Here is a 115,343-nt window from a genome sequence, read left to right as displayed (position 1 = left end):
CCTCAACATTGCTTTTAATCTGGTTAATATCGAGCATATCTTTGTCCCGCTGGCCAGCTATCTTTTCCTGGGGGAAATGATCAGCCCGATGCGCGCCGCCGGGATAGCCATTGTCCTCCTGGGGGTTCTGGTAATCGCGGAATCCTATTGCCGGGTCGAAGAGCGCGCATGACCGGCTGGTTTCTGGGTCTTATTATCCTCTCCCAGTTTTTCATGGTGGGGGGACAGATTTTTCTCAAGCATGCAATGAATGGTGGCGCGGAGGGCGAATCGGTAATCACCCGGTGGAAGGGGACTGCACCGTTCGTCTGTGGCATTGGCCTGCTGACGCTCTGGTTCTTCCTGTGGCTGGGGTTGCTGTCGCAGGTTGAGCTGAGTTATCTCTACCCATTCGACGCCCTGGGTCCGCTTTTCATGGCGTTTGGGGCGAGCGTGGCGCTCAAGGAAAAGATGACGCCCCGTCTGTGGTGCGGGGTCCTACTGATTGTTGGCGGACTCCTGATCGTGGGTGCCAGCCAGTAGCGGCCACAGCTTCAGAATCGCCCGGTGGTTATTCCGGACGGCTTCGGAAATGGAATCGGGAGGCAATTGAGGGTGGTCCCACGTGGAAGCGATGCGCTGCGTCAAGCGGGCATAGACCGGAGCCGAATAGGCGCCGCAAATGTCGCCTCCGATCAGTGTGGCGTTCTGGCGGATTTGCGAGAGCGCCCAGGCAAGATCGCCCACAGTAAACAGGCCATGCTCCCAGTTACTGCGGAACTCCTGAGCGTTGAGGCAATCCAGATCGATGGTGACATACACGGCACGCCCTTGCCAGAGGGAAAGCTGCTGCAGAAAAATATTACGCCAGGTATCGCGGGAAATGGCCTCCTCCCGGCAGATGGAAAGCTTTGGATAGCGCTCCCGCCACGAGAAAATCCGGAGCCGTCTGGACTGGAGCGCGTCACGGGGGGCAAAAAGATTATGGGGCCAGCTGAGCTCGAAATTCCCGCATCCCCAGACCTGGGCCGACTCAAGCCGGCCTGATTCAAGGGCACGATTGATCCAGCCGCCGCAGGCCCAGCGGGGAGGACGGATATCCCAGTCGGGATGATTGTCGAATGAAAGCAGTGAATAAGGCTCCTGAATCCACCGCTGCCAGATGGCGCTCAGGTGATGGAAATCACCCGAGCCAAAGAGAACAAAAGGGCGTAGATGCGGTGCAATCTCCGCGTGGAAGCGCTCTATCTCATCATTAAGCGCGGAAAAACGGAGCCGGGGTCCCCACATCCGCATATCCAGCGAAGGAATCCGAAGCGCGGAAGCGGTGTGTGCAAGTTCACCATCGAGGTCAAGGTGAATCTGATCGGTGGGCGCATCTGCCATGCGGGAGACTGAAAGAGAAACAGAAGGAAGCAAGGGGCTCAGGGGGTCATTATTGCCGGGCTCGACCAGACGATGTGTGGGATGAATCATCACCGGCGCTACCGGTTCCCGCCTTATACCCATCGCCTTCCTGAGGCAGGCTTATGAATCCGCCAATACGGCGATCCTTCGCGGGATCGCCCTGCAAACTCCATGACTTATCGGTACCCCGGTCTTCCGGGGGTTTATTTTGCGAGCCGCCCTCCGGCACCGAAATGCCTTCCAGAGGGTCGTCCAAAGAATCTGCATAGCTTTCAGGTGGAAGGTTGCCATCGTAGATCAGGTGCTTGCGTTGCTGCAACGAGGCTTCGCGCACGAACAGGTAGGGATCCAGAGCTGCCTGGTCGCGGATGATCATGGCATCCGAGAACCGCGCGCGCTTGTCTATGATACCCAATACTCCTATGGGTGCAAAAATTGCGGCGCTGCCGACATAAAACAGCACATTGGTGACCATGCCGATCGGGATACTGGATATGTCGCGGCTGCTGCTGGGGCCGTGGAAAGGCAGATACAGATAAGCCCCGGTATTCACCCCCCATACTCCCAATGTCTGCCCAAAATCCTCATCGTGCTGCGCCAATCCCATGGGGGTTGCCATATCAAAGAGCCCAAACAGGCCGATCGTCGAATTGACGGCAAAGCGCAAGGTGTCCTCGAACCCCTGGCGCACCTTTCCTTGCAGAAATACGTTCAGGACCACGTTTGGATAGCCCATATTATCGTAGAAATTGCCGATCGAGCGACGCAGAGGGCTGGGCACATACTCTATATAAACGTTGGCGACCGGCTTAAGAATATGACGGTCAAGCGTATCGGTAAAATTGTAAAATTTGCGATTGATATTCTCGTAGGGGTCGATCGGATCGACATTCGGGGTCGTCTGGCTCCCTCTGTCAACGGGCGACATCGTGGCGCAGCCTGACAGCAGCATGGCACAGAGCAGCAATAAAGCTGTAACCCGGTGATGAGTCTTCATGATCGATGCTCCCTCGTTTCGAGGGCATAGCTGATTAACGCAACGCCTGCAATGGCAAGGGGACCGATCGGGCAGCCATCGGCAATGCAGGTATTATTTTTTATGGACAGGAAACGAAATGCAGTCTTTTGCATGCCTCACTACCCTGCATGGCGAGACCCTATCAGGCATCCCGACGGCGCCGCGTTATCGGCGCAGGCCAGCGTCCTTCCTACCGGGCGAGGATTGGACGCATTACGCCTTGAATCGGGATCAGACAACCGGGCCGGAGCCATATCCATCAATAGATATGTCATCTGCATTCCCAGTGAACAGCAATCGGAACCAAGGGAGCAATCGTAACGAAAAAAAAGGTCCGCAGTTTATCGCCAGCGGATAATAATGCTGTATATTTTTTTGATAGGTAGCACATCCTTGGCAGAAACTATAGACAGGCGACTCTGACGCGACGATGGCGCAGGCATTACAAATCTGTAATGGTCCGTGGCACTTGCCTGCGCCATGGCAGTATGGTGAGAGTCAGCCTGAATGGGATGGACATTCCGCGCGATGCGCCTTGCCCTGCACTCTAAAAACCTCACATTCCATCCTGTCCAACTGCCGGATTCAGGATTATTTTCCGCAGATGTATCCATTACGCTGCATGAAACGTTATGGGTTTCATGCAGCTCCGCCACCACCCATAAGGAGCAAGATTGATGACAGCAGCAAAGTATCTTTCCATATTTTCTCCCGCTTCGAAGCAGCAGAGACGGGAGAACTTCGAGGACTATTGGCTGTTTACCCAGCAGCACGGCGGTGAGCTATTTGAAGACGACAAAGACCTGGCAAAAAAACGTGCCCGGCTCAAGCACTTTCAGGATAATCCGGTCAAACTGCGGCAGCCGCTCGCCGCCCCGGAGGCCTTTTATCGCAATTATATCGAGCTGAAAGACGACCCGAAATCGCTAGACAACATGACACTCATGCTGACCGGCATGTACAAATTCGCCCGGCATGAATGGGTAGGAATAAAAGGCGCCTGGGATTCGGTGCCCGATATGGCAAATTCGTACACGGTGGAAGACAAGATCAGCCGGGTACATCTGGCAGAGGAATTCTGCCACGTACGCCTGTTCGACGAAATGCTGCGCACCTGCGGCCTGGACAAGGTGCAATGGGTGCCTTTGGGACCGGTCAAGGAAAAGATATACGAACAGTTTCCCAAGTTTCCCGGATTCCTGACGGATTCTCCTGCTTTTGTCACTGAATTGATGGGAGTGACGTACTACTGCCATCTCCACCGGCTGCTTGATGAAATACTGGTCACCGAACCGGAAGTGCGCGAGCGCCTGAAAGAACTGCTGGATGAAATCACCATCGACGAGATCGCGCATGTGGGGCAGAGAAGGAACTTCATCGGCCCAATCGGCATGCAGATTTCAAAAGCACTGGTCAAGCCTTTTTATACGCTGTTCTTCAACGACATTCCCGAAATCAAGCATCTGTTCGATGTCGGCCAGATGATCGAGGACGGCACCGCCTTCGACTTTAATAAGCTGCCCGGTTATATGGTGGAACGCAGCTGGATTCCTTCATACTGCAAGGCGGAAAATGCCCCCGGTATTCCATGACGTATCCAGTATCCGCAGCCGCCGACCGGTATGCGGCCTGGCGGATTGCCGATTGCATAACATGTTTCAAGCCTGCCCCATCTGCCTCAGCTACCACCTTAGCCACGAAAAGTTACCTTGCTTCGGGTATTGAACAACCCATAGGACGCAAACATCAGCTGAAAAACCCCAGTTCACATCCCCAGCCAGGCTCTTCCCCGCCGGAGATGGAAACCGGAGAATTTTGTATTCTAAGGAAGCGCTGAATAAATCTCCGCTGGCGCGGCGGTGGCTTTGCGGGATGGAGTGCGCGAAAGGCGACAACGCGAATGGTGCGACCGCGCAGGGCGGAGCAGTGTCTTCCGAAGGAAGATGCGACCCCGTAGCGGGATGCCTGCGCCCCAACAAAACTGGGGTGCGGTCGAAGCATCCCCTCCGCTGCCCGATCCCCGTTCTGCGGGGCCCCTCGGGCGACGCTCCGGGGCGCTCCTTCGCCAGGAGCCTGACAAGGCAGACCGCTCGCAAAGCCCCGCCCCATAAGGGTTGCGGTAAAATAGGTTGTTCACCCGAGACAGGAGAGAATGAGGGTTCACAAATCCTTTCAAATTCTCCAGGAGTCCCGGATGAACAGTCATAAGAATGCCCGATTAACCCGATCAGGTCGAGTCCATCTGATGCAACAAATTGCGCACATCGGTCTTGAGGCTGCAGCTTCTCAGGCCGGGATCAGCAAGCGGCGCGCGTATATATGGCACAGCCGCTGGAAGGAATCCGGCGAGCAGGGCCTGCATGACAGATCCTCCCGACCTATTGCAAGCCCGCGCCAGACGCAACCGGACAGATGTGAGCGAATCATCCGCCTGCGCCGCAACCATCGCCTGATCTATACCGGGATTGCTCAGCGCGTGGGTGTATCGGCAGCCACGGCGGGGCGCATTTGCAGCCAGGCCGGTGTGGATAAGCTGCCTCCCCTGCAGGCTGTGCCACCCAGGCGCCGCTATGAGCGGCAAACACCGGGGGAGCTCCTTCACATGGACATGAAGAAGCTGGCCCGCTTCGATCGTCCCGGCCATCGCCTGACCGGTGATCCCACCCGATTCTCCCGCACCCCGGGGTATCATGCCCTGCATGTGGCCATCGACGATCATTCAGAGTCGGATTCAGTCAAATCCTGCCAGACGAAACCGCCAGAAGCGTGCTCGCCTTCACCTTGGCCGCCTTGCGCCATTATCGCCTCCTGGGCGTGAGGGTGACCGGCATCATGACCGACAATGGCTCGCCCTATCGCTCCAAAAGATTCCGCAAACTCTTGCACCGCCTGAAAATCAGGCATCTGCGCACCCGTCCTTATACGCCACGCACCCATGGCAAGGCAGAGCGCTTTATCCAGACGCTGCTGCGGAAATGGGCTTATGCTTATTGTTATCCCGATTCAGATGCCCGTACCCGCGAATTGCCCTTCTGGATCGAACACTATAATTCCCATCGCCCTCACTCGGCTATCGGTAAACAACCCCCAGCTTCACGTCTCGGTTTGACAGTGAACAACGTGGTGAGAAACTACACCTAAGCCTGTCCCCACGTTTCGATAAGGCGTTTCTCAGAAATCCGAACATTACGATCGTTATCGAAGATGTACTTCAGTCCAATGGAAATGGGCATACCGACTTGAGTAAGCTCTATCACAGCAATAAAGGGGGACACAGGTAGCAATAGCTTCGTCACTACGGCTAGCCCAAGGAAAAACTTGCAATGCTATCCCTATCCCCGTTGGATTAAACCGGACTTTAACCGGGAAAATGATAGTAGTAAGGAAATTGGGGAGCTAGACGCGTTATGGGAAATTTTATCAAAACATGGGTCCAGTTTTTGATCCGGGATTATTCCTTCTACCGGATCTACGGCCGGGGTTGCACGAATAGTGGCGCATTAATGACCGCAGGATTGCGGTTTGAGCCAGTCGAAAAGAAACAGATTGTGAATTCTGCTGACCCAGCGATCGTGGAACATGCCTGGTACCATGACCGCGATACCCATGCGTACGCCTGCCTGGAAGATGCCCGCATTGTCGGCCTTTGTTTCTTCTGGCATGGAATAGGCTACAGCAAGCGCAATTTTTGGCCGCTCAGAGAACACGAAGCCAAGCTGGTACAACTATTCGTCCTTCCGGAAATGCGAGGGCAGGGAATTGCGAGACGCCTCATAGAAGCCGCTACGCAAGACATGAGCCGGCGGGGCTTCAGTTATGTATACGCCCGCATCTGGCGATCGAACAAACCGTCGCTGCGCGCATTCGAGCGCGCGGGTTGGCAGCGCGTTGCAACCGTTATTGAAATATTTCCCCATGGAAGAAGCAAATCTTTTAGGCTGGAGCTGCGGAATAAAGTTTTGTGATAAAGGAAAAAATGAATTCCGCCTTTTACGAATAGAATTAACCTGACATGAGATATTAACCTTATGATGCAAAGGTATCTTCTGTGAACTTTTTCGCTCGATGCATTCCTGCTACCGTAACAGCAAAAACGTCATCTTATAGTTGACATAAATGTCGCCAAGCGGCTTCTTAGGATTTTATGGTAGATCGTCTACGCAAAATTAGACCAGAGATAAGCGCCGACTATTTGCGGAGGCAGGCGGGAAGTGTGCGAATCCTGGCTACGCCCAATGGCGTCCTCATATTCACCACATTCTCACCACATTCACCATTGGTCTGTTTACAAAACGCGCGATTCGAAACATATGGAGGTTGTTTTTATTAAGGAGGCCCTTTAATATCCTTGTATTAGCCTTATGGAAATCAGTAACTTATAGCTAAATTGGTCGTTGGTATTTTTGGGCCGCATTAATAATGCTGGAGTAGCCTATTCAGGGCCATCGCATATGATTTTTCTTGTAACTTCTTCCCTGCCAGCATCATTCCCTGTCCAATTTTTCGCATTGCGGGCTTCCTCATTCAATACGGTGTAGCCATTGGGACACAAGTCCTTGGAACGTCCATTCAATCCCTTTACCGCGTATGCTTTTCCCCATATGCGCGAAATATCGCTTGTCAAAAGATACGTTTTAGCGCCGCTTTCCGATGCCACCAAAGTCTCTCTGATAGAACCATTCCCGGTAGCGCAGCCACCTAAAATGAATAAAACTATTGCAGAAAGCGCGATTTTTTTCATTTTAAAAAAATCCTTGGAGTGTATAAAAATTCCATTATCGATCAATATTCATCCAGATGGCTACGATAATCAGAATCGCCGGCCCCGAAGGGCGTACGTGCGTTTCTCTTTCCGCTCAGCTCATTGCTCGATTGCCGCGCGTGATCCAGCGGGCCGAGCGTTTCCGCGCAAAGTGCAACGACGCGGAATAGCCATTCCATTCCAGGGAGTTATAACGGTGTCATGTGCCGCAAAAATTGTACAATCCACCTTGTAGCGAACTCACCACGCAGGTGAACGTCGAGAATCGCGAGGACCTTTATGGACCATGGTTTGAGCTTCCCCCGAAAAATCGTCTTCCAAGGGTGATGTAAAATCGAAGTCACATTGGAGAGGAAGATGATAAAGATACCGAGGCAGGAATACACAGGCGAGTTCAAGGAATTGGCAGTCAAGCGTATCAAGGAAGGGCTGACACCGGGCAGGATAAGCAAGGAGTTGGGAGTCAGCGACCAGACTCTGCGGAACTGGGTTAAGGCTGCAGCGGCAGGCAAGCTCAACGGTGCCGGAGGCAAGGTGGTCACGCCGGAGCAGATGGAGCTATCCCGGTTACGCACCGAGAACGGCCGGCTCAAGCGGGAGAATGAAATCCTAAAAAAAGCGACAGCGTACTTCGCGAGGGATGTAGCGTGAAGTACGCCTGGATTAATACGCAGCGGACGGAATATGGACTGGACGAGATGTGCCGGGTCCTGGATGTCAGTGAAAGTGGTTACCGGGCATGGAAGCGTGGTGGCAAGCCGGAACGCAAATGGCTGACGGATAGCCGGATGCTGATGCTAATCCAGTCCATCCATGCCGAACTCAAGGGTGCTTATGGCAGCCCGAGGATGGTCAAGGAATTGCGGGAACGGGGTTTCCCGGCCAGTAAGGAACGGGTTGAGCGGTTGATGCGGGAGAATGGTATCCGGGCGCGCCACAAACGGCGTTTCAAGGTTACAACGGATTCCAGGCACACTCTGCCGGTGGCGCCCAACCTGCTGGATCGCAACTTCACACCGGACGCCCCGAATCAAATCTGGACATCCGACATCACCTATTTGTGGACAGACGAAGGCTGGTTGTATCTGGCCATCGTGCTCGACCTGTTCAACCGTGAAGTGGTCGGCTGGTCATTGAAACCGCGCATGACGGCAGACATCGTGACCGATGCGCTGACCATGGCGTGGTTCCGCAGGAAACCGGCGGCGGGGCTGATCCACCACTCGGATCGGGGCAGCCAGTATGCCAGTCTTGCCTTCCAGGACAGGCTGAAAGAGTACGGCATGATCTGCTCGATGAGCCGCAAGGGGAATTGTTGGGATAATGCCCCGACTGAGAGCTGGTTCAATAGCCTCAAGAACGAGCGTGTGCATGGACTACGCTATGAAACACGAGCAGAGATGACAGCGGCAAGCTTCGAGTACATTGAGGTATTCTACAATCGGAGACGGCGACACTCGACCTTGGGTTACAAGTCACCGATGCAGTTCCTTGATGACTGGCTCGCTGCTCAGCAGAAGAAACAACGGGTAGCATGAATCCCACCTGTTGGAAGACGAAAAATCGAGGGAACCTCAGTTCTAAGCTAAAAAAAGCGCGGTCAACTGGCATTTAGGATAATCATGTCTGCAGGTAAATTGATATTTCCGGTGTTTTTGTTTTTCATCAATGCCTGCGCATCGATCGTACCGGATATTCCTCACAAGACTGAGATTGAGCAGAGCATCCGGGTGAAAGATCTGCCACCCAAAGTTTTAATGGCTTTGCCTAAAGAGTATGGCCGGAAAGAATTCACCTATAAACGCAAGCTGAAAGATGGCAAAGTCAGCTATGACGTGGATTATGAGAGAGAGGGAAAGAAATTTTCCATTGCTTATGACGAGCAAGGGAGAGTATTGGAAGAAGAAAAGAAGGTGGAATTTTCAGACCTGCCTCCCGACTTGAAAATAAAGGTGGAAAAAGTTTTGTCCGCCTATTATCCCGGCTACAGGATTGTCCTGACCGAAGAGGTTTACACGAACAATGAAAAGTTGCTCGAAATTTTTTTCTCTCATTCCAAAACCAAGACGGGATTTGCCGAAGCCGTGTTCGAATACCAAACAGGTGTTTTCAGGGAATTCATCAATATACAGATGCAATCCATTCAAACGCTTTATTGAAGGTATCGAGAGACATCTGCATCCCCATTTTCCATGAATTTCGGCGAGTATCTGAAGTTGCCCCCGTGCTCTGCCGGCATTTCAATTTATCAGAAATTGTAAGACCAATTAACCTGTAACAGATTGATGTAACGGACATCGTGTTGCTGATTTATGATCGATCGCTGAACTAAGGGTCCTATCTCCACCCTTCCATACTGCGCGGTTTGATAGCCGATGCCTGCATAGCTCCAGTTCTCGCTGTACAAGGCATTTCTGGCTCCCGTCAGGCTGAAATAAAATTCATTGTAAATATTGAAATAAAATTCTCCATTGTCCAGTTCGCTACCTTGCAACGGTATGAGAAGCGCCACTTGATAACGCAGCCTTGTGCTGAAAGGTGTCTGGCCGGTTATTCTGTTATGGATAAACCTCTCTTCCAGGCGCACTCGATGGGTAAGGCGTCCGAATAGGGAATCCGTGCCGTAAACGATTTGCTGAAAAAGCCGATTCTCATTCACGAAATCATCCGAAAAAGGATCGGTTCTTTGATAGATATATCCCAAAAAAACGAAATTAAGATCCGGACTATATTTATAGATGGGGCTGGCCTGAAAGTAATACTGAATATCAGCCGGAAATTGTACTGCTCTGGAAGCATTGTTAACCACGATGGGGTGAGTCGAAGTGAAGACATTCGCATCCCACCGGTCAGAAACCACTTTAGTCAGGGATACCTGGGGGCGGAATCCATAGAACTCCTGGGTTTCCCCAAATACAGCGCAGCTAAAGACCAGAAGCACGGCGAGTACAAGTGTTCTCATAATGCTCGGCTTGAGTATCAAGGCGGATTGCGTTTCTTCTTCCGCAGCAATCCATGAGCTTACTCTTGTCCGAGCCAGACTGGTTTTATTTAAGCCGTGAGAGCCGTCTTGCCGTTACCGCAAACCGCAATGTCACTGGAACCGCAATGCTTGTCTGTTATCAGGGAAAGGTAGCGGACAGGTAATAGCATTGAGCTTGTCTCAGGATTGTGTCTTCATATACTACCCGTGTCAGGTGTCTCAATGCGAGAACTTCAGCGCAACTACACCGGCAATGATCAGACCCACGCCAATGAAACGGACAGCCGACGCTGGGTCACCATAAATTCCCTGCAAAACATACTGGATGAGCTGGAAAGCGAAGACTAGATAGGGACATTCGTCCTCACACAGAAAGCCAGGGATGCCCGATTGGAAGATGTTCCATGAATTGTGCAAACACCCATTTGCCTGAATGCATGATGGGAAACCACGGGAGAGAACTCCCCCCAAGTTTTAATAACTATATTATATTCAATAATTTATCACTTCTGGCGGAGAGGGTGGGATTCGAACCCACGTGCCAGGTTACCCTGACCATCTGATTTCGAGTCAGCGCCGTTATGGCCACTTCGGTACCTCTCCCGAGGGGAATTGGGTTATTTTACCAGCTTATCCTGTGCATATCTCGCGCTCGTTTGCGTGAAACATGGGAGAATATTCGAGCATTCGGCTAATTTCTCTTCCATGCGAACGTTTTCCCTTCTGTTTTTTTTTATCGTCATCGGGCACAGCTTGCTGCTTTCTGGCTGCGACCCTTTCAAACGCGCCGTGCTGCCGCTCGACGAATCCGACGAGCTGGTGGTGCTTACCGTCAATAGTCCGGATACCTATTACGAGAATTCGGACGGGGGTCTTGCCGGGATGGAGTTTGATCTGGCTTCCGAGTTCGCCCGCCATCTTGGAAAAAAGGTCCGATTCAAGATTATCTCCCGGCTGGAACACGCCTTCGATCTGCTCCAGGATCAACAGGCGCACTTTGCCGCCGGCTTGAGCATCGGCGATAAATATCGGCTATGGGCGCACTTCGGGCCGGTCTATCAGCGTATTCAACCCCAGGTGATTTTCAGTACCGATTCTCGACGGCCAAGAAGCATGCAACAGCTTGTGGAAAAAACTGTCGAGGTAGCCACCGGAACCACTCATATTGAATTGTTGAACCAGGCAAAACGCAGTGTTCCGGAGTTGCAATGGACGGAAGTGGATATCATGCCGGACGATCTTCTCTCGAAATTATCGGAAGGCAAAATCGATTATGCGGTGGTCGATTCGACGCAGATCGAACTGGCTAAAAACTTTTACCCCAACCTGGATGTCGCTTTCAATCTCGGTTCGGAAACTGGCAGGGCCTGGGCGTTTCCTCTTTATACTGAACGGGCGGTGCTCGCCACTGTGCAGCAATTCTTTGATCGGATCAGGCGGGATGGAACGCTGAAGCGCCTTCTCGATCGGTATTACGGCCACCACATCCAGCGCCTGGAACAGATGGATGTGAGCGGCATTCTGTCCAAGCGACGCACCCTGCTTCCAGATCTGCTGGAGTATTTTCATGAGGCCGAGGAATTATCGGGGATCGATTGGCGACTGATCGCGGCGCTTGGTTATCAGGAATCGCACTGGAATCGCCTCGCTGTTTCCCCCAACAACGTACGCGGCCTCATGATGCTGACCGAAATCACGGCTGACAGGATGAAGGTCACAGACCGGCTCGACTCGCGGCAAAGCATCCTGGGGGGGGCACGCTATCTGGCGAAGTTGAAAGACCGGTTGCCAACACGCATCACCGAGCCGGATCGTACCTGGATAGCGCTGGCGGCTTATAACCAGGGGCGCGGCCATGTGGAAGATGCGCGCATCCTGGCGCAGCGCATGGGATTGAACCCCGATTCCTGGCTGGATCTGAAAACGACTCTGCCGCTATTGAGCCTCAGCAAGTATCACAGCACCCTGAAGCACGGTTTCGCTCGCGGCGGCGAGGCAGTAATCCTGACGGAATCGGTGCGTACTTACTATAAAATTCTGATGAAATACGAACCGCCCTATTCATGGGGCTTTCCGGTTGCGGATAAAATCGACCCGCTTTCGTGACGATATTGCCATTATGAATAAATTGTTGTTGAGTCGCCGAAACACTCGGGCTATATTGAGTCTGCCTATCATTGATCGTTTAAACCTTAAGGGAGAATGCCATGACGCTACGCTTGGGCGATACCGCACCTGATTTCGAGCAGGACTCTTCGATCGGCAAGATCAGGTTTCATGAGTGGATGAATGATTCCTGGGCAGTGCTGTTTTCGCATCCAGCCGATTTTACTCCTGTATGCACGACTGAATTGGGCATGACTGCCAAACTCAAGTCCGAATTTGACAAGCGCAATGTCAAAGCCATCGGATTATCGGTCGATCCGGTAGACAAGCATACGGGATGGATCAAGGATATCGAGGAAACACAGAATACAGAGGTCCTCTTTCCGATCATCGCGGATGTGGACAGGAAGGTAGCCGCGCTCTATGACATGATACATCCGAATCAGTCCGAAACGATGACGGTGCGCTCGCTGTTCATTATTGACCCAAAAAAGAAGGTGCGCCTGATCATCACCTATCCCATGAGCACCGGCCGGAATTTTGACGAGGTGCTTCGTGTCCTCAATGCACTGCAATTGACTGACGGCTACACCGTGGCCACGCCGGCAAACTGGAAGGATGGAGATGATGTTATCATACCGCTGACGATCCAGGATGAAGCTGTCATTAAACAGAAATTTCCCAAGGGCTATCGGGCCCCGCGCCCGTATTTGCGCATTACGCCCCAGCCGGATAAATAGCCTGGAGTATGGGTTTATCGCCGCGATAAACCAGCGCTGCCATATCACCTGGGTTACCTGACTGCGCCAGTTTCTGAAGCATTCAAATCGGGTGCAGGATTAAACCATGCGAGCTGCTGGTGCAGCCTGACAACCTGGCCGACGATGATCAGGGTGGGCGGGGCCAGGTTGGCCTCGGCGGTCAGGAGCGGAAGCGTTTCCAGGGTTCCGGTTAATACACGCTGATTCCGGGTGGTTCCCTGCTGCACGATGGCCGCAGGCGTGCTTGCGGGCAAGCCGTGCGCCGCAAGCTGTGCGCACAGCACCGGCAGCCCCAGCAATCCCATGTAGATCACAATGGTCTGGTTCGGCCGCGCCAGCATGTCCCAATCGAGATTCACGCTGCCATCCTTGAGATGGCCGGTGACAAAGACGCACGACTGGGCGTAGTCCCGGTGGGTCAGTGGTATTCCCGCGAAGGATGCCGCGCCGGAGGCCGCCGTAATGCCCGGGACAACTTGAAAGGGAACGCCCTGGCTGGATAGCGTTTCAATTTCTTCCCCACCACGGCCAAAAATGAAAGGGTCGCCGCCCTTCAGGCGCAGCACCCGTTTGCCCTCTTTCGCCAAGCGCACAAGCAGGTCGTTGATGGACTCCTGCGGCATCGCATGGCGGCTGCGTTCTTTTCCCGCGTAGATACGCGTCGCATCCCGGCGCACCATATCCAGTATTTCGGGGGAAACCAGGCGATCGTACACCACTACATCCGCCCGCTGCATCAGCCGCATGGCGCGAAAAGTCAGGAGATCGGGATTCCCGGGGCCCGCACCCACCAGGTAGACCTCCCCCGCCACCATCGCATCCTGGGTTGAACTGCTATCATCGCTGCGGTATCCGTCATGTTTCAGTGACCGCTCCAGATAATCCTTTGCCGCCTGATCCTTGCCAGCAAGAACCATCTCGGCAAACGGACCCTGCAATATTTCTTCCCAAAATCTGCGCCGCTTGTCGGATTGCGGGAACTGCTGCTTGACGCGCGCCCGAAAGGCCGCTGCATAAGCAGCCAGACGCCCATACGCGGCGGGTATCAGCGTTTCCAGCCGCGCGCGCAACAATCGCGCCAGTACCGGCGATGCCCCTCCGGTGGAAGCCGCGATGAGGACCGGGCTGCGATCGACGATGGCCGGCATGATGAATGAACACAAGGCGGGATCATCCACCACGTTGACGGGAATATGGCGCTGTCCCGCGGCTTGTGAAACCTCGCGATCGATCCCGGCATTGCCGGTGGCAGCCACGACCAGCACTATCCCTTCAAGATGCTGCGAAGAAAAAACCTCCGCCCGATGAGCGATCCTACCTTTAAGTGAGCGCTCGCTCATCCGTTCGCGCAATTCCGGACAGAGAAGCGGGGCGACAATGATCACGTGGGCGCCAGCCCTAAGCAATGACTCTGTCTTTCGCGCCGCAACAGTGCCGCCGCCAACCACCAGGCAGGCGCGGTTTCTGATATCGAGGAAAATCGGAAAAAAATCCATCTGCCGAGTCTGGAAGAGAGGCTTAACGGCATTACGCACGCCGGATACGCCCGTACTTTACCGCAAAACATCGCCCTGTTGCCGGGAATGAAACTAATCAGGAAACGGAATTCCCCCATGGCATGGGTCACGTGCGAAGATGATCCCCAACACACGCAATCCGCTATCGACGATATGGCGATATCGGCAACGGAAAGTGCGTATCACGCGAGCTTAATTTTTCATGCCCCCCCTTATTTGCTATGATGCGGTTCTTCCCCTGGCGGAACAAATGGCTTCATGGATAACATCGATCTGCATTGCCACTCGACCGTTTCCGACGGACTACTTACACCCACACAGTTGATCGAGCATGCGGCTGCGCGCGGCGTGACAGTGCTGGCATTGACAGATCACGACGATGTAGGAGGATTGGAGGAAGCGCGCCAAGCCGCTGCCGGAAAAAATATCACGTTCGTAAATGGTGTGGAAATCTCAGTCGGCTGGCGAGGCCAGACCCTGCATATCGTAGGGCTGGGAATAGACCCGGACAATCCGGAATTGGTCAAAGGCCTATCCTCCCTGCGGGAAGGACGGTTGGTGCGCGCGCGCAATATCGCGGTCCAGCTCGACAAGTTCGGCATCCATGGGAGCTTCGAAGGCGCCCGAAGCCAGGCGGGAGACGGGCATCTCATGGGCCGCATGCATTTTGCCCGCTTTCTCGTGCAGCAAGGCTACGCCAAGGATGTAAAATCGGTATTCAAGAAGTATCTGGTCAAAGGCAAACCGGGATATGCGCCGCACTTATGGGCTCCGCTAAGCGATGCGGTAGGCTGGATTCGCAGAAGCGGCGGCAGGGCCGTCATTGCCCATCCCGGGCGCTACAAGCTGGGCAAGGGCGCATTGGAGGAACTGCTGCTCGAATTTCGCGCCCTTGGCGGCGAAGCAATCGAGGTTGTTACTTCGAGCCATACGCCGGAACAATCCCTGGTGTTTGCGCAGCATGCCCAGCGTTTGGGATTGTTGGCCTCGCGTGGCTCGGATTTCCATGGTCCCGGAGAAAGTTATCTTGACCTGGGCCGGATGCCGGAACTGCCCGCCATGTGTGTTCCCGTCTGGCATGACTGGAAACATTGACGCAAGTGGCAAAGCCGATATCCAGGCGCCGTTGATCCCTCATGAGCCACGCCTTTCTGCCTTACCCTCATTTCGCGGTTCCCGGAGAACTTGCCGGCTGCCTTGAAACTCGGAACCGCATCCAAAATCAAAACTAGAAAAGCTTTCCTACTTGGCTCAATTCTTTTCCATCCATCCCGATAACCCGCAATTGCGGCTGATACGACAAGCCGTGGCCATCATGCGGGCGGGAGGCGTCATCGTTTACCCGACGGATTCGTGTTATGCGCTGGGCGGCCGGCTGGGGGACAAGCATGCGATGACGCGCATTCGAGCCATACGGCAGGTGGATGAGAACCACCATCTGACGTTGACGTGCCGCGACCTTTCTGAAATCTCCCACTACGCGAAAGTGAACAATACCCAGTACCGCCTGCTCAAGGCGACCACGCCCGGATGCTATACCTTCATACTTCAGGCCACGCGCGAAGTGCCACGCCGCTTGCAGCATCCCAGGCGCAACACTATCGGGTTGAGAGTTCCGGATAATCCTGTAGTGCAGGCTCTCCTTGCGGAACTGAATGAACCGCTGCTGAGCTCGACCCTGATATTGCCGGGCGAGGAGCTTCCCTTGAATGATGCAATGGAAATCCGGTCCCGGCTTGAACATCACGTGGAACTGGTGCTGGATGGCGGAGCATGCGGGCTGGAAATGAGCACTGTGATCGATTTGACGGACGATTCGCCAGAATTGATACGTGCGGGCAAGGGCAGCCTGGCGCCTTTTGGAATTGCCCATGAATAACATCATTCAAAATATCGCCATTTACGCGCTCCCGGTAATATTTGCCATCACGCTCCACGAAGCCGCACACGGATATGTCGCCAAGCACTTTGGCGATCTTACTGCCTATGCGCAAGGCCGTGTCAGCCTGAATCCTATCCGGCATATCGACCCGATTGGCACCATTTTGCTGCCCTTGATGACGCTGCTGCTGGGCGGTATCCTTTTTGGCTGGGCCAAACCCGTGCCGGTCGATTTCTCTGCATTGCGGCGCCCGAAGCAGGATATGCTCTGGGTAGCTCTGGCGGGGCCGGGCGCCAATCTTTTCATGGCTCTGGCATGGGCGTTTATCATCAAGCTCGGCCTTGCGTTGCCAGAGAGCGATTTTGCGAGGCCCATGATATTGATGGGCGAAGCGGGGATCAAAATCAATGTGATACTGATGGTGCTCAATCTTCTGCCCTTGCCCCCGCTGGATGGCGGCCGCATCGCAGTGAGCCTGCTTCCGCATCGCATGTCGGCCGTTTTTTCGAAGATCGAGCCTTACGGCTTCATGATCCTGCTTCTGCTGCTGATCACCGGCGTCCTCGGAGCCATTATCGGACCTTTTATTAGCATCACCATACAGCTGGTGGTATGGTTTTTCGGACTATAGCGTGCAGGTTTGGCGGGGGAATCCGGATCAACCCTATCCGCCTGCGTGACATGGAAAGCGGCACGGCACTTTCCTGATAGGAATGACTGACGAGGACTAGGACAGGTAATATGTTCACTGATCGTGTTTTGTCGGGAATGCGTCCCACCGGGCATCTCCACCTGGGACACTACCATGGCGTTTTGAAAAACTGGATTGAGCTGCAGCACCAATTCGAATGCCTTTTTTTTGTTGCCGACTGGCATGCGCTTACGACTCACTATGACACCCCGGAAATGATCGAGGAGCATGCCTGGGATATGGTCATCGACTGGCTTGCCGCGGGGGTGGACCCGGCTCAGGCAACAATGTTCATCCAGTCGCGCGTGCCGGCTCACGCGGAACTGCACTTGCTGCTTTCGATGATTACGCCGTTGGGATGGCTGGAGCGCGTTCCTTCTTATAAGGACCAGCAGGAAAAACTGGTTGAAAGGGATTTGAGCACATACGGTTTTCTGGGCTATCCGCTGCTGCAAAGTGCGGATATCCTGATTTATCGGGCAAACCGCGTGCCTGTAGGGGAAGATCAGGCGCCGCATATCGAGTTTACCCGTGAGATAACGCGGCGCTTCAATCACATTTATGGGAAAGAAGTCGGTTTTCGCGAAAAAGCGGAAGCTGCCATTAAAAAACTAGGCTCGAAAAAATCCCGGCTCTACCGAGAATTAAGAAACCGTTACCAGGAACAGGGTGATGAGGCAGCGCTGGCTGCGGCGAAGTCATTGCTGGACGAACAGCAGAATTTGAGCATGGGCGACCAGGAGCGGTTATTCGGCTATCTGGAAGGCGGCGGCAAGATGATTCTCGCCGAGCCCGAGGTGATGCTAACCCCGGCATCCCGGATGCCGGGGCTGGATGGACAAAAGATGTCCAAGTCCTATAACAATACCATTAGCCTGCGGGAGGACGAAGCCAGTGTCATCAAGAAGGTGCGGACCATGCCTACCGATCCCGCACGCATTCGGCGCAGCGATCCAGGTGATCCCGCCAAGTGCCCGGTGTGGCAATTTCATGAGATTTATTCAGGCACCGAAATCAAGGATTGGGTGCAGCAAGGCTGCACCACCGCCGGTATCGGCTGCCTGGAATGCAAGCAACCAGTCATAGACGCAATATTGGCGGAGCAGCGGCCAATGCATGAGCGCGCCCGAATATATGAGGAAGATCCTACGCTGGTGCGCAATATCATTGCTGATGGATGCGAAAGAGCGGATAAATTGGCGCAGGAGACGATGCGTGACGTGCGGGAAGCAATGGGACTGGACTATTCATAGAGTTCAGGATTTGTCGACGCCGGCCCTCCGTTTGTTATCCGCGGTCCACCTTGGCTGGCCACCGCGCTAGCAGTGATTCCGGTCAGCGGCGGTGATGGGGCAATGCCGCCTCGTTTGTTGCTTTCAGGACAGCCGGCCGGCTGACTGTGGAATAATGACCATGGTTTTCCTTCGCTTGAGCTACAGAAATAGAATGAGACGCAAATTCCCTCCGTATGAACAACCTCCTTCATCTTTTGCCCCCTTCCCCGGTCGCCAAAATTCACGGCGAATTGCTGACGGAGATGCCAAGGGATTTATATATTCCTCCTGATGCGCTGGAAATATTTCTTGAAACATTCCAGGGCCCGCTCGACCTGCTGCTTTATCTTATTCGCAAGCATAACCTGGATGTGCTGGACATTCCCATGGCGGAGCTGACGCGGCAATATATGGCCTACATTGAATTGATGCGCGCCAATCAGCTGGAGCTGGCGGCGGAGTACCTTCTGATGGCTGCCATGCTGATAGAGATCAAGTCGCGCATGCTTCTGCCTGGTCCTGCGGTCAGGGATGAAGAAGAAGGAGATCCGCGTGCCGAGCTCGTGCGCCGGTTGCTGGAATACGAGCAGATGAAAATTGCCGCGCAGCGTCTCAATGAATTGCCGCAGGCCGAGCGGGATTTCATGCTGGTGCGGGTATGGGTTGATCAGACACCGGTGGAGCGTCTGCCGGCAATCGGCCCGGAGGATCTTCGCACTGCATGGCTCAGGCTGGTCGCGAGATCCCGGGTCAATAGCAGCCATCGCGTTACCCGCGAGGAACTTTCTGTCCGGGCTCATATGAGCGGTATCCTCTTCCGCTTGCGGGGAAGAAAATTTGTCGAATTCAGCGAGTTATTCGATCCGGGCAGCGGGATAGCGGAACTCGTCGTGACGTTTCTGGCACTGCTCGAGCTTATTCGGGATCACCAGGTAGAGGTTACCCAGCATCGGACATTTGGAATAATTTATGTCAGCCCAATTGATGCCATTGAAAGTGCCTGATCCGGACGAGTCGCTCACTCCTGACGAAATCAAGCAGATACTGGAAACGGCATTGCTCACCAGCCAGGAACCGCTATCATTGCCGGAGCTGAGGAAATTATTTGAGGATGAGCTGAGTTCGGCGGTGCTGGGGCGCCTTCTTGAAGAGGTGCGCAGGAACTGGGATGGAAAAAACGTGGAACTGGTAAATATTGCCAGCGGATGGCGCTTTCAGGCCCGGCCGGAGATGCAGAAGTTCCTTGACCGGCTTAATCCGCAGAAACCTCCCCGCTATTCGCGGGCTGTGCTGGAAACGCTTGCTATCATTTCATATCGACAGCCTGTCACACGAGGAGATATCGAGGAGATACGTGGTGTTGCGGTGTCCAGCTCGATAATCAGAACACTGGAGTCGCGAGGCTGGATAAGCACAGTCGGTTACAGGGAGGTTCCTGGCAGGCCGGCCTTGTACGGAACGACTGCGGAATTCCTGAATGACCTCAATTTGAGATGCCTTGAAGAGCTGCCTCCGCTGGAGGATCTGGGATCCCTCGTCGAACATCAGGGAAATAGGGACTTGTTGTCTTCCCCCAGTCCCGACGCAGCGGAAAACGATAGCGGAAAGCCGGGCTAGAGAGAAACGGAACGGATAAGGGGCTGAGCAAGCTATGCAAACCATACTCGTGGCAAACCCGAAGGGAGGAAGCGGCAAAACAACGCTGATGACCAATCTGGCAGCATATCTCGCCTGGCAAAACCAGCGGGTCATCATATGGGATCTCGATCGCCAGAAGTCATCGCTGGATTGGCTCAAGCTTCGCCCTGCCGAGTTGCCGTCGATTGTGAGCCTGGATGCGACGCGCGACGAGATCGATCCCGAAATTCCGGAAAACATTGATTGGCTGCTACTGGATTCCCCCGCCGGAATGCACGGTAAGAATCTCGCTCATGCGCTGAAACTTGCGGATAAAGTCATCGTGCCGGTACAGCCTTCGGTTTTCGACATGACCGCAACACGCGATTTTCTGGATAGATTGGTGGAGGAGAAAACGATAAGAAAACACAAGACTTTTATCAGCGTCATCGGCATGCGGGTCAATCCGCGCACGCGTGCCGCCGTTACGCTGGAGCAATTCCTGCACCAATATGACCTTCCGGTCCTGACCTATCTGCGAGACAGCATGACCTATGTCAATGCCGCCTTCACCGGCAGAAGCATTTTTGACCTGCCACATTATCAGAACGAGCGCGATCTGGAGCAGTGGCAGCCGTTGATCGACTGGGTGAAATAATCTAGGGAAGCGCTGAGCCGGAATCCAGAGTTTTTTCAAGCTGCCGGATTTCTGTCTTCGCGGAAATGATCCAAGTATTTACTCAGCGTATTTCCGGTTCAGGATACTAGGGTGCATCGGATGATCACGCGAACAGGTACCGCCCTCAATGCACATGATCGCCTGGGGGAGGGAGGATTTCCTTTTCGGAATTGAGCTGGGCGACCTGCTGCATGAGGGCATCGGCATTGTCCCAGGCGGAGCCATCGGCGCTGGGGATCCAGCGCGCGCGCAGGTAGCCGTAGCGGTCCACCAGAAATTCCATGTGCGAAGGGAGGCTGCCCTCTCCCAGGAGGTCGGGCTTGTTCAGGGTGCGGCGAAACAGTTTGTAGCTTTGCACGATCTCGTGCGCGCCCTGGGTCACCACCGGATACGGCACCTCTTTGGTGATGTCATCGATTTCCTGCGAGTCCGGATCGTCCTCGGGCACGGCCAGGAGCACGGTGTTGGCGTTCTTGAGCGCGGGGTAGAGCTTGGCCAGTTGTTCCATGCGTTCGCGCGACTGCGGCCAGGAGAACAGCACCAGCAGTACGTTCTTGCTGCCGCGGAAGTCCTTGAGGGTGCCGCTTGAGCCGTCCTGGGCGAAGTAGGAGAAGTTGGGCGGGCCCATGGAGGGCTGGGGCTGGCTGGGCACGACTTTGGGGCTCATGAGGCGCGCCTGGTAGCCGCGCGACATGGCGTGCAGGTAGTTGACCACGTCCCAGCGGTCTTCTTCGGAGAGCTTGTCGCCAAATACCGGCATGCCGGTGTCGGGAATGCCGAAGGTGAGCCAGTGGAAGAAGTCGCCTGCGGTGTGCTTGGCGGTGTGCGGTTCGGTGAGCATGTCCACCGGGGGCTTGGCGAAGCTCTTGGCCATGACGCCGTCGCCCTTGCCCTGGAGCCCATGGCAGGCCACGCAGTTCTCGGCGAACAGGCCCGAGCCGTTGGCTATGGAGATGGTGTCGAACGGAACCGGGGTCTTGCGATAGGTCTCGGGGTAGGCGTCGATGGCAAGCGGGGGCAGTCCCACTCCCAGGGCGATGACGGCCAGGAGTATCGGGATGCCGATGCGCCGCCTGGCGTCCCAGTGCTTGATGCGCCCCAGGACGAGCGCGCCGCCTGCCAGCGCCAGCAGGGCTACGCCGCTCCAGGCGCGGATCATGACGCTGGGTTCGCCCCAGGTGGCGGCGAGCGAGAAGCGGAAGGAGTAGGGCCAGTCCTGGATGATGGCATGTTTGGCGGGCACGGTGTTGGCCACGATGGTGGCGAGCAGGACGATGCCCATGGCCAGGACGAATTCGAAGCTGACCCACTTCCTGAGTTTCTGCCCGCCCGCAGCACCGTTCATGGCTTTCTGAGGGGGGCCATTCCTGCCGCCTTCGGCCGATGCCCGCCCGGTGAGCTGGGGCAGCCAGATCGAGCGGGCGCGCGCGGCGATCACGAGCACGATGGCCAAAAGGCCGATCTTGGCATCGAGTATCCAGCCGTAGCGGGTGGCCACGAGCGCTCCATAGCTGGTGTCGACCATGCGGTCGGTGATGATGACGCCGGTGGCGATCACGGCCAGCATGACCGGCAGGGCCATGGCGGAGAAGCGCTTGAGGGCCTGGGCGTCGCCGGCGATGGCGTCTTCGCGCGACTGGAACAGGGCGTGGATGCGCTGGATGGCCTGGGTCTGGATGCCGGGATGGGGGGCGTGCGCGCCCGGTTCGGTGCAGGCAAAGCACACGACCAGGAAGGCGGGCAGCGCGCCGAACCAGACGCTGGCGAGGATGATGTGCAGGGCGTAGGGCAGGATGGAGGCGATGGAGAGGTCTTCGGCGGCGGCATGGCTGGCGAGCGAGCCTACGGTGAGCGTCAGGGCGGCGGCGCTGGCGCACAGGATGTAGCGCCAGCGGGCGCGCGTGGCGTGCCGGGCGTAGCGGATGTAGAGGGCGATGGCCATGACCAGCACGGCGCAGGCGGCGCGCGCCGCCCAGATGTGTCCCATGCGGGTGTTTTGCATCAGGGCAAGCCAGGCCCGGGGGTCCCAGGCCTTGTCGGGATTGCCGGTGGCCTGGCCGGTGGTGGTGGCCAGTATGCCCAGCAGCCCAACCAGGAGAAGGAGACAGAGCCAGGGCAGGGCGCGCTCCAGGCGGGTGACCCAGGGGGAGTGGTAGGCGCCGGCAATGGCCAGGAACACGCAACCGCCGACCAGGATCATGTTGGACGCAAGCTGTAGCCAGCGCAGGAGCGTCGCGATGACCTCGATCATTTCTGCGGTGCTTTGCTCTTTACGGTAAAGTCATAGGACGAGTCGACCACGTGCCCGTCCACGGACAGGACGCGAAACTTTACCGTGTACTTCCCTGCCCCCAGTTCCGGCAGGGGCAGCACGATGGATTTGGGGTCGTCGGCTGCCACATGCGGCTTGGCTTCGGTAACGGGGGTAGTCTTGGCCGCGTCATGCACCGCAAGGGAGGCGTAATCCTTTTCGATTTCTTCGTTGAACCACAGGCGCACTTGCGAAGGCGCCTTGGTGAGCGCGGCGCGGCGCGCGGGCTCGGCCTTGACGAGCATGGCGTGCGCCAGTGCCGTGCCGCTGTGCAGTCCGGCCATGGCCAGCGCCAGCATGCCCGCCGCGGCAAGCCGCCGAATCCGCTGGATCCGCTGGATCTTGTAGGAAACCCGAAATGATGCCATTCTCACTCCTCGTTCAAAACTAACCTGACCGCCGCCCATGCCCGGGCACTGGTATCTGTTGGACTGCCTCGCTGCAGTATGGTTCGGCCAGGAATGCCCGATGGCGCCTGGCCGGTTTGCCATCCTTGCTCTCTTCAGGCCGCCGTAGGGGATTTGCGCGCGCGCAGGAAGAATACCGCCACGGCGCCTATCACGGCGGCAATGCCGAAGATGAGGTAGGGGGAGGTGCCCTTGGGCTCGCCTACGGAGAAGGGGAAGCGCGAGATATACTCCTGCTTGTCGCCCACGGTCACGAGGCCGACGAATTTGCCAGGCTGCATGAAGTCGTATTCAAAGTTGATGGAGCCGTTGGGGTAGACCTTGGCGGGAATGTGCAGGATGGTGAGGGTGTCCAGGTTGCCCGGTTCCTTGCCGGGATCGCCGGTGTCGCGGATGATGCGCACTTCGGTGGGCAGGGGACGCAGGGCTTCTTCGATGTAGTCCAGGGCGACGACGGTGCGCCCGATGGCGGGAATGTCTTCGCAGAATTCCTTTTCCTGGGTGGCTTCGGGCTGGTAGCCGGTAAAGTGCATGGTGTAGGGCCCGATGGTGAGTTTGCAGACGTCATCGGCCAGGGAGAGGCCGCCGTGGGCCTGCACCTGGGCGGAAAAGGGAATCCCGATCGCCAGCAGCAGGCCGGCAAGTGCGGATTTCAGTGTGTTTAGGGACATGTCGAATCGCCTCTTGAATTATTGTCAAATCTTGTCAAATCGTTCACGGAACTGCGGATCCGGTCCGGTTCCTGTTCTCCTGCTAGCGCCGTGAATCGCGCCAGCGCTGCAGGCGCTTGGATTTCACGAGCTTGTATGCAATCAGGATCAGCACCAGCAGGCCGATCAGGGGGCCTACGGCGGTGCGGAATATCTGCGCATAGTTGATCATCTGTACCCGCAGCGGATACTGGTAGCGCAATGGCGGCTGCCCTTCGGCGGTGATGATGACGGTGTACAGCCCCTGGTCCAGGCTGGTTTCTCCCTGGATGACGCCATCAGGATGGTAGCTTGGGCGCAGGTAGGTCACGGTTTCGTCTTCGGCCTCGTTGGTGCCTCTTATCACGCGCATGCCGATGGGCATGTCGCGCAGGGCCTGGTCCACCAGGTCCACTACCAGGTAGGTGTCCCCGCCTTTGGGTATCTCGGTGCAGTACTGGGCGCTGGGCTCGAATTGCGGCTGGTAGGCGCTCAAGTGCACCATGCTGTCGCCAATGCGCCGCACGCAGCTGTCTTCTTCCAAGGATACCTTGCCATGCGCTCCCGCGGCTCCCGCCTGCAGGGTTGCTATCAGGACGAGTATTGTGGCGCATGCCTGTGTTACTTGCCTAACCACCTACCGGTCCTCCGCTTGACTATTACGCTGTTTCACTTTCCCGCCTGCGCGCGGCGATGCCGGCACGGGAGGTTGCTTCTGTTTCGCTCACGTTAAAAAACACCGATCCACTGCCGTCTGGCGACGGTGGCGGACCGGTGTTTCGCCTGGGTTGCTTTAGAGTTTGGTGAAGACCGGTATCACAGCGCCTGCTATGCTGTTGATGTTGCGGTCGCCCGAATCGCTCCATGTCATGAGCAATCCGCCAAACCGGCTTTCCGGGTCGCCCAGAAGCGCCATCAGCCGCTGTACTTCCCACAGTGCGTCCTTGGCTTCCATCTTGACTTCGCGCGTCTCTCCGGGCTGGATCGGGCTGTCGTTGTCAAACGAAAGTCCGGTGGCTACCAGTTCCTTCGGATAGTTGCGGTCCAGGTGCTTCAATCCCACTTTGTTGATGAACCGTACGCCCGCAGTGGTGAATTCGCCTATGCGGTAGGCGGTGTCGCCACTGTTGGTCACGGTCATGGTCACCCGCAGGGCACGCCCCGGCACGTCGTAGTTGGCGTGCGTCACCTTGATGGCGATGGGGTTGGGCTTGACGGGCATGGGTTGCACTTTGGATTCGCCCGCCTGGATGGGGACGGTGTACGGGTGCTTGGTCTCGGTGTAGCGATACCCGCCCCAGACGATGCCAAAGGTGGCAATGAGAACGATCCAGGCCACTTTCTTGTCCATGGGGTCGAGCAGCAGGTCGTCTCCATAGGCCAGCAGTACCCGGCTTCTGGGCAGGAACATGGGCCGGGCTACGTAGTAGCCGATCCAGAAGATGCCAAGGCCCAGCCACAGGATGTGCCAGAACATGCCGTTGTTGAAGTTGAAGGTCTCGGTGTCTATGGTCTCGCCGGTCAGCAGCTTGACGGGGTTGGTGAAGTCGTCCCAGCTGCCGGTGATGTTCATCCACGCGGCAGGGCCGGCAATCGGGCCTGCGTCCTTGATGTTGACCATGGCGTGCATGTGGTGGCGCCCGGGTATGCGCGCCTTGAGCCTGACTTCAAAGGCGTAGTCGCGCCCGATCTCCAGGGGGCCGGAGATGTAGGTGGGTTCGCCGTTGAGCTTGGTGGAGAGCCGCACGAACACGGGGCTGGGGCTGCCAACGTTGAAGAAGGCGCGTCCCGGCTTGCCTACGGCGCGCGGCCAGTCTTCGGCAAGGTGGAATTTGCCGGTCATGGTGGCGATGTCGTTGACCTTGGTGGTGTCAGGACCCCATTTCATGTCGTACCACTGGATGGTGCGCATGCGCAGGAACGGTTCTTGCGAGCGTTCGCCGTGCGCGGCCGCAGGGGAGATGTCAAGCATGAGGCTCAAGGCCAGGGTGGCAGCGCCAGCTACGCCGGCTATCCCCACTTTGCCCAGTTTGATCAGGTTCTTTGCGTTCATTATTTGATCCCCTCCGGAAACCCTTCTTCTCCATAGGCGGTGACGTCATTCTTCATGGATACGCGTCCACGCGGGCCTTTGACGTAGAAGAAGGCGGTGCAGTAGATCTTGCCAAAGTACCACCATACGCAGAACATGAGCATGGAGACGAAGGCGGAGAAGAACGCGGCTATGACGGTGGTGTGGCCGCCAAAGGTGCGCAGCGATCCTTGTTCGATCAGCCGCACGTACTCGGGGGTGCCGGTGCGTACATACAGGAAGCCGGTGTAGTCGGCCAGGGAGAGCAGCACGCCTTCAGCCACGAGCGGCAGGTGGGTCGGGCCAAAAATGGGCCAGTTGCCGGGGTAGAACAGCAGTCCGAACGCGCCTCCGCCTACCAGGGCGGTGATCATCCAGTTGCGGGTGAGCAGCATGACGGTGTCCATCACGAGCGCTCCCGGTATCATGGTGGAGGGAAACACGAAGTTGATGGGGTAGTGCGACCACCAGTAGAAGCCCCAGAACCGGGTCAGCCATTCGCCTACCAGCAGGCAGACGATGCATAGGGTGGCGCCATAGGGCAGCCGGTAGTTGACCCATAGGTAGTACATGATGGCTGCACAGTAGGTGATGCCCACGATCGGGGTGACCACCGGCCACCATTGCCGGTCTTTCCAGTCCAGCCAGAAGTCCCAGTCTCCTGCCAGCAGCATGAAGTGCATGTGGTAGGTTCCAACCAATAAAATGCACAGAATGGGAAAATAGATCACGTCTATCATCCTGGACATCTTTACCGCTTCCGGCGGCATTTTCGCCGCCCGTATTATTTCATCTGTTCTGCTCATCGCGCCCTCCCCTCATGTGTGTCGTTGATTCCTTGTTTGCGAAATGTTCCTTGCCGCCTGCTCGCGGTGTTTGCGCTTGCGATTGCTTGCGTGTCGCGCAAGCCGGGCGCAGGCTGTTCCCTGGGTGTTGCGGCGGCTGCCCGGGTTCCCGGGCCGCTGCTTGCTGCAGTTTGCGGGGGTGCAGCCGCCAGTTCCTCTGTTGCGTTCCTGCTTCCTCTTCTGTTGCCCGTGTTCCAGTGTTTCGTTTCTTAGGGTACGATGCGGTTGTTGAGGATGACTTTGCTCTGGTTGTTCCAGACGACGTCGGTCAGGTTGGAGTAGCGGGTGATGATCTGGGCAGCAATGCCGCCAGAAAACAGCCCGGACCAGCCCAGGATGACGAAGCCCCAGTGCAGCGGCGCGCTAAACAGTTCTTCCATGAACCAGAAGGCATGGCCCCATTCGTTCAATCCCACGTTCGGCAGAATCATGAGCGGGCCGGCAATGGCCATGACCAGCGGAAACGAGGTCCCGCGCGAGTACAGCGGCAGGCGCGTCATGGCATACAGGTAGCTCGCCACGCCGCAGACGATGTACATGGGAAAGGAGCCGTAGAACACCACCACGTGGCTCGGGGTGAAGCTGGTGTCGCGTATGATGACCTGGTGCCAGGAGGCGTCCTGCTCGGTGAAGAAGCTGCCGCCCCAGTATACGCCAAACAGGTACACGCCCAGCCACATCATCCAGTAGAAGTAACGCTTGACTTCCAGCTTGGGGTCCAGGTTGTCCAGCTGTTCCTTGGTGTCGCGGGTCTTCCATATCCAGCCCCAGGTCACCAGTGCAAATATCGGCATGACGATCATGTGAACCCGCCACAGACCCATCCATACCTTCTCGAATTCGGGTTCCATCGAGTCCATCCCGTGCGAGTAGGCAAACGTCCTCTGGAACCAAATCCAGAAAATCGCTACGCCCAGCATGGTCAATAACCCAAATTTGTACCACTTCGAGTCGTACCACAGCGACATGTCGTAGTCGCGTCCGCTCGACGCCGCGTGGCTTGACGTCCCTAGTGTTGTTGCCATTTCATTTATCTCCTATTGCGTTGATCAAGTGCCGCTCCTTCCTGCCCGGCCGCCCGGCCGCATTGCCGCCTGCCCCCATTCCTTCCTTCCTGCCCCAAGAACTGCAGGCCAGCATGCTCGCTTCCCGGATCGGGCTTCCTTCTTTCTTCTCTTTCCCGTTACTTGTTACACTCGTTACTACCCTGGCGCCCGGCCGATGCTACCCGGCACAATCCAAAATATCTTCCCTTCCCCGATATCCCGATCCCGCCAGTTCCCGCCCGTCCACCCGTTCTTACAGATACTTTACATACCCACAACCCCGTAAAGACTATCCGCGAAGATCTTCCAAGTCAAGCAGTTTGTCTCCCACCGCCAGCGCCAACTTGCCGGGGCGCCCTCCCAATGTCGCCTCCGCCGCAGACAGGGGCTTTTTGCATGGGAAGGCATATCTTATGCCAGGAGAGTATATAGGCCTTAATCAATAGCTTGAAGCCGAAGCCAGGGTCCGGGAGGAAGAGATGTAAAAAAAATCGACTACTAAAAAAATCCGGATCAGAAGTGTCCGAATCAGGACTTTCAAGATGTGGCGCAAGCAAGTTCAAAGCCCTTCATCTCGCTTAAGGAAGCGCTGAACAAATCCTCACTGAGCGCGTTACTGGTAAAATCGGGATGATCATAAGGTAAGGCGCGCGACGAAGGTCGTAGCTGGGACTGCGATGCCAAGGAGCGCAACGCCATGAGCGCCCGATTTTGCTGTAACCCTTATGGGGCGGGGCTTTGCGAGCGGCCTGCCTTGTCAGGCTCCTGGCGAAGGGGATCAGCCATTCGCGTCGTCGCCTTTCGCGCATCCCATCCCGCAAAGCTACCGCCGCGCCAGCGGAGATTTATTCAGCGCTTCCTTAAATCCTATCCTTACACGAAATACCACGCGTTCCCCTGCCATATGACATGATCTGCAACGACGAACAGAGGAACGATAGCAGCGCCGGCAGATAGAACGCCCATAGAGCAGGCACCCGAAACGATAATGCGCAAAAAATTGGGATATCGCTGGGTCTTCGGGAGATAATGCGTTGGAATTTGAGCAGCGCCACTACGCTTTAATGTTCATTATACGCGTTGCAATCGATGTGCCCGTGGATACGTTATTCGACTATCTTGTGCCGGAAATCGGACTGCAGGATATCGGGGTTCGCGTGCGGGTACCATTTGACAAAAAAGCGGTTGCGGGAGTGGTCATGGAAATCATTCCCTATTCTTCCGGTTCCCGCATTCCCTCCATTAAGCTCAAATACGCTATCGAAATATTCCGGGACATCGCTCCGCTACCCGAACCGTTGCTCGATCTGTTCCGCTTCTGCAATGCGTACTACCATTATCCAATAGGACAAGTGGTGATGAACGGATTGCCCGGCAGGCTGCGGGAAGGCAAGCCATTGGTGAAAAATTCCCCTGCCGGCCTCCGGTATCGGCTGACCGATGCCGGCCGCAGCGTGGATGTATCTTCCATTCCAGCTCGCAGTATTGTGAAACGCCGGCTGCTGGCAAGACTTGGAGAGGAAATGCCGCTTTGCCGGGAGGAGATAAAGCAATCCTCGGTGCGAGCCCTCCACACGTTAAAGGAGTTTCTGGCGCTGGGCTGGGTCGAGGAGGAAGCTGTCTCACCACCTGCCGCCCCTGCCGCGTTTCCAGTCAGTACTTCCTATGACGCGAATGGCGCAAAGCGCGCGGCAATAGTCGATGAGGCTACTGTTCCAACTCTTACCAGGGAACAGCAATGTGCCTTCGATGCAATTAGCGCGCAAACAGGCCGGTTCAAGCCATGGTTGCTGCATGGCATAACCGGCAGCGGCAAGACAGAGGTGTATCTGAGGCTGATTTCCTTATTGTTGCGGCAGGGACGCCAGACGCTGGTGCTCGTTCCCGAAATCAATCTGACGCCGCAGCTGGAAGCGATCTTTCGCTCGCGCTTTCCGGCGGCGCGGCTGATAAGCCTCCACAGCGGACTCAACGCTTCCGCCCGAGCCGCGGGCTGGGTACAGGCGCAGCAGGGAAATGCGGAAATAATACTCGGCACCCGGCTTGCGGTATTCACGCCTATGCCAAGGCTGAGCCTGATCATCGTGGACGAGGAACAGGATACCTCGTTCAAGCAGCAGGAAGGCTTGCGCTATTCGGCGCGAGACGTAGCGATCTTTCGAGCCAAGCGCGCAGGCATCCCGATAATACTGGGCTCGGCCACGCCTTCGCTTGAAAGTTACTACAATTCCATTACCAGCCGCTATTCGAGATTGCGGCTGGCATCCCGTGCAGTGAGCAATGCTGTGCCGCCGGTCGTGCGTTGCATCGACGCACGCACTGCAAAAATCACCGAAGGCCTTTCCGAGCCTCTGGTCGCCGCATTGGAAAAACGTCTTGCTTCGGGCGAACAAAGCCTGGTTTTCATAAACCGGCGCGGTTATGCACCTGTGCTATGGTGCGGAGCATGCGGCTGGATAGCGCCATGCCACCGCTGCAGCAGCCGCCTGGTAGTCCATCTGCGAGAAGAAAAATTATGCTGCCATCATTGCGGCCACGAGGAGCGCTTTCCCGGTGCCTGCCCGGAATGCGGCAATCAGGATCTCGCACCATACGGCCACGGAACGCAGCGGGTTGAAACGGCGCTGGAGCAACGCTTCCCGAAAGCGAGAATCGCGCGCATAGACCGTGACAGCATTCGCCGAAAGGATGCCTGGCAACACATGCTGAAAAACATCCAGGAACAGCGCGTCGATATTCTCGTTGGAACACAGATTCTTGCGAAGGGGCACGATTTTCCGAATCTTTCCCTTGTCGCCATACTGAATTCCGACGCATCGCTTTTCAGCACCGATTTCCGTGCATCCGAGCGGGCATTCGCGCAGTTGATGCAGGTAGCTGGCCGCGCCGGGCGGGCGAGCATCCCTGGAGAAGTGCTGGTCCAAACCGGGTTTCCTGCTCATCCGTTGTATGAAGCACTGAAGAAGCACGATTATGACTCGCTCGCGCAGACACTGCTGGCTGAAAGAAAAACCGCCGGATTTCCGCCGTTCGTCCATCAGGCGTTACTGCGGGTGGAAGCGCAGCGGATAGAAATCGCCCTCGATTACCTTGCCAGAGCAGCAGCAATCCTGAATCCTCCCCGGCAGGTTAATGTATTCGATCCTGTTCCCGCGCAAATGGCGCGTCTCAGGGGAATGGAGCGTGCCTACCTGCTGATACAGTCCGGCTCGCGCAGAAAATTGCAGGAATTCCTTGCTGCATGGCGGGTAAAGCTGGCGGAGCTTCCGGGACGAAAGGTGCGCTGGAGCCTGGATGTCGATCCGGTGGAGTTCTGAAAAGAAATACCCGATTCATGCCGCCGTTGCCGGGTACCCGTCGTCGAAGTCTCCGCTGGTGCGATCTCCCTGAAACCGGCCGAGGACTTTGACTCACCCTCAGCGGTCAGCGTATCTCTGCCAGCAGTCTGCTCATCATTTGCTCTGCCTGGCCGCGGTAGCCCCCACCGAACAAATTAAGATGATTCAATACGTGATAAAGGTTATAAAGCGTCTTGCGAACGCTATAGCCCGCATCGAGCGGATAGGCTTCCCGGTAAGCGGCATAAAAGGCTGTGGAGAATCCGCCAAAAAGCTCCGTCATGGCGATGTCCGTCTCCCGGTCGCCGTAATAGGTAGCCGGATCAAACACCACCGGCTGCCCCGAAGCATCAAAACTGTAATTGCCACTCCATAAGTCACCATGCAGCAATGCGGGAGCTGGCTGTTGTCCGGGAAAAAAAGCTTGCAGATGCATCATGAGCCGCTCACCCAATGCCTGTAATTTTCCCGCATATCCATTGGCCCTGGCCAATTCCAGCTGATAACCCAGACGGTGCTTGCGCCAGAATTGGAGCCAGTCCGAAGAAGGTATGTTGATCTGTGGCGTAGCGCCAATGGTGTTTTCGCGTTTCCAGCCGAATGTCTGCGAAACCGCTCTGTGCATGGCGGCAAGCCCCGATCCCAGAGCCGCCGCGCCCCGATCTGAACCGGAAACCATCTTTATATATTCCAACACGAGCCAGGATCGGGCATCATTCCTTCCCCAACATAAGGGGAAGGGAACCCGCAAGGTGCCGGAAGCCTGGATTTCCATCAGGCTGGCGGCTTCTGCTTCGAACATCGCCAAACTTTCGGTATTGTTCAGCTTCACAAAAAACTGCTGTCCATTTCCTTCGACCAGGTGTGTCTGGTTGATGCAGCCTCCACCAATGGACGAAACCCTATTTACAGCAAATGGAATTTTTGTCGCGGTGGAAATTTGCGCACCGATGTTTTCCCAAGGGTACGCCGGGTTCCGATCTTGCATAGGGATTACTTGGAAATTATTTAGCGATGGGGGCGTTTCGGGACAACCACTCGCGCGCCTGCCGAATGGCACGGGTTACCTGTGACGGGGCCGTACCTCCGACATGATCCCGGCTGCTTGCAGAGCCTTCCAGGGTCAGGATCTGAAAAATATCGCTGTCTATCAGATCCGAGAAATTTTTTAATTCGGATAACTCAAGCGCGCCAAGATCCCGGTGTCCACTATCTGCGAAACGTACTGCCCGGGCCACGATTTCATGGGCTTCGCGAAATGGCAAGCCCTTTTTTACCAGGTAATCGGCCAGATCGGTAGCCGTCGCATAGCCGCGCATCGCCGCATTGCGCATGGCCTCCTTCCTGACACGAATCCCCGCCAGCATGTCAGCATAAATGCGCAGGGTATCGGTAAGCGTATCTACCGTATCGAATAATGGCTCCTTGTCTTCCTGGTTATCCTTGTTATAAGCAAGCGGCTGGCCTTTCATCAGGGTGAGCAGGGCAACGAGATGTCCATTGATCCGTCCGGTCTTCCCACGCACCAGCTCCGGCACATCCGGGTTCTTCTTTTGCGGCATGATGGATGACCCGGTACAAAAGCGGTCGGCAAGATCGATAAAACCAAACGAAGGGTTCATCCATAAAATCAGCTCTTCCGACAATCGGGACAGGTGGGTCATGATGAGCGCCCCGGCCGCGCAAAATTCGATGGCGAAATCCCGATCGGAAACGGCATCCATGGAATTGCCGCAAACTCCGTCAAATCCCAGCAGCTTCGCCACCATTTCACGATCGATGGGATAGCTGGTTCCCGCAAGCGCTGCTGCCCCCAGGGGGAGGAGGTTTACCCGCTTGCGGCAATCGGCCAGCCGTTCGACATCGCGTTTCAGCATTTCGAAATACGCCATGAGATGGTGCCCAAAAACAATTGGCTGCGCCACCTGCAGATGCGTGAAGCCGGGCATCACCGTATCCGCGTGCCTCTCCGCCAGATCGAGCAATGCTTTCTGCATGGTCTGGATGAGCCCTATAATGTCGTCGATCGACGCGCGCAGATAGAGCCGAATGTCGGTAGCCACCTGATCATTGCGCGATCGCGCGGTATGCAGGCGTTTACCGGCATCCCCCACCAGACTGGTGAGCCGCTTTTCAATATTGAGATGCACGTCTTCCAGCTCCAGCGACCAGGCGAATTCTCCGCGATCGATTTCTTCGCTTATTTGGCGCAGGCCCGACTCGATCGCAACCAGATCATCTGCTGCAATGATGCCCGTTGCCGCAAGCATGCGTGCGTGTGCAAGCGACCCCTCGATATCATGACCTGCCAGCCTCCGGTCGAAACCGACTGACGCCGTATAACGTTGCACCAGCGCGGATACCGGCTCATCAAATCGGCCTGACCAGGTTTTGGTGTTCTTTTCTATTAGCCTATCCCCCTTGCGTTATTGTTTTTTTCAATTGCCATGGATATGAAGCGTAAAACCCTGCGACTGATGATAGGAGCTCGCTTGCGTTTCCGCAGCCGCCTTGCATGCCATTGCGCTACCCGGTGAAATAATTACAATGAAATAAATCCCGAGACGAGTATAAAACAAAATATCGGGACATGCCTTTGCATACTCCAAATGCTTGCAAAATCTCAGACTTCCGCATGCTCCTGGAATACCAGGCCCGCGTGCTCCCGCATCCGGTGAAACCGGATGGATTTCCAGCCCTCTTCGGCAACGCTTAGTTCCGCCGCAAAGGAAGCCAGAAAGGTGGGAGCATTGACAGCGTCGTAGGCAATCCGGTGGGCATTCGTGTCGATGAAACGTTTCAGTTCTCTGGAATCCTCCGCGGTAACCCATCGCGCCAACTGATATTTTGCGGGGATGAGACGCGCTTCCACGCCATATTCGTGCTTGAGCCGGTGAGCCACGACCTCGAACTGTAGAGTGCCTACCGCGCCAAGCAACAGAGAGCCGCCCCCATGTGGGCGGAAAACCTGGATGGCGCCTTCTTCGCCTAATTGGGCCAGTCCCAGCTTGAGCTGCTTGCTGCGCATCGGGTCGGCCAGCTCCACAGACTGGAATATTTCCGGCGCGAAAAATGGCAGGCCAGTGTATTGCAGACGCTCGCCTTCTGTCAGCGTATCTCCCAACTGGATCGTCCCGTGATTGGGAATGCCTACGATATCTCCGGGATAAGCGGTTTCAAGCAGTTCGCGCCGCTGCGAAAGAAAAGACACGACGCCGTTGGTGCGAATATCCTTTTCGTTACGCACGATTCTCAGATTCATTCCGCGGTCGAAGCGGCCGGAACAGATTCGCACGAAGGCGATGCGATCCCTGTGGGCTGGATTCATGTTGGCCTGGATCTTGAAGACGACGCCGGTCAACCTGGGTTCATCCGGCTGCACCTCCCGTTGCAACGCCTTGTGGGAGGCCGGCGAGGGCGCAAGATCAACCAGCGCATCCAGTATCTCGCGCACGCCAAAATTGTTGATGGCGGAACCAAAGAATATTGGCGTCTGGCGCCCGGCAAGAAAAGCTGCGCGATCGAATTCCTGGGAGGCGCCTCGTATCAATTCGATTTCCTGGCGCAGGATGTCAGCTTTATTCCCGAAACGCGCATCCACTTCCGGATTGTCCAGGCTCTCGATCATTTCATCGGCGTCATCCAGCCTGTCGGCTCCAGGGTGAAAAACGCGCATCCGGTCGCTTCGCAGGTCGAACACCCCACCGAAACCCCTGCCCATGCCCATCGGCCAGGTAAAGGGTATAGCGGCCATTCTGAGCGTGCGTTCAATTTCATCGATGAGATCAAGGGGCTCGCGCACCTCCCTGTCCATTTTGTTCACGAACGTGAGGATGGGAGTATTGCGGGCGCGGCAAACCTCGAGCAGCCGCAATGTTTGCGCTTCCACTCCATTTGCCGCATCGATCACCATCAGCGCAGCGTCCACCGCTGTCAGCACCCGGTAGGTATCCTCGGAAAAATCCTGATGCCCCGGTGTATCCAGCAAATTGATCACGCAGTCCCTATACTCCATCTGCATAACAGAGCTGGCCACCGAAATGCCCCGCTGCTTTTCGATTTCCATCCAGTCCGAAGTGGCATGGCGGGTCGCCTTGCGCGCCTTGACGCTGCCGGCGATATGGATCGCTCCCGCAAAGAGCAGCAGCTTTTCCGTCAGTGTCGTTTTCCCCGCGTCAGGGTGAGAAATAATGGCAAACGTGCGGCGTCGCGCAACTTCCTGGGCAACTGTCATGATATTCCTATGTATTTCTATGCTTGCGCTTGTACTTCTGCTTGTGCTTCCCCCGATGCCGAGGCATCCTGGGGATACAGATAGCAGCGCGTCGTGTGTGTCGAGTTGAAAATGCTGATGCCAGGATAGCTTTCGCGGCATACCTGCATCACGTGGGGGCAACGTGGGTGAAAATGGCAACCTCGGGGAGGGTTGGCAGGTGAAGGAAGATCTCCATGTAGCGGCATGACATGACGTCTGGATTCAGGCTCGACCACGGGAACCGCGGATAGCAGCGCCTGAGTATAGGGATGCCTGGCATTTTCCAGGATATCGTCCACGCTCCCGCGCTCCACGATCCGCCCCAGATACATCACTGCGACTTCATCCGCAACATACTCGACGACGGATATGTTATGTGTGATGAAAAGATACGCCAATCCCAGCCGATTTTGCAGATTTTTCAACAGGTTCAGAATCTGGGCCTGGACCGATACGTCCAGCGCGCTCGTTGGTTCATCGCAAATGATCAGCTTGGGGTTGACGGCCAGGGCACGGGCGATGGCAATACGCTGGCGCTGCCCTCCCGAAAATTCGTGAGGATAGCGCCATTTTGCTTCCGGCGGCAGTCCAACGCTTTCCAGAAGCGCGTCCACTCTGGCTGCTTTTGTCATTTCCGCCATGGCGGGCCCATCGCCAGCTATTCCCACATCCTCCTTTTGCCCTGCTGCCAGCGCATTCATGCCCTCCTCGATGATATCGGCGATACGCATCCTGGGATTAAGTGATGAGTAGGGATCCTGGAATATGAGCTGAAATTCCGCGCGCATTTTACGCAAGCGGCCGCGCTCCAGCCGGACAAGCTCGATACCCTTGTACTGCACGCTACCCGCGGATGGGGGGATCAGTTGCAGGATGCCTTTTCCCACAGTCGTTTTACCGCAGCCCGATTCTCCTACCAGTGCCAGGGTCTTGCCCCGGTATATCGCCAATGATACGCCATCCACCGCTTTTACATATCCCGCCACGCGTTTCATCAAACCCTTGCGTATGGGAAAGTAAACCTTCAGGGCGCTGACGGATAATAGACACGCTTCGTGGATCAGGTGGTTCGAGCTCAGGAGCCTGCCCTTCGTACTGGATTCCTGCGGCGCGTCCGTGGCTCCCTTTTTCAGCCACCCGGCCGGAGCTTCCAGTTTGGCGCTCTCACTGAAAAGATGGCATCTTACCTTATGACCAGCGGAAACTTCGACCCAACCGGGTGCGGCATCATGGCACAATCCCCACGCCTGGTCACAGCGTTTTGCAAAACGGCAGCCGGTAAATTCGCTTGACAGAGGCGGCACGTTTCCCGTGATGACCGCTAACGGCAGGCCCTGCCGGCGGCGCGCCTTCCCCGGCAGCGAGGCAAACAGTTTCCGCGAATACGGGTGCACCGGATTCTGGAAGAATTGCGCACGGTTCGCCGTTTCCACGATCTCCCCGGCGTACATCACCGCCACCTTGTGGGCCATCTCCGCTGCTACGCCCAGATCATGGGTAATGAGCAGGATCGCCATGCCATCTCTCTGCTGCAATGTACGCAGCAGATCGAGTACCTGTGCCTGGATGGTGACATCCAGGGCAGTGGTAGGCTCATCGGCGATGAGAAGCTCCGGCTCCCCAGCCAGGGCCATGGCTATCATCATTCGCTGCTTCATGCCCCCGGAGAACTGGAATGGATACTCCTCCATGCGCCTCGCGGCGTCGGGAATCCCCACCTGGTTCAATATTTCCAGTATGCGTTTTTGCGTTGCCGCAGCCCCCAGGTTGAAGTGGCGCTTCAACACTTCGCCTATCTGCGCCGCTACTGTCATTACCGGATTCAGGCTCAGCATGGGCTCCTGAAAAATCATGCTGATACGTTTGCCGCGAATGGTGCGCATGGCGATTTCCGGCTGGAGAAGCAAATCGACACCACCCAGCCGCACCGATCCCCCCACAATTTCTCCGACCTCCGGCAATAGGCGCATGACCGAAAGGGCTGTCATGGACTTTCCGCAGCCGGATTCCCCGATCAACACAAAGGTTTCGCCCTTCGAAATTTCCAGCGTGACTCCATCCACCGCCCAAACCGGACCGGCCGGCGTATGCAGCACGGTTTCAAGATTATTGATCTGCAGTATGGTACTCATCGAAAGGGAGGTCCTATGGCGTCTCTGAATAAGTCCTTGCCGGTTCGCCTCCCGATTTCTTCCGACGCAATGCTCCGGTTTTTATCGATAAGATTCTTATCCTTGGATCAAATGCGCTTTGCACTGCATCAGCAAAAAGATTGGCGCTCAAAACCAGTGCAAACATGAAAGCGAATGCTGCAAGCAATGCCCACCACACCATGGGCTCACGCGCCATTTCGAGCCTCGCTGCATTGATCATGGTGCCAAAACTGATCATCGAAGGATCCACCCCTACGCCGACGTACGACAAAACCGCCTCCGCCAGAACCAGTCCACTGAAATCCATTACCGTGCTGATCAGTACAATATGCATGACGTTGGGGAGTATATGGCGGGTGATGATCCGCCAATGGGAAACACCGAATGCGTGAGCAGCCTGTATGTACTCCATCTCGCGAAGCTTCAGGGCTTCGCCTCGCAGAAGGCGGCACAAGCCAGTCCAGCTGGTAACGCCAAGTATGAGGCAAAGAAACAGCAGACGCAGATCGGCACGGGCCGCGATGGTATCGAACAACTCGGGGCGAGTCTCCATATATACCTGCATCATCAACACGGCTGCCGCGATCAGCAGCACGCCTGGAATCGAACTCAGTGTGGTATACAGGTACTGGATTATATCGTCTGCCCATCCCCGGAAGTAACCGGCGGTAATTCCGAGCAGCAGCGCGAATGGAAGCATCATCAGTGTGGTAAGCGTCCCTATCACCAGACCGGTGCGGACGCCTTTCAATGACTGGTAAAAGACATCCTGCCCGACCTTGTCGGTACCGAATATATGGTAATAGCCGCACAGCGCCAAGGCGGCGCCGGAGAACAAAAGCATCAATGCCAGGGTGATGCATATCGCCCTCCAGGGAACCGCCGTGCTGCCGCAAAAAACAGCAGAAAGCGCACAGCGCCATCCTTTGCCATCGCCGCGCCCCAATAATATACCTAATGAGACTATCGCGAGACCCCAGACAACCAGCCCCATGGCTGCTCCCGCCGCGGATCTCTTTATCACATCGGCCATACGTTCCGCCTCCGGGTCTTGCAAATGGGCTCCCCCATATTTAAGGCGAGGAAACTCACGCACCTGCCCCCCATCCGGGAGTTCCACCGTTTCCTTGGCATAGAGATGCGCGGCAAAGGGAGCGGAATAGGTTTTTTCCACACGGGTTCTCAAAGGGGCGGCCACCAAGTCAAGCAGGCTCAAAACTTCGACGCTGTAGGCAGTTTCGCCCATGCCGCCACCGCCATTCTCTATCGCCGGGCGAAAATGCATGGTATCGAGCATTCCGACAGAGATAAAGAATACCAGCACGGTAAGCGCCGACATGCCGCTTGCGCTATGCGCCACACGCCGCCATGGCACAAGCAGATGCTCATTACGCCATACGTACCAGGCGAAAACGAACAGTCCCGCGACAAGCAGGTAGACGAGAGCATCGGTCCAGAGGATTACGGGCTTGAAAGACATGCGTCTAATCGGAAGGCATCATTCCAGCCTTATCCGGGGATCAACCAGCGTGTAGGAAATGTCGGTTAATATCAGTCCGACGATATAAAGCAGCGATCCCAGAAAAACCATGGCGCGAACCACCGCAAAATCCTGGGAATTGATCGCGTCGATGGTGTAGCTGCCCAACCCGGGAATGCCAAAAAAGGATTCCGCAATAAGGCTGCCCAGGAACAATAACGGGATGACTACCACCGCCCCGGTAAGTATGGGGATCAACGCGTTTCTAAGCACATGCCGAAACAGCACGATACTTTCCGCCAGACCCTTGGCCCGTGCGGTGCGCACGTAGTCCTTCCCCATTTCCTCCAGAAACAGGGTGCGATACCAGCGTGTATTGGCGCCTGCGCTGCTCGCCACGCCGATGATTACGGGCAAAACGAGGAATTTGGCCACGTCCAGGTGCTGTCCATATCCGGAAATGGGCACCAGATGCCATAACTTGCTGATCAGAAACTGCCCCGCGATGATATAAAACAGGCTGGAGATGGACATCAGCGCGACGCACAGCACTACTCCCCAGAAATCGACATAAGTTGCCCGGAAAAATACCATGGTCAGCGCAAAAACGACATAGACACCCAGCCCCAGTACAAAAACCGGCAAAGCAATCGCAAGGCTGGGCATCATGCGGGATTTGATTTCGTACGCGATGTCACGGCCATCGTCGGCCCGTCCGAAACGAAAAGCGAACATTGCGACGGATTTCTCGAAAAAAATGGTGTGCGTAAGCTGGGCAAGCCCCCGTTCCCCCTCATTGAACAGCAGCGGCTTGTCATAGCCGCGTTCCTGCTTCCACTTGATGATGGCATCGGGCGTGACGCGCTTGATTCCCAGTTGCATCCTCGCCATGTCATCCGGCGTGTTGACCACGAAAAACAAGGTAAAGGTAATCAGATTTACGCCGATGAGAATGGGGATCGCGTAGAACAAACGCCGGATAATATAGTTAAGCATTCAAATTTCCGAACTCGTTTGCGCCTGGGACACTGCCTTGAATCCCCGTCCCCCGTTCCTTGCGGCGATAAACCACCAGCGCGGGGAACAGGCCTGCCACGAGCGCGATCAATGCCAGGCCGACGGGCCACAGCACCGGTTTGTTCCATTCGCGCCGCTTTTGCTCGCGCAGGCTTGCATCTATGCGCCAATACTTGACGTTATTATTCGATAGCCTGTTGGGTTTGACGTTTCCGTACCAGGCGTGGTACAGCCCATAATCCCTCGGATGATATCCCCACAGCCAGGGCGCATCGTGGCGCAGGATGCTTACCATGCTGTCGATGATTTTCTGGCGCTGCGGACCATTTTCCATATTCTTCATCCGTTCGAACAGACGATCGTATTCCGGATTGGAATAGTTGGAAGCATTTTCCCCCTCTTCACCGACCTTTTGCTGCGGCCCATGTAGAAGGAATAAAAAATTCTCCGGGTCGGGATAATCGGCATTCCATCCCCATTCGAATATTTGCGCGTTACCCTTGCGAATCTTGTCCTGGAAACGGTTATAGTCGGTACTTCGAACAACCAGTTGTATGTTGAGCTTCTGAAACTGCTTTCGCATCCAGTCCAGGCTCGCCTTGTCTTCCGCGCCGCGGGCGGTGACATCGAAATACAGCACCAGCGGCGCGCCTGTTTTCACATCCATGCCGCCAGGATAGCCTGCCTCAGCGAGCAGCGTGCGCGCGGCCTCGATCGGCTTGCGCTGCGGCCGCCCGTTTTCCCAATCGTATACCACCGGATTGATCCCTTCCTTGCCCTCGCGGTGGCCGGCAATGCCCGGAGCAATAGGTCCTTGCGCCGGAACGCCGCGGCCATTGGCGAATATCGATACGTACTCTTCGTAATCGACCGCGATGGAAATCGCCTGACGTAGCTTGCGGGCGGCCTCCCGGCCGTGCTTTCCCACTCCTCCCACCACTGGATCAAGCATGTTGAAGCCCATGTAATTGGTGGACGTCGCTACCGCCGTCTCCAGGCGTATGCCCTGCTCCTTCATCTCATCGCTTACCGTTGCTTCTCCCTGGCCGCTCAGTTGCACAGCTTGATCAAAACTGTCGGATCCGATGTTGGATGCGTCGTAATAACCTTGCAGGAACTTGTTCCATCGCGGAATACTTTCTCTTTCACGGCTGTATATGACTTTGTCGATGAAGGGAAGAGGCTTCCCGGCATCCGCGAGCAATCCTTCCTCTATATCATCGGGCATGCCTTCCGACGGATAGGTTTCACCGTGATAATTGGGATTCTTCTCCAGAATCATCACGCGATTTGGATCGTTCTCGCTCAACATATAAGGACCGGTACCTACCGGATACCAATCCAGCGTAATATTTTTTTCCGCCAATCCCTTCTGGCTGTAAAACCGCTCCACCTCCCAGGGTATGGGAGCAAAGAAAGGCATGGCCAGCCAATACATGAACTGGGGATATTTCCCCTTGATCTTGACGCGGTAAGTATAGGTATCCACGACCTCCGCGCCTTCGAGCGGAAAATTTTTCAAATCCAGGTAAGTATCCACACGCTGCTCGTCCAGTCGCGCGGCGGCCGCCGTCTGCAAAATCATGGAATATTCCTTCAAGCCCACGATGTAATCGGACATAAGTCCGAAAATTGGTGAATGAAGCCGTGGATGAGCCAGCCGTTTGATTTGAAAAACATAATCTTCAGCAGCCAATTCCCGTGAACCGGTGTGCGCGAAGTCGTTCAGCTTATGAATCTTGGCCAGCTCTTCCTCGGGCAGATGGTGGTAGCGGAATTCACCCTGCTCGTCCCTGGCGAAAGCGGGATGCGGCTGATATCGGATTCCCGGCTTGATAGAGATCTCGTAAATCGTGTAGGCGATTTGTTCGGCGTCGGCATTCTGGGGAAGGCGAGTTCCATTCCGGTCGAGATATACGGTCTCGGGCATCCGTGCCGCCGCGAACGGGATCAGCGTAAAGGGACGCTTCAGATAATGATACTGCAACGGGGGCTCATAGATCTGTGCGGTAAACAGGATCTCATTCGAACTGTATGACTGGACCGGATCAAGATGCTTCGGCCTTTCGGCAAAAGCGCTGTAAAGGATGTTCCTACCCGCGTCTTTCGCGGGATACGGATTATTCCACGGATTGCCGCTGCAGGCGCAAATGAAGATGACGAGCAGCAGCATCAGATACTTGAATTGCGTTTTCAAAACCATGGATTGGCGGAAATACCGGGGAATGGATTTGGCGGCGAAAAGATGCGGGAAGCGGGATTCCTCATGATTCTACAAGTCTCCCGCGCTTGCGGCTATAATTCCCAGGATTTCTCCAATCTGCAGGGATATGACATGGCACTTCTCGCGAATAAACGCATTCTCATCACCGGGCTGCTCAGTAATCGCTCTATAGCCTATGGCATTGCCAAAGCCATGCATCGGGAAGGTGCCGAGCTCGCCTTTACCTACCAGGGAGAAGGTATAAAAGCGCGCGTGGAAAAAATTATCACCGAATTCGAAAGTAATTTGCTGTTTCCTTGCGACGTATCGAAGGATGACGAGATCACCCGTTGCTTTGAAGACCTGGGAAAGCATTGGGATAGCCTTGATGGCATCGTTCACTCTATCGCCTTTGCTCCACGCGAGTCCTTAAGCGGGGACTATCTCGATACCGTGAACCGCGAAGCCTTTCGCATTGCCCATGACGTCAGTTCCTATAGTTTCGCAGCACTGGCAAAAGCCGGAGAGCCGCTGATGCAGGGCCGGAATGGATCACTTTTGACGCTGACCTACCTGGGAGCGATGCGCGTAATGCCCAATTACAACGTAATGGGTGTCGCGAAGGCAAGCCTGGAAGCAAACGTGCGCTTCATGGCATCCAGTCTCGGCCCCAAGGGCATCCGGGTAAACGCGATTTCCGCAGGTCCTATCAAAACCCTTGCAGCAGCGGGCATAGGAAATTTCGGTAAACTGTTGAGCTACACGGAGAAAGTCGCGCCATTGCGGCGCAATGTTTCCATTATGGAAGTAGGCAATACCGCTGCTTTTCTCTGCAGTGATCTGGCTAGCGGCATCACCGGTGAAATCACGCATGTCGATGCCGGATTCAATATTGTCGCATTCGATATGGCGGAATCCTGATCTGGCCTGTTATTTCCTATCGAAAACGCCACTCTTCACCGATACGTCGTATCGTTTCCTGACCCCGCCAAGGTAAGCGGAAAGCTCCTCCTGGCTTAACACCTGCTGAAACTGCCGGGCAAAAATCTTCTGCTGCTCGGGTCCAGGCAGAGCCGGTTCGAACACCCGGGTCACGCGAATCAAGGTGTATCCACCTTCAGGACTGGCCACGCCGGCGTACGCAGGCAGATGCCTCGTCTCTACCTTGAAAACCGCGCGCAAGGTCTCATGGTCGAGACCTTTTGGCTCTATCCTCGATATCTGCTCAGCTCCTTCCCACTTGACCGATCCCGTATTGCCCGCTTGCAGTTGCGAAAGCTTTTCCTTTCCTTCCTTCGAGACGGCCTCTTCGGCTGCTTTGCGCGCGATGATCCCGCTGATTTTTTCCCTTACCGCCGCAAGGGAAGGCGCCGATGCAGGCCGGTGCTCGACGACCCTGGCTGAAACGAGCGTATTTGGCGATACCTCGACCGCTTCCGTATTCTGTTTATTCTTGATGGCCTCTTCAGAAAAAATCGCTTGCATCAGCCTGGCATTCGAAAAATAAGGGGACGTTGTATCGTTTCTGGTCAGCCAGCCGCTCTGTTGAACCTGCAAATTAAACTTTGCAGCGGCTGGTTGCAGGCTATCGCTCTGCTCGTACACCATGTTGCTAAAATTTTCGGCCGTTTCAGCGAAGCTCTTCGCCGATTTCTGGTTTTTCAATTCTTCCTCGACCCGATTTTTCACCTCGCTGAAATCGATGGCTTTGGCATCCTTTATCCCGGTGAGCTTGATGATATGAAAACCAAAGTCCGTCTCAACCACATCACTGATCTCATCCATCTTCATCTGAAAGACGACATCTTCGAAAGGCTTGACCAACGAGTTGCGCGCAAAAAAGCCGAGGTCGCCCCCTTGTACGGCCGACCCGGGATCCTGCGAATTCTGCTTTGCCAGTTCCGCGAATTTCTGTGGCGCCTGCCTTGCCTGAGCAAGCAATTGCTCCGCCCTGGCGCGTGTCGCCGATTTTTCCTCGTTCGACGCGGATGAAGGCGCACCGATCAGGATGTGGCTTGCGCGGCGCTCCTCCGTTCCCCCGAATTCACTTTTATGCTCGTCAAAGTATTTTCTAGCCTCATCCTCGCTTACACCAATTTGCTTGGCCAGCTCATCCTGGGACAACACCGCGTACTCCACCCGAACCTGTTCCGGCAATTGGAGCTCCTGCTGGTGGCTGTCGTAATAAGCCTTGATGGCAGAATCATCGGGTTTGACCTGGGAAAGGAATTGCTCGGGTAATAACCGGGCCAGGTTCACCTCGCGCTTTTCGTCACTCAGGCGCATCACGCCCATCACCACTGATGTCGGAACAAATCCGTGCTCGCCGTAAGGAGCGATCAGCTCCTGGCGCATCAGTTCCTGCCGCACGCGCGCCTCAAAGGTTCGCGGACTCATACCCTGGGCACGCAGCAATTCTTCGTAGCGTTGTTTGGAAAACTGTCCGTCCTCCTGGAATGCGGAAATATTCTGTATCATTTCGATAAGCTGCAAGTCTGGCACCGCGAGTCCCACGCGTGCAGCTTCGTGCTTCAACAATCTCTGCTGAATCAGCCCTTCCAGGACCGCAACTTTGACCTCGGGGTTCTCGAGCAGGCTGTCATTGAATCTCTCCCCCATGGTGGCTCGCATGCTTTCCTGTTGATTGCGCATGGCCTGATCAAACTCCTGGCGCTGAATCTTTTCACCGGCCGCCAAGGCAAGATAATCGTCCCCTTCACCGCTGCTGCGGTAGGATTCGATACCCCAGAAAAGGAATGGCAATGCGGCAAGTGCCAGAATAATCTGAACTATACGTCTTTTTTGGTGAACGAAATCGAACATTATGGATACACAACGAATAAAAAAGGCGAACTCGCGTTCGCCTGGCTTGGCATAATAATCTGGCGGAGTGGACGGGACTCGAACCCGCGACCCCCGGCGTGACAGGCCGGTATTCTAACCAACTGAACTACCACTCCCAATATTCTGCGATACCCTGCTGGTGGGTGCTGACGGGGTCGAACCGCCGACATTCGCCTTGTAAGGGCGACGCTCTACCAACTGAGCTAAGCACCCTATCGAAAGCGCTAGTTTACTGCATCCTTGAGTGCCTTGCCAGCGGTGAATTTCGGCACCTTGGCGGCTTTAATCTTGATCGCAGCTCCGGTGCGTGGATTGCGGCCAGTACGGGCAGCGCGCTTCCCCACCCGAAAGGTTCCGAATCCGACAAGCGTCACGCTCTGGCCTTTTTTAAGGGCGGCTTTAATTGCATTGAGCGCCCCGTCCAGCGCACTACCGGCAGAGGCTTTTGAAATATCGGAAGACTTGGCGATGGCGTCGATCAGTTCAGATTTATTCACGTGATTTCCCCTTTCATTATTGTTAAAAGAGTTACAAAAAAACCCTGCACACGTTTTATATCAAGCCGTTTGGGCTTGGTCAAGCAATTGTGGAAATATTTCGATAAACCCATCTTGCCCTAATTTACTGCAGGAACGCCACCTTCCACCTGATGAATGGCATTTTCGCGAGGGCTGGATAGTCCTAAATCCGGTAGTTGGGCAGGATGGAGTGTGCGGTTTTTGCAGTGCAGCGCAAGGCGCAACGACGCGCAATGGTCATTCCATTCCAAGGAGCTGCAACATAGTCCCCTGTACCGCAAAACCGCAAATCCGCCCTGTAGCGGGCTCGCCATACAGGTAACGTCGATTACCATGAATAGTCTTTGTGGATCATGACCCTAAACTGGAAACGAGCGGTCAATTGCCGGATTCAGGATAATCATGCCCAACGAATATCCAGGCGCTATTTTTGGCATGCCTGAATGGGACAGATCCGCTTTCCCGAAGACTTTTGAATAACCCCTTCCACAACACATCGCGCACATCGCCAGCGGCATGGCGATAATCACGAAAGCAGGAATTCAGCGGCACGACAAAGCGCACGTGCTCGATGTGTTTCCGGGAAGCATCACACCCGGAATGCTACAGATGCATCCCACCAGTCTGTCGGACTTAAAGGAAATCGGCTGCAAAAGCGCTTGGCTGGCCTATATTTCGCCGCTTTTTCGATCAATAGAACAACTATTGGCCTTCAAAATCGTCAAAATCCATCCTTACCCTATCACATTTTCGCTTTGGTACTTCTGGTCCGACAGACTGTTAGTGCTTTATCAGCGTGCTCGATGCCCCATCCTCTTCGACCGCGACCGGCGCCGGAACGGGAGACTTGGGGACGGGAAGTCCTTCCGGTTTGCGTTCCAGCGCCAGATCGAGCACCTGATCGATCCATTTAACCGGATGAATATCCAGCCGGTTCTTGATGTTCTCGGGAATCTCTGTCAGGTCCTTGACGTTGTCCTCGGGAATCAGGACTATTTTTATTCCCCCCCGGTTAGCCGCCAGAAGTTTCTCCTTCAGCCCCCCTATGGGCAAAACCTCGCCGCGCAACGTGATTTCTCCAGTCATTGCCACGTTCGCGCGGGCCGCGATACCAGTCAACGCTGAAACCATGGCGATACAGATACCGATGCCGGCGCTGGGACCGTCCTTGGGCGTGGCTCCCTCGGGAAGATGGATATGTATATCATTCTTCTGATAGAAATCGTCAGCGATACCCAGCGTTCTCGAACGGCTCCGCACCACGGATAGCGCAGCCTGGACCGACTCCTGCATCACTTCTCCGAGCTTACCCGTCGTGATCGTCTTCCCTTTTCCGGGCAGCACGACGGCTTCGATAGTCAATAACTCCCCGCCGACTTCTGTCCATGCGAGACCCGTAACCTGTCCAATCTGGTTTTTTTCCTCGGCAACGCCGTAGGTATAACGCCTCACCCCGAGGTACTTGTCCAGATTACGGCCACTTATCGTAATCTTTTTCTGATCGCCTTTGAGCAGCAGCGCCTTGACCACTTTCCGGCATATTTTGGAAATTTCCCTCTCCATCGCCCGTACCCCGGCTTCCCGTGTGTAGTAGCGGGTGATATCACGCAACGCGGATTCGGATACGGTGAGCTCTTCTTCCTTCAGCCCATGATTTTTCATCTGCTTGGGCAGGAGGTAGCGCGTAGCGATATTGAGCTTCTCATCCTCGGTATAACCTGACAACCTGATCACTTCCATCCGATCCAGCAAAGCGGGCGGTATGTTCAGGGTATTCGCCGTCGCCACGAACATTACGTCGGACAAATCGTATTCGACCTCGACATAATGATCCACGAAGGAATTGTTCTGCTCCGGATCGAGCACTTCCAAAAGGGCTGACGACGGGTCGCCCCGGAAATCCATGCCCATCTTGTCCACCTCATCGAGCAGGAACAAGGGATTCTTGACGCCTACCTTTGTCATGTTTTGCAGGATTTTGCCCGGCATGGACCCGATATAGGTGCGCCGATGACCCCGTATCTCCGCTTCGTCCCGCACGCCCCCCAGCGACATGCGGACGAATTTCCGGTTGGTAGCGCGAGCAACGGATTGCCCGAGAGATGTCTTGCCTACACCGGGCGGCCCTACCAGGCACAGAATGGGGGCTTTCAGTTTGTCCACCCGTTGCTGCACGGCGAGATATTCGACAATCCGCTCCTTGACTTTGTCGAGTCCATAGTGGTCCTGCTCCAGAATCTCTTCGGCAACGCTCAGATTCTTGCTGATCTTGCTCTTTTTCCTCCATGGAAGCGCCACCAACGAGTCGATATAGTTCCTGACCACTGTGGCTTCCGCCGACATGGGGGACATGAGACGCAGCTTCTTCAACTCCGCTTCGGCCTTGGCGCGGCCTTCCTTCGACATCTGCGCGGCTTTGATCTTTTTATCGATCTCTTCCAGATCGGCGCCATCTTCCCCTTCGCCCAGTTCCTTCTGAATCGCTTTTACCTGCTCGTTGAGATAATAGTCGCGCTGGCTTTTCTCCATCTGGCGCTTTACTCTGCCACGAATGCGTTTTTCCACCTGGAGGATATCGAGTTCAGTCTCCAGCAGACCCAGCAAGTGTTCCAGACGCTTCGGCACATCGAAAATTTCCAGCACCTCCTGCTTTTGCTCCAGCTTCAAAGGCAGATGCGCGGCAATGGTATCCGCAAGGCGTCCCGCCTCATCGATGCCGCTCAGCGAGGTAAGAATTTCCGGCGGAATCTTCTTGTTGAGTTTTACGTACTGGTCAAACTGGGCAAGCATCGCGCGGCGCATTGCCTCGACCTCATGGTTATCGGCGGCGTCCGGGGGCAATAGCACGGCCTGGCCGGCAAAATAGGTACTGTCATCGATGATCTTTGCGATGCGAGCGCGGCGGCTGCCTTCGACCAGAACCTTGACCGTGCCGTCCGGCAATTTGAGCATCTGCAGCAGGTTCGCAACGCTGCAAACACTGTAGAGATCGTCCGGCGCGGGCTCATCCTTGGCGGCGAATTTCTGCGCGACAAGAAGGATGCTCTTGCCGGACTCCATGGCAATCTCGAGAGCCTTGATGGATTTGGGCCGTCCGACAAAGAGAGGAATCACCATGTGCGGAAACACCACGACATCGCGCAAGGGCAATAACGGCAATGACATTTGCTGGGAATCGGTAACTGGAGAAGACATTTCGGTTCACCTATAGAAGACGAACAAGGATAATGGGGATCCCGCGGGAAAATTCAAGGCGAGGCGATCGCATGCAGAGCCGGTCAAAAGCTCTTTGCTACTTTCGGCTTATCCGAATAGATCAGAATAGGCTTGATATCTCCGCCTACAGAGCCGTGATCAATCACAACCTTGGCGACATTCTCGAGTGACGGGAGATCGAACATCGTATCCAGCAGCGTGCTTTCCAGGATGGAACGCAAGCCGCGCGCTCCCGTTTTACGTGCCAGCGCTTTTTTTGCAATTGCCTTGAGAGCCTGTTCACGAAATTCGAGATCGACACCGCCCTCCATATTGAACATTTTCTGATACTGCTTGATAAGTGCGTTTTTCGGCTCGGTCAGAATCTGGATCAGGGCCGATTCATCCAGTTCTTCCAATGTTGCAACTACCGGCAACCGCCCGACGAATTCCGGAATCAGTCCATACTTGACGAGATCTTCCGGCTCCACGCCGCGCAACAAGCTGCCAGAGTCCTTCCGATTATCGCTGCTTCTCACGTTTGCGCTGAAACCGATGCCACCTTTTTCCGACCGGGCGCGTATCACCTTATCCAAACCATCGAAGGCGCCTCCGCAAATAAAAAGGATGTTCGTCGTATCGACCTGGACAAATTCCTGGTTCGGATGCTTTCTGCCCCCCTGTGGCGGGACCGACGCAATGGTGCCCTCTATCAGTTTCAGCAGCGCCTGCTGGACCCCTTCTCCGGATACGTCGCGGGTAATCGAAGGATTGTCCGATTTGCGCGAAATCTTGTCTATTTCATCTATGTAAACGATGCCTTGCTGGGCTTTTTCCGCATCGTAATTGCATTTCTGCAGCAATTTCTGGATGATGTTTTCGACATCCTCGCCCACATAGCCCGCTTCGGTAAGGGTGGTAGCATCTGCCATGACGAAAGGCACATCCAGAAGGCGCGCAAGCGTCTGCGCCAGCAGCGTCTTGCCCGAACCCGTCGGCCCTATAAGCAGGATATTGCTTTTGCTCAGCTCGATATCGTCCGCTTCTCCAACCTTTGCCAGGTTCCGCAAGCGTTTGTAGTGGTTATAAACCGCTACCGAAAGAATTTTTTTTGCCTGCTCCTGCCCGATGACATATTGATCCAGGATTTGACGGATCTCGTGCGGAACCGGCAAATCCGACTTGGCCAGCTTGGCGGATTCCGCTCCCTGTATTTCCTCCCGGATGATATCGTTGCAAAGCTCGATGCATTCGTCGCAAATGAATACCGATGGACCGGCGATAAGCTTCTTCACTTCATGCTGGCTCTTGCCGCAAAAGGAACAATAAAGAAGCTTCTCGCCAGTAGTTTTTTCTGACATAGTGTTATCCCGCGTTCTTCGAGCCGTCACGCTCGTAGGAAATAAGCAAGCCTGCCATGGTTCTGATCACCTCAACCAGCGACCTCATCCCTGGAAGTGAGAACCGCGTCCACCAGACCGTATTTTACTGCTTCCTCCGCACTGAGAAAATTATCTCTGTCCGTGTCCCTTTCTATCGTCTGTATGCTTTGGCCGGTATGCTTCGCCATAAGTTCATTTAGGCGGCTTTTAAGAAACAGGATTTCTTTGGCATGTATTTCAATGTCCGACGCTTGTCCCTGAAAACCGCCCATCGGCTGATGGATCATGACGCGAGAATTGGCAAGACAAAAGCGTTTCCCCTTCGCGCCGGCCGTCAGCAACAGCGATCCCATGCTTGCCGCCTGCCCTATGCAAAGCGTGCTGACGTCAGGCTTAATATACTGCATCGTGTCGTAAACCGCCATTCCCGCTGAAACGAGGCCTCCGGGAGAGTTGATGTAGAAATAAATGTCCTTATCCGAATTCTCGGATTCGAGAAACAGCAGTTGCGCCACCACCAGGTTCGCTGATGCCTCCGTCACAGGCCCCACCAGGAATATCACCCTCTCCCTGAGCAGCCGGGAATAAATATCGTAGGCACGCTCTCCTCTCCCGCTCGTTTCTATCACCATCGGGATAAGGCCCAACCCCGTCGGATCAATCCCCCCCTGTTTCCAGTCAAGTCGATGCGTCATGTCATGTTTTTCCCATCAATTCATCCACCGTTACTGGCTTGTCCTCCACCGCAACCCGGTCCAGCACCCATACCACCACATTATCCTCCAGAACAGCCGATTCCACGTCATGCAGGCGATCAGGCTCGGCGTAGTGCCACTTGACCACCTCGGCCGGATTTTCGTAGCTTTGCGACAAATCCTCGACAACCGCGCGCACCTGCTCCGCTTTGGGATGCAGCCCATGCGCCTTGACCAGTTCCCCCAGAATCAATCCCAGGCTCACCCTGCGCTGGGCCCGCTCCCGAAACAAGTCAGGAGGCAGCGCCATGTTTTTTGCGCTCATCCCTCGGGATGCAAGATCTTTGCGCGCATCCTGCATCAGGCGCTCGGTTTCCATTTCCACCAGGGCCCTGGGCGCCAGAATCTCGGTGGAATCGAGTAACGCCTGCATGACTTGTTCCTTTGCCTTCATCTTTACCCGCTGGGACACTTCGCGCTCGAGGTTCGCCTCGATCTCCCGGCGCATTTTTTGCACATCTCCATCAGCCACGCCCAACAATCGGGCGAATTCCTCGTCAACGTCCGGCAACCTGGGCGATTCGACTCCATTCAGCCTTACTTCAAATGTCACTGCTTTTCCCGCGATCTCCTTCCCATGATAGTCTGCAGGGAAAACAACTTCAAACGTTTTGCTCTGGCCGGCGCCCATGCCGGCCAGCGGTGCTTCGAAGTCCTTGAGAAGCCTGCCCTCGCCCAGCACGAGGGTAAAATTCTCTGCCTTGCCGCCCGCAAATTCCGCTCCGTCCACCAAGCCCTGGTAATCGATATTGATACGGTCTCCCGCAACCGCCGGCCGGTTCGCCGGTTCGTACTGAACCCGCTGCTTGCGCAATGTCTCCACTGTCTGGTCGACATCGCTCTCCATAACCTTTACTACGGGTTTTTCTATCCGAACATGAGCCAGATCACCCAACACCACCTCGGGATAGACTTCAAATGTTGCACTAAATTCAAGATCCGAAGTTTTGCCTTCAGCCTGCTTTGGCTCAAAGCGAGGATAACCCGCCACCCGGAGATTCCCCTCACGCACTGCCTCGCTGAAATTACTTTTCAGCACATCGCCGAGCACCTCCTGCCGCACCTGGGATCCATACTGCTGAGCAACGATTTTCAGTGGAACTTTTCCCGGGCGAAAACCGTGTATTCTTGCCGTATGCGCCAATTTCTTCAGGCGATTTTCGACTTCTGCCTCGATTTTCTCCTGAGGGACCGAAACACTAAGGCGACGCTCAAGCGCGCCAAGGTCTTCGATATTCGATTGCATTGCATTTCCCTGATTGATTGAGTGTTATTCCGCTTCCGCGCTTAATCCCAACGGCCTTGTCTTCGACGCGCCAGCTATATCATTGGCGATACACACCCGCCAGTGCCGCGATTCCGTTGGTGCGAAAGGGGGGACTCGAACCCCCACACCTTTCGGCGCCAGAACCTAAATCTGGTGCGTCTACCAATTCCGCCACTTTCGCTCGCCGCTTTCCTGCTGGTGCCTCAGCAACCTCTGAACTACAACTGAACTGCATGGGAGGGTTTTCGAATGATTCCAAGATTCCCTGATCGATTATACCTTTTTCTCCGGGCTGCCGCAGCCACACCGGAAAGCGCTAACAAAACACTGTTCTGCCGCTGACAGCTCTACTATCGGGACCGATGAGATACAGATAAGGCGAGGTCAGGTCCTGAGGATCTCGCATCGTCTGCTTTATTTCTCCCGGATGGGTGCGCGCCCGTTGCGGACTGCGGACAGGGCCGGGAATCAATGTATTGATCCGTAGATGCGGAACCATTTCCCATTCCTGGGCCTGGATCTTCACGAGCGCCTCCACGCCGGCCTTGGCAACGGCAAAAGCACCCCAGTATGCGGCCGGAGTATGTCCGTGAGTATCGGAGGTCATGACGACGCTGGCGTCTGCCGACGCTTTCAACAGTGGAAAACACGCGCGAGTAAGCGCAAATGGCGAAATCAGATTGACACGCAGAGATGCATGCCATTGCTCGAACGTCTGATTATTCAAGGGACTCAAGCCAGGCAGCAACGCGGCATTATGCAGAATGCCATCCAGCCTGCCCAACTGGAGCTTGATCGCCTGGGCAAGCGCGTCAAAATCCTTCGTGCCGGCATTCTCCAAATCAAGCGGAAAAATTGCGGGCTGCATTCCGCCAGCCTGCTCGATATCATCATACACCTGCTCCAGTTTTCCGACATTGCGTCCATGAAGGATGACGGTAGCTCCATGCACCGCAAATGCGAGGGCGGCCGCGCGGCCCAGTCCCTGTCCCGCCCCGGTGACGAGAATAACGCGGTCCCTGAGTAAGTCCCTGGATGGCCGATAATCGGTCAAATCCGGAATGAATGGAGATTCACTCATGAACAGACGCCCCATCCATAGCATTTCCGGACGAGATACCGCTCATATGGAAAACGAATCCTGGATCTCATCCTCGATTTATCCTATTTATCCCATTTATCCCTTGAGCCAGGTAGCCCATGCTATCCAGAGCTTGCGCACAGGCGTAAGACTCATACGCTGCCGCATGACATGACAACCGTCTTCCTTGATCTCTTTCAGCAGCGTCCGATAAATGGCCGCCATGATGATTCCCGCCCGCTGGTTTTTACGGTCTTCGGCAGGCAGCGCATCGAAAGCACTGATGTAATAGCTCTCCGCCCGCCCGATCTGGAATTCCATCATTCGCCGGAAGCCGTCGGTCTCTCGTGAATGAAGTATGTCCTCATCGGTCACGCCAAATCGCGCCAATTCGTCCTGCGGCAGATAAATACGATCCCGGCGGGCATCTTCTCCGACGTCACGTATGATATTGGTAAGCTGAAAAGCCAGGCCCAGATCCTGCGCATACTTCAAGGTCTCGGGATTGCTATATCCGAATATTTCGGCGGAGCATAAGCCGACCACGCTCGCCACATGGTAGCAGTAAAGCCTCAGGGTTTCGAAATCGGCATAGCGGTTGTAATCGAGATCCATTTCCATTCCATCGATGATCTGATTCAACCGTTCCGCTGTCAGACTGAACGAGTCCGCCACTTCCGCCAAAGCCTTGGCCACCGGATGGCTGGGCTTGTTTCCTGCGGTGGCATCAAATATGGCGGCGGTTTCCTGCCGCCACCAGGCGAGTTTCGCCCGCGCTACCGACACATCGGTGCACTCATCCACCACGTCATCCACCTCTCGGCAAAAAGCATAGAGCGCCGTAATGGCGCGGCGCTTTTCCGAGGGCAGATAAAGAAAACTGTAGTAGAAACTGGAACCGCTCTGGATCGCCTTTTCCTGGCAATACTGATCTGGAGTCATATAAATAAAGATGCCCGATAGTCCCGTTCCGACGCGGAGTGGCTTATGTTCGGCCGCTGCCGGCGGCCTGCAGCGGAGGAGCGAGTCCGTCAGTAGTCGCGGCTAGCCAGGGCCTGTTGACACCTGTTTCGCGAAGATTGCCGGATTTACTCAAAATTTCCCGGTGGCAGCTCTCATGAACCCCTGATGGGATTTCTGATGATTTCGGATTATAAGGATTATAAGTGAGCAGGCGAATATTCGTAAATTCTCCCGCTGTTCCAGCTAGATGAACTGAAGTCGTGAAGTCCGTATATACATGCCAGGCATGCTCATTCCAAAAAAAACCCCGCCGCAGCGGGGTTTCCTGCATATCGAGCAAGGCGGAATGCGCGAAATTACATGTCCATACCGCCCATGCCGCCCATGCCGCCCATGCCGCCCATGCCACCGCCCATGCCGCCACCGGCTTCTTCCTTCGGCAGCTCTGCGACCAGGGCATCCGTGGTCAGCATGAGGCTTGCGACAGAAGCGGCGTGCTGCAGGGCGTAACGGGTAACCTTGGTCGGATCGAGCACGCCCATTTCCACCATATCGCCATATTCACTGGTGGCAGCGTTGTAACCGAAGTTGCCGGAACCCTCCAGCACCTTGTTGATGACCACGGAGGGCTCGTCGCCGCAATTCGCGACGATCTGGCGCAGCGGCTCCTCCAGCGCCCTGAGGACGATCTTGATGCCGGCGTCCTGGTCGTGGTTATCGCCCTTGACGTTGTTCACCGCAGCGCGAGTACGCAATAACGCCACGCCACCGCCAGGAACGATACCTTCTTCCACCGCGGCGCGGGTCGCATGCAGCGCATCTTCCACACGTGCTTTTTTCTCTTTCATTTCAACTTCAGTAGCGGCGCCAACCTTGATCAGCGCCACCCCGCCCGCCAGTTTCGCGACACGTTCCTGCAGCTTCTCTTTGTCATAGTCGCTGGTTGCCTCTTCTATCTGGGCGCGGATCTGCTTGACGCGACCCTGGATGTTTTGAGCATCCCCCGCACCATCGATAACCGTGGTTTCTTCCTTGCCGACTTCGATGCGCTTGGCCTGGCCCAGCTCCTTCAGCGTTGCTTTCTCCAGGGACAAACCCACTTCCTCGGCGATAACGGTACCCCCTGTCAGGATAGCGATATCTTCCAGCATGGCCTTGCGCCGATCTCCAAAACCCGGCGCCTTGACCGCGCAGGTCTTGAGAATGCCGCGCATGTTGTTCACCACCAGCGTTGCCAGCGCTTCGCCATCCACATCCTCGGCAATGATGAGAAGCGGCTTGCCAGCCTTGGCGACCAGTTCCAGTACCGGCAGCAATTCCCGGATATTCGAAATTTTCTTGTCATGCAGCAAAACAAACGGATTTTCGAGCAGCGCGATCTGCCTTTCCGCATTATTGATGAAATAAGGCGAAAGATAGCCGCGGTCGAACTGCATCCCCTCCACGACCTCCAGCTCGTTTTGCAGTCCGGAGCCGTCTTCCACCGTTATCACGCCTTCCTTGCCCACCTTATCCATCGCATCCGCGATGATCTTGCCGATTTCCAGATCGGAATTGGCGGAAATACTTCCAACCTGTGCGATTTCCTTGCCGGTCGTACAGGGTTTGGATAGTTTCTTCAATTCATCCACCGTGGCGCTGACGGCTTTATCGATACCACGCTTCAGATCCATCGGATTCATGCCGGCGGCTACATACTTCATGCCCTCCTTGATAATCGACTGCGCAAGCACCGTCGCCGTGGTCGTGCCATCGCCGGCCACGTCAGAGGTCTTGCTCGCAACTTCCTTCACCATTTGCGCGCCCATGTTCTCGAACTTGTCTTTCAGTTCGATTTCCTTTGCTACGGAAACCCCATCCTTGGTGATCGTGGGGGCGCCGTACGAACGCTCCAATACCACATTGCGGCCTTTGGGCCCCAGGGTAACCTTGACCGCATCAGCAAGAATATTCACTCCGGCAACCATTTTGTGGCGGGCCGGATCGCCAAATTTCACCTCTTTCGCTGCCATAATCTTTTTCTCCTAATTTCCAGAAAATGTTGTGTAAGTCGCTGCTGGCCAATCAGCCTTCGATTACGCCCATGATGTCTTCTTCCCGCATCACCAGGAGCTCATCGCCCGACACCTTGACCGTCTGCCCCGAATATTTGCCAAAGAGCACTCTATCTCCTACCTTCACTTCCAGTGGACGAACGCTGCCATCATCACCGACCTTGCCTTTGCCCACTGCGACGATTTCGCCTTGATCAGGCTTCTCCGCGGCACTATCGGGTATGACGATGCCAGAAGCAGTTTTACGTTCTTCTTCCAGCCGCTTGACAATAACGCGGTCATGCAAGGGACGAATTTGCATATTTCTTTCTCCTGTTGTTTAAGATGGGATTAACGATGAAAAGCTGCCGGAAAAACTGATATTCTATAAAGCAAGCTTCCGGCGGGAGCCTGACTATTATTAGCACTCACACTTGCCGAGTGCTAATAATAGGGTTTCTCATGCTGAATTTCAAGTAGATGGACAATAAATACCTCTACGACCGTAGCCGGAAGGCGACTTGGTGCTCTTGCATCCGGATGAGTCAGTGGTGAAGGCCCCATAGGAATTACCGTGAGCAAACCCATGCGCCCCATTATTCGTGTTGCAAAGGAGCAGGTCACCGGCTCATGCCTGTCAGGTTCGAACATGTGAGACAAGTACTGAAATTGCTCAAACTGGCGATTTCGCTGCTTGTAGCGTTTCTTCTCCCGCCTCTGCACGCTTTTTCCAGCGAATTGCCGCCATCCGTCAGCCAGGCGCTACGGCGGGCAGCCATTCCTGAATCCGCGACAGGAGTATATGTTCATGAAATCGGCGCGGGCAGGCCGCTGATTGCCTTGAATGCCGGCAGGGCAATGAATCCTGCATCCGTAATGAAGCTCCTCACGACTTTCGCGGGACTCGAAATGCTGGGACCGGCTTATACGTGGAAAACCGAGCTGTACGCGAACGGCGTCATGAATGGCGACACTCTGCAGGGCGATCTGGTCATCAAGGGGTATGGCGACCCCAAGCTCAATCTCGAAAATTTCTGGCTCCTCACGCGGCGCCTGCGGCAAACGGGGTTGAGAGAGATCACAGGAGATCTGATAGTCGATAACAGCTACTTCGATATTCCCCCCGGCGACCCGGCAGCGTTCGACGGAAAGCCCTACCGTGTCTACAACGTATTTCCAGAAGCGGTGATGGTCAATTACAAAACCCTTGCGCTGCGTCTCGTTCCGCACTCTGAAAGCAAGGCGGTCCGGGTCGTCATCGATCCCCTTCCCGACCTGCTCGATCTAACCAATAACCTGAAGCTCACCAGTGGTAAATGCGACGCGTGGCGAGATGCGCTTGGCGCTGAAATCCAGGGAAATTTCACGAACGGCAACCGTGCTTCGGTCGCGCTCAACGGCACCTATTCCTCCGACTGCGGGGAAAAAAACCTGCATCTCAGCCTGCACGACAGCCTTTCATATACTTTCGGTCTTTTCAAGCAATTCTGGATTGAACAAGGAGGGCTGTTTCGTGGAAAAGTACGGCCCGGCACCGCACCCCAGGGGCAATTCCCGCTGGAGACGCACGAATCTCCGCCGCTATCCGAAATCGTCCGCGACATCAATAAATTCAGCAATAATATCGCCGCGCGGCAACTCTATCTTGCTTTGGGGTCCAGGCGGCAGGAGGGAACAGAACTCCCGTTCGGTCCGGGCAGCGGCCAGTCCAGCGGCACACCTGCCACTTTGGCCAGATCGGAAGCGGCAATCAGGCAATGGCTTGCGTCGAGGGATTTGAATTTTCCGGAACTGGTAATAGAGAACGGATCGGGGCTGTCGCGCAACGAGCGCATCAGCGCGGGCCACATCGGCAAGCTCCTGCTTCGGGCGTTCCAGAGTCCGGTGATGCCGGAATTCATTTCATCCCTGCCCATCACGGGGATCGACGGCACCATGAAAAAACGGCTGGAAGGCACAGCAGCGGCCCGGCAGGCTCACATCAAGACGGGGTTGCTGGAGGGCGCAAGAACCATGGCCGGCTACATGCTGGACAAGGCTGGGAGGCGGGTTGTCGTCGTGTTCTTCGTAAACCATCCCAGATCCGGCGACGCCCAGGCCGCCATGGATGCATTACTGCAATGGGTTTACGAAAGCGGAAGATAGGAGGTCAGGACATCGGCCGCCATCGTTGCCATGGATGAGCCCACTCGATTCATCGAAGAGGCCCTTGCCGGACTGAAAAGCACGGCCTCTTTTAACCGATTTTCGTATCCAGACCCATCTCCGCTATTTCGGCGGCCCGAAGCAGTGCCTTGGCCTTATTTTGCGTCTCGACCCACTCGTTTATCGGGACCGAATCGGCAACGATACCTGCCCCGGCCTGTACATGCAGTTTTCCATCCTTGATTATGCCGGTACGAATCGCAATGGCGAGATCCATGTCTCCGTTGAATCCGAGATACCCTACCGCACCCGCGTAAATCCCCCGTTTGGAAACTTCCAGTTCGTCGATGATCTGCATGGCGTGCACCTTCGGCGCGCCGCTTACCGTGCCTGCGGGAAAGGTGGCGCGCAGCACGTCCATCGCACCAAGCCCCGGTTTCAGCTTTCCATCCACGTTGGAAACGATGTGCATCACATGCGAGTAATGCTCGATTTTCATGTTTTCCGTCACCTTCACCGTACCCACTTGCGCAACGCGCCCGATATCGTTTCGTCCGAGATCCATCAGCATCACATGCTCGGCTCGCTCTTTAGGGTCCGCCAGCAAATCCTCGGATAGCGCCGCATCCTCCTGCAAAGTCTTGCCGCGCGGACGGGTTCCGGCAATGGGACGAACCGTGATGCTGTCTCCCTCGAGCCGCACCAGGATTTCCGGGGAAGCACCGACCACCTGGCAGTCGCCGAAATCATAATAGAACATGTAAGGAGAAGGATTGAGGCTGCGCAGGGCACGATACATCGCGAGCGGCGAGGCACTGTAAGCCCTGCTCGTGCGCTGCGACAACACGACCTGCATGATGTCACCGTCAAAAATATAGCGCTTCGCGCGTTCCACCGCCTGGATGAAGTTCCCCTTGCTGAACTCCGAAGCTGTCTCCCCTGGCTCAGATGGCGCCTCGACCGGAATCTCCACAGGCTTGCGCAAATCGGCCAGCAATTGCTTGAGGCGGACCATTGCACCCCGGTATGCCCCCGACAGTCCTGTTTCCTGCGGGGCCGCATAGACGATGAGATAGAGCTTGCCTGCGAGATTGTCGACCACTGCGAGTTCTTCCGACAGCAATAGCAGTATGTCCGGGGAATCGATGGTATCGGGCCGGGCCTGGCCCGCGAGTTTTTTCTCGATATAGCGCACGGCGTCATAACCGAAATAACCGACCAGGCCACCGCAAAAACGCGGCAGTGCGCCGTGCGGCGCAACCTTGAAACGTGAAAGATAAGTCTCGATAAACGCCAGCGGGTCGGCGGCCTCGATTTCCTTTATCTTTGCGCCATCCATGATGCGGATCAGGGTTCCACGCACCTCGATACGTGTCGACGCGGGAAGCCCCACAAACGAATAACGCCCAAAGCGCTCTCCTCCATGCACCGATTCGAGCAAATAGGAATAAGGCTTGTTGGCTAATTTCAGATAAACGGACAGCGGCGTGTCGAGATCAGCGAAGGTCTCGAGCACGAGTGGAATGCGATTATAGCCTTGTGCCGCAAGGCTGTTGAATTCTGATTCAGTCATGGCGACTCCAGGAAACGGGAAAAGAAGATGGCAGGGCCAGGATTAAACGGGGAAGCGCCGCCAATGCAGAAAACGGCGCAGCCGGAAAATGGCGGCAACTCTGTAAGCTTCGATTCCGGTCTCAGAACTCATGACAGCGTATTAGGAAGATTTCCGGATCAATCTCGCAGCATCGAGGATGGACAGGACAACAGCATCACAATCCAGCTCGCGCACGTCGCGGCCTTCATTGTATCCGTAGGGTACGCAGAAGATATGGCAGCCGGCGGCGCGTGCAGCCTCGGCATCGTTCAGGGAATCTCCGATCAGCAGCATTTCGGAGGGCAGAATGGCAAAATGAGTACACGCATGCAATAAGGGCATGGGATCCGGCTTCTTTCTGGGCAAGCTATCGCCAGAGAGAGTGAGTTCAAAGTATTCGGCGAGGCCGGCAGCCCGGAGTAGCGGCAGGGTAAAAACTTCTGCCTTGTTGGTGACACAGGCAAGGTGAAAACCAGCCTCGCGCAAGATGTTCAGCCCATCGAGCACACCGGGATAAGGCCGGGTATTCACATATAGCGTTTTTGCGTATTCACGCTCATATATCGGCATGGCCCGCTCAAATAATTCTACGTCGGGCTCCTCATCGAGACTTCCGGTAAGCGCACGCTTCACCAGTTTTTGTATACCCTTGCCGATGTAGGATTGGATGGTCTCGAGCGGCAGTTCGCTTTTTCCCAATTCCCGCAGCATGCTATTCGCTGCCGCAGCCAGATCGGCTGCGGTGTCGAGCAACGTGCCGTCCAGATCGATCATCACCGCTTTGACAGGCAATGAAAATTCCCCCGCAACCGCAGGTATATCCGCGATTGCGGAAAAGCTCTTGTTCACTTGGTATGTCCTCAGGTCAAATACTGATAGCCGAATAAAAAATTTTCACCGCTTCATGCAATGCGGAAATGTATCTCTGAAAATGATGTCCTTTCTCTTCCTGACTGGAACTGGATCAAACCTTTGCCAGCTCCGCCCGGAAAGCCGCCAGAACCGAGTCATAGCGGTGTGGGTCGCTATCCTTCCCCGCACCGTAGATGGCGGAACCCGCAACAAAAGTATCGGCGCCCGCCCGCGCGATCTTCGCAATATTGTCTACCTTGACCCCGCCATCGATTTCCAAAAGAATATCCCTGCCCGAGTCATCGATGCGCTTGCGGACCGCAGCTAGTTTTCGCAGGGCTTCGGGAATGAACTGTTGTCCTCCAAAACCGGGGTTGACGGACATTATCAGCACCAGGTCCAGCTTATCCAGCACGTGATCGAGGTAATCCAGGGGGGTTGCGGGATTGAATACCAGCCCGGCCTTGCATCCCTGCTCCTTGATAAGCCCGATGGTACGATCTATATGCCTTGTCGCTTCGGGATGAAAGGAAATGATATTTGCGCCAGCCTTGGCAAAATCGGGAACGATGCGATCTACCGGCTCGACCATCAGGTGCACATCGATAATCGCGTCGGTTACGGGACGGATCGCTTCGCAAACAAGAGGACCGATGGTGAGATTGGGCACATAATGGTTATCCATCACGTCAAAATGGATGAAATCGGCTCCGGAAGCGATAACGGCTGTAATTTCATCGCCCAATTTGGCAAAGTTTGCGGAAAGAATACTTGGAGCAATGCGATAATTAGCCATGGACAGCTTCCTTTATGGTCAAAGATGGGTCAAAGGCTCCATTTTAACCATAAATGAATGGCGTCGCATGCCAACAGGTTAAAAGGCTGTATTTTATCTGCCTGGGGAATTTTGCCTTCCTTCTTCCGCTTCTCTGGATGGATCGAAAAACCTTGGCCTTGCCCCCACTCTTGCCGTCAGGCAAAAAATAGTGTGCAATGTAATCATGTCAGAAAGCAAAAAATATGAAATTGCAGTGAAGGTTCATACAGCCTACCTTCCGGAACAGTCGGACGAAGCGCTCGACCGTTACGTATTCGCCTATACCATCGTGCTTGCGAATACGGGAACGGTTGCAGCGCAGCTCATCAGCCGGCACTGGATAATAGCCGATGGGGGTGGAGGCGTTCAGGAAGTACGCGGATTAGGCGTAGTCGGCGAACAGCCGCTCCTGAAGCCTGGCGACAGTTTCGAATATACCAGTGGCACTGCCATCTCAACGCCCGTAGGTTCGATGAAGGGCAGCTATCAGATGGTGGCTGAAGACGGCCTGCGCTTCGATGCACCCATACCCGAATTCATTTTAAGCGTTCCGAGGATACTGCATTAAGAAGTCAGTCCAGGAAGCAAGTCTTTCACCCAGCCCTGGCGGCGCTCATCCGGATCTTCCTTCGAACCGCGGCAATCAGCCATATCGCTTTCGGCCGTATCGACGGCGCCGATGAGCGCGTTTTGCCTCCGCCTCGCTGAGAGGAGCCGGTGTCCTGTTCGCATAAGGGTTGCGGCCAGTCCTGAACTCCACCCGCAACGGCGTACCCGTCAACTGGAATGCCTCGCGAAACGTGTTTTCAAGATAGCGCTGATAGGATTGCGAAATGTCGTCGAGAGCATTCCCATGTATCACGATAAGGGGAGGATTGGAGCCGCCCTGATGAGCATAGCGGAGCTTGGGCCGGGATATTCCTGCACGGGGTGGCGGCTGCTTCTCTACCGCGGCAATCAGGGCACGGGTAAGCTTGGGAGTGGAAAGATCCGCCATTGCGGCGTCATAGGCTGCATCAACGGAAGGAAGCAGGCCTTTCAGCCCGTTCCCATGCAGGGCCGAAATATAGTGCACTTGCGCAAAATCGAGCACGAATGAAAGCTTTCGGGCGATCTCCGCCTTGATCGTATGGCGCGCATAATCGCTCAGGCCATCCCATTTGTTGACGGCCAGCACCAGAGCCCGGCCAGCCTCCCGAATAAATCCGGCGATATGCGCATCCTGATCGGAGATTTCGTTTTGCGCATCCAGCATCAGTATGACCACATTGGCGTCCTCTATCGCCTGCAGGGTTTTTACCACCGAAAACTTCTCTACGGTTTCGAACACCTTTCCCCGCCGGCGCAGGCCGGCCGTATCGATCAGTGTATATGTCTTGCCCTTGTGGCTGAAATCGATATAGATGCTGTCCCGCGTGGTGCCAGGTTGATCGAATGCGATAACACGCTCCTCACCGAGCAGAGCATTCACGAGGGTGGATTTTCCGGCGTTGGGCCGGCCCACGATGGCGACTTTAGGATGCCTCCCTTCACTCTCGCTGCCATCCGATTGCGGAAAATCCAGCAGGATCAGTTCCATCAGTTCATTCACATTGTCGCCGTGGATGGCTGAAATAGCGTAAGGCTCGCCCAGGCCCAGCTCATGAAACTCCGCGGTGACTACAGCGGCCGGCATGCCCTCGGTTTTATTTACCGCCAGCACGATCCTGCGGCCGGTGCGCCGTAACTGGTCTGCAATGATTCGGTCGTGCGAGGTGACGCCTTGCCTTCCATCCACCAGAAAAAGGACCTTATCCGCCTCATCCACCGCCTGCCGTGTCTGTCTGGCCATCTCGCTCAGAATACCCTCCTCGGATGTCGGCTCGAGGCCGCCAGTGTCCACTACCAGATAGGGTTTATGGCCCAACCTGCCGTGGCCATAATGGCGATCTCTCGTCAATCCGGGTATGTCGGCGACAATCGCGTCACGGCTGCGGGTCAGGCGGTTGAACAAGGCCGACTTGCCCACATTGGGCCGGCCGACCAGTACGAGGGTAGGCTTCATCATCAAAAAAGTTCTGCTGTCGGGAAAATCGGATACTGATGAAGGACAAGCAACAGCGGGAGGGTATCGCTGACGGCAAACAGGCGGCTATCAGCCGGTCACACCGAATGCGTAAAGGCCGCCGTTTTTCGTTTGCACTACAAAACCGTTGGGTAGCGACGCCGGACGCGCGACTATGGCGCTTCCATCGGTACTGGAGCGTGCCACGATCGAGCCATTGTCTCTTCTGATGAGGCTGACATTTCCCAGGGTGTCAGCGACGACGATGTAAGGGCCCTGGATAAGTGGAGGAGACAACCGGAAACCGCTAAGCATATCCTGTTTCCATACGCTTGCGCCATCTCTTTTATCATATGCAATCAGTTCACCCTTGTTCTCGCTTACATAGACGTAGTACTCATCCATGGCAAGACCGGCGTTACTTGATACGTCTCGTGCCCAGAGCTGATTTCCGCTTGCGGTGTCGAAGCAGGCAACCCGCCCCTGATAGGCAACCGCACAGACCTGCTGCCCGTCCGTGACCGGCAAACTGGTGATATCCGTGATTCTCTCGAGTTCAGTAGCGCCTTTTGGCCGCGCCACTACCGCTTCCCACGCCAGGCTGCCGCTGGACAGATTGAGTGCGACCAGTTTTCCTCCAGCAAAACCGGCGAAAACCATGCTGTTCGACATGGCTACTCCTGCGAAACTCCTGACGGTCAGCGCTGGAGTCGCACCCTGGTAAATCCACTTGCGTTTGCCGCTACCGGCTTCCAGGCAAAAAATCCTTCCATCTCCCGTGCGAACGATTACCATGCCATTCCCCGCGTATGGCGGGCTCAGTACTTCGGTCGAGACATGAGTGCTCCACAAAAGCTTGCCATTTCGTTCGTCATAGGCCAGAACTTGCCCCTTGAAACTCCCAACCAGAATCATGCCCTCGCCAGCACCCACTCCTCCGGACAATTGACTCTTGGTCTGTGTGCCTCCCGACTGTTTTCCCGAGATGGGATCGAAGCGCAACAGTTCTCCGTTGGTGCTGGCTGCGTAGACCGAACCATTTTCGAAAAGCGGCGAAAATACCGTCACCTTGCTTTCCTCCAGCGTGACTTGCCATAGAGAAGGGATGCGGGGAAGTTTGGTCAGCCTGGTCATCTGTTCCTGGCTCACCATAAGCGGTTCTCCGCCGAGCAGTCCTCCGCTCATGGCCTCCAGATCGATATCCGACAGATCGCGCACCAGATCGCGCGCCATTTCCGTCATGCCGGAGCATCCGGAGAAACTTGCGATTGCCGCCAGCGCCAGAAGGCGCCACACCACCGCAGCGCGCAATCGCGACAGTTGCCAGCCCAGCATTTCCCGCCAGCCGATATCGAGCAAATCCGGATCGCCGAGTAGCAAGCTTCGATCGCCTTGAAATGCTCTTTCGTGCGAAGGCGAGCGGCCCGTTTCGTTGGAACCCGCGCTGAACTGGCGTAAGGACTTCGGGAAGGCGGGTTTGCCCACAGACATTGTCGGATACTCAACAACCAGCAGCTAAAGCTGGTGGGTTAGTGTTACGGACTAAAAATTACGGACTGAAAATCCGGATACGCGTCGCCTGAACGATGCGTTCCAATCGGGTTTCATTTTGAATGCAACTGTAACAACTGTGGCAACGGTAGGATGGGTGGAGTGAAGCGCGACCCATCAAAAAACATCTACCCAGCACCAGGAAAATGATGGGCTACGCTTTGCTCCACCCATCTTACCCAAACTAAAGCTGTCCGGCTAAAGCCCGTGATGTTAAACCTTGGAATGGGAACTAAATAAAGTAAGCATGATTTGTTCAGTGCTTTCCTTGCTCTTCCTGCTTGGCCTGCTGCAAGGAATCGAGCTTCATTTGGACGATATTGTAATAAGTGCTGTTCTTCGTCATCTTGTCCAGCCCCGATTGATAGGCTATACGCGCCTCGGCCGGTTTGCCGGCGGCAGAGAGGATATCTCCCTTGAGATCGGCATAAAGCCCATCGAAGGATTCACCGTGCTTGGCCTCCAGTAACTGCAAAGCTTCGTTGTATTTTCTCTCGTCCAGCAATATGCCGGCCAGCCGCAGCCGCACAAGATCTTTCAGTTCGTCTTCCTTGCTGTTATCCAGTACCCACTGGAGCCGGCTCCTGGTGGTTTGCATATCGCCCGCGTCAAAACTCGCGCGAGCAGAGATCAAAGCAGCGCGCGACGCGTAGCCGCTGCCGGGAAAACCTTGCATGAGCAGGCCGGCAGCAGCATCGATCTTCCTGGTATCGTCACTCCCTTTGACTTGCAGCAGCGACGCGTACAGCTCGGCTGCCTGCTCGACCTGCTGCCTCTGATAATAATTCCATGCCTGCATGCCGGCAATGCCGGCCATGAAAACAGCGATAGCCACAATGACCAGCGTGCCATACGTTTTCCACCAGGACTTCAGACTGTCTAATTTTTCCTGCTCTTCCAGATCGTATACGGCCATTTGATTTCCTGAATATTTTCCGTTTCAAATCATCCTTGGAGAAGCGCCAAGCAAATCCGCGGCTTCCGCCAGCCCCACTCTTACCTGTTCCGCCGCCTCCCGCAGCGGCTTGACACTGATCTCGCCGGCCTGTGCTTCGTCATCGCCGACGATCACCGCAAACCGCGCCCCGCTCGCATCCGCTTTTTTCATTTGAGCCTTGAAGCTGCCATCGCCGCAATGCAGGATCGCCTTCAGTCCGCCATCCCGCAGGCGCCTTACGACTTTCCAGGCAAATCCGTCCGCCGCTTCGCCGCGATGTATCACATAGGCGTCGGGCGCACTGCTGGCAACCTTTGCGCCCGATTCGAGCATGAGTGCGAGCGTTCGCTCTATCCCCATGGCAAATCCGCACGCCGGAGCCGCCTTCCCTCCTATCTGCTCCACCAGCCCGTCATATCGTCCGCCTGCGCAGATGGTGCCCTGGGCGCCGAGCCTGGGGGTGATCCACTCGAATACGGTTCGGTTGTAATAATCCAACCCCCTTACCAGGCGGGGATTGATCTCGAAATCCACCCCCTGTTCCCGCAAGATACGCTGCAACGCCTCGAAATGCGCGAGCGAATCCTCATCGAGATCGTCCAGCAGCCGGGGGGCGCCCTCGATGATCTCTTTCATCTCAGCGTTCTTGCTGTCGAGTATCCGCAACGGATTACTGTGCAGCCGCCGGGAGGCATCCTCGTCCAGCCTGCCCAGGTGCTGCTCCAGATAGCGTATCAATCGTCCCCGATGCAGCGCGCGGGATTCTGCGCTGCCCAGCGTGCCGATTTCCAGCCTGACCTCGGAGATACCCAGCTTCTTCCATAATTCTCCGCACAGGATGATGAGTTCCGCATCGATGTCCGGTCCGGCATAACCCAGCGCTTCCGCGCCCACCTGATGAAACTGGCGATAACGTCCCTTTTGGGGACGTTCATGACGGAACATGGGCCCCGAGTAATACAGTCTTTGAGGTCCGGCATAGAGAAGATTGTGCTCCAGTGCCGCGCGCACACACGAGGCCGTGCCTTCCGGGCGCAGTGTCAGGCTATCGCCGTTGAGGCTGTCTGAAAAAGAATACATTTCCTTTTCGACGATATCGGTTACCGATCCGATGGAACGGACGAACAGATCGGTTTGCTCCACGATCGGCATGCGTATGTTGCGATAGCCGTAAGCCGCCATGCATTCACGGATGGCCTGTTCAAAGAATTCCCAGAGATATATCTGGTCAGGCAGGATGTCATTCATCCCGCGAATGGCCTGAATGGTTCTCGCCATGCTAGCCGGTGGCCGTTTTCTTCGGATATTTCATCTGCACATAGTCATCGACGATCTGGCGAAATTCACCTGCGATATTGTCGCCCTTCAAGGTAACGGATTTGCGACCATCCACGTAAACGGGCGCCACGGGCCGTTCCCCCGAACCGGGAAGGCTGATGCCGATATTGGCGTGCTTGCTTTCACCGGGGCCATTGACAACGCAGCCCATCACCGCCAGGGTCATGTTCTCTACGCCATCATATTCTTCACGCCATACCAGCATCTGTTCACGAACATATCCTTGTATGCTTTCCGCCAGCTCCTGAAAATAAGTGCTGGTTGTACGCCCGCATCCGGGGCAGGCCGCCACCAGAGGTACGAAAGCCCGCAAGCCCGTGGTCTGCAGGATTTCCTGGGCAACGACCACCTCGCGGGAACGATCCCCGCCGGGCTCCGGCGTAAGCGATATCCGGATGGTATCGCCTATGCCCTCCAGCAGCAGTACCGATAGCGCGGCAGTGGAAGCCACGATGCCTTTGGAACCCATTCCTGCCTCGGTCAATCCAAGATGCAGGGCATAGTTGCAATCCGCCGCCAGTTCCCGGTAAACACTGATCAAGTCCCGGACACCGCTTACCTTGCAGGACAATATGATGCGATCCCGTCCAAGGCCTATCTCTTCCGCACGCCTGGCGCTCTCCAGCGCCGAAGTGATGAGTGCCTTTCGCATCACCACCCCCGCATCCTGAGGATCGGCGGAGGAGGCATTCTCATCCATCATGCGCGCAAGCAATTCCGGATCCAGGCTGCCCCAGTTCACGCCGATTCGCACCGGCTTCTCGTACTTGCATGCGGCTTCAATCAGAATGGAAAATTGCTCATCGCGTTTCTTTCCGTGCCCTACATTGCCAGGGTTGATACGGTACTTGGCCAATGCCCTCGCACAATCCGGAAATTCGGTCACGAGCTTGTGGCCATTGAAATGGAAGTCGCCAATGAGCGGAACATGACAATCCATGGCATCGAGGCGGGCGCGGATACCGGGCACCGCTTTGGCAGCCGCGGCGGTATTGACCGTGATGCGGACCAGTTCCGATCCGGCGCGCGCGAGCTGGGCGACTTGCAATGCCGTGGCAACCTCATTTTCGGTATCGGTATTGGTCATCGATTGCACGACAATGGGCGCCCCCCCTCCAACGGTGATATTTCCGATGCGTACCCCCACACTATTGCGGCGCGGCGGAAAGCCATTCTGAGACATAGTCATAAGTAGGTGTGAGACCCTTGTAAAGATGAAAATATATTTTAAATTCGGCAGTTGGACAGGGTGGTGTGTGCGGTTTTTGGAGTGCAGGGCAAGGTGCTGCGATGCGTAATGGCCATTCCATTCCAGGGAGCGGCAACGCAGCCCCCCTGTGCCGCAAAACCACAAAAATCACGTAATCCGCCCTGTAGCGAACCCGCCATATAGCTGAACGTCAGATGCCGCGGAAAGTCTTTGTGGATCATGGCTCCAAACTGGAAATGAGCAGTCAACTGCCGGATTCGGGACTATTGAAGCAACAGCCTGGCCGTTCCGCCATAACGATTGATATAGGGCGAGAGATCGACTGACTTGCCATTGTAGACCAGGTGGACAGTCACAGCATTGCCGATTGCAAGGGAAAACGGCGGCTCTCCACGCAGAAACTGCTCTGTTCCCGGAGGATTGACCCTCGAAAGAAGCAACCTCCCGCGACCATCCTTCACCTCGGTCCATGACTCCCCCCCGAAAACAAGATGAAGAGTGTCTTTCCATTCGCGAATGACTTCGGGCGCATCCCCTGCTGGCGGCCGCTGCTGAACATTGCCGCCTTGTACGGAACCATCGCCTTCATTCTGCACGCCGGCAGCCGGCGCGATTTGCTGAACCGGGCCGGCTACCGGCACAGGAACCGGACCGGAAATGGGCGCAGAATCGGATCCAGGAGGCGAAATGATGCTTTTCTGCTCAATTGCTCCCCGGTCCCCAGAGAGAGATTCGGTCTTTCCCTCATTTCCGTCATTCCTCGGCGGCATTGACAAAGGCGTTGGCAAGGGAAGGGGTTCTGTTACCTCGGGCGCGGCTCGGGCTTGAGATTCGGTCTTCGATGCCGGCTTTTGACTATCCATCGTGGCCTCATTCCCGCGATAAATTTCATAAATCAGCAGCGCCAGCGCCAGAATTGCTCCACTGACAATGAGGAAGCTGCGCACCCCCTGTTTCCGGTTCGAAGGGAACGGGATTCCCTCGGTCTGAGGGATAATGGTCGGAGCGGGATCGGGGGGCAGCGATTGCTCCAGTAGTCGCAACAATGGCAAAGCATCGATCTCCACGACCTTGGCATAATTGCGGACAAACCCGCGCAAAAAGGTATTATTGCTCGCCAGCTTACTGTAGTCATCTTCCTCAAGGGCAGTAATCTGCCGCACCGACAACCGCAACCGTCTTGCGACATCTTGCACGCTCAAACCACGATTCGTCCTGGCGGCGCGCAATAGCTGCCCGACCCTTTCCCTGGACTGGAACGGTCCCCGCTCGAGCTCATGATTCCTGTTATCCGGATCTGGCGTATTTATCATTCGAATCCAGTAAGGAAACTCCTTGGATTGTGTTGCGCTTCATGCGAAACCATCGATGAACGAAAACGGCAGCAAGCGTGGCAAACGCAAGATGCCTTCCGCAGTTTCCTGGTTCCTCTCATTTTGTCATTTCCATCGCCTTGCGGCTTGTCCGCTGGCTTTTGTCATGCACCTTCCCGGCAAGCTGGCCGCAGGCGGCAGAAATATCGTCGCCGCGAGTTTTGCGGACGGTAGTCACCAGCCCAGCCTGTTGCAGCACGTCGCGAAACCGCGCCACCGCCTGTGGAGAGGAGCGTCGATAGCTGGAATGCGGAAATGGATTGAATGGAATCAGATTGAACTTGCATGGCATATCCTGCACCAGCCGGACCAGCTCGCGCGCATGCAATGGACTGTCATTGACGCCATCCAGCATGACATACTCAAAGGTAATGAAATCCCGGGGCGCGGATACAAGATAACGCCGGCAAGCCGCCAGCAGTTCGCTGATCGGATATTTTCTGTTGATAGGCACCAGTTGGTTCCGCAGAGTATCATTAGGTGCATGCAAAGACACGGCGAGCGCCACCGGACACCGCTCGCGCAACCGGTCCATGGCGGGAATCAGGCCGGAAGTGCTCACCGTCACCCGCCGGCGGGACAGTCCGTATGCATTGTCATCCAGCATCAGATCTAGAGCGGTCACCACGTTTTCGAAGTTGGCCAATGGTTCGCCCATGCCCATCATCACCACATTGGTGACAGGACGGCTCGCAACGGCGTGGCGAACGGAAAGTGCCGCTCCATTCCGGCCAACCCCAGCAACCGGCGTTTCCCCTGCAGAACATTCCGCCGGATTGCTCATCAGTGTGGCGTTAGCCCACCATAACTGGCCGATAATCTCCGCCACAGTCAGATTGCGATTGAAGCCCTGCGCTCCGGTGGAACAGAAAGTGCAGGCCAGCGCACAACCAACCTGGCTGGATATGCAGAGCGTACCCCGGTTGGCCTCCGGTATGAAGACTGTTTCGATACCGTTGCCCGCCCCCACCGACAACAGCCATTTGCGGGTGCCATCGCTCGCGGCATGGTCGCTCATGAGTCCCGGTGGCTCAATGACGGCCATTGTGGCAAGCCGTTCCCGCAACGGCTTTGCCAAATCGCTCATCGATGCAAAATCGGCGGCTCCGGATTGATGTATCCAGCGCAGCAACTGCCTGGCGCGGAATGGCTTCTCTCCGATCTGCGCACAGAATTCGGAAAGGCCTCCGTAATTGAAATCAAGGAGATTAACGCTCATGACGTGGAGCAGAAATCCATTCTCATTCTTATCGGGAATGAATATCGAGGGCCGAGAAATAATAAGCCACTTCAATCGCGGCGGTTTCAGGCGAATCGGAACCGTGCACGGCGTTGGCATCGATACTGTCCGCGAAATCCGCCCGAATCGTGCCTTTCTCCGCCGCTTTCGGATCGGTCGCGCCCATCAGCTCCCGGTTTTTTTTGATGGCGCCTTCCCCTTCGAGTACCTGCACCATCACCGGGCCGGAAATCATGAACTTCACCAGGTCATTAAAAAATGGACGATGGCGATGCACGGCGTAAAAACCTTCGGCCTCCGCCCGGGAGAGATGCAGCATGCGCGCCGCAATGATTTTCAACCCATTGCTTTCGAAACGTGAATAGATTTCACCGATGACATTTTTTTCAACGGCATCCGGTTTGATGATAGACAAGGTTCTTTCAACAGCCATCGAATACTCCACTCATAAAGAAGCTCTGAACAAATCCACACTGGCGCGAAGGCGGCCTTGCGGGATGGAATACGCGAAGGGCGACTGCACGAATGGTTGATCCCTTTGCTTCCTTAAGGAAATCAAGGGAGTATTTTAACAAAAAACCCCGCCGGAGTCCGAAAAAAACCGAAGATCCGCCCTGGCTGTGCCTGGAGAGGGAAATAACGAAATCGATTGCTTCCGGAATATGCATGCATTCCAGGGATACCACGCCTCACTCCAGCCTGACCGTCTGCACGCGGGTCGGCCAGGCTCCCCGGCCGATGACCTTGGCCCCCTGGAACATCACGTAACTCTGGCGGCCATAATGCGGCAGCGGCCGTATCAGCGCTCCAAGCGCCGCTGTATCCTGTGCGGACACCACCGCAAGCGTGAAGCCGTCCGGACGGCGGACGGTCCAGGCCTGCGCCGAGCCCTTGCCTCGCACGTTGTCCGGCCGTGCGGGCAGTTTTTTGCTGGCCAGCCAGGAATCGACCTGCTCTTCCAGGCCAATCACCAGGGCCGGGACCGGTGGCAGATCATCCTTCCCCGAAACGAGGCTTGGGGAACGATTTTGAAGCTTCGATGCCAGCGTTTCGGCGGCACTCCGCAATTCGCCGCCCTCCGGCAGGAGAATGGCTACCGTGGTGCGATCCACCATGACCTGGCGCAGGATGGGGGGAGCTTCGTCGGGCGCCAGGCGGCGGAACAACCTAAGGTCGGGATCAAGCGTCACCTCGAGCGGCCGCGCCTGAATATCGAGCGTAAACGCCTGGCGTTCATTCTGCAGATCCAGCAGGCGAACCTGCTCTCCCCCCTCGGTCCGAACCAAGACCGGCACACGCAGGCGGTATGCCGGCGGATCCTGCTCAATGGTCAGGGTAACTGAATAACCCGGTGTGGACCGTGCTTTCCTGGCTTCCGCAATACGCAGCACGGGCGCCCCTGCCCGCGTCAGCCACTGATCGAAAAACACATCCAGATTCCCTGATGACTGAGCCTGGAAAGCATTTTGCAAATCCTTCCAGGAAGCAATATGAAAGCGCTCCTTGCGCCAGAAGCTCTGGAGCGAGCGATCAAAAATTTCCTGGCCCAGCAGGTCGCGCAACATCAGAAACATCATTGCCGCCTTGTTATAGCCGACAATTTGAGAGGCGCCATGGGTACGCGAAGTAAATGTTGTGAGCGGGGAGTCCTGGCCCGGCGCCAGCGCCGCAAAATCGCGCAGCCATCCCCGGCGCATTTCCCGCGCGGCGTCGTCACTCTCGCGTTCCTTGTAAGTGTAGTCCGCCATGAACGTCGTCAGGCCTTCCGACCAGTTGCCGTGCGCGTAATCGGGATAGACGCCATTTCCCCACCAGTTATGCAGCACTTCGTGCCCCAGAGAGGTGGAGCGGATGAAGGGCAGCCGAAGCACCTCGATACCGAGATAGGTCAATGTGGGCATGCCGAACCCTGTAGGCGTCGGACTCGACACTACGCTGAATTCCGAGAAGGGATACGGACCTATCCAGGATTCATAAAACTGGATGAAATGCCTGACTGAATCCAGATATCCCGGGGCCAGATCAGCGATCTGGGAATGAAAATACGTGCGCAACTGTATGGGTTTGCCGCCCGCCCCCGTCATCTTGCGGGTTTCGATGGCATAGGGACCGGCCATCAGGTCGATACCCCCTGTGGGAGCCATGAATTCAAAACGCGCTTGATACCCTTCGTTGGTGTCGGATTCTTCGATCAAGCGTCCCGGAACGATGCCGCGTTGCCCTGCGGGAAGGCCGATGCTTACCCGGTAGCTGGCGAGCTTTCCGGCGATGTAGGGATACCACGCGCTCGAATCCGGAAGAAAGGTCCCCATTTCGCCGGTTGCCGGCTCATTCCTTCCCAGGGTCTGGGGGTGATCAATGGACGTATCGAGCGCTGACAACTCTCCACGCCACTCGACTTCGATCCGGCGCGGCGTCTGCTCGCTGCCGGGAATGCTCCAGGCGCGCAGATTTCCGGAACTGGCGGCTGGCCCGAGCGCAACGCCATCGATGCGGGCGCTGAGCACGCCGAAGCGGCGGCCGAGCACCAGGGTCAGCTCTTCTCCTTTTCTTACCGTGATGATGCTGTTCCCCTGGATGCTGCGTTGCGCGGGATCGATACGCACCGTGATATCGTATTCGATATCCGCCGGCTCCGGCGCCGCTGGTGCCTGGGGCGCCACGGAAGCTCCGGAATCAGCCGAAGCGGCGGAAGCTATGCCCGCCGCGGAAAAAATTCCGAGGATCGAAAGCGCAATGCAGGTTTGCAGCCACTGGGTCATTACCTTCATGCTCCGGACCTCGCCAACGCGGGAAACTTCGCGACAATGTCGATCGTCTCATCCCCCCGCTTCAATTTCAGCGGTAGCCATGTGCCGGGAGCCTGGTGCTTGACTATTTCCACGATATCATCCATGCGGGTGATGGCGACACCTGCCGCTTCCCTTATCACATCGCTATCCCGGATCCCGGCCTGCTCAGCGATACTGCCTTTTTCCACCTGCAACACCCGCGCGCCACCGTCCTGCGCCATTTCAAAGCGGATGCCCAGGCGCTGCCGCGGGGGTGATTCCGGCGAAGCAAACGAGAATGGAGCAACTCCGAACACCGCGTCGGCCAGACCGGCGACAACTTGCGCGCAGGCACTGCCCGCAGTCCAGGGCAGCAGGGCGGCAACATCGGGAATTCGTAAATCTTTCAACTGATGAGGCACGCCATAGCCGTGCTTGATATGGCCCGAGCCCATGATCCCCACGACGAGGGGGTGATCAGGCCGATTCACTGCTGTCTGTATTCCTTGCGCCATGGCCCGGTCCCAAAGCTGCTGGCTCTCGACAAAACGGCGGAAATCGGGATCGTCGCGGCTCAAAACCCCTTTCTTCTTGCCACCGCGTTCGTGTTCGCCGTAAATGGGCAGGAGATAATCGAGATAGGATGAACTGGGCAGCGCGGGCGCGCTGACTCCTTCGCGCTCTTCTTCGGGAACCCCGCTGAAGCCCTTGGCTGACACCGCTCTTCTCAACCGCGTGTCGATATTGAGCGCCACCATTGGAATGCGATTCATGCGCGCAAAATGGAACAGTGGCAGGTATAGGTTGAAATCCGTGCTCCAGACGTGATTCCAATCCGATGCCGCGAGAAATTGCGCTTCCGAAAGCTCCCCTGCTATCCATTGATCCAGGGCCTTTTGCACCCTCCGCGGAAACATCTCGAACCCGATGACCATGCCGGGGCGAACGGCATGCAGCGCGGCCAGTGTCTGCAATTGCCAGCGGTGATGATCCGGGTTATCGTGCATCTCCCCCAATAAAACCACGGATTGTTTTGCAGCCTGCGCAATCACCGCGCTCTCGGCCAGCTTTCCGCCGCCCGGAACGCTCCAGCTGGCTGACGGCGCGCAGTCCAGGCTTTCCTTTTCCTTCAAACCGGTTTTGGTTTGCCCACTTGCGGTATTCGCGGCATTCATTGCCAGCAATAACAGTATGGCAGCAAGCGTATCACAGAGACCGTTTCGGACACTTCGGTAACCGCTCAAATTGGATACTCCTCATGGTGATGTTTCATGCCCTTCTGTCTTTCCGGCTGGCCGCTTCTGTATCCGTCCGGAACATCCGTCCCTCGGCCTGCTTCATCCCACCCATTTTCGCGCATTCGCGAACATTCTCATCCAGGGCGAATCCCCCGACCATCCGGGATGCCAGGATTGCTGAACAGCGAGAAAACTTCGCTCGGGATGAGGCATGAGTATGGTGAAGCGGCCATCCGGAGTGGTCAAGCCGGTAATCCCCAGCGGCGAACCGCTCGGATTGAGAGGATAGATCTCCGTCGGATTGCCGCGGTTATCCACAAAAAGCAGGGGAACCTGCGGCAGGGCAGCTTTCATTCTGTTTTCATCCGGAAATTCCGCATAACCTTCGCCATGCGAAACAACGACCGGCAATCTGCTTCCAGCCATGCCCTCGAAGAATATCGAAGGACTGCGCTGAACCTCTACCATAACAAAACGCGCCTCGAATTGCGCCGATTTATTGTGGACGAAATCCGGCCAGAGCGCGGCGCCCGGGATGATTTCGCGAAGATGGCTCATCATCTGGCAGCCGTTGCAAACACCCAGCGCAAAAGTGTCCTCCCGCCGGAAAAAGTCTTCGAATTCCGTGCGGGCACGAAGGTTGAACAGGATGGAACCAGCCCATCCCTTCCCCGCGCCCAGGACATCGCCGTATGAAAACCCGCCACACGCCGCGAAACCCCTATAATCCGTCAAGGACACACGCCCCTCGATAATATCGCTCATATGCACGTCAACCGCGGCAAAACCGGCGCGATCAAAGGCAGCAGCCATTTCCACGTGGCCGTTGACTCCCTGCTCGCGCAGGATCGCGATCCGCGGTTTCTCCCGTCCATGGATAGGAAGGAAAGGCGCCTCGGCGGCCATATCGAAGCTCACGTGCGCATGCAGGCCAGGGTCATCGGTGTCCAGGATCCGATCATATTCCTGCCGGGCGCATTCCGGATTGTCCCGCCGCTGCTGCATGTTGCAGGTGGTCTCCGACCAGGCGCGATGCAGGTCGATGCGCTTCTCGGCCAGGACCGGCCGATTGTTGCGCAGAAACCGGATTTCGTCCCCCCCGTTGAGTCCGCCAATAACAAAACTTGCCTCGCGCAAACCCTCCTGCGACAGCGCATCCAGCACTTCGGTCCGCTGTGCCGTTCGCACCTGGATCACGGCGCCGAGTTCCTCATTGAACAGAGCGGAAGCGATGCGCTCCCGGAACCTGCCATTCAGTACTTCAGGCCGCAATTCGTAACCGTCTATATCATTGGAAAGTTCATCGAAACACAACTGGTCCAGGTTTACTGTCACCCCCACCCGGCCCGCGAACGCCATTTCGCACAAGGTGGCAAACAAACCTCCATCGGACCGGTCGTGATAGGCAAGTATCCTCCCTTCCTGGTTCATTCGCTGTATGGCAGCAAAAAAACTCTTTAGTTTCTGAGGACCCTCCGGACCCTCGATATCCGGCGCCTCGTTGCCGACCCGCTTATAGATCTGCGCCAGCGCCGAGCCGCCCAGGCGATTTCTGCCCGAGCCCAGATCGATCAGGATGAGTTCTGTCTCTCCTTCGTCTGTTCGCAGCTGAGGAGTAAGTGTACCGCGCACATCCACTACCCTTGCAAATGCGGAAACAACCAGGGAAAGCGGAGCGATGACCTCTTTGGCTTCCGTCATCTTCTCCCCGGCCTCCTCCTTTGCTTCGTTCCACGCTGTCTTCATCGACATGGAATCTTTGCCCACGGGGATGCTGATCCCCAACGCGGGACAGAACTCCATACCCACCGCGCGTACAGCATCATATAATGCAGCGTCTTCACCAGGATGGCCCGCTGCAGTCATCCAGTTTGCCGAGAGCTTGATCTCTTCGATATTCCGTATCCGCGCTGCGGCGATATTCGTTATCGCCTCGCCTATCGCCATGCGTGCCGAGGCAGCAGGATCAATCAAAGCCAGAGGCGCTCTCTCGCCCATGGCAAAGGCTTCGCCCTGATAACCCTGGTAGCTCATCAGGATCACTGCCGCATCCGCTACCGGCACTTGCCATGGTCCAACCATTTGATCACGCGCCGTCATGCCTCCGATAGTGCGGTCCCCGATGCTGACGAGAAAGGTCTTGTCCGCTACCGCAGGCAATCTGAGTATGCGGTATGCGGCTTCCTGCAGGTTCCATTCCGCCGCATCGAATGACTCTGGCAGGTTCTTCCGGCGCGCGGCCTCCCGAACCATCCTGGGCGGCTTGCCCAGAAGCACCGAGAGATCCATATCGACCGGCCGATTGTGAAAGAACGGATCAGCCACTATCAACTGCTCCCGGGACGTCGCTCTGCCTACCACCGCAAACGGGCATCGTTCCCGCTTGCAAATCGCCTCGAATAGTTCCAGGGATTCCGGCATGATCGCGAGCACGTAGCGCTCCTGCGCCTCGTTGCTCCATATCTGCATGGGCGACATTCCCTGTTCTTCCGACGGAATATCGCGGAGATCGAAAACCCCGCCCTGCCCGGCTCCATGCAGCAATTCAGGCAGCGCATTCGACAAGCCGCCTGCGCCCACGTCGTGAATCGAGAGTATGGGATTGGCGCCACCCTGGCGCTCCATCTGCCAGCAATGGTCGATCACCTCCTGCGCGCGCCGTTCCATTTCCGCATTGCCCCGCTGCACCGAATCGAAATCAAGCTCTTCGGCATTTTCCCCGGTACCCATGCTCGAAGCGGCGCCACCGCCCAGGCCGATCAGCATTCCCGGCCCGCCCAGCTGGATCAGCAGCGCATCCTCCGCAAACCGCTCCTTGAACGAATGAAGGGCGGCCACATGCCCCATGCCGCCGGCGAGCATGATGGGTTTGTGATATCCGCGCATCTGGCCGGCCACAAGTTCCTCGAAAGTCCGGAAATACCCTGCGAGATTGGGCCGTCCAAATTCGTTGTTGAATGCCGCGGCACCGATAGGCGCTTCCAGCATGATCTGCAAGGCCGATGCAATCCGCGCGGGCCTGCCATAGGATCGATCCTCCGCCTCTGCTTCCCGGTATACTTCCCATGGCTGGATAAACCCGGGAATATTCAGGTTCGATACCGAGAAGCCGCTGAGCCCCGCTCTCGGCCTCGCGCCTCGTCCAGTGGCCCCTTCGTCGCGAATCTCGCCGCCCACGCCGGTCGCGGCCCCCGGGTAAGGAGAAATGGCGGTAGGATGATTATGCGTTTCCACTTTCATCGCAATATGCGTTTCCTCGTCGGCATAACCATAGACGCCTGCCGGCCCTGGATAAAAGCGCGAGATTACCGCGCCTTCGATAATGGCCGAGTTATCCGCGTATGCCACCACGGTTCCCTGGGGATGGGCATGATGCGTATTGCGGATCATCGAAAACAAGGATTTCGCCTGCGCCTCGCCATCTATTATCCAGTCGGCGTTGAATATCTTGTGGCGGCAATGCTCGGAATTGGCTTGGGCGAACATCATCAGTTCCGTGTCCGAGGGATTGCGGTGGATACGCAGGAAGTAGCCGGCAAAATACGCCATCTCTTCAGGCGACAGGGCCAGCCCCATGGTCTGGTTGGCCTGCTGCAAGGCAGCGGTTCCGCCGGCCAGCACATCGACGGTTGTGAATGCTGCGGGCTCCAATTGCCTGAACAGCCTGTTTTCCGCCTCAGCGAAGGACCCGAATACCGCCTCCGTCATCCGGTCATGAAGCAGTCCCAGCAGCCGGTTCGGACTATTTCCGCTATCCCCGGGACGGATAAATTCGATATTCCGATCATCCTCGCCGCGGATGTAAAAGACAACGCCCCGTTCCAGCCGGTCCACCGCATCCAGTCCGCAATGACAAGCGATATCGGTGGCTTTCGTCGACCAGGGTGATATCGTACCCGGGCGAGGCAGCACCAGCAGCAATCCCTCTTCGGGATCGGGCTGGTTCAGGCCCGCCTTATCTGTATCACATCCGAGCAGCGTGTGCAAAATGCAAAGTTGCCGCTTATCCAGGTCACCTGCCGTATTGCAAAAATACCAATACTCGGCGCGAATATGGGAAACTTGCGGAACCAGCGCTTTAACGGCGGCCAGCAGTTTTTCAAGACGAAAAGGAGAAAGCGCGTTGCCGCCACGAAATCGAAGCATCCGGGAAGGGAACCGATAAGGCCGATAAGTTGAAGGCGCGATTTTACACGAGAAGGCAAGCGGCCCGAAAACTGATGAATATCTGAAAGGGATTGCATGGACCTCGCCAGGCAGAACACCTCCAACCGGAATACCTCCAACGCGATTTTTACAGCTGCGGAAATCCGGAACATCGAACAGCTTGTGGCTGCGGCACCTGGCCGCCCCGCCCTGATGGAGAAGGCGGGACTGGCAACCGCCGAGGTTGCGCGCTACAGGCTGCTGATGGGTGAAAAGCACAAGGTGCTGGTGCTCGCCGGACCGGGAAATAATGGCGGCGATGCTTTTGTCGCTGCCCGCCACCTGCGGATGTGGGGATTCGATGTGACGCTGATATTTACCGGTGAGCGCGCCAGCCTGCCGATGGATGCGCGGCACGCGCTGGATGCATGGCTTGTCCAGGGAGGGGAAATCCTGGTCGAATTACCAGAAAACGGATGTTGGGATGGCGTCGTGGATGGCCTGTTCGGCATCGGACTGGATCAAAAGGGGGGGCGGGATCTCGCAGGGAAGGTTCTCGATCTGGTCCGCGCGGTAAACCGCATGAAGCTGCCGGTGCTGGCGATCGATGTTCCAAGCGGCCTGGGCAGCGATACGGGCAATATACGCGGAGAAGCCATTCATGCTCTGCTGACCGTCACATTCATTGGCCTCAAACCTGGCCTGCTCACGGCTCGGGGCCCGGAATATTGCGGAGAAATCATCCTGCGCGACCTGGGTCTCGATGCACCTTCCCTTCTTGAGCCCAACTGCTGGATGATGGACCGCACGCATGCCGATGAACTGCTACCGCCACCCCGGCCCGCAAGCAGCCATAAGGGCATGTTTGGCAGCATCGGCATCATTGGCGGCGCGACGGGCATGGTTGGCGCCGCGCTTCTGGCAGGAACCGCAGCGCTGAAACTGGGCGCGGGCCGCGTTTATCTCGGCCTGCTTGCGGATAACGCGCCGAAAGTGGATACCGCGCAGCCGGAATTGATGCTGCGACCGGTCGCCGAAGTGCTTGATCTCGATAACCTGAATTGCCTTGTGATCGGCCCGGGATTGGGGATGGCGGTCGAAGCCGGCGCCTGGCTTCGCTGTGCCCTCGAAACCAGCCTGCCGCTGGTGCTGGATGCGGATGCATTAAACCTCATTGCCTTGCAACCCCGGCTCGCGAGCCTGCTGCGGGAGCGCTCCCCGAAAAGAAAGGCTCCCTCCATTCTCACGCCACACCCCGCCGAGGCCGCGCGGCTGCTGGACAGCGATATTTCCGTGATCGAAAGCGACCGCTTGAATGCCGCAATAAGTCTCGCGAAGCGATATGATTGCCAGGCGTTATTGAAAGGCGCGGGCAGCATATCGGCCATGCCGTCCGGTAAATGCTATATCAACACCAGCGGCAATCCGGGGTTGAGCAGCGCGGGAACTGGCGACATATTGTCCGGCATGATAGGCGCGCTGCTCGCGCAGGGATTGGGGCCGGAAAAAGCCTTGCCGCTGTCGGTCCACCTCCACGGCGCGGCGGCGGATGTGCTGCGGGAAGATCATGGAGGTCCGGTGGGAATGGCTGCTTCAGAAATTCCCGATGCGGCGCGCCGCCTGTTGAATCAGTGGATCTACTCTCCCCGCAACCCCCACAACCCCCGCAACCCCTGATAGCAATGCATGCCGGCCGCCAGCCACGCCGTTCCTGTGAGGTGCGGCGCACAGACGCGTTTACGAAAACAGGCGAGAATAAAAAAGTAATCCCCGAACGTCTTGGGCGTCAATCCTGAATGGATCGGAAGACAGGGGCGAGGCCGGATTGGCCGACCTCGCGCAGAAAAACACAGGATTTTCGCACTTCGAATTTACCCAACTCTCATTGACCAGGAGGTTGTGAATGTCTGTGCTCGTCACGCATCTTGCGCCTGATTTTACCAAGCCCGCCGTTCTCGCGGATGGCACCTTCAACGATGCTTTCAACTTTCATAATGAAATTTCCGGAAAGTATGCCGTCCTGTTTTTTTATCCTCTCGACTTTACTTTCGTCTGCCCATCGGAAATCCTCGCCCATTCCCACCGCGCGGAAGAGTTTCGCAAACGGGATGTGGAGGTCATTGGCGTATCCGTAGACTCGCAATTCACCCACTATGCCTGGCGTAACACCGGAGTCGACAAAGGTGGCATCGGCCCTGTGGAGATTACCCTGGTATCCGACCTGGGAGGGGAAATCATGCAGGCCTACGGCGTGGTTCATCCCGATCACGTGGCGTTGCGGGCTTCCTTCCTGATCGACAAGCAATGCATCGTGCGGCATCAGGTGGTCAATGACCTGCCGCTCGGCCGCGATGTCGATGAAATGCTGCGCATGGTGGATGCCTTGCAGTTTCATGAAAGCCACGGCGAGGTCTGTCCTGCCGGATGGAGAAGCGGCGAACCGGGTATGAAACCCAGTCCGGAAGGCGTAGCCGAATACCTGAGCAGCCATGCCGAGGCCTTATAAATTATAGATTCTGGAGCACTACCGGCCTATCGCCGCGAAGTGAATTTTAGACTTGGACTTACCCTGAATTGTGCAACACAACGGAGGAACGCATGGACGACAACTTTGATAAAGACAAGGCAATCGCATTGCTGAACAGAATCCTGGAAATGGAGCTCGCGGGGGTGGTGAGGTACACCCACTATTCATTGATGGTTTACGGCTACAATCGCATTCCCATAGTGGAGTGGCTGAAGAAGGAAGCGGAGGAAGGGTTGCTGCATGCGCATAAGGCGGGTGAAATGATCACTTTGCTGGGTGGATATCCTTCACTCGGTATTGGACCATTGCTGGAAAAACATCATGAAGATATCGGGGATATACTCAGGGAATCGCTTGCGCACGAAAGCGAGGCGTGTTCGGCATATTATCAACTGCTGGAATTGACCCAGGGAAAATCGGTGGTGCTGGAAGAGTATGCGCGGGCGCTCATTGTCCAGGAAGAAATGCATGCCGACGAAGTGAACAAGATGCTGCGCAAGACAGGAAAGACTGGGGTGTTCGTGCGCAACTCCTGATGCCTTCCGGGCTTTTCGCATCGCATCCGAATTGAGTGAAACCGCGTTGGTCCGGGTTTGCTCGCCGACCCGGCTACGGCCGTTATTTCAGCCGGAAACCGGCCCGGTAAATTCCGGGTCTTCCATCCGCCAATCGTGGTTGACCATGCCGCTCAATTGCACCATGAGATCAACCTCGGCTTCCTCCTCATCCTGGGTTTGACTGGCTTCATAAAACTCGACCAAGGCCTGGAGCACGGTACCATGTCCCTGAGTACGGAGGGGTTCGACCGGCTGTTCGGCTTCTCCGGAATTCCTGCATGCCTCGGCTACGCGAATTATCATTCGGGGCTCCCTGGGAGGTTCGGATTGAGCGCTACCCGGTTCACTTCGTCCGGGGTAAACAATTCGGGGCAATGGCTATCCAAAGCGTTTTTTTTCTTTGGAATAGCGCGGCATCTCCTTGAATAACCGAATAGGGGTGGAATTTCGGGATCGCCGGGGAAATCCGCAATTCAGGTCTTCTTGCTCGATGAGATCCGCACGCCTGCTGCCGATCTCCGCCCCGTCGATTCGGCTCGGCATGAGGGCCGAGCCCTGCGCGCGCCGTTCACTGGTGGAAACGGGAGTGTTTGATTCCCCAGCGGCAGTCCGCAGGTGTGGTAGCGCCTTCATTGTTATCTCCTGTTATGAACCGGCTGAAGCCAGTCTGAGGTCTTGGCGGTATCAGACTAACCGGAGCAAATGGCATTCGAATGAAGGTTTTTTTAAAATTTCATGACTCTCTGAAATGGTCAGGGCCTATTGACTCTATTGACACTTGTTTCGCGCCCGCCTTGCTGTGTGAAAAAGCGTGAGGGCAAGGCGCGAAGCGCAGGGCCTAGCCGGCCTATGGCCAAGCGCCCTGGTCAGCTCTGCTTCTTTGACATCGGGATGATGTTGCATTTTGGTCCCGAGTATTCAAAAGTGACGGGGTCGAGTGGAGTTCGCGCGTAATCGTCACGCATCAATGCCGCTGTTTCCCCCAGGGCAAGTTCCTGCAAGCGGCAACGCATGTTCAGTACTCCGTCGCCTGATTCAAAAACGCCACAGGCACCCGGCATTTCGTCGCCCATCGGGTCAATCTCCGAAGCTGCGGTCGCTCCCACGTCGCTCATTACCGCTACCGGCAGATGGGGAAAACGCCGCCTTGCCTCCCTGATCCACTGCAACAGGCTGGCCTGCTGGGCGCACCCATATACATTGCCATCGACGAGGACCATATCGTAGGCCTCCAGGTCCTGCCCCGGAAAACTTTCCAGCGATTTCCGCTCCAGCCTGTGCTTGGACTTCTCAAGCAGCAAGTGCAGCAATCCGCGCGGATTTTTCCCGCCTCCAACGAGAAGGATATTCATGCTGCCTTCCTTTGCGCATTTTCCGGAAGCGTGCCGAACAAGGCAAACTCGGTGATGGCGTCGATTTCTATATAGCAAGCCACGGTCAGTACCCGACCTATCCTGATGGGTGCACCCAGTCTGGAAAGATTTACGCCGAGCTTGCGTATCAACCTCTCGACCGCCACCGTAGTCACGGTCACATATCGCCTTATTCCGTTATGCCGGGCGAAAAGAAACAGCGTCTCCATCATTTTGACGGGGATATCACTGAAGCCGAACCCCGCGCTCTGGTATTTCGGAACCGTTACCGCAAAGCGGCTGAGTTCCCATACGTCTGATTGCTGGGGTGCGGGCTGCCCGTGCAATAATTGCGGAAATGTATCGCGCAGCATGTTGGGACCAGTCGTCGGCAGCAGCCGCCAGCAACCGAGCACTTCATCCTCTTCTCCCTTCGCCAGGACATATACCGGATTGGCATGGTCGAACTCATCGTGCTCCATTCCATTATCCGTGGTAACTTCCCAGCCCAGCCGATCGTGAAAAACCTCATGCCTCAGCCGATACATTCCTAAAACCGTGCGTTGATCGAGAGATCCGTTTCCATGTTGCGCCAGCATGATTTGACCCATTTTTTGCACCGTCCTGGTTGGTTAATGACGATGCTATGAAACAACTTATGGGCGTCCCCGAATAGCTGTAAAATCTTACAGGAGAAAGTGGTTAATATAAGCTAATATCCTTATTAAACAATTAGTTGAATAGGAATTTGAAGAAGGCCAGGCGTCGCTTTTTTCCGCTCGATTTCCCCGGAAAATAAAGCCATGCAGCATATTTTTGATGGCCTGGACCCTATGGATCAGAGCTGGTTTCGAATGATATTGCCAAAATCGCCTGCTGGAACACAGCAACAGCCACTCCAGAAATGGATAACCAGGTAAAGGCTGGTTGCTGGAAACCGGATTTCCAGCAACGCCTGGTCTTCGACAATGACAAAAAAATCTCCGCTGGCGCGGCGGTGGCTTTGCGGGATGGGATGCGCGAAAGGCGACGACGCGAATGGTGCGACCGCGCAGGGCGGAGCAGTGTCTTCAAAAGGAAGATGCGACCCCGTAGCGGGCTGCTGGCGCCCCATGTATACATTGGCGCGCTCTGGCATCGTAGTCCCGGCTACGACCTGCGTCGCGTGCCTTATGATCATCCCGATTTTACCAGCAACGCGCTCAACGAGAATTTGTTCAGCGCTACCCTAGTTGAAATAGAAACGGATGGAACCGAAGGCGCTGAGCGGGTTGCCGGGCAGTGCGCCGGCAAATGTGGGGTTGGTATAGTAGGTTTTGTCGGTGAGGTTCTTGACGTTGACCGCGACTTCCATTCTTTTTACCCGGTATGAGACGGCCGCATCGTAAACCACATAGGACGGCACCCTCAGAAGATTCAGGGTATCGGCAAAGCTATCTCCCTTGTAGGTGACACCAAAGCCGAACATCAAGCCTTGCGCCAGGCCCGTCTGTATTTGATAAGTGGCCCATAAATTGCCCATGTTCGTGGCTACGCCCACGGGACGATTTCCCTGGATGCTCTGGTTTACGCCGAGAATATTGTTGACGGCCTTCGCCTGGGATAGTGTCTCGGGATCCATCCATACGCCATTTCCGATAATGCTGAGCCCTGCAAGGGGGCGAAAGGCCAGCGTGACCTCCACTCCGCGGGAACGGTCCTTTCCATCCTGCGTTTGAAGATTGGTTGCAGCCGGATTCAGGTTGATAAAGTAATTGTTGCGGCTGGTCTGGAACAGCGCGACATTCAGGTCGAGCTTGCCTTCCACCAATGTCGTTTTCGCCCCAACCTCGATCTGGTCGGAGGTTTCGGGCGCCGTCGCCACGGCGGTGGGCTCTGTCGACAGATTGATGAATGCCCCCGTGCTGTAGCCGGCATAAAAGGATAGATATTTGGTAGGCTGATAAACACCGCCGGTCGAATAAGTGGTCAAGGAGCGGGAGCGTACGATTTCCCGGTATCCCACCCCGGACTGAAAACCCTTGTCGCTCCACTGGACGAGGTCATTCCGTATTCCCAGGCGAAGCTTGAACTGCTCGCTCAGGTCGATTTGATCCTGAGCATAGAAGGACGTCTGGTCGCTATTGATCCGGCGATCGAATATTTGTCCCTTCGATTTGACACCGGTAGAACTCAACGAAGTTTCCATGTTTGCGGCTGGGTCGAAAAGACTTATGTTGGGGAGCGAAAAATCATTACGCACGGTGGTGATATCCGTATTTTTATATTCGAATCCTCCCAGGAAGGTGTGCTTGATTGGACCGGTATGCTTCTTCCAGATGAATTCGTTCTGGAACGTGGCAAATGCCTGATGGTCCGTTTGAAAGCGTACGTCACGTCCCGTAATCATGCCGGCGCCATTGGCTTGGTTGCCGCCTCCATTCCGGACCAGATTGAGCAAACGTCCATCGTAGGTGAATGCGGTGCGCATGCTCAGGTCCGCCGAGATCGCCCAGTTATGGACAGCTGTGACGCGATTGATGGTATTGGTCGTGTTATTGAAGGGAGTGTAATAACGATTTTCGCGGGGAACCACCAGCTGCGAATTGATATTAAAAAGCGTTCCATAATTGTCTGGCCTGATATGGATATCGCGGTGATCGAAATCTACCAGCAGTGTTTTGTCATCGGCCAGGCGCCATAACAAGGTGGGTGAAATCTCGAAGACATTGCGCTTGAGCCCGCGAAACCCGTCCGCATGCTCCAGATCGGCGATGACGCGCCCCGCGAAGTTCTGCCCGATGGGTCCAGTCACATCCGCATATCCGTTGCGCGTGCCGAAACTGCCGAGCATGGTCCCTGCGGAGGCGGCAAAGGCCCCTCTGGGTTGCCTGGTTATCATGTTGATGCTGCCACCAGGGCCGGCCGAGCCGAATAACGCGGACCCCGGTCCTTTCAGCACCTCGATGCGCTCGACGTCATACATGGTGCGATAGTAGCCGTTTTGCGGCGACGTTCCATCCGGCATGTCGTCGCGAAAAAAACTCAATGGCAGTCCGCGTGAGGTGTAATTGTTTGCAAACCCATAACCGCCGCCCATCAGGGGTTGAACGCTGCTGACGTTGCGCATGGCGTCATCCATGTTTATCACGCCCTGCTCCTTCAGCAGGGACGCAGGCACGACCGCCACGCTGGCGGGAACATCGCGCAGCGGCGTATCTGTCTTGGTGCCGGTGCGGGCCACGTCTTCGAGCGTTCCTGGCCGCACTCGCCCGGTGCTCACCTTTATTTCCGGGAGCTCGGCCCCTTTTTCCTGATCCTTGCCGAGCGCATCCTGGGCCACCGCGTTTGACGAACCCCATACCCATGCGCCCAATACGGCTATACGGACGATATCGCCCGCTCCCCTTTTGAAACCGAATAAATATTTCATCGTAATACTCTCTGTTTTTGTAATTGTTTGCGGATGCGCACGCATAAAAACGCGCAGGCCATCCGCTCAGAAACGTCTTGCAGGCATCTTTAACGAAGCGCTTCCTCGATGGTCTCCCCATATCGGGGCGTCATACAATCGAATTCAACGATAGCGCCAGCACCCCGGTAAGCGTAGTGCCGATCAGGCTTGCGGCCAGAAGGCGCGGACCATGCAGACGGCTCCACAGCAGGGTGCCCGTTATGGCGAGCACGAGCAGGGCGCCGGCCAGGGTATCGGTAAGCAATATCCAGGCATTGGACATCCCGCTGCCTTTATGAAAACTGATCAGTGTTGCCCACACATTGGCTTCTTTCTGCTCGACATGCGTAGCCGCATCTCCCTTCCAGTACTCCGCATTCACGCTCAAATTGGGAGCAGTCAGCGTGATGCGCCAGTTCTCCGGCTGCTCGACCTGGCCACCTCCCCAGGGAGCAGGCCCGCCCGGTTTTTTCTGAATGCGGGATTTGGCATCGGGCAATTTGAATTCGGCACGCAGCCAGGCTTCCAGCGTTTCCGGCGATTCGAGGCTTGCCCCGGGTGGAGTAAGCACTTGCCGTGTTTCCTCGTGCTTCGCCAGCGGGATCTTCATTTCGTTGCGGTGATTGAGCAGAATTCCGGTTACCCCGAACAGCAACCCCATGGCCGCGCCCCACAATCCCATCCATGCGTGCGTCCGGCGCAACCACACGAGGAACCGGCCTCGTTTCATGCCTTGCGATAAAAAGAGATATCCCCTGGGCTCCGCGGCCCGTGGGCTGTCGTCCCGATTCCCGGCGACAGGTGTGTCGTGGGCTATGCTCATTTGTAGAAACTGGCCGTCACTTTGTGGCTTTCGATGGTATAAGGCTTGCCCTCGAATACCCCGGGACTATTCAACTCATGCTTGGCCTCGATGACATAGAGACCGGGTTCCAGCAACGAATAGGCCGTCTCGCCCTTTTCATCCGTTTTGAAATGCTTTTCCCACCCGTTCGGCGCAATGACGATAATTTCGGTTTTTGCCAGCGGCTTTCCCATGAAGCTCAAGCGCAGCAAATTGCCGGTATTCTCTATGTCGAGCGGCAAGCTGCCCCCGCTGCCGAAACGCGCGTACAGAAAGCGCCGGTACACTGCGCCGGGATTGTCCGCGCGCGGGTCCCGGATGCGCTGCTTGAGCGCCCGCACCAGTATCGTGCCCCCATCGGGTATGGCAAAGTAATTATCCAGGCGAGTGGCGGCGGCTGGCTTTTCGGCGCCTGCGGAATCAACCACCGTCACCGCTGGCTCGATGATATCGTCGAGCCTGCCAGGCGAGGTTTCACGCAGATTTTCACTATATTCGCCAAAATAAAGCCTGGCAGAGGCATTGTCCTGCTCCAGCCATAGCGCGTGGGCGCCCGCATTGATGCTGAACAGGAGGCATGCAAGGCCGGCAATGGCGGCGGGACAGTTTTCCGGGAATTTCATCAGATATTTTCCATTTTCCGTATGTTTTAAAAAATCTCAGGGAAGTACATGCCAATGGGTGGACATGCCCGCCATCATGTGGTCGTCCACATGGCAATGCAGCAACCAGTGTCCGGGGGAACGCGGAACCATGTCCACCGAGGTCATGCTTGCCGGCATAACTTCGACGACGTCGGTTCGGCGCCCATGGTCAAGCACAGTCTGCCCATGCCAGTGCACCGTATGGTTATCGGTTTCATTTCCAAGCGCCACCACATGCCAGCGAACGCGTTTTCCTAGATGGGTTTTGTAGCCATCCAGATTGCCGAAGATGCGGCCGTTGATGGTGTGCTTCATCCCGCTTTCCTTGCCCTCTTCTTCATTGAAGATCATGAACAGCGATATGAATTCCTGATCGACGTCGCGTGGGGCCGGATCAGAGCTTGAGCGTTCCATACCTTTGCGCGTAACGATGATGGTCCCCACCAGACCGAGATTGGGCTCTTCGTCTTCCATGACATGGGAGTGGTAGAGCCAGACAATGGAGGAGGGATCGGCGGGGCCCGGACCAGCATCCTCATCCGCCACCCAGGTATAGGTATAAGACTTGTTTGGGGGCACGCTTGCTCCCGGCCCCGACCCATCCGCGCCCTCGTTATTCTTGTCATAGAACAGTCCGTGCGGATGCATCGAAAGCGGACGATCGGTCCTGTTCAGGAAATGGACCTTGATCGTGTCACCGACCGCGGCCCGAAGCTGCGGGCCCAGGATGCCCATCCATTCGGGCTGGGGCAAAGGCGCGATATATCGGCCATCCTTGTAGGCGACATAACGGTATTTCTGGTAAACCAGGGTTTCCCCCCATACCCCCAACCCCGCTTCGGGCTTGATCCGGTTCTTGCCGGAGGGAGCATAATTCCAGGACGCCTTTTCCGCGGCTATCCAGTATTCCCTCACCGCCGCATGGACCTGAACCGATGCCCAGAAAGCCATCGCAAGGATAATGGATGCGGCAATCCTGCCCGCGCTAGCCAGTTTCATGTTCGCTCCACTTCGGCCCATGCTCCCGGGCATATCCACGGCGTAGAGATGTCTATGCGGCATGCCGGGATGCCGCATTTTTTTGCATGAGAGCTTGCTCCAGAACTTCCTTGGCATGACAGGCACATATCCCGCATTGCCCGCTCACGCCAAGGCCGCCCTTCAAGTCGCGCATCCGGTCCGCGCCCCTGTGGACGGCCTCCCGTATTGCGGTATCGGTTACACCTTTGCAGACACAAACGTACATATCACTGTTTCCGGTTCACTTATTCACTATTTGGCCAGGATAAGCTTATCGTTGCGGGCATGCCGCAGGCGATGCGATATGACTTACTCCTGCCGATCACGATCGCCTATTTCCCGGGGTTGATTCCGGGAATATGCTGCTATCCATCGACTCTCTCAATATACAATACTAATGATAATGATTCGTAATTATATTACCTCTCAGGAAAAATGCAATCTTCCCATGAAAAAATTTATGAATGGTAAATATCCCAGATATCGCAAATGTCGGTAATGAAAACGTGAACATCGCAGGGCTATCCGGTCTCCGTTTGCCCCATCGGGTCGCGAGCGCATGGAACGGGCCAGTACTGCTGTTTCCGTATGGCGGACCATTCCCGCGACTCCGAGGCTACCAACATAGTAGAATGCCCATCAGACAGACGATCGGGGCTCAAACTCGCGTTTGTCATGCTGATCTGGCCGCAAGCCCGCTTTTGAACGGCTGCAGGATAAAAAGAACGCGGGCTGAAATTGAAGGATTTCGTAGATGCCCCACACTCCCGACATGTTTTCTCGCACATCGAAATGTTTGCAACCGCACTACGGGATCTGAGGTCAAGCCTCGCAGCATGGCGCTTATGGTGCCTCCTGGGCTGGCTGGAGATACGGCAGCGCTATGCCCGCTCCACTTTGGGGCCCTTCTGGCTGACCATATCGATGGGAGTGATCGTCGGCTCGATCGGCGTGGTTTATGGAGCACTGTTCAATCAGAATATCGCCGACTACTTGCCTATGATGGGCATAGGCCTCGTTTTCTGGGGCCTGCTTACCAGCATCATCAATGAAAGCTGCATGGCCTATATCAATTCCGCGGGATATATCCGCCAGACTGCGACGCCCAAGCTGCTGTTCATGCTGCAGGCAGGATGGCGCAACTTTCTTATTTTTTTACATAACTTTTTGATAGTTATATTGCTGCTCGCTGTCTTCGGCTCGAAGGACTGGTCGACTGTTTCTCTTTTTTTCCCCGGGCTGGTGCTCTTCATTCTCAACGCACTGTGGATCGGGCAGGTTGCAGGCATCATCTCGGCCCGGTTTCGCGATCTTCCCCAGATTATTGCCGCCATGCTGCAGATGGCGTTTTATGTGACGCCCATCCTCTTTCAGCCCGGAATGCTCAAGGATCATCGCTGGATAATCGACTACAATCCGTTTGCGCATCTGCTCGAACTGGTTCGAGGTCCCCTGGTTGGCACCGCGCCCGACATGCTGACCTGGACGGTGGGCATAGTCATGGCGGTTGCGGGCTGGCTTCTGGCTCTGGCGTTGACTGAACGCTATCTCAAGCGCATTCCCTACTGGGTTTGACCGGATGAGCGTCATTCGCCTGCATAATGTTTGTGTCGATCTGCCGGTATTTGAACTGAGCGGGCGTTCCCTGAAAATGCATCTTGCCCGCCTGGGAAGGCGCGACCGCATCGGGAAGGATAACGATGGCGTGGTAATCGTCCGGGCGCTGGATGACCTCACCCTGACCTTGCAGGAAGGCGACCGGGTGGGCCTGATCGGCCGCAATGGCGCGGGGAAGAGTACGCTGCTGCGGGTGCTGGCAGGTATTTACGCTCCCACGGCAGGGCAGATATATAGCCGCGGCCGCATCGTGCCATTGCTCGATATCGCCCTGGGCATGGATGAACTTTCCACCGGCCGCCAGAATCTGCGCCTTCGCGGTTTGCTCCTGGGAATGAGCGATGCCGAAATCAGGCGCAAGATAGAGGAAATCGCCGCCTTCACGGAACTCGGCGACCATCTGGATTTGCCGCTGCGGACTTATTCGAGCGGCATGCGGCTGAGGCTGGCTTTCGCGGTTTCCACCGCGGTTGATGCGGATATACTTTTACTGGACGAGGTGATCGGCGTAGGCGATGCGTCATTCATGAAAAAAGCTGAAGGACGAATGCTCGACCTGCAAAACCGCGCAAAAATCGTGGTGCTTGCTTCCCACAGTGACACCGTCATTCACCAGATGTGCAACAAGGCGCTCTGGATGGACCGCGGGCGCATCCGTGAATTCGGTCCAATGGATGAGGTTGCCGCCCGGTATGCCGCGGCGCAATCCACCGGGTGATCCGCCTCTTTTCGTCACGCGGGAACCTCTGCCGTCCGTGAGTTTGTCGATCCCCAGCCAGATTTACGGATGCGCGGGCATTATCTTCAGGTATACTTCGCAAAAATCCGCATTACAAACGATAACCCGGCCGTCAGGCACGTGACTGCTATAAAAAGGCATAAGGGATCGTATTCCACTTACTGAACAATCTTTTAGCGTTCAATAGCAAGCTGTTTTCTTTCTCCCTCGAAAGCCGAGTGGGGCCGGGCTTCAAAAAAAATGCACTACCTGGAATGTTTTGGCAACAGGACAAGCTATTCGGCAAAACCGTTCACCGCATGAATCCCTGATGAAAACCGACAGCAATCTGCCACAATATGTATACGCGATTTTCGATATGGCCGGCGAGGAGGATGACTACAAGTCATTTTCCTACCTCACCCGGCTGGATGAAAGCCTTGGAGGCCGGGTAAAGATCGAAGGACGGATCCTCGGGAGATATCGTGGCCCGCGCCTCCGCAAACCCAGCCTGAGAGTACGCGCTTTCCGGACCGCTGATGATTTTCCATCCAGGAAACCACTGGCTCTTTTCAGGGCGGTGTGGAGAAGAATCCAATCCGCTCGGGGCTGCTACTGGTTTTCCAGCCTCGGCGCCAAGCATCTGCAGGCATTGAAGTGGATGCAGACCTGGAATCAGCCGGATGCAAAAGCAGTATTTTTCGCTCAGAGTCCAGAGGCGGGCTTGAAGCTCGTCGAACTCGCCTTTCTCTATGCAAAGATCCCTCCAAAAGGGATGGTGGTAGTTCTCCTCTGTGCTGAATCTTCTCAAACTTCCCATTCGCAAAAGTTGCGCCCCCTCGAAAAGTGGGGGGTACGAGTATTGCGGGATGGCTCAAGCCACTCCTCCGTTTCGGACTCATCGATCCAGCATATCCCGTCATTGCATTTCGATTCGCTGCATGAAATGCCCTTGCGCTCGTCCAGCCTGCGCAATGTCGACTGGGATGAAGAATTGTCCCGCGCCAATCTGATTCAGCGAAGCCCCGAAAAAGTCCTGTTTGTTCGGCCAGACTGGATGAAATGAGGTAGCGCCACGACTTTCGGCAAACTCGGAAAATTGTTTCACGACAGAGGCGCGATTCTGATAGACGTCGCGCTGCAGCCATACAAGATGTCTTACGACGAAATCACCGTCCAGCACAAGCTCGCCGAAGTTGAAAACGACATTGCACCGTCGTTCCACTTTAATCTGCGCCGTGGATCACGCCCGCACGCCCTGCTGTCGATCGGTGCGAGGTATTTGCGCACACGGCCCAAAACAGTCGCGGGCTTCATGCCCATTTTTTATCAACAATGCGTAACGCCCGACATTGTCCGAAAATTGATTGCCGATGCCCGGATCGATTATCTTTACGTCAATCATTATTTTTCCCTTCCGCTTGCGAAACGCCTCCGTTCCGACCGGCCGGTCTTTCTCGATACCCATGACATTCAGTCCCTCAATTTTGTCAGCCACGACTATCACCGGCATATACGCATGCGGGCTGCACCATTCAGCGCATGCCTGGATGAGGAGTTGCGCTTCATCGATCAGGCCGATCGCGTGACCATGGTAAGCCAGGATGAAATAGACCTGATCGGCAAGCATCGGCCGGTCGCTGATCTTTTTTATTACATTCCCCTTCCTTCCGGAGTGCCGCTTCCCCCTGAGAGAGACGGACCGGAACGATACAAGCCAGGCGAAGACAGTGCAATCACGCTGTTGATCGTCGCCAGCCGAAATCCGGCGAACGAACGCAGCCTGAAGTGGTTCCTGAATGCGATATGGCCGTTCGTAGCCCAAGGGGAAGCGCATCTCGAAATCGTTGGGGGAATATCGAAATCGTTCGTGGGAGAGACCTTTGACAATGTAACGTTTCGGGGCATGGTGGAAGACATTTCGTGCGTCTACCACCAGGCGGATGTCATTCTGCTTCCGATTACGAACGGAGGGGGAATAGCCATCAAGGCGCTCGAAGCCATCCAGTATGGCAAGCCGATCGTCGCCACGCGCCATGCGCTGCGGGGATTGCCGGCTTCGGTTTATGATGTCCTGGGCGGTTGCCTCGATGAACAGGACTTTGTGGCCGACTTGTCGAGACTGATAGCAGGCGGCGCAGCCCGCGAGCGGCGGCGCAAAGCGGTCCACCGTATCAGGGATATCCTGACGTCGATGCAGTTTGATGAGCAGATGCACGCGAAACTGGATCTTATGCGTTCGGCAGGCCGGTCGGCGAGTGGAGAACGGGAGCAGGCGGGGCAGATACTGCCCCTTCGATCGGGCCACAGCCACTCCGCCCCTGCAGCTTCTCAGCCTAATAAAGTGGCTACGGGCATTAAAAAGCCGATACTTCGGCATGTTATGGTGGCGCCGGCAAGCCCCGGCAGCAAAGGCGACGAGGGAATGGTACGGGGATGCCTCAGCCTGTTGGCCGGTTCATCCGGGATCGTGCTGCTGAATCCCGAGAATTCCCCCCTGTGGAGCGACATTTACGCCGAAGGGGAGGTTCGGGGATTTAGCGAATACACGGGGGCCTTTTCCGAGTTTTACGATTCCATCACACAAAATGACGTATTTATAGTACTGGGGGCAGATGTCATAGACGGTACTTGCGGGCTCGAACACAGCCTTGAGCGCTTGAAGCTGACTGAAGCAGTACTGGCAGCCGGAGCGGCAGTGCACATATTCTGCTCCTTCCGTTCGGACGTACACGGAGAAATCATTGCTCATCTCAAGCGACTATCCGGCGCACATTTTTATCTGCGGGATTTGCACTCCCTCAGGCGATTCAAGGCACAGACAGGGTTGAACGCGGAATTTTTTCCCGACTTCTTCATATACTGCCCCAGAAAAGAAACGGATCGGTGCCGTGCCGCGAAGAGGCTTTTTGCGGAAGCCAGGATTGCTGGAAAGACCGCTATCGGGCTGAATTTCAGCGAGCATGCGTTCCGTTCATTTTCCGATATTCATGATTCCGTTCATCGGGAAAAGTACGTCGCTGACGTCCTTACCACTTTGTATCCCCTGGTCAAGGATCCCTACTTCCTCCTGGTTTCAAATGATACGCGCTGCTGGGAGAATTTTCCCTCCGACTCGTATTACCAGAAAATAGCATATGAATGGCTCAAGACGAATGGCCATGAATCCAGTGCATCCTTGCTGGATCCTCTGATTACGTATCCGGAAGTCCTGAATCTTCTGGATGGACTTGACATGGTGATAAGCGGTCGCATGCATCTGGCATTAGCCGCATTTCGCAATCATGTCATTCCCATTTGCCTGATGGGAGTCGGGAAAGGCTATTCTAGCGCGGATAAGATGCGGGGTACGTTCGATAAGTTCATCGGCCGCACAGAGTTGGTCCCCTCAAATACGGATGAGCTTGCCTCGGCGATAATGCTGATATCGAACCAGAAACCGGCGCTGAAGGAAATACTGGAGAGCTCATTGCGAGCCATCGAAAAAGAAAGCGAAGAAAAGAAGCGACAACTTCAGAAAAAACTTGAAATGGTGAAACCTGACATCTGTTCCCCGTCTTCAAATATTAACCTGAGGCTGATAAGCACAACTGGAAAACAGCCGAATTAATTCCTTTCACCAAAAGTCAAATCGTTTCCAAATGGACGCAAAAACCGCCGATAGTGCGAGATAGAATACATGGCAGAGTGGACCGCAAAACTACTGAGACGAATCGCCGAGGCGGGCCTGACAGAAGAGGATATGCAGAAATTATATTCCAGCCCGATGGGCGACCCCATCCTCGATTACAACTTTTTCATGTACAAAACGGTAGGGGCCTGTAACGCTTATCCAGGCGCCGTGCTTGGAACATCGTTTCCATTAGGCTCCAAATATGCCGATGCACTGAATGGATTCGCCGCAAAACAGATACACGAGCTTTGTCTCGATCTTATCGATGGGTTGGAGGAAGAAAAGATACCGGGCGCAATCGTCGAGTTCGGGGTTGCTTCAGGAAGCTGGCTGAAAAATGTTCTCGACCATCTTGATCGGAATCACATCACGCGAGAAGTGTACGGTTTTGACAGTTTTGAAGGATTGCCCGAGCCAGATGCGAAAAATGACGGGGATGCCTGGAAAAAGGGGCAATACGCTCATTCCCTGGAATATGTGCAGGAAGTGCTTAGCTTTGAGGAGAGAAAACACCTTCACCTGTTAAAAGGATGGTTCTCCGATAGTTTCAAAACAGCGGAAGCCGGGGAAATCGGGGAGATATGCTTTGCCAAGGTCGATTGTGATCTCTACGGACCCGCTGTCGAATGCCTTGATTTCATAACGGGACGGTTATGCGATGGCGCAATCCTCATGTTCGATGACTGGCCTTATCTCGCAACGCTTGGAGAAACGAAAGCCTTCATGGAATGGGTGCCACACGTCCCCCAGTACCGCTTTGAATTCATTGGTTTCATAAACTGGCGCATATTTTTCAAGGTTCGATTCCAGTCAAGCCATTGATCAGAAGCAGGGCTATATACTGTTTTCAAGCTGTCGCAACCAATCCGGGACCTTTTCAATGGGGACTACGCCATGTCTTCGGCATTCACTAGAAAAATTATCGCTTCCCTTCGCAACTGGAAATACGAGATCAGCAAGGGAAATGCGGATCACGCAATAGATAAAGACGATCCCGCGCTGCGCGAAAAGATATTTGATGTCTTTCACAGGTACTACATACAAGGCCACCGCGGAGATGATGTCGTCATTTCGGATATAAGCCGGATCCAGCTCGACGGACATCCCGACTATATTCCGGAAATGCTTTCCCGGAATCAGCCTCATGATGAAGATTACGTGGTATTCCGTTCCTTTCAGGACGAGGAAGAGGTAATACTCGATGTCGGCGCGAATTGGGGTTATTCCGCCGGATCAATGTGGTCCGTAGGCACCCGCAGCAAGATCGTCTCTTTCGAGGCGATTCCCCTGTACCAGGATTGCCTGGCAAAAATCCTGGCCGTACATCCCGAAGGCTACAGCTACCTGATGACCGCGCTATCAAGCAGGCCGGGAGTTCTTAAATTTGCCGTTCCCGTTGTAAACGATACCGCACTCACTGCCCTTACATCAGCAAGTGAAAATCCGCATCTGGACAGTCTGACGGAGAATGTCTATAACTCCGTACATCGCTGGATGTCGGGAATCAAAAGTGTCACCCTGAGAATATGTGAATTCGAGGTGCCTGTGCAAACGCTGGACAGCGTGTTGGCAAGTCATCCGGAATTGATTCCGAGGAACGGCGTGAGCGTCATCAAACTGGATGTGGAGGGGTGGGAATATGAGGTATTGAAAGGTGCGCTCGATACGCTGCGGACACACAGCCCTCTTATCATGGCAGAAGGGGGCAACCGACAACAGGAATTGCGGGAACTGATGATATCGCTTGATTATTCCTACGCCGAGCGAAAGAGCGATAAGCTGGAACTGGTTTCTGGCATCGGGATGAAAAACAATGGCTTCTTTATAAATAACAAAAAGATGGATGAGTATCGGGTGAAGCAACTACTTGAGGCCGCCTCTTGCTAAGCCGGCTGGAGAGAAATTTCAAGCTGTTCGTTTTTACCTGTCCTCGACTGGCGTGGAAGCTGATCGCGCTTAAAGGATGTTTCTTGAATCTGATGGAAACAGGGGGGCACAGGCGGCGAAGGCGTGATTCCTTCCATCCCGCCACCGCAGGGAAAGATCGCTTCGAAAGTAAAGACATCAATAAAAAAATTCTTTTCATCGAACAAAGCATTCCCCGCGTTGATACCAATGCCGGCGCGATAACCATTGACCAGTTCATGGAGCTCTTCCTTCGCGCGGGGTGGAGGGTGGCGCTGTGGCCCCAGGACCGGCACTTTGGCGGGGATTATGGCGATATGCTGGGGCAGCGTGGAGTGGAAATCCTGTCCTCGGATCGTCTGTTCACAACTTTCGGGGCCTGGTGGCAGGCTAATGCGGATCGGTATCCGGTGGTGATTTTAAGTAGGCCGGCTGTATGCGCAGCTTTCCTTCCAGTTCTGAAAAAATACGGAAATCCGCGGGTTCTTTATTATGGGCATGACCTGCATTTCGCCCGCCTGCAATCCGAGGCTGAGCTCACCAGACTCCCCGAACTGTTCTGGTTCGCCAGGCGATTCAGGAAAATGGAATCGTGGATTTGGGGGAACGTTCACCGCACATACTATCCTTCGGCCGAAGAAGCCGACACGGTACGCTCCCTGGTTCCCCGTTCCGACGCGAGAAGCGTGATCCCTTATTTCTTCAACGGGCTGGCGAAAACCAGCGAGCGCCCGCCGGAGAATTGCCGGATGTTATTTGTGGGAAACTTCAATCACCCGCCCAATATCGACGCTGTGGAGTGGCTGATCCAGGAGATATTTCCCGCCATCAAAAATCGGTGCGCAAAGGCCGAGCTGCGCGTAGTGGGCGCCGGCCTGCGGGAAAACCTGCAACGGCGATGCGAGAAGGCCGGCATAGATTCCAGCGGATGGATTTCCGAGGAAGCGCTGGCTGCGGCATACAAATCCTGCCGCCTGGTCCTGGTGCCGCTGCGCTTTGGCGCGGGAGTCAAGCACAAGGTCGTCGCGGCCCTTGCCCAGGGACTGCCGGTGGTGATGACCCGGATCGGCGCACAAGGGATGGAATGGCTGGGCGATTCCGCCGATATAGCCGATAACGGTTCCGAGTTCGCCGCCGCATCCGTCCGTCTCCTGACGGATGATGCTTATTGGCTGCAACGGGCGGCAACCGCGTCACAGGCCGTCCGCAACAGCTTCAATGCACAAACAATGTCGAAGGCTTTTGATGAACTCGATCTCGTTGCCAGTTGAATCCATTGAATCCAATTAACAAAAACTACGGGGTTGTACGGGCGCGGGCGCCCCTGCGCCTGGGTCTCGCCGGGGGTGGAACTGATGTCGCCCCCTATTGCGACCTGTATGGCGGCTGCGTATTGAATGCCACGATAGACCGGTATGCCTACGCGGTGATCAAGCCTCTGGATGAACCTTATGTGCGCTTCCTGGCCACCGACCAGCAAACCGAGAAAGTCATGAATTTGCCGGACTCGCTGGCGCTCGACGGCGAACTTGACCTGCATAAGGCGGTTTACAAGGCGATCATCGAGCACTATAACGACGGCAACCCGATCCCCATCGAGCTCAGCACTTTTTGCGATGCCCCAGCGGGCTCGGGACTGGGTTCCTCGTCCACGCTTGTTGTGGTGATGATTCGCGCCTTCGCGGAAATGCTGAATTTGCCACTCGATGACTACACCATCGCCCAGCTTGCCTACAAGATTGAACGCCTCGATTGCCGCTTGCAGGGCGGCAGGCAGGATCAATATTCCGCGACCTTCGGCGGATTCAATTACATGGAGTTCTTCGCGGGCGACCGGGCCGTCATCAATTCCCTGCGCATCAAGAACTGGATCATCTGCGAGCTGGAAGCTTCGCTGGTGCTGTTTTATACCGGGGTCTCCCGCGAATCGATGCGTATCATTGCTGACCAGAGCGCCAACGTTCAGTCCGGCGTAAAAGAGGCCATCGATGCGATGCACGGGCTGAAGCGCGAAGCTTTGGTGATGAAGGAGTGCCTCCTGAAAGGAGACTTTGAAGGAATGGTGAACAGTATGCTGCAGGGATGGGAAAGCAAGAAACGCTCGGCGAGGACGGTTTCCAATTCCCATATAGACGAAATATACGCCGCGGCAATGAAAGCCGGGGCGTTGGCCGGAAAGGTTTCTGGAGCGGGTGGGGGTGGATTCATGATTTTCTTCGTGCCGCCCGTCAAAAGAATGAATGTCATTCGGGCCCTGAACCGGTTTCAGGGACAGATCAGCAATTGCCATTTCACAAAGCACGGGACGCAGGCATGGAAGGCATGACAAAAGAATATATCCGCCGCCAGATCGGCGAAGCGCAGCGAATAATGTCGGCGATGCTGGCGGACGAAACAATCATATCCACTCTTGGAGAAGCTGCCGAAGCGTGCATCAGCGCCATGCGGAGCGGACGGAAAGTTCTGCTGGCAGGAAATGGAGGAAGCGCCGCCGATGCGCAACATATCGCAGGCGAATTTGTCAGCCGCTTCGCCTTTGACCGCCCGGGATTGCCCGCTATCGCCCTGACCACGGACACGTCGATCATTACCGCGATTGGCAACGACTACGGGTACGAAATGCTGTTTGTCCGGCAGATACAGGCCAACGGAAATGAAGGTGACATATTCATCGGTTATTCCACTTCCGGCAGATCCCGCAACATTCTGCGGGCATTCGAAGGAGCCAGGAACAAGGGCCTGGTATGTATCGGCATGACTGGCAGCGGCGGCGGCCCGATGCGGGAGTTGTGCGATTACCTGTTGCAGGTACCCAGCACGGATACGCCCAAGATACAGGAAGGCCATCTGGTGCTGGGCCACATCCTGTGCGGCCTGGTTGAAAATGCCATGTTCGAGGCCCCCGCCTGATGGAAGCGGCAATCCTGGCGGGCGGGCTTGGTACTCGCCTGCGCGCCGCTGTTCCCGATCTCCCAAAGCCTATGGCCGCGATAGCGGGCCGGCCTTTTCTGGAAATCGTCCTCGCTTCGCTCGCGCGGAAAGGTTTTTCCCGCATCATCCTCTCTCTCGGGCATATGGCGGAAAAAGTGGTTTCCCATTTTGGCAGCAGTTTTGAGGGAATGGACCTGGTTTATGAAATCGAAGCGAGCCCCCTGGGTACGGGAGGGGCGTTAAGGCAGGCGCTGGCGCGCGCCAGTTCGGACCATGTGTTTGTCTTTAACGGAGATACCTTTATCGATCTCGAAGTTCTCGAGCTTGAAGCATTCTGGCAAACCCACCGCTTACCCACCATTGTCGGGAAAAACGTGGCGGACACCAGCCGTTATGGCCGGCTGGAGATGATAGGCGGACACGTAGCCGGCTTTACCGCCAAAGGCATGCCGGGACCGGGACTCATCAATGCCGGGTGCTACGTGCTGCCCAGGAGTGCGCTTGATATGTTTGAGCCTGGCCGGGCTTTTTCCCTTGAGGCTGATTTCCTGGTCGCTGCGGTCCAGACACAACCATTCGCGTTGTTCTCGACGAACGGCTTTTTCATAGATATCGGGATACCGGATGACTATCTTCGCGCCCAGACACAGCTTGCTGGCATCGTATCGTGACCGGCCGCCCGGCGCTCTTTCTGGATCGCGATGGAGTGGTCAATATAGACCACGCTTATGTGCATCGAAAGAACGATTTTGAGTTTATCGACGGCATTTTCGATCTCTGCCGCCACGCCAAGGCCCTCGGATACCTGATCATCATCGTGACCAACCAGGCGGGCATAGGCCGTGGTTACTATACCGAAGAGGACTTTGCAGCCCTTACGCACTGGATGTGCGGCATTTTCGATAGAGAGAAGGCGGCCATCGATAAGGTCTATTTCTGTCCTACGCATCCCGATGGCGTCGTTGAACGATACAGGAAGCAGTCCGATTTGCGCAAACCCGCGCCGGGGATGATCCTGCTCGCCGCCAGGGAATTCAATGTCAACCTGCAAGATTCCATTCTGGTGGGGGACAAATTTTCGGATCTTGAAGCCGGATTTGCGGCAGGCGTCGGAAGTAATATCCTTTACCGCCCCATCGCGGATCCTGGATCAGCTCCAGAACCCGCTCTCGTCGTTTCCGACCTGCGGCAGGTTTTCGGGTATATGAAGCGCTGGAATGAAGCGGGCAAGGCGGATGCGCCAGTTCGCCCGGATGCGTCAGCTCGACCTTGAAACCTTGAAACCTTGAGGCTCATAGTATGCGAGCCTGCCATGCAACGCTTCTTTATCTGTAGCAACTCGATATGGTTCGCTTTGATATATAAACCCGCTGCTCAACGCTATCCCCCCATTCGGCCGCAAATATATCGCCAATCCAGGAACACGGGATACTTCGATAAAGTCCGAGCAGTATCGATGGGAGAGAAGGTTCCCGCATGCCCGAATAGATGAAGAACAAGAACAGACTCGATCCCCGGAACAGGCCGCTTCCACGCTTGAGCCCGGTTATTGGTACTATTGTCAATATGCGGAGGATTACTATCCTTCCCTGCAAAGTTGTCCGGATGGCCGGCAACAATCAGTTCTCCAATCCGCAGCCCAATCGCCACGCAATAACCAGGATAGATACCATGTCAAGAATACGAACCCTGCTTGCTTTACCTGCCGGATTGCTGCTGGCTTCATGCGCGAGCATGCCTTCAGGCCCCAGCGTAATGGTCCTGCCTGGCTCCGGCAAAAGCTTCGAGCAATTTCGCGCCGATGATTATCAGTGCCGGCAATTTGCGTTTGAGCAGGCCGGCGGCTCCACGCCGAACCAGGCCTCGGCGGCGAGCGGCGTGGCAAGCGCAGCCATAGGAACCGGGCTGGGCGCGGCGGCGGGAGCGGCGATTGGAGGCGGAGCAGGTGCTGCAATTGGCGCGGGTGGCGGCTTGCTGGGGGGAAGTCTGGTTGGCGCGGGCACGGGGCGCACCTCGGGGTATATCGCCCAGCAGCGTTATGACATGGGCTATATCCAGTGCATGTACGCAAATGGCCACCGTGTTCCCGTATCAGGCCGAATAATGTACGATTCGCCCATGAGTAGTGGCGCGCAGAATACGAGCATTCGATCTCCCTCTCAGCCGGGAAATGCTCAATTTCAACCTCCCCCACCGCCACCGGGAAACCCTCCCCCGCCGCCGCCCTGATGTGCCGTTCGATAGTCTCATTGTTACGCCACTGGTGCGACTGGTAGTTCCACGCCTCTTGCGCCGCCCTGATGTGCCGTTCGATAGTCTCATTGTTACTTTCCCGGACAAGGTAAAATAATCTGCCAAAACGATTCAAAGCGATTCTTGGCGTCCAGCTTCCTCCCGTATCCCGGCGTAAAGAAGATTCTTTGCCGGACCAATGCTGGTTAGGAAAACCCTATAGGAGGCAGTTTCATATTATCCTCATCTGACCAGGAACAGATGGATCTGTCCTTATCTGATGCTGGCCTGGCCAGCGCGTCTGTCGTCGTCGTCAACCACAATGCCGGCCAGTTGCTGACCCAGTGTATCCACGCCTGTCTGGCGCAGGCGGCGCAAGTCATTGTCGTGGATAACGCATCTTCGGATTCCAGCCTTGTGGATCTGGAGGCCGCCTTCGCCGGGGAACCGCGGCTCAAGCTGATTCGCACCGGCCGTAACCTCGGCTTTGCCCGGGGATGCAATATCGGAACAAACCATGTTACGCAGCGCTGCATCCTTTTCCTTAATCCGGACTGCATCCTCGGTGCGGGCGCGCTGGGCCGCATGATGCAGGTGCTGGATACGAGCCCTGGAACGGGAATGGTCGGTGGCCTGCTCATCAACCAGGACGGCACCGAGCAGGCAGGGGGCCGCCGGGCGATGCCGACCCCGTGGCGGTCTTTTATCCGGGCATTCGGCCTGCACCGTTTTTCAGCCTTCTCTCCAGGCTTGTTCGGCGACTTTCACCTGCACAAACAACCCTTGCCCAAGGCACCGCTTGAAGTGGAAGCCATTTCGGGCGCGCTGATGCTGGTAAGCAGGGAAGCGGTGGATGACGTAGGCCTCTGGGATGAGGAATACTTTCTTCACTGCGAAGACCTGGACTGGTGCGAGCGCTTCCGGCTGAAAGGATGGAGAATTCTTTTCGTACCCGATGCGCCGGTAACTCACTATAAAGGAACATGCAGCAGATCCCGGCCGATCTTCGTGGAGTGGCACAAGCACAAGGGGATGCTGCGATTCTATCGCAAGTTTTTCAGGAACAAGTACCCGGCCGCAGTAATGTGGCTGGTGGGTGTGGGCGTATGGTTGCGTTTCGGCGCCGTGGCCACTTACCATGGCTGCCGCCAGATGAGTAAACTGATGGGCCTGAAACATGAATAATCCGGCAGGTGAAAATGGCGAACGTGATTGTGGGAACCACGGGGACCACGGCTTGTTCTCCCCTCCACAGGGAAAAGGCTGCCTGGCAGGCGCTCCCGTCAGCTCATGCTAGAACCCGCCGGATCCCGGAAGGTTATTGTCACCGGCGCGACCAGCATGATCGGTCATTTTCTGCTGGACAAGCTGCTTGCGGAGGGCTATGAGGTCCACGCCATCAGCCGCGCCTCCAGACATTCCTCCGATGCTGGCGACCGCTCATTGATCTGGCATCAGGCCGACATCAGCCAGCGTCCGGCACTGGGCGGAATCGATGCGTGGGCGCTTATTCACCTGGCGCCGCTCTGGCTGCTGCCGCCTCTATTGCACTCGCTTGAGCTTGCGCGAGTGATCGGCTTTGGTTCAACCAGCGTGTTCAGCAAAGCCAGTTCGGCGAATATCGGCGAGCGGCAACTCGCAACCCGGCTTGCCGAGGCGGAAGCGGTCATTGTCCGTTTCTGTATCGAAAAAAAAATTGCGTGGACGCTGTTTCGTCCAACACTGGTCTACGATGGAGTCCGGGACCGGAATGTCAACCTGATCGCCCATTTTATCAAGCGCTATGGTTTTTTTCCCTTACTGGGACAAGCTTCGGGCTTGCGCCAGCCTGTTCATGCCGATGATCTCGCCCTTGCCTGCATCCAGGCGCTCGATGAGCCCGCCACCTTCGATAAAACCTATAACTTGAGCGGAGGCGAAACCTTGAATTACCGTGAAATGGTCGAGAGAATTTTTCATTCGCTTGGCAAAGCCGTCCGCTTCCTCCCTGTGCCCGCACCGCTTTTCAGCGGTGCGATGCGCGCGATAGCCCTGCTTCCGGGTAAACGAAATATCACGCCGGAGATGGCATCGAGGATGAATATGGATCTCTGTTTTGATCATTCGGATGCGGCACGGGATTTCGAGTATTCGCCCCGCGCATTTTTACCTCAGTGGGGAAATTTGCAGAGGTGATCCGGATATGAGCGTTACCGCAGGCCCAACATCGCCAATCCGGCCGCCAGTCCGGAAGGAAAGCACGGTCAGTTCCGGCAAAAACAGCAACCGCGACTCCGGTTCCGGGTACGACATACTAAGCGGCGTGCGCGATGCAAGCTTATCCCTCCCGGAAAACGAGATCGAAATAACGGCGATCCGGGCGCAGGGACCGGGTGGTCAAAATGTAAACAAGGTATCCAGTGCGGTGCATCTGCGCTTCGACATCGGCACTTCCTCGCTGCCCGACGCTTATAAAGATCGGCTTTTGAAGTTGCGGGACCGGCGGATTACGCAAAACGGTGTTGTCGTCATCAAGATCCAGAGATTTCGCAGCCAGGATAAAAACCGGGCGGAAGCGATGCGGCGACTGCACGAGCTTGTTGACAGCGCAATGGAGATACCACGCGAACGCAAGCCGACAAAACCAACCGCCGCTTCGCGGAAAAAGCGGCTCGCCAGCAAATCCCATCGGGGCGAGTTGAAGATTTCGAGAACAAAATTTTCAGGCGAGACAGAGATCTAGGGAAGCGCTGAACAAATCCTCGCTGAGCGCGTTGCCGGTAAAATCGGGGTGATCATAAGGCGCGCGACGCAGGTCGTAGCCGGGACTATGACGCCAAGGAGCGCAACGCCATGGCTCCCCAGAGCGTGGCCCGAGGGGCCCCGCGAAAGCGGGGATCGGGCAGCGGCGGGGATGCCAGAGCGCGCCAAAGTATACATGGGGCGCCAGCAGCCCGCTACGGGGCCGCATCTTCCTCTGGAAGAAACTGCTCCGCCCTGCGCGGTCTCGCCCTATTTTACTGCAACACCCGCAATCCCAACACCTGTAAGGCCTATGCTTGGGTAATAGGGAAATTCGAAACCCGGTGCGAGCGAATGATCAAATGGATATCCGTCTGATATTGATATATGATGCATATATCACATATAGGAAGAATAGCATGCGTGCACTGGTGGACATACCCGATAGGCAAATTAAGGAATTGACTCGGATCAGCAAGGCTGAGAAGGTATCCCGTGCTGAAATTATCCGTCAGGCAATCGCCGCTTTCATCGAAATGAAAAATTCAGGAACGGTTGAGGCGTTCGGCCTTTGGAAGGAACGCGAAATAGACAACGTGACGTACCAAGAGCAACTGCGCTCGGAATGGTAAGCGTGCTATTTGATACTAATATCCTGATAGATTACTTAAAGGGTGTTAGACAAGCCAGAACCGAATTGGAAAGATATTCAGATAGGGCGATTAGTCTTATTACGTGGATGGAGGTAATGGTGGGAGCATCGCCCGAAACGGAGGAAGCAACCCGGCGCTTTCTAAGCAGCTTTATCAATCTGCCGATTGACGATCAGGTAAGCAGCGTCGCGGTCATGTTACGAAAGAACAATAAAATCAAATTACCCGATGCAATTGTCTGGGCAACGGCTCAGGTCAATAAACGCATTTTTGTTACGCGCAACACCAGGGATTTCCTTCCGGACGAGCCGGGAATACACATCCCGTATCAGTTGTGACTTCAATGAATAAAAACTATCACGTCATTTTTGATAGACGTTAATACTGAGCTTCCCTATCTGGCATCACCTATTTATGGACGAACGAAGGCTGGCTGTATGTGGCCATCGTGCTCGACCTGTTCATCTGTGAAGCGGTCGGTTGGTCGCTGAAGACGAAAAACCAGGGGAACCTCACTAACGCGAATGCTGGGAAATGATGGGAATTAGCGCTTGAAGAGGCGATAGAAACGATGCGTGATTCTACTGCTACGTGGGCTCGCAGGCGCCATGGCGCTGTATCACCCGCCGTTCCGGCCTGTCATAGCTTTTTCCGGAATTCGGTTCGCTTGTTAGTCCGGAAAAAATGATATGGAATGTGGTTCCCCTGTTGGGCTCGCTGTCGACCTTGATATGCAGTTTATTGTTTTCCGCAACCGTCTTGACTATCGACAGCCCTATGCCGCTTGACTTTCTGTTGTGAAGCGCCGCGCGGGGAGCGTAAAAGTATTCGTCGAAAATGTGAGGCAAGTCTTTATCGCTAATCCCGATCCCATGGTCGGCAATGCTTACGACGGCGGATGAGTCCTGCCAGTCGATGGCGGATGCGATTTCTACCGATGCCCCATCGTAGGAATAGATGATGGCATTCGAAATAATATTTTCAAACAATATTTCAAGTTGATAAGGGATGCCGGCCACCGCAAAATGTTCAGCCGAGCCGTTAATGGCGATTTGCCGCGAATGCGCGATAGGCTTTAGTTTATCGATGCACTTGCGGATAACCGCATCGATATTCACGCGTTCGAGATTGTTTGGGTCCCGTGCGGCGGCTTTCAACCGTTCAAGCTTGAGCACGTCGAGAATCAACCCCGCCATGCCCGATGCGCGATTATCGATTTTTTCCAGTACTTCCTTGATTTCCGGCGAAGTCTCCCCGCAATAATCTCCCTTTATCAATCCGATCTTACTGCGAATGGCGTCAAGCGGGGCCTTGAGCTGGTGTGTCATGAGAACGGCATAGCGGTCCTTTTCCACCTGCGCCCGGCTGATATGTTCGTAGGCATCCACAAGCTGCCGCTCGTGGGTACGCACCACGATGGCAAGCCTTGATACAACATACCAGACGACCATAAACAACACATCGAGCGTAAGCATCCACAAAAGAATATTGATCTTCAGATGCGTAGCCATGGGCGCGCCTGAATCTGAATCGATGAGCACCGATTGTGGAGCCAGAAAAAGAAGAGGGTTTTCGATAAGCAGCACGATGCCATACATCACGCAAACCAGGCCCGCGACAACCAGGCTTTCCATCGTCGAGAAAAAGATGCACGACAAGGCGATATGCAGCACGTAAAAGAATGGAGCAGGCGTACCTATGCTGCCGATATAATGCACGACAACCGACAGGCATAGAAGATCAACGATAATCTGCGTCCAGATATTGATCGAGGGGGAGTTGAATTCGGTTTGCGGACGGAAATCCAGGGCATAAATATAAAATATATTGGAAATGCATAATACCATCGTTATCGCGAGCGGCCAGCCCTGTTGATGGGTAATGCCGATCTCGGTCAAGGCATCCGAAGCGATGACCGCAAATATCTGGAAGACCAGAAGAATGGCGATGACGACCCACCGGAAGATGATGAACCACCTGGCGTTGCCGATCAGCACCTCATCGCTCAGTTTCGAACCTTTCACCCCCGCGCGGGGAAAGGCGAAGCGATTTCTCGCCAGGTTCCAGGAAAATTCAGCGATAGCCATGATCAAGCCCTCCCGGATGATGGATCGCTATGAGGACTCGGGACGCTCCAACCGGCTATGGACGATCGATAAAAAACTCTCCGGGTTGACCGGCTTTTCGATGATCAATATCCACTCATCCGACAGGTTTGTGAAGTAAGGACGGATTTCCTCCCCGAGCGACGTCATGAATACCATGTGAAGATGGGGAAAACGCTTGCGGATTTCCACATAAGCGTCGAGCCCCGCATCCATCGTTTCCACCATCACGTCTAAAATCGCAAGATCGGGAGGCGTTGCATTTTCCCAGAGAGACGCAAGGAAATCGCTCATCGTCTGGTAACTATCGACGACATACCCGTTGGCCGTCAGGATGCGCTTGACTGTGTCCCGGATATCCGGGTCATCGTCGACGTGCGCAATCCGCGACGATCCATTCTGGCTTGCTCGGGTTGAACTCTGGGGGCGGGCTGTCTGCTGATTGGATTGTTGATCCTGCATGGTCATCTGCATTTTACTTTCCTCAGTTTGTGTTCTGGTCGCCAAAATAACCCATGTAGAGGTTAATATAGCAGAATACACCCTGTTGGCAACAGGGTATTCCAGTATATGTGAAGGATATGTCAGATACGCATAAAGAATACGTGAAAATCAAAGCTCGAACGGCAGGAAAAGTGGTATGTACAGGGTTCGAGCACCACATCCCTGCTCGCCGCAGGCATATTTGCTCTCCTCGGGAAATCACGGTGCGCAGACAGGCGCTATAACCTGCTTACTGCTATATCGAGAGCAGCAGGTTCGGCATCAGGCCAGGACCCGCGTCAACCAGGTCCCAATATCCATTATCTCCTGTGCGCAAACGGAATGCGCCATCTCGTACTCCTGCCACTCCACTGCGTAACCCGCTTCAATCAGGGTTTGGCAAGACGAACGTGCAACGGCTGCTGGAATAATCAGGTCCGTCCTGCCGTGCGCCATGAAAATCGGTGTCGCCAGGTTCGCGCGATGCCTTTCGGTGGCAAAGGTCTGCGCCGCGGGCAGGTAGCACGACAAGGCCATGATCCCCGCCAGTTTCTCGGGATAGCGCAACCCGGCTTGCAACGCCAACGCGCCTCCCTGGGAAAAGCCTGCCAGAACGATACGCCCGGCACTGATGCCGCGCTCCCTTTCACGAGCGATCAGTGCGTCGACGGCAAGCTGCGACTGGCGCAGGCTTGCGATATCTTCGCGCACGAGGCCATCATGGCTGACATCGTCATAATCGAACCAGGCGCGCATGACCATGCCGCGGTTGATGCTCACGGGGCGCATGGGTGCGTGCGGGAATATGAACCGGATAGGAGGGACCGAAGACAGCGGGAGCTGGTCCACAACCGGGACAAAATCGCTGCCGTCGGCGCCGAGGCCATGCAGCCACAGGACGGTGGAAAGCGGACGCTGCCCGGTTTCGATTTCGATAGCCTGCAGCAAATTACCAGGATCAGCTTTCATCGACAAGGAGGATTGAAGGAGGTTGACTTGGATAAAATGGAGGATTAGATTCGTATTTTTTATTTTCACGATCAAGCCGTACAGGCGGGAGAGCATCATGAAACGCAGGGATTTTATCAAAATCGCCGGCATAAGCGCCGTGCTACTTCCGGTCGCGCCATCCGTGTTCGGTGCGCAATCAGCTCCAGCCATTCCACAGCGAGCGCACAGCTACCGCCTCACTTATCGGGTCGATCTTCCGGAAGGGGGAAAAAGAGCCCGTCTATGGCTGCCGTTGCCAGACACCGATGATACTCCTCATCAGTTTTCCCAGGGCAGCGTTTGGAGCGGCAACGCGGATATCGCGAAGTTCGAAAACATTCCGGGTACTGCCTCTCCCATGTTTTATGCAGAGTGGCGTGGAACGGGCATCCGGCATGTCGTCGTGAGCAGCGTGGTAAAAACCACGGATCGCTTCGTGGACTGGAAGAATTATCCGGGCGAAGCCTCCGCCCCCCTGCCTGCCGACGTAAAACGTTTCCTCCGGCCGACGAAGTATATTCCCACCGACGGCATCGTCCGCAAAACAGCCCTGTCCATCGTCAAGGATGCCAACGCCAAAACCCCACTGCAAAAGGCCCAGGCCGTTTACGATTGGGTGGTCGATAACTCGTATCGCGATCCGGCGGTTCTGGGGTGTGGACGCGGGGATATCAAATCCATGCTGGAATCCGGCAATCTCGGGGGAAAATGCGCGGACCTCAACGCCCTGTTTGTAGGACTGGCCCGCGCAGCCGGAGTTCCTGCCCGCGATCACTATGGAATTCGCATCGATGACTCCGCATCGCACAAAAGTCTCGGGCAGGCTGACGACATCACAAACGCTCAGCATTGCCGCGCGGAGTTTTATCTTGCCGGGCTGGGCTGGGTGCCGGTGGATCCCGCTGATGTGCGCGAGCTGGCCCTCGAGGAAGAACTGCCCATCACCAATCCCCGGGTGGTGGCGTTGCGCGAAAAGCTTTTTGGCGCCTGGGAAATGAACTGGGTGGCATTCAACCATGCCAGAGATGTGGTGCTGGCTCGTGACAGCGCAATAGGCGAGCTATCGTTTTTCATGTATCCGGAGGCCGAGGTTGCCGGCAGAAAACTGGATGGTCTCGACCCGGCGGCATTTGCCTATAAAATTGTCTCGTCGGAATTGGTGGGAACCGGCGTCAAGTTTTGATGCGGCTTCCCATTTTCATGCGTTCCTCATTCATGCGCGCCGCCTGCTTCATACCCTGGATTCTCTTCAGGAATGATCTGTTGAAGTTCGTGGAATAACGCGCGGAAGCTCCTGGGCGGCTTGTTCATAAGCTTCTCCTCGCGCGCGTTGCGAGCCAGCGTGCGCAAGTGCTGCAGGTCTTGCAGACCTGGATAACTGAGCTTCAGTTCCGCGAAGGCCTGATCGCCGGCCAAAAGCCGTTCTCGCCACCGTTCAATCAGGTGGAGCCACGCCTTGCGCTGGATCCCTATCCTTCCCCACGAATCCATTTTCTCCTGGATGGGAGCCGCATCCACGGTGCGCATCAGTTTGCCGATAAATTGCATCTGCCGGCGGCGCGCGCCATGCTTGTTCATCCGGCGGGCTTCGAGTATGGCCTCGGCCAGCACTTCGGGCAAAGAGAGCTCGGCCAGCCGCCCGGGATCGAGCTCGACCAACCGTTCGCCAATATCCTGTAGCGCGTGCATGGCTTCTTTTCGCCGCGTCTTGCTAATTGGAGGATCGGGCTGATCGTCCGGCAGCTTTTCATGCATGGCAACCTGTTCGATGCGACGTCAATAACTGCTATCATAACGCAATTATCATTGAACCAGCGATGACCAGCCCGGCCGGCAGCCGCATACGAAAGAATATCCGGCGGCTGGCGCCATGCCATTACTCCACATCACCATGAATGATATAGCCGCATCGACGCCACATTTCTCCTATTCCCAAACCATACTGCGCAACATCGCAAACGATGTGCTGGACCACGCCAGAAAGGGAGGCGCTACCGCTTGCGAAACCGATATATCGGATGGCTTTGGGCAGAACGTGACCGTGCGGCGCAATGAAGTGGAAACGATCGAGTACAACCGTGACAAGGGGATATCGGTAACTGTTTACATCGGGCAGAAACGCGGCCATGCAAGCAGTTCGGACTTCTCCCCCAAAGCGGTGCAGGAAACGGTGGCGGCAGCGCTTTCCATCGCCTCCCACACCGCGGCAGACGATTGCGCGGGCCTCGCCGATGCCAGCCTGCTGGCGCAGGAAGTGCCGGATCTCGATTTGTACTTTCCCTGGGCATTGCCCGTGGAGCAGGCGATACAGCTTGCGAAAAGCTGTGAAGCAGCGGCATTTGCCGTCGATAAACACATCACCAATTCAGAAGGCGCCAGCGTGTCGCTTGGCCAATCCCAGTTCGTATACGCGAATAGCCTGGGATTCATGGGTGGATATGCCTCATCCCGCCACAGCATCAGTTGTGCCGTGATCGCCTCCCGAAACGACGGCATGCAGCGCGATTACTGGTACAGCGTGGCGCGCGATCCGCTGGATCTGGAGCATGCGGAAAGTGTGGGAAGAAAAGCTGGGCAACGCGCCGCAGCCCGCCTGGGAGCGAAGAAAATCAACACCTGCGAAGTGCCGGTCCTGTTCGAGGCGCCGCTCGCCTCCAGCCTGATCGGGCATTTTGTCACGGCGGTGAGCGGCGGTAGCCTTTACCGTAAATCCTCGTTTCTACTGGATAGCGTTGGCCATCAGGTTTTTGCGCCGGATATTCGGCTCCGGGAATTGCCTCACCTGAAAAAGGGTCTGGCCAGCCAGGCGTTTGATGACGAAGGAGTCGCCACCCGGGAGCGGGAGGTGGTTAGGAATGGCGTGGTTCAAGGCTATTTCCTCGGCAGTTATTCCGCCCGCAAGCTCGGCCTGCACAGTACTGGAAATGCGGGAGGCAATCATAATCTGGTTCTCGATAATGGGACGCCGGCAGATTTTGCCGAATTGCTCAAAAGAATGGGGAAAGGATTATTGGTAACCGAGCTGCTCGGCCATGGCGTGAATTCCGTGACTGGAGATTACTCCCGTGGAGCAGCAGGATTCTGGGTAGAGAACGGAGAAATCCGCCATGCAGTCGAGGAAATCACTATCGCAGGCAACCTGAAAGACATGCTGCTCGGTATCTGCGGGGTGGGCAACGATGTGATTGTCCGGGGCTCCAAGCAATGCGGATCCCTGTTGATAGACCGGATGACGGTAGCGGGAAGCTGATCCGTTCTGAAAAACCAGCCGTTCATTCCCTTAATCTGGAGAAACGCTGAACAAATCCGCGTTGAGGTCCAGGGGCCTGTTATCACTTGTTTCTCGTCCGCGACGGCGAGGGCTTTTGCTGGGACAAGGTACGGACCACGAAGCAGAGCAAGCTCTGCAAGCAGCAAGTAACGATGGATGGGTTAAAACTCCGGCCCGGCCCGTCCCGTCTGGGTCACGCACGAGGATTTGTTCAGCGCTTCCCTACACTACTCCATGCACCTTCATCTGCTTGTTCCTTCGCTTTTCTGGCCAGACCCCTCCCTGACAGGGATATACCAGGATCTGTCCCTACCTGCGCTGGAAGGGCTGCTGTCAAAAGGTGCCGTCGAGGAGGGAGGAATCCGGGAAGTCGAAGCCTGGCTTTGCGACACCTTTGGAATTGCAAAACAGCAGGACTGGCCGGTTGCGCCCATTACGCTTAAGGCCGATGGGCGGGAAATTGGCAAAACGGATCATGGCTACTGGCTTCGCGCCGATCCGGTCCATCTCCATATCGAGCGCGATCAGCTCCTGCTGGCGGACAGCCGTGTTTTCCGGATTACCCCGGCGGAAGCCGAGGAGCTCACCACTGCCCTGAACAGGCATTTTGCTGAAAGCTGCCCTGAAATAGCATTCCTGCCGCTTCATCCGGCTCGCTGGTATATCTGTCTCCAGGACATCCCTCCGCCACAAACTCACCTGTTGAGCGAGGTCGTAAACAAAGGAGTTCGCGAACTGTTGCCATACGGCGAAAATTCCGGGATCTGGCGCAAGCTCTTCAACGAAACGCAGATGCTGCTGCATGAACAACCGCTCAACCGCGTGCGGGAGGCCAATGGAGCACCTCTCATCAATAGTGCATGGTTCTGGGGAGGGGGAATCATGCCTGAATCCTTTCAGAGCGACTATACCCATGTATGGGGCAACCATATCCTCGCCCAGGCCCTAGCACTTTCTTGCGGCGCCCGGCATTCCGCGCTACCGCTTGAAGCCACCGTGCTGCATGGGACCTCTCCCTCTGACAAACACCTTGTCGTACTCGACTCCCTGGAGGGGAAAGCGTCCTATTCAGATGCGTATGGCTGGCGCGAAAGCCTCAAGGAGCTCGAAAAACACTGGTTTCAGCCTCTTTTCGCCATGTTAAAACAGGGCAAACTTCACCAACTGAAGCTCTCGGTCCTCGGAAAAAAGGGGAATAAGGATTTCACGATAAGATCCGGGGACATAAAAAAATTCTGGCGCACGACAAAACCGATCTCTGTCCACGCGGACTGAGCCAGCAGTTTTAAACCTAAATCCGGAAACTGACCGCTTGTGTTAGTTTAAGACCCTGATTCACAAATACTTTCGCGACACTCGACGTTCACCTATATGGTGCGTTCGCTACAGAGCGGATTAGGTTAAACCGGGAATTTCAAGGAAAGGTGTCTTGCCAGGTGCGCTTCAGTGGCACGAAGGTGCCCATGCGCAGTGAGTCGATATTCTTCAAATAGTCATATTCTAGGTACACTAGATCGCTTATCATATAACAGGCTCTAATAGGGATACCAATAGTTCTTTCGGCTTATTTTTGGTAAACGTGTTAGTGCTCCCAGGGAGAAGGAAGGAAAAGGAAGGCTTTCACCCGATGCCGGAGGAATCAGCAGCCGACCGAATTGGCGGACAAAATGAATAATCATGAAAGGAAAAATCGTGAACAATCTGGATCTGTTCGAAACATTGATGAATTGCGAAACGGTAGAAGAACTTCATGCAAGCGCTACCGCCATTGTTCGCGGGATGGGGTTCGAGCACTTTCTTTATGGCGTGCAGGTGAATACGTCCCTGACACGGCCGTACAGATTCATCCTCAGTTGCTATCCCGAGGAATGGCGTACGCATT

Annotated in this window: 103 protein-coding genes, 4 tRNA genes and 1 pseudogene (2 of these 108 only partly in view); 46 read left to right on the top strand and 62 right to left on the bottom strand. The window is 55.7% G+C overall.

Features of this window, described 5'->3' with window-relative positions; translation table 11 throughout:
- Together ACZ5CE_RS02915 and ACZ5CE_RS02910 are read left to right on the top strand one after the other, a co-directional pair.
- Nucleotides 1-172, top strand: partial view of an EamA family transporter gene (locus tag ACZ5CE_RS02915; protein WP_464576246.1) — the end only. The gene continues 245 nt to the left of window position 1, outside the view; only the last 172 of its 417 coding nucleotides appear in the window; the start codon falls outside the window, past its left edge; the stop codon is at nt 170-172.
- A complete protein-coding gene (locus tag ACZ5CE_RS02910; RefSeq protein WP_464576245.1) occupies nt 169-522 on the top strand; it encodes an EamA family transporter in 354 nt (117 codons plus the stop codon). Before ACZ5CE_RS02915 ends, ACZ5CE_RS02910 begins: the two co-directional genes overlap by 4 nt.
- Here the strand turns inward: ACZ5CE_RS02910 and ACZ5CE_RS02905 are convergent.
- From ACZ5CE_RS02905 to ACZ5CE_RS02895, 3 genes are read right to left on the bottom strand one after another with little or no spacing between them, the layout of a single operon-like run.
- On the bottom strand, nt 478-1,488 hold the full coding sequence (locus tag ACZ5CE_RS02905) for an arginase family protein (protein WP_464576244.1): 1,011 nt from the start codon (nt 1,486-1,488) through the stop codon (nt 478-480). The genes ACZ5CE_RS02910 and ACZ5CE_RS02905 overlap by 45 nt on opposite strands.
- Nucleotides 1,415-2,383 carry an MlaA family lipoprotein gene (locus tag ACZ5CE_RS02900; protein WP_464576243.1) on the bottom strand — a complete coding sequence of 323 codons (969 nt, stop codon included), beginning with the start codon at nt 2,381-2,383 and terminating at the stop codon, nt 1,415-1,417. Before ACZ5CE_RS02900 ends, ACZ5CE_RS02905 begins: the two co-directional genes overlap by 74 nt.
- Complete coding sequence (locus ACZ5CE_RS02895; protein WP_464576242.1) at nt 2,380-2,517, bottom strand: hypothetical protein; 138 nt, start codon at nt 2,515-2,517, stop codon at nt 2,380-2,382. The genes ACZ5CE_RS02900 and ACZ5CE_RS02895 overlap by 4 nt, the downstream gene beginning before the upstream one ends.
- A gap of 564 nt (nt 2,518-3,081) precedes the next feature.
- On the opposite strand from ACZ5CE_RS02895, the gene ACZ5CE_RS02890 reads away from it, so the two are divergent.
- From ACZ5CE_RS02890 to ACZ5CE_RS02880, 3 genes and pseudogenes are all read left to right on the top strand, one after another.
- A complete protein-coding gene (locus ACZ5CE_RS02890; protein WP_464576241.1) occupies nt 3,082-3,996 on the top strand; it encodes a hypothetical protein in 915 nt (304 codons plus the stop codon).
- A gap of 602 nt (nt 3,997-4,598) precedes the next feature.
- Nucleotides 4,599-5,545, top strand: a pseudogene (locus ACZ5CE_RS02885) (IS481 family transposase).
- Nucleotides 5,546-5,844: 299 nt separating this feature from the next.
- A complete protein-coding gene (locus ACZ5CE_RS02880; protein ID WP_464576240.1) occupies nt 5,845-6,369 on the top strand; it encodes an N-acetyltransferase family protein in 525 nt (174 codons plus the stop codon).
- A gap of 467 nt (nt 6,370-6,836) precedes the next feature.
- Here ACZ5CE_RS02880 and ACZ5CE_RS02875 read toward each other — a convergent pair whose 3' ends face one another.
- Nucleotides 6,837-7,145, bottom strand: a complete 309-nt coding sequence (locus ACZ5CE_RS02875) for a hypothetical protein (RefSeq protein WP_464576239.1) — start codon at nt 7,143-7,145, stop codon at nt 6,837-6,839.
- A 378-nt stretch (nt 7,146-7,523) separates the two neighbouring features.
- Between ACZ5CE_RS02875 and ACZ5CE_RS02870 the strand changes: the two genes are divergently transcribed.
- Both ACZ5CE_RS02870 and ACZ5CE_RS02865 read left to right on the top strand, forming a co-directional pair.
- A protein-coding gene (locus ACZ5CE_RS02870; RefSeq protein WP_464576238.1) for an IS3 family transposase occupies nt 7,524-8,704 on the top strand; the annotation gives its coding sequence in 2 pieces (ribosomal slippage) (nt 7,524-7,776 and nt 7,776-8,704; 1,182 coding nt in all).
- An 84-nt stretch (nt 8,705-8,788) separates the two neighbouring features.
- Nucleotides 8,789-9,325, top strand: coding sequence for a hypothetical protein (locus ACZ5CE_RS02865; protein ID WP_464576237.1), 537 nt, complete (start codon nt 8,789-8,791; stop codon nt 9,323-9,325).
- Between the two features lie 89 nt (nt 9,326-9,414).
- On the opposite strand, the gene ACZ5CE_RS02860 is transcribed toward ACZ5CE_RS02865, so the two are convergent.
- A complete protein-coding gene (locus ACZ5CE_RS02860; protein WP_464576236.1) occupies nt 9,415-10,149 on the bottom strand; it encodes a DUF2490 domain-containing protein in 735 nt (244 codons plus the stop codon).
- A gap of 222 nt (nt 10,150-10,371) precedes the next feature.
- Here ACZ5CE_RS02860 and ACZ5CE_RS02855 point away from each other — a divergent pair, with 222 nt between their 5' ends.
- Entirely contained in the window at nt 10,372-10,497 is a 126-nt protein-coding gene (locus ACZ5CE_RS02855; RefSeq protein WP_464576235.1) for a hypothetical protein, read from the top strand.
- 162 nt (nt 10,498-10,659) lie between these two features.
- Here the strand turns inward: ACZ5CE_RS02855 and ACZ5CE_RS02850 are convergent.
- Nucleotides 10,660-10,752, bottom strand: a tRNA-Ser gene (locus ACZ5CE_RS02850).
- Nucleotides 10,753-10,854: 102 nt separating this feature from the next.
- On the opposite strand from ACZ5CE_RS02850, the gene mltF reads away from it, so the two are divergent.
- Complete coding sequence (gene mltF / locus ACZ5CE_RS02845) at nt 10,855-12,255, top strand: membrane-bound lytic murein transglycosylase MltF (protein WP_464576234.1); 1,401 nt, start codon at nt 10,855-10,857, stop codon at nt 12,253-12,255.
- Between the two features lie 101 nt (nt 12,256-12,356).
- The gene (locus ACZ5CE_RS02840) at nt 12,357-12,995 is read left to right on the top strand and encodes a peroxiredoxin (RefSeq protein WP_464576233.1); all 639 of its coding nucleotides are present in this window, start codon (nt 12,357-12,359) and stop codon (nt 12,993-12,995) included.
- 53 nt (nt 12,996-13,048) lie between these two features.
- Here the strand turns inward: ACZ5CE_RS02840 and cysG are convergent, their stop codons facing one another.
- Nucleotides 13,049-14,512 carry a siroheme synthase CysG gene (gene cysG / locus ACZ5CE_RS02835; protein ID WP_464577400.1) on the bottom strand — a complete coding sequence of 488 codons (1,464 nt, stop codon included), beginning with the start codon at nt 14,510-14,512 and terminating at the stop codon, nt 13,049-13,051.
- Nucleotides 14,513-14,791: 279 nt separating this feature from the next.
- On the opposite strand from cysG, the gene ACZ5CE_RS02830 reads away from it, so the two are divergent.
- The 7 genes from ACZ5CE_RS02830 to ACZ5CE_RS02800 all read left to right on the top strand — a co-directional run bounded on the left by ACZ5CE_RS02830 (nt 14,792) and on the right by ACZ5CE_RS02800 (nt 20,655).
- Nucleotides 14,792-15,628 carry a 3',5'-nucleoside bisphosphate phosphatase gene (locus tag ACZ5CE_RS02830; RefSeq protein ID WP_464576232.1) on the top strand — a complete coding sequence of 279 codons (837 nt, stop codon included), beginning with the start codon at nt 14,792-14,794 and terminating at the stop codon, nt 15,626-15,628.
- Between the two features lie 151 nt (nt 15,629-15,779).
- Nucleotides 15,780-16,412 (top strand): L-threonylcarbamoyladenylate synthase, encoded by a 633-nt coding sequence (locus ACZ5CE_RS02825; RefSeq protein ID WP_464576231.1) that lies wholly within the window; start codon nt 15,780-15,782, stop codon nt 16,410-16,412.
- Nucleotides 16,405-17,046: a site-2 protease family protein gene (locus ACZ5CE_RS02820; RefSeq protein WP_464576230.1), complete on the top strand. Its 642-nt coding sequence runs from the start codon at nt 16,405-16,407 to the stop codon at nt 17,044-17,046. Before ACZ5CE_RS02825 ends, ACZ5CE_RS02820 begins: the two co-directional genes overlap by 8 nt.
- Nucleotides 17,047-17,156: 110 nt before the next feature.
- Nucleotides 17,157-18,359, top strand: coding sequence for a tryptophan--tRNA ligase (locus ACZ5CE_RS02815; RefSeq protein ID WP_464576229.1), 1,203 nt, complete (start codon nt 17,157-17,159; stop codon nt 18,357-18,359).
- A gap of 215 nt (nt 18,360-18,574) precedes the next feature.
- Entirely contained in the window at nt 18,575-19,384 is an 810-nt protein-coding gene (locus ACZ5CE_RS02810; protein ID WP_464576228.1) for a segregation and condensation protein A, read from the top strand.
- Nucleotides 19,350-19,997 (top strand): SMC-Scp complex subunit ScpB, encoded by a 648-nt coding sequence (gene scpB, locus ACZ5CE_RS02805; RefSeq protein ID WP_464576227.1) that lies wholly within the window; start codon nt 19,350-19,352, stop codon nt 19,995-19,997. Before ACZ5CE_RS02810 ends, scpB begins: the two co-directional genes overlap by 35 nt.
- Before the next feature lie 34 nt (nt 19,998-20,031).
- Entirely contained in the window at nt 20,032-20,655 is a 624-nt protein-coding gene (locus tag ACZ5CE_RS02800; RefSeq protein ID WP_464576226.1) for an AAA family ATPase, read from the top strand.
- Between the two features lie 145 nt (nt 20,656-20,800).
- Here the strand turns inward: ACZ5CE_RS02800 and ACZ5CE_RS02795 are convergent, their stop codons facing one another.
- The 6 genes from ACZ5CE_RS02795 to ACZ5CE_RS02770 all read right to left on the bottom strand — a co-directional run bounded on the left by ACZ5CE_RS02795 (nt 20,801) and on the right by ACZ5CE_RS02770 (nt 26,960).
- Nucleotides 20,801-22,927, bottom strand: a complete 2,127-nt coding sequence (locus ACZ5CE_RS02795; protein ID WP_464575696.1) for a CopD family protein — start codon at nt 22,925-22,927, stop codon at nt 20,801-20,803.
- The gene (locus ACZ5CE_RS02790) at nt 22,924-23,355 is read right to left on the bottom strand and encodes a copper resistance CopC family protein (RefSeq protein ID WP_464575697.1); all 432 of its coding nucleotides are present in this window, start codon (nt 23,353-23,355) and stop codon (nt 22,924-22,926) included. Before ACZ5CE_RS02790 ends, ACZ5CE_RS02795 begins: the two co-directional genes overlap by 4 nt.
- 134 nt (nt 23,356-23,489) lie before the next feature.
- Nucleotides 23,490-24,065, bottom strand: a complete 576-nt coding sequence (locus ACZ5CE_RS02785) for a hypothetical protein (RefSeq protein WP_464575698.1) — start codon at nt 24,063-24,065, stop codon at nt 23,490-23,492.
- A gap of 82 nt (nt 24,066-24,147) precedes the next feature.
- Nucleotides 24,148-24,720 (bottom strand): hypothetical protein, encoded by a 573-nt coding sequence (locus ACZ5CE_RS02780; RefSeq protein ID WP_464575699.1) that lies wholly within the window; start codon nt 24,718-24,720, stop codon nt 24,148-24,150.
- Nucleotides 24,721-24,876: 156 nt separating this feature from the next.
- Nucleotides 24,877-26,136 carry a methane monooxygenase/ammonia monooxygenase subunit B gene (locus ACZ5CE_RS02775; RefSeq protein ID WP_464575055.1) on the bottom strand — a complete coding sequence of 420 codons (1,260 nt, stop codon included), beginning with the start codon at nt 26,134-26,136 and terminating at the stop codon, nt 24,877-24,879.
- Entirely contained in the window at nt 26,136-26,960 is an 825-nt protein-coding gene (locus tag ACZ5CE_RS02770; protein ID WP_464575056.1) for a methane monooxygenase/ammonia monooxygenase subunit A, read from the bottom strand. Before ACZ5CE_RS02770 ends, ACZ5CE_RS02775 begins: the two co-directional genes overlap by 1 nt.
- 36 nt (nt 26,961-26,996) lie before the next feature.
- Between ACZ5CE_RS02770 and ACZ5CE_RS02765 the strand changes: the two genes are divergently transcribed.
- Nucleotides 26,997-27,212 carry a hypothetical protein gene (locus tag ACZ5CE_RS02765; protein ID WP_464575057.1) on the top strand — a complete coding sequence of 72 codons (216 nt, stop codon included), beginning with the start codon at nt 26,997-26,999 and terminating at the stop codon, nt 27,210-27,212.
- Here ACZ5CE_RS02765 and ACZ5CE_RS02760 read toward each other — a convergent pair.
- Nucleotides 27,209-28,024, bottom strand: coding sequence for a methane monooxygenase/ammonia monooxygenase subunit C (locus tag ACZ5CE_RS02760; RefSeq protein WP_464575058.1), 816 nt, complete (start codon nt 28,022-28,024; stop codon nt 27,209-27,211). The two genes, ACZ5CE_RS02765 and ACZ5CE_RS02760, sit on opposite strands and share 4 nt — an antisense overlap.
- 1,055 nt (nt 28,025-29,079) lie before the next feature.
- Between ACZ5CE_RS02760 and ACZ5CE_RS02755 the strand changes: the two genes are divergently transcribed.
- Nucleotides 29,080-31,362: a primosomal protein N' gene (locus ACZ5CE_RS02755; protein WP_464576225.1), complete on the top strand. Its 2,283-nt coding sequence runs from the start codon at nt 29,080-29,082 to the stop codon at nt 31,360-31,362.
- Between the two features lie 106 nt (nt 31,363-31,468).
- Here the strand turns inward: ACZ5CE_RS02755 and ACZ5CE_RS02750 are convergent, their stop codons facing one another.
- The 7 genes from ACZ5CE_RS02750 to ACZ5CE_RS02720 all read right to left on the bottom strand — a co-directional run bounded on the left by ACZ5CE_RS02750 (nt 31,469) and on the right by ACZ5CE_RS02720 (nt 42,491).
- Nucleotides 31,469-32,371 (bottom strand): fructosamine kinase family protein, encoded by a 903-nt coding sequence (locus ACZ5CE_RS02750; protein ID WP_464576224.1) that lies wholly within the window; start codon nt 32,369-32,371, stop codon nt 31,469-31,471.
- Between the two features lie 16 nt (nt 32,372-32,387).
- Nucleotides 32,388-33,791 (bottom strand): argininosuccinate lyase, encoded by a 1,404-nt coding sequence (gene argH, locus ACZ5CE_RS02745; RefSeq protein WP_464577399.1) that lies wholly within the window; start codon nt 33,789-33,791, stop codon nt 32,388-32,390.
- A 215-nt stretch (nt 33,792-34,006) separates the two neighbouring features.
- Nucleotides 34,007-35,617 carry a peptide chain release factor 3 gene (locus ACZ5CE_RS02740; RefSeq protein WP_464576223.1) on the bottom strand — a complete coding sequence of 537 codons (1,611 nt, stop codon included), beginning with the start codon at nt 35,615-35,617 and terminating at the stop codon, nt 34,007-34,009.
- A gap of 17 nt (nt 35,618-35,634) precedes the next feature.
- Nucleotides 35,635-37,770 carry an ABC transporter ATP-binding protein gene (locus tag ACZ5CE_RS02735; protein WP_464576222.1) on the bottom strand — a complete coding sequence of 712 codons (2,136 nt, stop codon included), beginning with the start codon at nt 37,768-37,770 and terminating at the stop codon, nt 35,635-35,637.
- A gap of 13 nt (nt 37,771-37,783) precedes the next feature.
- A complete protein-coding gene (locus tag ACZ5CE_RS02730) occupies nt 37,784-39,271 on the bottom strand; it encodes an ABC transporter permease (protein ID WP_464576221.1) in 1,488 nt (495 codons plus the stop codon).
- Between the two features lie 18 nt (nt 39,272-39,289).
- Nucleotides 39,290-40,267 carry an ABC transporter permease gene (locus tag ACZ5CE_RS02725; RefSeq protein ID WP_464576220.1) on the bottom strand — a complete coding sequence of 326 codons (978 nt, stop codon included), beginning with the start codon at nt 40,265-40,267 and terminating at the stop codon, nt 39,290-39,292.
- Nucleotides 40,260-42,491 carry an ABC transporter substrate-binding protein gene (locus ACZ5CE_RS02720; RefSeq protein WP_464576219.1) on the bottom strand — a complete coding sequence of 744 codons (2,232 nt, stop codon included), beginning with the start codon at nt 42,489-42,491 and terminating at the stop codon, nt 40,260-40,262. The genes ACZ5CE_RS02725 and ACZ5CE_RS02720 overlap by 8 nt, the downstream gene beginning before the upstream one ends.
- A 132-nt stretch (nt 42,492-42,623) precedes the next feature.
- Here ACZ5CE_RS02720 and ACZ5CE_RS02715 point away from each other — a divergent pair, with 132 nt between their 5' ends.
- Entirely contained in the window at nt 42,624-43,412 is a 789-nt protein-coding gene (locus ACZ5CE_RS02715) for an enoyl-ACP reductase FabI (protein ID WP_464577397.1), read from the top strand.
- A gap of 9 nt (nt 43,413-43,421) precedes the next feature.
- Here ACZ5CE_RS02715 and ACZ5CE_RS02710 read toward each other — a convergent pair whose 3' ends face one another.
- From ACZ5CE_RS02710 to groES, 13 genes are all read right to left on the bottom strand, one after another.
- Nucleotides 43,422-45,314 carry a SurA N-terminal domain-containing protein gene (locus tag ACZ5CE_RS02710; protein ID WP_464576218.1) on the bottom strand — a complete coding sequence of 631 codons (1,893 nt, stop codon included), beginning with the start codon at nt 45,312-45,314 and terminating at the stop codon, nt 43,422-43,424.
- Nucleotides 45,315-45,374: 60 nt separating this feature from the next.
- Nucleotides 45,375-45,451 (bottom strand) — tRNA-Asp (locus tag ACZ5CE_RS02705).
- A 21-nt stretch (nt 45,452-45,472) separates the two neighbouring features.
- Nucleotides 45,473-45,548: transfer RNA gene (locus ACZ5CE_RS02700), tRNA-Val, on the bottom strand.
- Between the two features lie 11 nt (nt 45,549-45,559).
- A complete protein-coding gene (locus tag ACZ5CE_RS02695) occupies nt 45,560-45,832 on the bottom strand; it encodes an HU family DNA-binding protein (RefSeq protein WP_464576217.1) in 273 nt (90 codons plus the stop codon).
- An 801-nt stretch (nt 45,833-46,633) separates the two neighbouring features.
- Nucleotides 46,634-49,048, bottom strand: coding sequence for an endopeptidase La (gene lon / locus ACZ5CE_RS02690; RefSeq protein WP_464576216.1), 2,415 nt, complete (start codon nt 49,046-49,048; stop codon nt 46,634-46,636).
- An 83-nt stretch (nt 49,049-49,131) separates the two neighbouring features.
- Nucleotides 49,132-50,409: an ATP-dependent Clp protease ATP-binding subunit ClpX gene (clpX, locus tag ACZ5CE_RS02685; RefSeq protein ID WP_464576215.1), complete on the bottom strand. Its 1,278-nt coding sequence runs from the start codon at nt 50,407-50,409 to the stop codon at nt 49,132-49,134.
- A 71-nt stretch (nt 50,410-50,480) separates the two neighbouring features.
- On the bottom strand, nt 50,481-51,125 hold the full coding sequence (gene clpP, locus ACZ5CE_RS02680; RefSeq protein ID WP_464576214.1) for an ATP-dependent Clp endopeptidase proteolytic subunit ClpP: 645 nt from the start codon (nt 51,123-51,125) through the stop codon (nt 50,481-50,483).
- A gap of 1 nt (nt 51,126) precedes the next feature.
- Nucleotides 51,127-52,431 (bottom strand): trigger factor, encoded by a 1,305-nt coding sequence (tig, locus tag ACZ5CE_RS02675; protein ID WP_464576213.1) that lies wholly within the window; start codon nt 52,429-52,431, stop codon nt 51,127-51,129.
- Nucleotides 52,432-52,548: 117 nt separating this feature from the next.
- Nucleotides 52,549-52,633 (bottom strand) — tRNA-Leu (locus ACZ5CE_RS02670).
- A 135-nt stretch (nt 52,634-52,768) separates the two neighbouring features.
- The gene (locus ACZ5CE_RS02665; protein WP_464576212.1) at nt 52,769-53,533 is read right to left on the bottom strand and encodes an SDR family NAD(P)-dependent oxidoreductase; all 765 of its coding nucleotides are present in this window, start codon (nt 53,531-53,533) and stop codon (nt 52,769-52,771) included.
- Nucleotides 53,534-53,629: 96 nt separating this feature from the next.
- Nucleotides 53,630-54,475 (bottom strand): presqualene diphosphate synthase HpnD, encoded by an 846-nt coding sequence (gene hpnD / locus ACZ5CE_RS02660; protein ID WP_464576211.1) that lies wholly within the window; start codon nt 54,473-54,475, stop codon nt 53,630-53,632.
- Nucleotides 54,476-54,852: 377 nt separating this feature from the next.
- The gene (groL, locus tag ACZ5CE_RS02655) at nt 54,853-56,508 is read right to left on the bottom strand and encodes a chaperonin GroEL (RefSeq protein ID WP_464576210.1); all 1,656 of its coding nucleotides are present in this window, start codon (nt 56,506-56,508) and stop codon (nt 54,853-54,855) included.
- A 52-nt stretch (nt 56,509-56,560) separates the two neighbouring features.
- A complete protein-coding gene (gene groES / locus ACZ5CE_RS02650) occupies nt 56,561-56,851 on the bottom strand; it encodes a co-chaperone GroES (RefSeq protein WP_464576209.1) in 291 nt (96 codons plus the stop codon).
- 308 nt (nt 56,852-57,159) lie between these two features.
- Here groES and dacB point away from each other — a divergent pair, with 308 nt between their 5' ends.
- Nucleotides 57,160-58,674 (top strand): D-alanyl-D-alanine carboxypeptidase/D-alanyl-D-alanine endopeptidase, encoded by a 1,515-nt coding sequence (gene dacB / locus ACZ5CE_RS02645; RefSeq protein WP_464576208.1) that lies wholly within the window; start codon nt 57,160-57,162, stop codon nt 58,672-58,674.
- Nucleotides 58,675-58,765: 91 nt separating this feature from the next.
- Here dacB and trpE read toward each other — a convergent pair whose 3' ends face one another.
- The 3 genes from trpE to rpe all read right to left on the bottom strand — a co-directional run bounded on the left by trpE (nt 58,766) and on the right by rpe (nt 61,916).
- Nucleotides 58,766-60,247 (bottom strand): anthranilate synthase component I, encoded by a 1,482-nt coding sequence (trpE, locus tag ACZ5CE_RS02640; protein WP_464576207.1) that lies wholly within the window; start codon nt 60,245-60,247, stop codon nt 58,766-58,768.
- A 141-nt stretch (nt 60,248-60,388) separates the two neighbouring features.
- Nucleotides 60,389-61,117: a phosphoglycolate phosphatase gene (locus ACZ5CE_RS02635; protein ID WP_464576206.1), complete on the bottom strand. Its 729-nt coding sequence runs from the start codon at nt 61,115-61,117 to the stop codon at nt 60,389-60,391.
- A gap of 115 nt (nt 61,118-61,232) precedes the next feature.
- Nucleotides 61,233-61,916: a ribulose-phosphate 3-epimerase gene (gene rpe, locus ACZ5CE_RS02630; RefSeq protein ID WP_464576205.1), complete on the bottom strand. Its 684-nt coding sequence runs from the start codon at nt 61,914-61,916 to the stop codon at nt 61,233-61,235.
- A gap of 205 nt (nt 61,917-62,121) precedes the next feature.
- Here rpe and apaG point away from each other — a divergent pair, with 205 nt between their 5' ends.
- Entirely contained in the window at nt 62,122-62,505 is a 384-nt protein-coding gene (gene apaG / locus ACZ5CE_RS02625) for a Co2+/Mg2+ efflux protein ApaG (RefSeq protein WP_464576204.1), read from the top strand.
- Between the two features lie 75 nt (nt 62,506-62,580).
- Here apaG and der read toward each other — a convergent pair whose 3' ends face one another.
- The 11 genes from der to purL all read right to left on the bottom strand — a co-directional run bounded on the left by der (nt 62,581) and on the right by purL (nt 79,785).
- Nucleotides 62,581-63,981, bottom strand: coding sequence for a ribosome biogenesis GTPase Der (gene der, locus ACZ5CE_RS02620; protein WP_464577396.1), 1,401 nt, complete (start codon nt 63,979-63,981; stop codon nt 62,581-62,583).
- A 90-nt stretch (nt 63,982-64,071) separates the two neighbouring features.
- On the bottom strand, nt 64,072-65,472 hold the full coding sequence (gene bamB / locus ACZ5CE_RS02615) for an outer membrane protein assembly factor BamB (RefSeq protein ID WP_464576203.1): 1,401 nt from the start codon (nt 65,470-65,472) through the stop codon (nt 64,072-64,074).
- Between the two features lie 316 nt (nt 65,473-65,788).
- Complete coding sequence (locus ACZ5CE_RS02610; RefSeq protein ID WP_464576202.1) at nt 65,789-66,448, bottom strand: tetratricopeptide repeat protein; 660 nt, start codon at nt 66,446-66,448, stop codon at nt 65,789-65,791.
- A gap of 24 nt (nt 66,449-66,472) precedes the next feature.
- Nucleotides 66,473-67,747, bottom strand: coding sequence for a histidine--tRNA ligase (gene hisS / locus ACZ5CE_RS02605; RefSeq protein WP_464576201.1), 1,275 nt, complete (start codon nt 67,745-67,747; stop codon nt 66,473-66,475).
- Nucleotide 67,748: 1 nt separating this feature from the next.
- The gene (gene ispG / locus ACZ5CE_RS02600; RefSeq protein WP_464577394.1) at nt 67,749-68,990 is read right to left on the bottom strand and encodes a flavodoxin-dependent (E)-4-hydroxy-3-methylbut-2-enyl-diphosphate synthase; all 1,242 of its coding nucleotides are present in this window, start codon (nt 68,988-68,990) and stop codon (nt 67,749-67,751) included.
- Between the two features lie 290 nt (nt 68,991-69,280).
- The gene (locus tag ACZ5CE_RS02595; RefSeq protein ID WP_464576200.1) at nt 69,281-70,330 is read right to left on the bottom strand and encodes a RodZ domain-containing protein; all 1,050 of its coding nucleotides are present in this window, start codon (nt 70,328-70,330) and stop codon (nt 69,281-69,283) included.
- A gap of 118 nt (nt 70,331-70,448) precedes the next feature.
- Entirely contained in the window at nt 70,449-71,609 is a 1,161-nt protein-coding gene (gene rlmN / locus ACZ5CE_RS02590) for a dual-specificity RNA methyltransferase RlmN (protein WP_464576199.1), read from the bottom strand.
- Between the two features lie 28 nt (nt 71,610-71,637).
- Complete coding sequence (gene ndk / locus ACZ5CE_RS02585) at nt 71,638-72,063, bottom strand: nucleoside-diphosphate kinase (RefSeq protein ID WP_464576198.1); 426 nt, start codon at nt 72,061-72,063, stop codon at nt 71,638-71,640.
- Nucleotides 72,064-72,319: 256 nt separating this feature from the next.
- Nucleotides 72,320-74,401, bottom strand: a complete 2,082-nt coding sequence (locus ACZ5CE_RS02580; protein ID WP_464576197.1) for a M1 family metallopeptidase — start codon at nt 74,399-74,401, stop codon at nt 72,320-72,322.
- A complete protein-coding gene (locus ACZ5CE_RS02575; RefSeq protein ID WP_464576196.1) occupies nt 74,398-75,645 on the bottom strand; it encodes a ChaN family lipoprotein in 1,248 nt (415 codons plus the stop codon). The genes ACZ5CE_RS02580 and ACZ5CE_RS02575 overlap by 4 nt, the downstream gene beginning before the upstream one ends.
- A gap of 93 nt (nt 75,646-75,738) precedes the next feature.
- On the bottom strand, nt 75,739-79,785 hold the full coding sequence (gene purL, locus ACZ5CE_RS02570) for a phosphoribosylformylglycinamidine synthase (protein ID WP_464576195.1): 4,047 nt from the start codon (nt 79,783-79,785) through the stop codon (nt 75,739-75,741).
- Between the two features lie 96 nt (nt 79,786-79,881).
- Between purL and ACZ5CE_RS02565 the strand changes: the two genes are divergently transcribed.
- The 3 genes from ACZ5CE_RS02565 (at nt 79,882) to ACZ5CE_RS02555 (ending at nt 82,848) form a co-directional block, all read left to right on the top strand.
- Entirely contained in the window at nt 79,882-81,462 is a 1,581-nt protein-coding gene (locus ACZ5CE_RS02565) for an NAD(P)H-hydrate dehydratase (protein WP_464576194.1), read from the top strand.
- A 226-nt stretch (nt 81,463-81,688) separates the two neighbouring features.
- Nucleotides 81,689-82,291: a peroxiredoxin gene (locus ACZ5CE_RS02560; RefSeq protein ID WP_464576193.1), complete on the top strand. Its 603-nt coding sequence runs from the start codon at nt 81,689-81,691 to the stop codon at nt 82,289-82,291.
- Between the two features lie 92 nt (nt 82,292-82,383).
- The gene (locus ACZ5CE_RS02555) at nt 82,384-82,848 is read left to right on the top strand and encodes a ferritin-like domain-containing protein (protein ID WP_464576192.1); all 465 of its coding nucleotides are present in this window, start codon (nt 82,384-82,386) and stop codon (nt 82,846-82,848) included.
- Between the two features lie 87 nt (nt 82,849-82,935).
- Here ACZ5CE_RS02555 and ACZ5CE_RS02550 read toward each other — a convergent pair whose 3' ends face one another.
- The 10 genes from ACZ5CE_RS02550 to ACZ5CE_RS02505 all read right to left on the bottom strand — a co-directional run bounded on the left by ACZ5CE_RS02550 (nt 82,936) and on the right by ACZ5CE_RS02505 (nt 90,388).
- Nucleotides 82,936-83,172: a hypothetical protein gene (locus ACZ5CE_RS02550; protein WP_464576191.1), complete on the bottom strand. Its 237-nt coding sequence runs from the start codon at nt 83,170-83,172 to the stop codon at nt 82,936-82,938.
- A gap of 75 nt (nt 83,173-83,247) precedes the next feature.
- Nucleotides 83,248-83,502, bottom strand: coding sequence for a hypothetical protein (locus ACZ5CE_RS02545; protein WP_464576190.1), 255 nt, complete (start codon nt 83,500-83,502; stop codon nt 83,248-83,250).
- Between the two features lie 233 nt (nt 83,503-83,735).
- Nucleotides 83,736-84,221 carry a hypothetical protein gene (locus tag ACZ5CE_RS02540; protein ID WP_464576189.1) on the bottom strand — a complete coding sequence of 162 codons (486 nt, stop codon included), beginning with the start codon at nt 84,219-84,221 and terminating at the stop codon, nt 83,736-83,738.
- The gene (locus ACZ5CE_RS02535) at nt 84,218-84,832 is read right to left on the bottom strand and encodes an acyl-homoserine-lactone synthase (RefSeq protein WP_464576188.1); all 615 of its coding nucleotides are present in this window, start codon (nt 84,830-84,832) and stop codon (nt 84,218-84,220) included. The genes ACZ5CE_RS02540 and ACZ5CE_RS02535 overlap by 4 nt, the downstream gene beginning before the upstream one ends.
- Before the next feature lie 227 nt (nt 84,833-85,059).
- A complete protein-coding gene (locus ACZ5CE_RS02530; RefSeq protein WP_464576187.1) occupies nt 85,060-85,401 on the bottom strand; it encodes a hypothetical protein in 342 nt (113 codons plus the stop codon).
- A gap of 48 nt (nt 85,402-85,449) precedes the next feature.
- Nucleotides 85,450-87,633, bottom strand: a complete 2,184-nt coding sequence (locus tag ACZ5CE_RS02525; protein ID WP_464576186.1) for a TonB-dependent receptor — start codon at nt 87,631-87,633, stop codon at nt 85,450-85,452.
- Nucleotides 87,634-87,763: 130 nt separating this feature from the next.
- Nucleotides 87,764-88,477, bottom strand: coding sequence for a PepSY-associated TM helix domain-containing protein (locus tag ACZ5CE_RS02520; protein ID WP_464576185.1), 714 nt, complete (start codon nt 88,475-88,477; stop codon nt 87,764-87,766).
- Entirely contained in the window at nt 88,474-89,121 is a 648-nt protein-coding gene (locus ACZ5CE_RS02515; RefSeq protein WP_464576184.1) for a DUF4198 domain-containing protein, read from the bottom strand. The genes ACZ5CE_RS02520 and ACZ5CE_RS02515 overlap by 4 nt, the downstream gene beginning before the upstream one ends.
- Before the next feature lie 36 nt (nt 89,122-89,157).
- The gene (locus ACZ5CE_RS02510) at nt 89,158-90,141 is read right to left on the bottom strand and encodes a multicopper oxidase domain-containing protein (protein WP_464576183.1); all 984 of its coding nucleotides are present in this window, start codon (nt 90,139-90,141) and stop codon (nt 89,158-89,160) included.
- Nucleotides 90,142-90,193: 52 nt separating this feature from the next.
- Nucleotides 90,194-90,388 carry a (2Fe-2S)-binding protein gene (locus tag ACZ5CE_RS02505; protein ID WP_464576182.1) on the bottom strand — a complete coding sequence of 65 codons (195 nt, stop codon included), beginning with the start codon at nt 90,386-90,388 and terminating at the stop codon, nt 90,194-90,196.
- A 566-nt stretch (nt 90,389-90,954) separates the two neighbouring features.
- Here ACZ5CE_RS02505 and ACZ5CE_RS02500 point away from each other — a divergent pair.
- From ACZ5CE_RS02500 to ACZ5CE_RS02420, 17 genes are all read left to right on the top strand, one after another.
- Nucleotides 90,955-91,737 carry an ABC transporter permease gene (locus ACZ5CE_RS02500; RefSeq protein ID WP_464576181.1) on the top strand — a complete coding sequence of 261 codons (783 nt, stop codon included), beginning with the start codon at nt 90,955-90,957 and terminating at the stop codon, nt 91,735-91,737.
- 4 nt (nt 91,738-91,741) lie between these two features.
- Nucleotides 91,742-92,497 carry an ABC transporter ATP-binding protein gene (locus ACZ5CE_RS02495; RefSeq protein ID WP_464576180.1) on the top strand — a complete coding sequence of 252 codons (756 nt, stop codon included), beginning with the start codon at nt 91,742-91,744 and terminating at the stop codon, nt 92,495-92,497.
- A 331-nt stretch (nt 92,498-92,828) separates the two neighbouring features.
- Nucleotides 92,829-93,563: a hypothetical protein gene (locus ACZ5CE_RS02490; protein ID WP_464576179.1), complete on the top strand. Its 735-nt coding sequence runs from the start codon at nt 92,829-92,831 to the stop codon at nt 93,561-93,563.
- A 33-nt stretch (nt 93,564-93,596) separates the two neighbouring features.
- On the top strand, nt 93,597-96,107 hold the full coding sequence (locus ACZ5CE_RS02485) for a glycosyltransferase (protein WP_464576178.1): 2,511 nt from the start codon (nt 93,597-93,599) through the stop codon (nt 96,105-96,107).
- Between the two features lie 69 nt (nt 96,108-96,176).
- Nucleotides 96,177-96,992, top strand: a complete 816-nt coding sequence (locus ACZ5CE_RS02480) for a TylF/MycF/NovP-related O-methyltransferase (RefSeq protein WP_464576177.1) — start codon at nt 96,177-96,179, stop codon at nt 96,990-96,992.
- Nucleotides 96,993-97,064: 72 nt separating this feature from the next.
- Nucleotides 97,065-98,057, top strand: a complete 993-nt coding sequence (locus ACZ5CE_RS02475) for an FkbM family methyltransferase (protein ID WP_464576176.1) — start codon at nt 97,065-97,067, stop codon at nt 98,055-98,057.
- A 92-nt stretch (nt 98,058-98,149) separates the two neighbouring features.
- Entirely contained in the window at nt 98,150-99,346 is a 1,197-nt protein-coding gene (locus ACZ5CE_RS02470; RefSeq protein WP_464577392.1) for a glycosyltransferase family 4 protein, read from the top strand.
- A 5-nt stretch (nt 99,347-99,351) separates the two neighbouring features.
- Nucleotides 99,352-100,401, top strand: a complete 1,050-nt coding sequence (locus ACZ5CE_RS02465; RefSeq protein WP_464576175.1) for a GHMP family kinase ATP-binding protein — start codon at nt 99,352-99,354, stop codon at nt 100,399-100,401.
- Entirely contained in the window at nt 100,398-100,985 is a 588-nt protein-coding gene (locus ACZ5CE_RS02460; RefSeq protein ID WP_464576174.1) for a D-sedoheptulose 7-phosphate isomerase, read from the top strand. Before ACZ5CE_RS02465 ends, ACZ5CE_RS02460 begins: the two co-directional genes overlap by 4 nt.
- Nucleotides 100,985-101,677, top strand: a complete 693-nt coding sequence (locus ACZ5CE_RS02455) for a nucleotidyltransferase family protein (protein WP_464576173.1) — start codon at nt 100,985-100,987, stop codon at nt 101,675-101,677. The genes ACZ5CE_RS02460 and ACZ5CE_RS02455 overlap by 1 nt, the downstream gene beginning before the upstream one ends.
- Nucleotides 101,674-102,279 carry a D-glycero-alpha-D-manno-heptose-1,7-bisphosphate 7-phosphatase gene (locus ACZ5CE_RS02450; RefSeq protein ID WP_464576172.1) on the top strand — a complete coding sequence of 202 codons (606 nt, stop codon included), beginning with the start codon at nt 101,674-101,676 and terminating at the stop codon, nt 102,277-102,279. Before ACZ5CE_RS02455 ends, ACZ5CE_RS02450 begins: the two co-directional genes overlap by 4 nt.
- 398 nt (nt 102,280-102,677) lie before the next feature.
- Nucleotides 102,678-103,235 (top strand): hypothetical protein, encoded by a 558-nt coding sequence (locus ACZ5CE_RS02445; RefSeq protein WP_464576171.1) that lies wholly within the window; start codon nt 102,678-102,680, stop codon nt 103,233-103,235.
- Between the two features lie 264 nt (nt 103,236-103,499).
- Nucleotides 103,500-104,423, top strand: coding sequence for a glycosyltransferase family 2 protein (locus tag ACZ5CE_RS02440; protein ID WP_464576170.1), 924 nt, complete (start codon nt 103,500-103,502; stop codon nt 104,421-104,423).
- A 105-nt stretch (nt 104,424-104,528) separates the two neighbouring features.
- Complete coding sequence (locus tag ACZ5CE_RS02435) at nt 104,529-105,413, top strand: NAD-dependent epimerase/dehydratase family protein (protein ID WP_464576169.1); 885 nt, start codon at nt 104,529-104,531, stop codon at nt 105,411-105,413.
- A gap of 7 nt (nt 105,414-105,420) precedes the next feature.
- A complete protein-coding gene (gene arfB, locus ACZ5CE_RS02430) occupies nt 105,421-105,960 on the top strand; it encodes an alternative ribosome rescue aminoacyl-tRNA hydrolase ArfB (RefSeq protein WP_464576168.1) in 540 nt (179 codons plus the stop codon).
- 418 nt (nt 105,961-106,378) lie between these two features.
- Nucleotides 106,379-106,591 carry a ribbon-helix-helix protein, CopG family gene (locus tag ACZ5CE_RS02425; RefSeq protein WP_464576167.1) on the top strand — a complete coding sequence of 71 codons (213 nt, stop codon included), beginning with the start codon at nt 106,379-106,381 and terminating at the stop codon, nt 106,589-106,591.
- Nucleotides 106,585-106,950, top strand: a complete 366-nt coding sequence (locus ACZ5CE_RS02420) for a PIN domain-containing protein (protein WP_464576166.1) — start codon at nt 106,585-106,587, stop codon at nt 106,948-106,950. The genes ACZ5CE_RS02425 and ACZ5CE_RS02420 overlap by 7 nt, the downstream gene beginning before the upstream one ends.
- A 249-nt stretch (nt 106,951-107,199) precedes the next feature.
- On the opposite strand, the gene ACZ5CE_RS02415 is transcribed toward ACZ5CE_RS02420, so the two are convergent.
- The 3 genes from ACZ5CE_RS02415 to ACZ5CE_RS02405 all read right to left on the bottom strand — a co-directional run bounded on the left by ACZ5CE_RS02415 (nt 107,200) and on the right by ACZ5CE_RS02405 (nt 110,169).
- A complete protein-coding gene (locus ACZ5CE_RS02415; protein ID WP_464576165.1) occupies nt 107,200-108,699 on the bottom strand; it encodes a sensor histidine kinase in 1,500 nt (499 codons plus the stop codon).
- A gap of 27 nt (nt 108,700-108,726) precedes the next feature.
- Nucleotides 108,727-109,191: a response regulator transcription factor gene (locus tag ACZ5CE_RS02410; RefSeq protein WP_464576164.1), complete on the bottom strand. Its 465-nt coding sequence runs from the start codon at nt 109,189-109,191 to the stop codon at nt 108,727-108,729.
- 291 nt (nt 109,192-109,482) lie between these two features.
- A complete protein-coding gene (locus ACZ5CE_RS02405) occupies nt 109,483-110,169 on the bottom strand; it encodes an alpha/beta hydrolase (RefSeq protein ID WP_464576163.1) in 687 nt (228 codons plus the stop codon).
- Between the two features lie 97 nt (nt 110,170-110,266).
- Here ACZ5CE_RS02405 and ACZ5CE_RS02400 point away from each other — a divergent pair, with 97 nt between their 5' ends.
- Nucleotides 110,267-111,373: a transglutaminase-like domain-containing protein gene (locus ACZ5CE_RS02400; RefSeq protein ID WP_464576162.1), complete on the top strand. Its 1,107-nt coding sequence runs from the start codon at nt 110,267-110,269 to the stop codon at nt 111,371-111,373.
- A gap of 26 nt (nt 111,374-111,399) precedes the next feature.
- Here ACZ5CE_RS02400 and yjgA read toward each other — a convergent pair whose 3' ends face one another.
- A complete protein-coding gene (gene yjgA, locus ACZ5CE_RS02395; protein WP_464576161.1) occupies nt 111,400-111,945 on the bottom strand; it encodes a ribosome biogenesis factor YjgA in 546 nt (181 codons plus the stop codon).
- 136 nt (nt 111,946-112,081) lie between these two features.
- Between yjgA and pmbA the strand changes: the two genes are divergently transcribed.
- The 3 genes from pmbA to ACZ5CE_RS02380 form a co-directional block, all read left to right on the top strand.
- Entirely contained in the window at nt 112,082-113,440 is a 1,359-nt protein-coding gene (pmbA, locus tag ACZ5CE_RS02390) for a metalloprotease PmbA (RefSeq protein ID WP_464577390.1), read from the top strand.
- Nucleotides 113,441-113,695: 255 nt separating this feature from the next.
- Complete coding sequence (locus ACZ5CE_RS02385; protein WP_464576160.1) at nt 113,696-114,736, top strand: phosphoglycerate mutase; 1,041 nt, start codon at nt 113,696-113,698, stop codon at nt 114,734-114,736.
- Nucleotides 114,737-115,138: 402 nt separating this feature from the next.
- Nucleotides 115,139-115,343: the beginning of an autoinducer binding domain-containing protein gene (locus ACZ5CE_RS02380; RefSeq protein ID WP_464576159.1), read on the top strand. The gene runs 545 nt beyond the window's last position; the window shows 205 of its 750 coding nt (coding positions 1-205); it begins with the start codon at nt 115,139-115,141; the stop codon falls past the right edge of the window.

The organism is Nitrosospira sp. TNL200 (assembly GCF_055386305.1).
Note: the sequence above shows the minus strand (reverse complement) of the source record. Positions and strands in the feature narration are given on the sequence as shown.

What these genes read in the sequence shown, in the direction of transcription:
- ACZ5CE_RS02425 (WP_464576167.1), top strand. Translation starts at nt 106,379, where the DNA reads ATGCGTGCACTGGTGGACATACCCGATAGGCAAATTAAGGAATTGACT.
- ACZ5CE_RS02385 (WP_464576160.1), top strand. Translation starts at nt 113,696, where the DNA reads ATGCACCTTCATCTGCTTGTTCCTTCGCTTTTCTGGCCAGACCCCTCC.
- ACZ5CE_RS02460 (WP_464576174.1), top strand. Translation starts at nt 100,398, where the DNA reads ATGACAAAAGAATATATCCGCCGCCAGATCGGCGAAGCGCAGCGAATA.
- ndk (WP_464576198.1), bottom strand. Translation starts at nt 72,063, where the DNA reads ATGGCTGTTGAAAGAACCTTGTCTATCATCAAACCGGATGCCGTTGAA.
- ACZ5CE_RS02855 (WP_464576235.1), top strand. Translation starts at nt 10,372, where the DNA reads ATGCGAGAACTTCAGCGCAACTACACCGGCAATGATCAGACCCACGCC.
- ACZ5CE_RS02500 (WP_464576181.1), top strand. Translation starts at nt 90,955, where the DNA reads ATGTTTGCAACCGCACTACGGGATCTGAGGTCAAGCCTCGCAGCATGG.
- ACZ5CE_RS02435 (WP_464576169.1), top strand. Translation starts at nt 104,529, where the DNA reads ATGCTAGAACCCGCCGGATCCCGGAAGGTTATTGTCACCGGCGCGACC.
- ACZ5CE_RS02445 (WP_464576171.1), top strand. Translation starts at nt 102,678, where the DNA reads ATGTCAAGAATACGAACCCTGCTTGCTTTACCTGCCGGATTGCTGCTG.
- ACZ5CE_RS02785 (WP_464575698.1), bottom strand. Translation starts at nt 24,065, where the DNA reads ATGTCCCTAAACACACTGAAATCCGCACTTGCCGGCCTGCTGCTGGCG.
- clpP (WP_464576214.1), bottom strand. Translation starts at nt 51,125, where the DNA reads ATGACGCATCGACTTGACTGGAAACAGGGGGGGATTGATCCGACGGGG.
- hpnD (WP_464576211.1), bottom strand. Translation starts at nt 54,475, where the DNA reads ATGACTCCAGATCAGTATTGCCAGGAAAAGGCGATCCAGAGCGGTTCC.
- rpe (WP_464576205.1), bottom strand. Translation starts at nt 61,916, where the DNA reads ATGGCTAATTATCGCATTGCTCCAAGTATTCTTTCCGCAAACTTTGCC.
- arfB (WP_464576168.1), top strand. Translation starts at nt 105,421, where the DNA reads ATGAGCGTTACCGCAGGCCCAACATCGCCAATCCGGCCGCCAGTCCGG.
- ACZ5CE_RS02510 (WP_464576183.1), bottom strand. Translation starts at nt 90,141, where the DNA reads ATGAAACTGGCTAGCGCGGGCAGGATTGCCGCATCCATTATCCTTGCG.
- cysG (WP_464577400.1), bottom strand. Translation starts at nt 14,512, where the DNA reads ATGGATTTTTTTCCGATTTTCCTCGATATCAGAAACCGCGCCTGCCTG.
- ACZ5CE_RS02905 (WP_464576244.1), bottom strand. Translation starts at nt 1,488, where the DNA reads ATGGGTATAAGGCGGGAACCGGTAGCGCCGGTGATGATTCATCCCACA.
- pmbA (WP_464577390.1), top strand. Translation starts at nt 112,082, where the DNA reads ATGAATGATATAGCCGCATCGACGCCACATTTCTCCTATTCCCAAACC.
- ACZ5CE_RS02525 (WP_464576186.1), bottom strand. Translation starts at nt 87,633, where the DNA reads ATGAAATATTTATTCGGTTTCAAAAGGGGAGCGGGCGATATCGTCCGT.
- ACZ5CE_RS02910 (WP_464576245.1), top strand. Translation starts at nt 169, where the DNA reads ATGACCGGCTGGTTTCTGGGTCTTATTATCCTCTCCCAGTTTTTCATG.
- ACZ5CE_RS02890 (WP_464576241.1), top strand. Translation starts at nt 3,082, where the DNA reads ATGACAGCAGCAAAGTATCTTTCCATATTTTCTCCCGCTTCGAAGCAG.
- ACZ5CE_RS02795 (WP_464575696.1), bottom strand. Translation starts at nt 22,927, where the DNA reads ATGATCGAGGTCATCGCGACGCTCCTGCGCTGGCTACAGCTTGCGTCC.
- ACZ5CE_RS02740 (WP_464576223.1), bottom strand. Translation starts at nt 35,617, where the DNA reads ATGACAGTTGCCCAGGAAGTTGCGCGACGCCGCACGTTTGCCATTATT.
- ACZ5CE_RS02580 (WP_464576197.1), bottom strand. Translation starts at nt 74,401, where the DNA reads ATGAAGGTAATGACCCAGTGGCTGCAAACCTGCATTGCGCTTTCGATC.
- ACZ5CE_RS02770 (WP_464575056.1), bottom strand. Translation starts at nt 26,960, where the DNA reads ATGAGCAGAACAGATGAAATAATACGGGCGGCGAAAATGCCGCCGGAA.
- ACZ5CE_RS02815 (WP_464576229.1), top strand. Translation starts at nt 17,157, where the DNA reads ATGTTCACTGATCGTGTTTTGTCGGGAATGCGTCCCACCGGGCATCTC.
- ACZ5CE_RS02775 (WP_464575055.1), bottom strand. Translation starts at nt 26,136, where the DNA reads ATGAACGCAAAGAACCTGATCAAACTGGGCAAAGTGGGGATAGCCGGC.
- ACZ5CE_RS02865 (WP_464576237.1), top strand. Translation starts at nt 8,789, where the DNA reads ATGTCTGCAGGTAAATTGATATTTCCGGTGTTTTTGTTTTTCATCAAT.
- ACZ5CE_RS02470 (WP_464577392.1), top strand. Translation starts at nt 98,150, where the DNA reads ATGGAAACAGGGGGGCACAGGCGGCGAAGGCGTGATTCCTTCCATCCC.
- ACZ5CE_RS02515 (WP_464576184.1), bottom strand. Translation starts at nt 89,121, where the DNA reads ATGAAATTCCCGGAAAACTGTCCCGCCGCCATTGCCGGCCTTGCATGC.
- ACZ5CE_RS02410 (WP_464576164.1), bottom strand. Translation starts at nt 109,191, where the DNA reads ATGCAGATGACCATGCAGGATCAACAATCCAATCAGCAGACAGCCCGC.
- ACZ5CE_RS02895 (WP_464576242.1), bottom strand. Translation starts at nt 2,517, where the DNA reads ATGCAAAAGACTGCATTTCGTTTCCTGTCCATAAAAAATAATACCTGC.
- tig (WP_464576213.1), bottom strand. Translation starts at nt 52,431, where the DNA reads ATGCAATCGAATATCGAAGACCTTGGCGCGCTTGAGCGTCGCCTTAGT.
- groES (WP_464576209.1), bottom strand. Translation starts at nt 56,851, where the DNA reads ATGCAAATTCGTCCCTTGCATGACCGCGTTATTGTCAAGCGGCTGGAA.
- ACZ5CE_RS02555 (WP_464576192.1), top strand. Translation starts at nt 82,384, where the DNA reads ATGGACGACAACTTTGATAAAGACAAGGCAATCGCATTGCTGAACAGA.
- ACZ5CE_RS02730 (WP_464576221.1), bottom strand. Translation starts at nt 39,271, where the DNA reads ATGTCTTTCAAGCCCGTAATCCTCTGGACCGATGCTCTCGTCTACCTG.
- hisS (WP_464576201.1), bottom strand. Translation starts at nt 67,747, where the DNA reads ATGGCGAGAACCATTCAGGCCATTCGCGGGATGAATGACATCCTGCCT.
- ACZ5CE_RS02750 (WP_464576224.1), bottom strand. Translation starts at nt 32,371, where the DNA reads ATGCAAGATCGGAACCCGGCGTACCCTTGGGAAAACATCGGTGCGCAA.
- ACZ5CE_RS02440 (WP_464576170.1), top strand. Translation starts at nt 103,500, where the DNA reads ATGGATCTGTCCTTATCTGATGCTGGCCTGGCCAGCGCGTCTGTCGTC.
- mltF (WP_464576234.1), top strand. Translation starts at nt 10,855, where the DNA reads ATGCGAACGTTTTCCCTTCTGTTTTTTTTTATCGTCATCGGGCACAGC.
- ACZ5CE_RS02810 (WP_464576228.1), top strand. Translation starts at nt 18,575, where the DNA reads ATGAACAACCTCCTTCATCTTTTGCCCCCTTCCCCGGTCGCCAAAATT.
- ACZ5CE_RS02665 (WP_464576212.1), bottom strand. Translation starts at nt 53,533, where the DNA reads ATGAGTGAATCTCCATTCATTCCGGATTTGACCGATTATCGGCCATCC.
- ACZ5CE_RS02400 (WP_464576162.1), top strand. Translation starts at nt 110,267, where the DNA reads ATGAAACGCAGGGATTTTATCAAAATCGCCGGCATAAGCGCCGTGCTA.
- lon (WP_464576216.1), bottom strand. Translation starts at nt 49,048, where the DNA reads ATGTCTTCTCCAGTTACCGATTCCCAGCAAATGTCATTGCCGTTATTG.
- rlmN (WP_464576199.1), bottom strand. Translation starts at nt 71,609, where the DNA reads ATGAGCGTTAATCTCCTTGATTTCAATTACGGAGGCCTTTCCGAATTC.
- ACZ5CE_RS02760 (WP_464575058.1), bottom strand. Translation starts at nt 28,024, where the DNA reads ATGGCAACAACACTAGGGACGTCAAGCCACGCGGCGTCGAGCGGACGC.
- ACZ5CE_RS02875 (WP_464576239.1), bottom strand. Translation starts at nt 7,145, where the DNA reads ATGAAAAAAATCGCGCTTTCTGCAATAGTTTTATTCATTTTAGGTGGC.
- ACZ5CE_RS02840 (WP_464576233.1), top strand. Translation starts at nt 12,357, where the DNA reads ATGACGCTACGCTTGGGCGATACCGCACCTGATTTCGAGCAGGACTCT.
- ACZ5CE_RS02820 (WP_464576230.1), top strand. Translation starts at nt 16,405, where the DNA reads ATGAATAACATCATTCAAAATATCGCCATTTACGCGCTCCCGGTAATA.
- ACZ5CE_RS02455 (WP_464576173.1), top strand. Translation starts at nt 100,985, where the DNA reads ATGGAAGCGGCAATCCTGGCGGGCGGGCTTGGTACTCGCCTGCGCGCC.
- purL (WP_464576195.1), bottom strand. Translation starts at nt 79,785, where the DNA reads ATGCTTCGATTTCGTGGCGGCAACGCGCTTTCTCCTTTTCGTCTTGAA.
- ACZ5CE_RS02720 (WP_464576219.1), bottom strand. Translation starts at nt 42,491, where the DNA reads ATGGTTTTGAAAACGCAATTCAAGTATCTGATGCTGCTGCTCGTCATC.
- ACZ5CE_RS02495 (WP_464576180.1), top strand. Translation starts at nt 91,742, where the DNA reads ATGAGCGTCATTCGCCTGCATAATGTTTGTGTCGATCTGCCGGTATTT.
- scpB (WP_464576227.1), top strand. Translation starts at nt 19,350, where the DNA reads ATGTCAGCCCAATTGATGCCATTGAAAGTGCCTGATCCGGACGAGTCG.
- ACZ5CE_RS02545 (WP_464576190.1), bottom strand. Translation starts at nt 83,502, where the DNA reads ATGAAGGCGCTACCACACCTGCGGACTGCCGCTGGGGAATCAAACACT.
- apaG (WP_464576204.1), top strand. Translation starts at nt 62,122, where the DNA reads ATGTCAGAAAGCAAAAAATATGAAATTGCAGTGAAGGTTCATACAGCC.
- ACZ5CE_RS02830 (WP_464576232.1), top strand. Translation starts at nt 14,792, where the DNA reads ATGGATAACATCGATCTGCATTGCCACTCGACCGTTTCCGACGGACTA.
- ACZ5CE_RS02735 (WP_464576222.1), bottom strand. Translation starts at nt 37,770, where the DNA reads ATGAGTACCATACTGCAGATCAATAATCTTGAAACCGTGCTGCATACG.
- der (WP_464577396.1), bottom strand. Translation starts at nt 63,981, where the DNA reads ATGAAGCCTACCCTCGTACTGGTCGGCCGGCCCAATGTGGGCAAGTCG.
- ispG (WP_464577394.1), bottom strand. Translation starts at nt 68,990, where the DNA reads ATGTCTCAGAATGGCTTTCCGCCGCGCCGCAATAGTGTGGGGGTACGC.
- ACZ5CE_RS02800 (WP_464576226.1), top strand. Translation starts at nt 20,032, where the DNA reads ATGCAAACCATACTCGTGGCAAACCCGAAGGGAGGAAGCGGCAAAACA.
- ACZ5CE_RS02610 (WP_464576202.1), bottom strand. Translation starts at nt 66,448, where the DNA reads ATGGCCGTATACGATCTGGAAGAGCAGGAAAAATTAGACAGTCTGAAG.
- clpX (WP_464576215.1), bottom strand. Translation starts at nt 50,409, where the DNA reads ATGTCAGAAAAAACTACTGGCGAGAAGCTTCTTTATTGTTCCTTTTGC.
- ACZ5CE_RS02565 (WP_464576194.1), top strand. Translation starts at nt 79,882, where the DNA reads ATGGACCTCGCCAGGCAGAACACCTCCAACCGGAATACCTCCAACGCG.
- ACZ5CE_RS02790 (WP_464575697.1), bottom strand. Translation starts at nt 23,355, where the DNA reads ATGGCATCATTTCGGGTTTCCTACAAGATCCAGCGGATCCAGCGGATT.
- ACZ5CE_RS02475 (WP_464576176.1), top strand. Translation starts at nt 97,065, where the DNA reads ATGTCTTCGGCATTCACTAGAAAAATTATCGCTTCCCTTCGCAACTGG.
- ACZ5CE_RS02420 (WP_464576166.1), top strand. Translation starts at nt 106,585, where the DNA reads ATGGTAAGCGTGCTATTTGATACTAATATCCTGATAGATTACTTAAAG.
- ACZ5CE_RS02505 (WP_464576182.1), bottom strand. Translation starts at nt 90,388, where the DNA reads ATGTACGTTTGTGTCTGCAAAGGTGTAACCGATACCGCAATACGGGAG.
- yjgA (WP_464576161.1), bottom strand. Translation starts at nt 111,945, where the DNA reads ATGCATGAAAAGCTGCCGGACGATCAGCCCGATCCTCCAATTAGCAAG.
- ACZ5CE_RS02725 (WP_464576220.1), bottom strand. Translation starts at nt 40,267, where the DNA reads ATGCTTAACTATATTATCCGGCGTTTGTTCTACGCGATCCCCATTCTC.
- ACZ5CE_RS02415 (WP_464576165.1), bottom strand. Translation starts at nt 108,699, where the DNA reads ATGGCTATCGCTGAATTTTCCTGGAACCTGGCGAGAAATCGCTTCGCC.
- ACZ5CE_RS02540 (WP_464576189.1), bottom strand. Translation starts at nt 84,221, where the DNA reads ATGAATATCCTTCTCGTTGGAGGCGGGAAAAATCCGCGCGGATTGCTG.
- ACZ5CE_RS02715 (WP_464577397.1), top strand. Translation starts at nt 42,624, where the DNA reads ATGGCACTTCTCGCGAATAAACGCATTCTCATCACCGGGCTGCTCAGT.
- dacB (WP_464576208.1), top strand. Translation starts at nt 57,160, where the DNA reads ATGCCTGTCAGGTTCGAACATGTGAGACAAGTACTGAAATTGCTCAAA.
- ACZ5CE_RS02550 (WP_464576191.1), bottom strand. Translation starts at nt 83,172, where the DNA reads ATGATAATTCGCGTAGCCGAGGCATGCAGGAATTCCGGAGAAGCCGAA.
- ACZ5CE_RS02560 (WP_464576193.1), top strand. Translation starts at nt 81,689, where the DNA reads ATGTCTGTGCTCGTCACGCATCTTGCGCCTGATTTTACCAAGCCCGCC.
- ACZ5CE_RS02595 (WP_464576200.1), bottom strand. Translation starts at nt 70,330, where the DNA reads ATGATAAATACGCCAGATCCGGATAACAGGAATCATGAGCTCGAGCGG.
- trpE (WP_464576207.1), bottom strand. Translation starts at nt 60,247, where the DNA reads ATGACTGAATCAGAATTCAACAGCCTTGCGGCACAAGGCTATAATCGC.
- bamB (WP_464576203.1), bottom strand. Translation starts at nt 65,472, where the DNA reads ATGTCTGTGGGCAAACCCGCCTTCCCGAAGTCCTTACGCCAGTTCAGC.
- groL (WP_464576210.1), bottom strand. Translation starts at nt 56,508, where the DNA reads ATGGCAGCGAAAGAGGTGAAATTTGGCGATCCGGCCCGCCACAAAATG.
- ACZ5CE_RS02520 (WP_464576185.1), bottom strand. Translation starts at nt 88,477, where the DNA reads ATGAGCATAGCCCACGACACACCTGTCGCCGGGAATCGGGACGACAGC.
- ACZ5CE_RS02900 (WP_464576243.1), bottom strand. Translation starts at nt 2,383, where the DNA reads ATGAAGACTCATCACCGGGTTACAGCTTTATTGCTGCTCTGTGCCATG.
- ACZ5CE_RS02490 (WP_464576179.1), top strand. Translation starts at nt 92,829, where the DNA reads ATGAAAACCGACAGCAATCTGCCACAATATGTATACGCGATTTTCGAT.
- ACZ5CE_RS02535 (WP_464576188.1), bottom strand. Translation starts at nt 84,832, where the DNA reads ATGGGTCAAATCATGCTGGCGCAACATGGAAACGGATCTCTCGATCAA.
- ACZ5CE_RS02530 (WP_464576187.1), bottom strand. Translation starts at nt 85,401, where the DNA reads ATGATCATAAGGCACGCGACGCAGGTCGTAGCCGGGACTACGATGCCA.
- ACZ5CE_RS02405 (WP_464576163.1), bottom strand. Translation starts at nt 110,169, where the DNA reads ATGAAAGCTGATCCTGGTAATTTGCTGCAGGCTATCGAAATCGAAACC.
- ACZ5CE_RS02480 (WP_464576177.1), top strand. Translation starts at nt 96,177, where the DNA reads ATGGCAGAGTGGACCGCAAAACTACTGAGACGAATCGCCGAGGCGGGC.
- ACZ5CE_RS02710 (WP_464576218.1), bottom strand. Translation starts at nt 45,314, where the DNA reads ATGTTCGATTTCGTTCACCAAAAAAGACGTATAGTTCAGATTATTCTG.